Here is a 112,181-nt window from a genome sequence, read left to right as displayed (position 1 = left end):
GCCGTGCGGCCCTGACCCTGCGCGGCGAAGGTTATAGCGGTCGCCTGATTCTGATAGGCGACGAGTCCCACGCGCCCTATGAACGTCCGCCGCTGTCCAAGGGGCTGTTGCAGGGCACGGTCGATCTGGCGGGTTACAGCCTGTGCGATACCGCTCAGCTCGCCGAACTGGACATCGAACACCTGGCCGGCAACCCGGTGAAATGCCTGGATCCGCAGCAGCATCGTCTGCAACTGGCCGACGGCAACTGGCTGCATTACGCGCGGCTGTTATTGGCGACGGGAGGGAGCTCGCGCAGACTCGCCTCGGTGCCCGAGCACCTGCTCAATGTGCTTTATCTGCGTACCCATGACGAGGCGCTGGCACTGCGCGCTTCGTTGCAACCTGACGCCCGGGTAGTGATCATCGGCGGCGGCTTTATCGGACTCGAAGTCGCCGCCACCGCCCGGGCGTTGGGTTGCACCGTGACATTGCTCGAGGCCAGTCCGCGTTTGGCGGGGCGGGTATTGCCGGAGCAGTTGTCCAGCGTCCTGCTGGACCTGCATCGCAGTCGGGGCGTGGATGTCCGGCTGAATGTGGCGATTGAGGCGGTGCAGGGCGCAACTCACGTTGAGTCCGTGCAACTGGTCGACGGCGAGTTGCTGCCCTGCGACCTGGTGGTGGTGGGCATCGGCATGCAACCCAACACCGAGCTGGCCGCGGCCGCAGGACTTGAGGTCGGCCAGGGCGTTCGCGTCGATGCCCAACTGCGCACCAGCGCGCCGGACATCTTTGCGGCGGGCGATGTCTGTGAATTTCGACTGCACCCGCAAGGCGTTTTCCAGCGTCAGGAAACCTGGCGTAACGCCGAGACCCAAGGCCGTCACGCCGCCCTGAATCTATTGGGCGGCGAGTTACCCTTCGAGGTCATTCCCGGTTTTTGGTCCGATCAATACGACTGGGGATTGCAGACCGTGGGCGTGATCGCAAACACAGAACCCGACGCGAGCCGGATAACACCGGGTGGCGGTTTCCTGTTGTTCTACCTTGATGCCGAGCAACGTCTGCAAGGCGCTTGCGGCTGGGGACAGGGGAATAGCATCGGCAAGGACATCAAGCTGTGCGAACGGCTGATCGCTCACCGTAACCTCCTTTCGGCAGACGCTCTGGCCGACGCCGATGTACCGCTCAAACAACTGCTGAGGAACTGACATGCGTGAATTCCTGGTCTTTCAGTCCCAGTGGGCCATGCAAGATCACCGCGGCCAATGCGACCTTCCCCTGGAAGCGCAAGTGGAGAAAATCGCCGCCGCCGGCTTTGACGGGATCACTGACCATTTCTGGGTCGCGTCACATGCCGCACGCCTGCATGCCGCCGCCAAGGCGCAAGGCCTGCAAATCGAAGGGCAGGTGTTCCCCCGCACAGTGGATGATCTGGCGGCAGCGATCGATGTCGCGTCCCGCTTCGGCTGCCACCACCTCACGCTGCAAGCAGACGTGCGGCCGCGCACGCTGAAGCAAGCTATCGAACTGATCGAAGGCTGGCAGCGTCTGGCCGAGCAGGTGGACTTTCCCGTTCTGCTGGAAACCCACCGTTATCGCCTCACCAATGACCTGTTGTTCACCCTCGACATTCTCGCTGAAATGCCCGATCTCAAACTGTTGGCCGACTTGTCCCACTATGTCGTGGGCCGCGAACTGCCAGAGTCGGCCACCGCCGAGGACGACGAACAGATCCACACCATCCTGCGCCACAGCTGGGGGTTTCATGGTCGTGTCGCCAACGGCGAACAGGTCCAGGTGCCCCTGAGCTTCGCCCAGCATCGACCTTGGCTGGAACGTTTCCTGGGCTGGTGGCGCTATGGGATCGAGGATTGGCTGGCCCGACCGAACACGCCCGCCAGCTTGTCATTCACCTGTGAACTCGGCCCACCGCCTTATGCCATTACGGGTGTCGACGGACGCGACATCACCGATCGCTGGGCGGAGGCGCTGATGCTTAAGGAGGTGATACGTGAGGTTTGGAATGACTGTCGGGCGCGGTCAAACAATGGGGGCTGATTTAATGCAGGAGTGGTCGTAGGGCGGGCAGCTCTTGGCTGTGGACTCAACCGGTCGATGCAACAGATTGGCTAAATCGTTCAGTGGGCGTTTCGTAGTTTAGTGTTTTCCAACGCCGCCCATTTCAGCCACCGCGACGGCGATCAGATCGCCGTCACGGTGTTAGTGCTCAACCGCGAATGAACGCCAGCAAATCGGCGTTGATCTGATCCGCGTTGGTAGTCGGCATACCGTGGGGAAAGCCCGGGTACGTCTTGAGGGTGGAATGTTTCAATAGTTTGGCCGAAAGCGGCGCAGAGTCGGCAATAGGCACAATCTGATCATCCTCTCCATGCATGACCAGTGTGGGCACCTGAATCGCCTTCAGGTCTTCGGTGAAGTCGGTCTCGGAAAACGCTTTAATGCAGTCGTAATGAGCTTTTGCACCGCCCATCATCCCTTGCCGCCACCAGTTGTCGATTACGCCTTGTGAAACCTTCGCCCCGGGTCGATTGAAACCGTAGAACGGCCCCGACGGCACGTCCAGGTAAAACTGCGCGCGGCTGGCGGCCAGTGCCGAACGGAACCCGTCGAACACTTCCAGAGATAAACCGCCGGGGTTCTTCTCTGACTTAACCATGATGGGGGGAACCGCGCTGATCAGTACGGCCTTGGCAACGCGTCCCGGTTTGGCGCGAGCGGCGTAGCGTGCTACTTCACCACCACCGGTCGAATGGCCGACATGGATCGCCCCTTTAAGGTCGAGCGCATCGGTCAGTTCGATGACATCAGCGGTGTAGGTGTCCATTTCGTTGCCCACCCAGGTTTGGGTCGAGCGGCCGTGACCGCGGCGGTCGTGCGCGATCACCCGATAACCTTTGAGCAAGAAAAACATCATCTGGTTGTCCCAGTCGTCTGCGCTCAATGGCCAGCCGTGGTGAAACACGATGGGCGTCGCGTCTTTCGGACCCCAATCCTTGAAAAAAATCTCGGTGCCGTCTTTGGTCGTAATGGAGTTCATAGCGTGCATCTCCTTGTGATCTGGTTTGTGTTGGGTTGTAGAGGGCTTGTCAGCGGCCTGCGTCAACCCGGAAAAACTGGAAAGCGGAACCAACAAACTGGCGGCCACTACTGCTGAACTTGTCAATATGGCCCGACGCTGGAGATCTATCTCCCGATTGGAGTCTTTCATTGAAGGTTTCTCGATCATGTGTTGTTGCTCAGGGAGATTCGCGCCTCCGTGAACGCAGGCGCAAACCCGACAAGCGATCAGTAGTCCCAGAAACCCGCAACCCAGCGAAAGGCGTCGCCGTCCACTGCCACCCGGCCAACGGAGGGGAACGGCAGGTGAGTCGCCACGAACAGCTCACCGCTAGCCGCCGCCTCTTGCAACAGGCGGACGCGAACGCGAACCGACTCCTCAGGGTCGTGTTCAAAGCCGTTATGCCAGTCGGGGTGTTCGAAGGCGACCGGGAACAGGGCGTCGCCCGCGAAGGTCAACCGCTCGCCGCCGGATGTCACGTAGACCACGCTGTGCCCTGGTGTGTGGCCGCCGGTGAGCTTGACGACCACGCCTGGCGCCACTTCATACTCATCTTCGAACGTGCGCACCTTGCTGCGGTACTCGCTAATGAACTGATTGGCCGTTGCCCGCAGGACGTCCGGCACCGGCGACGGCATGGCGGTGAGGGAGAAATCGGGCGACTCCCAGAACGCGACCTCGGTGGCTGAAACGTGGATACGCAGATCCGGACGCAGTTGGCTCTTCACCTCATCGACCAGCAGCCCACCGATATGGTCCATGTGCATATGGGTAATCACCACGTCGGTCACGGACGAAAGATCGATACCGGCGGCCTTCAGTCGTTTGGGGAGCTGCCCGGCCCGCGGAAAGCCGGGGAACTGCCCGCCCAGTCCCGCGTCGACGAGGATGAGCTTGTCCCCACTGCGCACCACCAGTACGTTCAGCGCCCAATCGAACGCGTCCGGCCCCAGGAACATGTCCTTGAACCAGGCCGCGCGGGCGGCTGGTTCGGCATTGGTGGACATCGTCTCGGTCGGCAGGGGCAGCACTCCATCACTGACCACCAGCACGTCAATCTCGCCGATCCGCAGCGCATAGCGCGAAGGAACCAGCTCCTCGGACACCGTGTTGTGTAAGCTCATGTTTGACTCCTGCTGAGCGTTCCTTTTCTGTGCTCCATCCTTTTGGGTGGGGTGGTTCAACGGCATTGTCATGGTCCTTCTCCTATTGCTTGGGTCACGTAGGGTTCAGGTGGCGGGGGGCTTCAAGCCACAGGAATCATCGGGTCGGCTGCTGCCAGGGCGGCGGCCCGATCAGCTGCCGGCGGGTAGATCCACTGGGTGTTGATCTGCGTCTTGAGCTCCTTGGCCGTTTCCTTGACCAACTTGAGCTGACGATCCCAGCCTTCAGTAAACACCGCGCCCCAGGCGCCCAGATCGAGGCAGGTCACGTACTTGGGCTGACGGTAGGCGGTGGGCGCGACACCTAGCAGGTCCGCAGCGACGTTATTGCCGGCGTGACGGCCTAGAGAAATCGCGTGCTGGCAAGACATTGCTGCGAAGTTGCCGAGGTCGTCGGTGGCGGCATAGGCGACGTCTCCAGCGGCGTAGACATGCTCCTGGCCGAGCACCTTCAGGTTCTCATCGACGTGCAGGCGCCCCTGGACATCGCGCACGCTGGAAATCTGTTCGGTCAGCGGACTGGCGCGGAAGCCGACGGTCCAGATCACTGTTTGGCTCTCGATGCGGCGACCATCGGCGAGAGTAACGCCGTTGGCGTCCACTGCTGTCACGCTGGCGTTGACCACCCATTCAATGCCCAGATATTCGGACGCCTCGATGATTGATGGACGAATTCCCTCACCCATGGTCGCGCCAATCTGAGGCGCACGGTCGATGATGATCACGCGGATGTCCTGATCGTTACCGAGCAAGGACCGCAGGCGTGCTGGCATCTCGGTGCCGGTCTCGATACCGGTGAAACCACCACCGGCGACCACCACCGTGTTTCGGGCAACGCTGGAGGGACGGTTCTTGAGGGATTTGAGGTGGTTCTCCAGACGCACCGCGGCTTCGATCTGATCAACGTCGAAGGCGTGGGCGTCAAGGCCTGGCACCGTAGGACGGGATAACTGGCTGCCAGCGGCAAGCACTAGGCGATCATAGGTCAATGTGCTCCACCGGCCAGCCTCATCGCGATAGCCAACGGTCCGTCCAAGGTCATCAATGTGCTCGGCGGTACCTTTGATGAAACGCACACCTACCGAGTCGAACAACCCATCCAGGGGAGCGAACATTTTGTGCACGTCGCTTTCGTAGAAACGGGGGCGAATGCGCAATTGCGCCTGGGGTGCCAGCAGCGTGATTTCCACGTCGCTACGACTGTGCTTATCCAGTAGGCGGGCGGCGCTCAATGCACTCCACACACCACCGAACCCCGCACCAATAACCAGAATATGCTGTTTCATTAGTTGTTCCTCAAAAAAGGTTTTCAATGTTCTTGAAGTTATTCTTCAAGTTTGGTGGAGCGATAAACAGGCGCCGAAAGTCAAGGCGTCCATGTTGAAAGCAGCAGGTCGCCCGCTGTGGATTTATGTTATGGCTGGATTGTTTTCGACGCACTTCTACATCGGTTCAGAAAAACTATACGTCAGGGGGTATGGGTATATACGAAGGTTTGTATTGGCTGTAAAGAGAACGTTCAGAGCGCTCTCAGTTCTGCTGGAGGAGGGCTGTTTCGATGTAGTTCAGAAGCTTATTGGCGTCACAAGGTTTAGGCAGATAGGCAATCAGCGCAGGCGTATTGGTGCTAAGGGGGGAGAGGGCTTCAGGGTAAGCAGTGATGAATATAGTGGGAATGTGAAAGCCCATCGCGACGAGCTGCTTGTGAAGCTCCAAACCGCTCATTCCCGGCATCTGGATATCGGAAATGAGGCAATGTATTTGAGCGGGGCCGTTCGTGTTGAGAAACTCTAGAGCGCTGCAATAAGTTTGAACTTTGTAGCCGCTGGATCGCAGCAAGCTTTCAAGCGCTGTCCGGACCGAGTCATCATCATCGACGATGGCGATAATCATTGAGTTGCGTATTGGTGTGCCTTGCTTCATTTGGGACCCTCGTGACAGCTTTGGCCGTTATTACAACATACGCCAACTTATAAGGCGTTGAAGTATACCAATGTATAATCAGATAAGACCAAAGTGTAGATGGTCTACCTGGAAGTTCGATGAAATCACCCAGGTTGGTCTTGTGCTACTGGGTCGCGATTCCGGATATACCCACGTACAAGGCTGCGCAACCAAGGGATACATCGGTTGAACCTAGATACAAGTGACGGCTTGCTGTTGGGCTGCATAAGCTTGAACTCCCTTACTCATGCGGCCTTGTGCCTAGGCGGTGAACGTGATGAACAGAAATGATCTGCGGCGTGCCGACATCAATCTGTTGATTGTCTTCGAAACAGTGATGTGCGAGCGCAACGTTACCCGGGCCGCAGAGAAACTTTTCCTGTGCCAGGCCACTATCAGCAGCGCCCTCGGGCGACTGCGTTCGATGTTCAATGATCCGCTGTTCATCCGCACTGGCAGGGTGATGGAGCCGACTGCGCGCGCAGAAGAAATTCATGCGCGGCTGACGCCAGCATTGGATGGCATCGCTGTCGCCTTGAGTTGTGCCCAGGCGTTCGACCCACTCACCAGTGACGAGACCTTTCACATCGGACTCTCTGACGATGTCGAGTACGCGCTGCTTCCACGTTTGATCAAGCACCTGCGGGATGAGGCGCCAAACATCACGCTGGTAGTGCGCAGAGTGGACCATCGGCAACTGCCCCAATTGCTGACCTCGGGAGAGATTTCCGTGGGTATCAGCTTTGCCCAGGAACTGCCGGCCAGTGCCCATTGCAAAAGCCTGCGAGCGATGCAGCCAATGCTATTGCGCGCCGATTCGGACCCCGGCGCCCTCGAGCTGGATGACTTTTGCAGACGGCCTCATGTGGTTGTCTCGTCGATGGGAAATGTCATCGACGATGCCGACCATGCCCTGAGCCTGGTCGGTCGGCAGCGCAGGGTAGTCCTGGCTGTTCCGCAGTTCAGTGCCTTGCCCGCTTTGCTCGCTGGCAGCGACATGATTGCGATCGTACCGGACTACGTCGCCCGGGCCATGGCGCGAATGGAAGGGATGCGTGCCGACTTTGCGCCGTTGGCGCTACCGGCGCCGGACTTGTCCATGGCTTGGCGCGGCGCGGCCCACAACGACCCTCGGGAACGCTGGTTGCGTTCGTGCTTCTGTCGCTATCTCGGTCAACATCAAGAGCAGCCCGTGCCTCTGGCCGTAGCGTGACTTGAGGCTACGTTGTTCCGTGAAGCGTCTCCCCCGGTAGCTGTATCACTGACATTGATCTTTGTGCTGACGGTGGGCTGGGTCAAATCCAGGTTCTAATGGTGCTGGAAGCTGTTGTAGGCTATTGCGGCGGCATCGGCATGTGCCTGGATACAGCGTGACGGCAATGTGCGGCAGTCACGAACCTACTTATTGTTCCCGCTCCGACGGATAACAGCATGCAGATACTATGGAACGATGGCGAGCGTACCTTCTGTCGAGAGTTACGCTCGGGTGTGGAAGGCAACCGCAATGTTCTGGTTGCACGACCTGCTGCTGAACAACCGCTTCCGGCTTGTCTTGGCCGTTTCGTCCACGAGTTTGGCCTGAAGGACGAACTGGATGGCTCTTGGGCTGTGCGTCCGCTTGAGATGGTGCGAGAAAGTGGGCAGGTGTATCTGCTGCTGGAGGATACGGGGGGCACGCCGCTTGTGCAGCTATTGGTTGCCCCCATGGAAACGCCAACTTTTCTGCGTCTTGCTATCAGCATCGCGCAGGCATTGGGAAAGCTCCACCAGCGCGGACTCGTCCATAAAGATATCAAGCCCTCTCATATTTTGGTGAACTGCTCCGACGGTCAGGCCCGGCTTACAGGGTTCGGCCTCGCCTCGTGGCTACCGCGTGAGCGACAGGCGCCTGAGACCATCGCCGGCACGCTCGCCTACATGGCACCTGAGCAGACCGGCAGGATGAATCGCTCGATCGATTTGCGCAGCGACCTCTATTCCTTCGGCGTCACCCTTTACCAGATGCTCACGGGTTCGCTGCCGTTTACGGCATCTGACCCGATAGAGTGGGTGCACTGCCATATCGCCAAACAACCGCAGCCACCGAGCGTGCGGGTCGAAACCGTCCCCGATGTGCTTTCCCGGATCGTCATGAAGCTGCTCGCCAAGACCGCTGAGGAGCGCTACCAGACGGCTGCGAGTGTTGAACACGATCTGCGGCAATGCCTGGCAGACTGGGAGTCCTTGCGGCACATCAATGCCTTTGCGTTGGGTGAGCAAGGGACATCCGATCGGCTGATGATTCCCGAGAAACTCTACGGGCGCGAGCATGAGGTGAGTACCTTGATCGCCGCGTTCGATCGGATCATCGCCAGCAGCGCGCCGGAGCTCATGTTGGTCACCGGCTATTCCGGTATTGGCAAATCCTCTGTGGTCAATGAACTGCACAAAGCGCTGGTCCCGCCGCGAGGACTCTTCGCAGCTGGCAAGTTCGATCAATACCGGCGCGATATTCCCTATTCGACGCTGGTGCAGGCCTTTCAAAGCCTGGTGCGCACGCTGCTTGGCAAGAACGACACAGAACTGGCGCAATGGCGTGACGCATTACAGAACGCACTGGATGCCAACGCGGGGCTCATGACCGACCTCATTCCCGAACTGAAGCTCATCATTGGTGAACCGCCACCGGTGCAGACGCTTGAGCCTCAACAGGCGCAACGCCGTTTCCTCCTGGTGTTCCGGCGCTTTATCGGTGTATTTGCCCGGGCGGAGCATCCGCTTGCCCTGTTCCTGGACGATCTGCAGTGGATCGACGCGGCAACGCTCGACCTGCTGGAGGATCTGTTGACCAGCTCGGATGTGCGGCATCTGATGCTGGTGGGTGCCTACCGCAGCAATGAAGTGAGTGGCGCGCACCCACTCACGGGAAAACTTCAGGCTATTCGGAACGCGGGGGGCAGGGTAGATGAAATCACGCTGGCGCCGCTCGCGAAGGGACACATTGAGCAGTTGATTGCGGATGCGCTTCACGACGAGCTTGCGCACATTGAGCCCCTGGCGCAGTTGGTGCTGGACAAAACCGCCGGCAACCCGTTCTTCGTGATCCAGTTTCTGCAAACGCTCGCCGACGAACAGCTGCTGACTTTCGATCATCAAACAAGGCAGTGGTACTGGAGCCCGGAGCGCATCCATGCCAAGGGTTACACCGACAACATCGTGGACCTGATGGTCGGCAAACTGACCCGCTTGCCGGCTGAAACGCAACTGGCATTACAGCAGCTTGCCTGTCTGGGGAACGTTGCCGGGACCACGGCGCTTTCGACCGTTCTGGGCATCCCCCAGGCACAGATCCGCACGGTATTGTGGGAAGCCATACGCCAGGAGTTGGTCCAGCGGCTGGAAGGCGCTTATGGTTTTGTTCATGACCGTATTCATGAAGCGGCCTATTCGCTGATCCCCAAGGGGGCTCGCGCCGAGGCTCATCTGCGAATCGGCCGGCTGCTCGCGGCGCAGACGTCCCTGCAAGGGCGGGAGGAGGCGATCTTTGACATCGTCGGTCAGCTCAATAGCGGCGCTGTGCTGCTCACTGATCAGGCCGAGCGGGAGCAATTGGCAGAGCTCAACCTGATAGCCGGCCAGCGCGCCAAGGCGTCAACGGCCTATGCTTCGGCGCTCAACTATCTCACCACGGGCGCGCAGCTGTTGGACGACAACTGTTGGACGCGTCTACATGGGTTGATCTTCGCGCTGGAGTTGAACCGGGCCGAATGCGAGCTGCTGACCGGGCAGTTATCGGTCGCGGACAAGCGCTTGGCGGCGCTGTCGGATCGCGCCACGACTACGATCGAACGAGCCAATGTCGTGTGCCTGCAAATGGATGTCTACCTGCTCATGGATCGCAGCGATGGCGCGGTCGCTGTCTGTCTCGCCTATCTGCGGCATGTGGGCATCGAGTGGTCGGCCCATCCGAGCGACGATGAAGTGCGCCAGGAGTACGACCATATCTGGTCGTTACTGGGCGATCGACAAATCGAAGAACTCATCGATTTGCCGCTGATGGAGGATGCGGGCTCCCTCATGACCGTCAGCGCTCTGAGCAAGCTCTTCCCGCCTGCCTTGCAGACGGATGCGAACCTGACGGACCTGTTGATCTGCAAGGCTATCAGCCTGAGCCTCGAAGGGGGCAACTGCGATGCTTCATGTGTGCATTACGCCAATGCATTCAGAGTCGCCGGACGGCGTTTCGGCGACTACCAGGCAGGATTCCGATTCGGCCAACTCGGCTGCGAACTCGTTGAACAACGAGGCCTGACGCGATTCGAAGCCAGTACCTATCTTTGCTTCTCGAATTTTGCCGTGCGCTGGATGAAGCCCGTAGGGCAATGCCGCGATCTGCTGCACCGCTCATTTGTTGCGGCGAACCGGATCGGTGACCTGCCGTATGGTGCTTATGCGGGCAACAGCATCACCTCCGACTCTCTCTTCGCCGGCGAGCCATTGTCCGAGGTACAAGACGAAGCCGAACGTGGCCTGGATTACGCCAGGAAAGTGCGGTTCGGGCTGGTCACCGATTTCATTGGCACACAACTGGCGCTGATCCGGATGCTCCGGGGTTCGACGCCAGTATTCGGTTGTTTTGATGATGGACAGTTTGACGAGCCAGGCACCGAAGTCCACCTGTCCAGCAATCCGGACCTGGCATTGGCCGAGTGCTGGTACTGGGTTCGCAAGTTGCAGGCATGCTATATGGCCGACGACCCCAGGGCGGCCATGCAAGCCGCCGCAAAGGCACAGCAGTTGCTATGGACGTCATATTTGTTCTTCGAGGAGGCTGAGTTTTACTTCTATGACGCGCTGGCTCGTGCCCGATGGTGCGACAGTGTCCCGGTGGACGAGCGTGCGCAGCACTTGATCGCCATGGCGACGGATCACCGGCAACTCCAGATCTGGGCTCAACAGTGCCCAGAGAATTTCGCGAGCCGGGCCGCGCTGGTCGACGCCGAGATTGCCCGCGTCGAAGGGCGCATGATCGAAGCCGAGTTGCTTTACGAACAAGCCGTCCACTCGGCGCAGAAGAGCGGCTTTGTCCATATCGAAGCACTTGCCAACGAACTGGCGTCTCGCTTCTACGCCGCCCGTGGTCTTGGGAAAGTAGCCCGCGTTTACTTGCAAGACGCCCGCTACGGCTACCTGCGTTGGGGCGCTGATGGCAAGGTGCGGCAGCTTGAGGCGCGGTATCCGTTGCTGAGGACCGAAGAGCAAACGCTCGGCCCGACAACGACGATGGTCGCACCGGTCGAACACCTCGATCTGGCCACCGTGATAAAGGTCTCGCAGGCCGTGTCGGGAGAAATCGTCCTGGAAAAGCTCATCGACATGATCATGCGTACGGCCATCGAACAGGCCGGTGCCGAACGAGGCGTGTTGATTCTGTCGGACACGGGTGAGCACCGCATAGCAGCGCAAGTGACCACTGGCAGCCATTCGATGCAGTTGCGCGATGAGCCGATGACCTCGGCGTTGCTGCCGGAGTCACTGCTCTACCATGTCCTGCGCACGGGTGAGAGTGTTTTTCTTGATGATGCCCTGACCGAGGCCCCGTTTGCCGAAGACCCCTATATACGTCGGCACCACGTCCGATCGGTTCTCTGCCTGCCGTTGATGAACCAGGCCAAACTGACCGGTGCGCTCTACCTCGAAAACAATCTGACCGCCCGAGTGTTCAGCCCATCCCGGATTGCCGTGTTGAAACTGGTGGCCTCACAGGCTGCTATTTCGCTGGAAAATGCCCGTTTGTACCGCGAGGTCGCCGAGCGCGAAGGGAAGATTCGGCGTCTGGTAGACGCCAACATCATCGGGATCCTCGTCTGGAACGCCGACGGTGACATCGTTGAGGCCAATGATGCATTTCTTCGCATGCTGGGATACGAGCGAGAGGATCTTGTCTCGGGCTGTCTGCGCTGGAGAGATCTGACAACACCGGAATTTCGTGAACTCAGCGAGCACTTTTTGGCACAAGCCGTGCGGACCGGCTATGCCCAACCCCACGAGAAGGAATATTTCAGAAAGGATGGTAGCCGCCTGCCGGTGATTGTCGGTTTGGCGATGTTCGAAGCCAGCAGCAAGGAAGGGGTCGCTTTCGTGCTGGATCTGACCGAGCGCAAACAGGCGGAAGAAAAAATCCGCGAAAGCGAACGACGCTATCGCGAAGTGCAGACGGAGTTGGCCCACGCGAACCGCGTCGCGACCATGGGGCAGCTTGTCGCCTCGATTGCTCACGAAGTCAATCAGCCGATTGCAGCGGCCATCCTCAATGCCAACGCCGCGCTGCGCTGGCTGAACAGCCAGCCGCCGGAGATCGATGAGGTCCACAAAGTACTTGGCAGTCTGATCATGGATGCCAATCGGGCAGCCGATGTATTGGGTCGAATTCGTCGGCATATCCGCAAGGCACCACCGCAGAAGGGGGCGGTGGACATCAACGCGGCGATTCGCGAGATGATCGAGTTCACTCGTGGCCAGATCATGAAAAGTGGGACCTTGATTCGGACTCAACTCAAAGACGGTTTGCCATTTATCGAAGGCGACCGCGTTGAACTGCAACAGGTGCTGCTCAACTTGATCATGAATGCGCTCGAGGCCATGAATGGTGTGAGCGAGGGTGAACGCCAATTGCACATCAGCGCTCTGTTAAATGACGCCGGTTGTGTGCTCGTCAGTGTGAGCGATTCGGGGCCAGGGTTTGCCTCGGAAAACACCGAGCAGATTTTCGCTTCTTTCTACACCACCAAGCCCACCGGCCTGGGGATGGGGTTATCAATCTGCCGCTCGATCATCGAGGCACATGGCGGCCACTTGTGGGCAAGCGTCAACCGCCCCCGCGGCGCTACCGTTCAATTCACCCTTCCTGTCGAGCATGGTTGAATCGACTGCACTCTGGTCGCCTGCAACCAGGTGTTCTGTTTAATACTTAGGTTTAGGGGAGGTATATTAATGGTCACTTAAATTAATCCTGTGTACAAATGAAGCTTCGCAGTCCTGGCGATATATTACATATCAAGGGTCTGTGGAGAATGTGTCGTGAATACTCTGGCTATTAAGTTGATAAGTGGATCTTCATCGCTTCGATCAGCAATCGTTTTTTGCCTGACGATGGTAGCAATAGACCTTGCTGGGTATATGAAGGCGCTGATGTTTGAAAGTTGTCTGTTTGTCGGGCGCTGCAATAGTAGTAAGTCGTCAAGAAAATCCTCCATATTTGCATTGGAGTTAGTGCCTGTCGAAAAGGATGCAGGTGATTTGCCAATAGGTTCGCACTTGGTTAGTCCGCGCAAATTTTATGCGCATCATGGCATATACCTTGGGCGTGGAGACGTAGCTCATTACTCTGGATTTAGCAGTTCACTCAAGCCAGGTCCCATCGAAGTGACTGACCTTGAAAGCTTCGCAAACGGTAAGCCAGTCTGGTTGATACGGGAATCGTGTGGATATTCAAACGATGAAATTGTCCGTCGTGCGCGTTCTAGAATGGGTGAAAGTCAATACAGGATTCTGTCCAATAACTGCGAACATTTTTGCAACTGGTGCATTAGTGGGAAAAGTTGTAGTGTCCAGGTCAGGGCGTTTCTCCATTGCCCACGTTATCTGCTTTCTTTTATTTCAGCGTTGGAACTGTATTTTATTGCATGATTTTTCCCAGTGTTTTCGGGTGGTTATAACCATGTTTGTGTGCGCGCTTACGCGACGTAAAGTGTTGTGCTAGAATTTTTCCCTCAACCAACCAAAGAGGGCTGTGCATGAACGGAAATCCACCATCCAATGAGCAAAGCAGTAAAGGTTCTATGGTGTTCGTGGTGGATGACGACGCTTCCATGCGCAATGCATTAAGCAATCTTTTACGCTCTGCCGGTATACAAGTCGAGACGTTCGCATCCACTGCGGAGTTTCTTCAACAGCCAAAGACCGAGGGTGCAAGCTGTTTGATTCTTGATGTACGACTTCAAGGTAACAGTGGTCTTGAGTTCCAAAGCCAGTTAGCTAAATCCAATGCCAATATTCCGATTATTTTCATCACCGGGCATGGGGACATCGAAATGTCTGTCAAGGCGATGAAAGCCGGCGCGGTGGATTTTTTGGCAAAACCGTTTCGTGAACAGGACCTTCTGGATGCGGTGTCTACCGCACTGCAGGCAGATGTCAAACGCCGGCAATTTGAGCAGCAGTTTTCAGATCTGCATGCCCACTATCAGACGCTGACAGCTCGTGAAAAAGAGGTGATGGCCCTTGCAGTCAAAGGTCTGATGAATAAACAGATTGCAGGGCAGATGAATCTGAGCGAGATCACCGTGAAAATTCACCGCGGGCATGCAATGAAAAAAATGCACGCAAAGTCGTTTGCTGATTTGGTCCGGATGGCAGAGTCATTAGGAGAGCGTCTTGATCGTTGATCAGAACAACAGGTTTGAATGGTTCCTGATTTCCTGGACGCACCATGCAGGTGTCTTCGAACCGGCGGCGTAACCTCCTTCGCGAATCCATATGCGTTTTTACACACTCTGGGCCGAAAGCAGCTTATCGCGAGGGGCCGCTATCGGTGTCGCATCCGGCTGCACCTCTGCGAGCGGATGTCGAGACTGACCCCATAAGCCCATCGATAAACGGTGCTTTCTGTGCCAGGTATTCACCTATGCCGCCGGTGTTGCTTGCTTCCAGTTCAAGTTTGAATTCTATGTCAGCGTCTCCAAAGAACCCAGCCAACACTATTCAGTCGAGCGAAGATCCCGGTTCGTCCAGATGATCGATGTGCTTGAAGCGCTCGACCAGAAAATCGATCAGGCTGCGCACTCGCGCCGACAGGTGCAACTGTTGCGGGTAAACGGCATAGACATCGGCGCGGGTCGGTGTCTGATCCTCCAGTACCAGGCGCAGGCGCCCACTGCGCACGTAACGGGCGATGTCCCATTCGGCTCGAAGCAGAATCCCGTAACCTTCCAGCGCCCAATTCAGGGCCACTTCACCGTCGTTGCAGCCTAACGCGCCGCGCACTTTGATGTTTTGCGTGCGCCCGCCGTTGGTGAAGCTCCACACGCCGTAGGGCGTTTCGTTTTGTCTCAGGAAGATGCAGTTGTGTTGTTGTAAATCCGCCAAACGTTGCGGCACGCCATGCTTTTCCAGGTACAGCGGCGAGGCGCATAGCAGGCGGCGATTGGATGCGATCTTGCGTGCATGGAAGGCCGCGTCCGGCAGGGTGCCGAAACGAATGCCCAGGTCAAACCCGTGAGTCGCCAGGTCGAGCGGGTGATCGCTGATTTCCAGCTGTATTTCCACCTCCGGGTACTGCGCGAAGAATGCGCCCAATGCGGGGCCGATGTAGCGCCGACCGAAGCCCAGCGACGCGTTGACGCGAATCAGGCCTTTAGGGGTTGCCCGGCTGCTGCTGAGCAACTGCTCGACCTCATCGATCTGCGTCAGGATGCGGGCGGCATGGGAAAAATACAGTTCACCTTCCGAGGTCAGACTCATTGAGCGCGTGGTGCGGTTGACCAGGCGGATGCCTAGTCGTGCTTCCAGCGCGGTCAGGCGTTTGCTCACCGCCGGCGGTGTCACGCCCAGCTCTCGAGCCGTCGCCGCCAGGCTGCCCTTGTTGGCCAGTAGGTAGAAAAAAGACAAATCCAGTGTCTGGCTCATTGATAACTCAAATTCATCTATGTAGTGATTTGGAGTAACTCACGCTCATTTGCTCACTACATATACTCCGCTCACACCCTGATTGAACACCCCCGTTCGACAGGCACAACAAGAACGTGACGAGAGTGGAGTTAACGATGAGTGCATACAAAATTGCTGCAGTTCCCGGTGATGGTATTGGTGTTGAAGTGATCGCCGCGGGCGTCGAGGTGCTGCAAGCCCTGTCGAAAAAATCCGGTTTTGACCTGACTTTCAAACACTACGACTGGAACTCCGATAACTACCTGAAAAATGGTTACTACATTCCTGAAGGTGGTCTGGAAGAACTGAAAACCTTCGATGCCATTTTCTTCGGTGCTGTCGGTGCGCTCAACGTACCGGATCACATCTCCCTGTGGGGCCTGCGTCTGCCGATCTGCCAAGGCTTCGACCAGTACGCCAATGTGCGTCCGGCTCGCGTATTGCCAGGGGTAAAAAGCCCGCTGCTCAATGGTGATCAAATCGATTGGGTCGTGGTGCGTGAAAACTCCGAGGGCGAGTACTCCGGCAACGGCGGCCGTGTTCACCGGGGCCTGCCTGAAGAGGTCGCCACGGAAGTGTCTGTGTTCACTCGTGCCGGGGTCGAGCGTATTCATCGTTTCGCCTTCGAACTGGCCCGGAGCCGTCCTCGCAAGCACCTGACCATGGTCACCAAATCCAACGCTCAGCGCCACGGCATGGTGTTGTGGGACGAGATTTTCTACGAGGTCGCCAAGGATTTTCCGGATGTGAAGATCGACAAGGAACTGGTCGACGCGGTGACTACGCGCATGGTGCTTAAACCGTCGACGCTGGACGTGATCGTCGCCACCAACCTGCACGCCGACATCCTGTCCGATCTGGCCGCCGCGTTGTCCGGCAGCCTGGGCATCGCGCCGACCGCCAACCTGAACCCTTCGCGTAAATTCCCCTCGATGTTCGAACCCATCCACGGCTCGGCCTTCGACATCACCGGCAAGGGTGTCGCCAACCCGATCGCGACGTTTTGGACAGCGGCGATGATGCTCGAACACCTGGGCGAGACAACCGCGGCCAAGCAGCTGATGTCGGCTATCGAAGCCGTGACCGAAAGCGGTCTGCATACCCCGGATCTCGGCGGTAACGCCACCACCCGACAGATCACCGATGCCGTCATCGCCTTGATCAACCGCTGAAATTTTCCAGCGATTCAAAGTAGTACTGCGGCACAACGCCAAGGGGCGGCTCACTGAGTCCGACCCCTTAGCATCTCCTGACAACAATAAAAAATCAGGGCCCTGTCATGAAAAGAATATTTGGCAAACTCTACGTACAAGTGCTCATCGCAGTCATCCTCGGCGCCATTGTCGGGGTGTTCGTTCCCGAAACCGGAACAGCGCTCAAACCCTTGGGCGACGCGTTCATCAAATTGATCAAAATGCTGCTCGCACCGGTAATCTTCCTCACGGTGGTGACGGGCATTGCACGTATGGAGAACATGAAAGAGCTGGGGCGTGTTGGTTTTCGTGCGCTGATCTATTTCGAAGTGGTTTCCACCCTGGCGCTGGTCGTCGGCCTGGTCGTGGTCGATGTGTTCAAACCCGGTGCAGGCATGAACATTGATGTCGCCTCGCTGGATACGTCCAGCCTGGCCACCTACACCACGGCGGTGAAGCATGCGTCGTTCATGGACTTTGTGATGAACATCATCCCCGACACCATCGTGGATGCCTTTACCAAGGGCAACGTTCTGCAAATCTTGCTGTTCTCCATTCTGCTGGGCGTTGCCCTGGCGCATGTCGGACCACGCGCCAAGGTGTTCGTCGACACGCTGGATAGTCTGATGCAGGGGATGTTTCGCATCGTCAACATGGTGATGCGCCTGGCCCCCATCGGCGCCTTCGGAGCGATTGCCTTCACCATCGGCAAGTATGGCTTCGGCTCGCTGTTCTCCTTGGGCAAACTGATGGCTTGCGTCTACCTGACCTGCGCAGTGTTTGTGATCTTCGTACTCGGTCCGATCTGCCGCTACAGCGGTTTCAGCCTGTGGAAGTTTCTGAAATTCATCAAGGAAGAACTCTTCACCGTACTGGGCACCAGCTCTTCGGAATCGGTGCTGCCGCAAATGATTTCCAAGATGGAAAAGGCCGGTGTTTCCAAACCCGTTGCCGGGATGATCATTCCCTCGGGCCTGACCTTTAACCCGGATGGCCAGGCGATCTACTACACCATCGCTGCCATCTTCATCGCGCAGGCCACGAACACGCCGCTGACCCTGACGGATCAGTTGATCGTTCTGGCGGTGTTGATGTTCACCTCCAAAGGCTCGGCGGGGGTGACCGGTTCGGGGTTCATCATTCTGGCGGCAACGTTATCGTCCCTCGGCACCATTCCGGTGGCGGGCATGGTGCTGCTCTTGGGCGTCGATCGGTTCATGTCGGAAGCACGTGCGATCACCAACACCATCGGCAACGGCGTCGGGACCATGGCCATTGCCAAATGGGTGGGTGCGCTGGATACGGTAAAGATGCACAAAGCGCTTAACGGGGAGGGCCTAGAGGAGAAGCGCGAGATGGTTCAAGCGGACATTGTTGCTGTGCCTTCAGCGATGCCAGCCAAAAGCCTGTTGCCGGACTTCAAAAGTGTCTCGCAGGGGTGATAGTGCGGTGGCCAGGCATGATTGATTCATTGTGCCTGGCTAGCGCTCACTGCATTTTTTTGTTCCTGGGATCGTCCGCCGGGTTGAGGTAAGTGATTCCCCAAGGCCCTGTGCCGTGGAGTTGAAGCACGGTTTCCTGTTCTCGACTGGCGCCGAACATAGACATGCCGACAGGAATGATCAGGGTGTCACCCGGATGATAGGCCTTGGCCCGTGCCGGATCGAAGGTGTCTCCGGTGGCGAAGTAGAAGGTGCCCGAGATAACGGTTACGCGTTCGGTCACGGGATGGGTATGCACGCCGATTTTTGTATTGGCCGGCAGCTTCAAGCGCAGGGTGAAGGGCTCGGCGGCTTTCAGGTCACCTTCAATCACAGCAATCATTGCGCCGGGGCCCACCGCTGGCGCAGGTTTCCAGTTGAGTCCGGATGAGGTGGCGGCAATAAAACCCGCTTCCTCGGCCAGGGCGGTCAATGTCAGAAAGGCAGGGCTGAGCAAGGCCAACAAAACAGCGGTCGCTTTGTGGGCAATCATCATGGTTTCCTCGTGTCTGGGGGCCTCAACGCACAGGAGCAGAGCCTGTGCAATCAAGTCATATATGTTGACGGTAGCCGAATGCCGGAGCGCGGATATACCCATTGTGAACCAGTGCTATAACGCATAAGCATGAGTTTATGCTGACCTGGTCCTACCGGCGCACACCCTGAGGAGTGACAACCATCATGAAGAAGATCGACCCAAAAGACGGCGAGGAGGGAGGCTCTGTCTCTGCACTGATAGACGCAAAAATCAAGGCGCTGACTGACTGGCGGGGTGAGACCCTCGCTCGGGTTCGAACGCTGATCAAGCAGGCCGACCCTGAAGTGGTCGAGGAATTGAAGTGGAGAGGGGTTCCGGTGTGGTCGCACGCCGGCATCATCTGCACCGGTGAGACATACAAGAATGCCGTGAAGATGACCTTCGCCAAGGGGGCTTCGCTGGAGGATCCTTCAGGTCTGTTCAACGCCAGCCTCGAAGGCAACACCCGACGTGCCATTGATATTCATGAGGGCGACAGGATTGATGAAGACGCGTTGAAGACGCTGATTCGTGCGGCGGTGGCGCTCAATACGTCGAAGTAGGTTGTTCTATCCGGCTAACTGATCGACTCCAGGGTTCTCGGATAAAAAAATCGGCACTGTTTAGATCGATTATTTCTTTCGGTTCTTTATATAGCTCTGTGGCGAATATCCGTAACCGATAAAACCACGTCTTCGTTTTGATTCTGTATGCGATGAAGACGCTGTCGCCGCTATAACAGACGGTGCCGTACCGCCCGCGGCACTAAAGCGGTTTCAACATCAAAACCTGCTGCTCGGCCATCATCTTGTCGTCCCTTCGCCAGTCCTTAGAATCCGCCTCCATCAGCTTCGTCCAACTATCGAATCGCTTAGGGAGTTACACCATGATGAACGCCATGCAGATGCCAATGCCGATGATGAATACCAACATGTCGATGATGCCGATGATGGGCGTGCCGATGATGATGGCGACCATGAGCTGCGAAATGATGGACGACGGCATGATGTGCAAAATGATGCCGGCCGCTGGCATGGACATGGCCATGTTCAAGAACAGCGCTGAAATGATGCAGATGATGATGAACTGCGGCATGCCGATGATGATGCACTGCGCCAACATGAGCATGATGTGCATGTCCCAGGCGAGCATGGCCATGCCGATGATGAACATGATGATGCCAATGCCGATGATGGGCATGCCGATGCCGTCGATGAAGTGCGTGATGGAATGCACGATGATGGCCGACTGCATGATGTGCAAAATCATGCCGATGGCCGGCATGAACATGGACATGATGAAAAGCTGCTGCGACTTGATGATGAAAATGATGAACGATTGCAGCATGCCGATGATGATGAGCTGCAATGGCATGCCGCTGATGTGCTGCACCTGCTGATCCCTGACAACACAAAAAAAGCCCCCGCGACCTTACGGTTACGGGGGCTTTTTCATTCCCGCAGACACCACATCCCCCTGTAGGAGCGAGGCTTGCCCGCGAAGGCAGCGTGTCAGCCACTATCAATGTTGGATGTGCTGGCCTCTTCGCGAGCAAGCCCGCTCCCACAGGATTTGTGTCATACAAAAAGTTTTGTTAATGACCGCTTCCCCTGTGGGAGCGGGCTTGCTCGCGAAGGCGGTGTGCCAGGCAACATTAATGTCGACTGACACTCCCTCTTCGCGAGCAAGCCCGCTCCCACATTGGATGTTCATTGCTCTTTCAGGTGTTTAATCCAGCCGTTCCGGGTAAGTCACCACCAGATAAGCCACTGCCTCACTGTCAGCGGGGTTGCGGTAGCGGTGGGGCTGGTCGGCGTAGAACAGGATCGAGTCGCCGGTAGACAGCAGGTAACGTTCATCGTTGACGCTGATTTCCAATACACCCTGCGACACCACCAGGTTCTCCTGAACACCGGGCCCATGCCCCTCGCTGTGGTCTTCGCCCAAAGGGCTCAGGCGCAGTTCGTAAAACTCCGATTGGCGTGCCACGTCGAACGGGAACAGGGCGCGGCTGACGAAGGCTCCGCTGGCGCTGACCAAGCGTTTGCTCTCTCGCGCCGACAGCACGGCCACACCTTCGAAGGCCCGATGCTCCAGAAAGGCGGCCACCGAGACCTTCAGGCCTTTGGCAATTTTGCACAGCACTTTGATGGACGGCACGCTGCGTCCGGACTCGATCTGCGCCAGCATTGCCCGACTCACACCGCATTGCCGGGCCAGCGCGTCGAGGGACAAGTGACGCTTGCCCCGCAGCCGTTGCAGGTTCTGTGCGACTCGCTCGCAGATCGGGTCTTCTTCCAGCGGCTCCAGATTATTCAAGTCCGTCACGGGTTCGTCTGCGCTCGCCAGAAATCGCGAGGGTTGCTGCGCGTTCATGCGTGACGGGTCTCGGTCGAATGAGCGGCCTGGACCCACTGATAGGCCTGTAGACCGGCGTTACGTGCATACATTTCCCACATGGCCCGTGCCCGTTGCTGAGCCTGTTTGCGTTTGCGGTAACGGGCGAAGTCGATGAGGTTGTCAGTCGGATTCATGGGGCACTTCACTGTGGTGATGAATGACGGGATGAGCTGAGAGTACGTGGATATTTTTATAACGATAAATACTGATTTTGTATGTGTTAATTCATTTTGGTTATTTGAATTAATATTCCATTTAGGAATAAACAGATAATTATATATTCCTTTTGTTGTCGGTTCAGGTGGTGCACTTTGAGGGCCTGCACATCCATGCGGATGCGCCCGACACCAGACAGGAAGCCTCATCATGACCATCAAAGCGATCAACGTCCGCAACCAGTTCAAGGGTGTCATCAAGGAAATACTAGAGGGCGAAGTGGTGTCCGAAATCGACGTGCAAACCGCTTCCGGGATCGTCACCTCGGTGATTACCACCCGTTCGGTGCGCGACCTTGAATTGAAAGTGGGGAGCGAGGTGATTGCCTTCGTCAAATCCACTGAGGTGTCGATCGCCAAGCTCTGAAATTGAAAATTGAGCGACGAAAATCCTGTAGGAGCGAGGCTTGCCCGCGAAGAATGCACCGCAGTTTTTCAGGTGTTACGCGTCAGCGTTCTTCGCGGGCAAGCCTCGCTCCTACAGGGGCTACGTCTCGACTTCCATAACGTTGAGGTTTTCATGGCGACTCCTTTCAAGCGCTCCGCATTGACACTGCTGGCAGCCTCCGTGGCTGCGGTGAGTGCGTTACTCAGCTCCGGCGCTCAGGCCGAAGGCAAAATCAGCATTGCCCAGCAATTTGGTATCGGTTACCTGATCCTGGATGTGGTGCGCGATAAGCAGCTCATCGAGAAACATGGCAAGGAGCAGGGCCTCGACATCAAGGTCGACTGGAACAGCATCTCGGGTGCCACGGCGATGAACGAGGCGTTGTTGGCCGGTGCGCTGGATGTGGTGTCGGCAGGCGTGCCGCCGATGCTGACGATCTGGGACCGGACCAAGGGCAAGCAAAACGTCAAGGCCATCGCCTCGCTGGGGTCGATGCCCAATTACCTGCTGACCAATAATCCGAACGTAAAAAGCCTCAAGGACTTCACCGAAAAGGACCGCATCGCGGTACCGGCTGCAGGGGTAGGTTTCCAGTCGCGCACTTTACAAATCGAAACGGCGAAACAGTTTGGCGCGCAAAACTTCAAGAAGTTTGACGACATCTCGATCAGTCTCGCCCACCCGGATGCGACGTCGGCGCTGATTGCCGGCGGTTCGGAGATCAACTCACATTTCTCCAGTCCGCCGTTCCAGTACCAGGAGCTACAGAGTCCCAACGTACACAAGGTGCTGAGTTCCTACGACGTATTGGGTGGCCAGGCCACGTTTAACGTGCTGTACACCACCGAGAAATTCCACGATGAAAACCCGAAAACCTACAAGGCGTTTTACGCGGCACTCGCCGAGGCCGAGAAAATAATCAAGGCCGATAAGCCCGCAGCCGCCCAGACCTATATCCGGGTGGAACAATCGAAGCTGGCGCTGCCACTGGTTGAGAAAATCGTCGCCGACCCTGAAATCGACTTCACCGTCGTGCCCCAGCGCACCTTCATCTACGCCGAGAAACTCCAGGAACTCGGTGTGCTGAAAAACAAGGCTGCCAGCTGGAAGGATTACTTCTTTGAAGAAGCACACAGCAGCGAGGGAAGCTGAGCGGGTCAGAGCCCCCGGCTGCTTCTGATCAACTCATAGGCCCGACGCACCAGCGGATTCACGGTGTTGGGCCGAATCCACAAGTGGTAGGTCACGTCCGGCAGCCGTGGCAGGCCATCGGTCTCGCCGAGTACGCGCATGTCCGGGCCGAGCATTTCCATGCTTCTGGGCGTGACGCCCAGCCCGGCACGGGTCGCGGCTTTGATGCCAATCAGGTTCGACGCCAGGTACGCCTGGCGCCAGGGAATGTTCGCGCGTTCCAGGGCTTCCAGCGCATAGCGGCGATAGATGCTTGGCTCATCCACCAGGATCAGCGGCAAAGGCTCGCCGGGCGTATGGATGTACTGCGCCGAGCAGATCCACCACACCGGCGAGGTGCGCAAGGCAAAGCCTTCGAGCGTCGGGTCTTCGCGAGTGGAAATCACCATGTCGACCTTGCCCCGGTGCAGGTCATCCATCAAAAACGGGCTGCGGCCGACATCGATCTCCAGGCGTAAACGAGGGGCCGAGCGGGCGATGTGGCTGAGGATCGGCGGCAGGATGGTGTCGGCAATGTCATGGGGCGAGCCGATGCGCAATACGCCGCTCAAGTTGCTTTCGCGCAGGGAGTTCAATGCATCGTCGTTGAGCGAAAGCATCTGCCGTGCATGGCGCAGCAACTGCAAACCGGGTTCGGTGAGTTGCTTCTGTCGCCCGCGCTTCTCGAACAGGCTCACCCCGACTTGTTGTTCCAGGCGTTGCATGTGTTGGGTGACCGACGATTGCGTGCGGGCCAGTTGCGCGCCGGCCTCGGCAAAACTGTGGTGATCGACCACGGCAATGAAGGTGCGCAGTAATTCGAGATCGAGGGTAGATGAGGTCGACATGGCCATTCCTGAGGCTGTTTTTACATCAAGGCTGCAAACATAAACATTACATTTATTTATGTGTTTTTGGCGATTTTTTGGTGATTTGGTTACAAGGTTCAGTAATTGCTGGGGTTGTTAAGATTGTCCCTTAGCGCCAATACGGCAAGTTATAACGATATTAGATATTTGAATTTCCGTTACACCAACGCTGTACCTAGGATGCCCTCACATCAGGTCGGGGGACGCCGATCATTCCATGAGGGGAAATCCATGTTGCTTGAGCGCTCACCTGTAAAACGATTGTTGCCTGCCATGCTGGGTGCCTTGATCTCATTGGCCGCCAGTGCCGGTGCTCAGGCTGATGCCACCCTGGACAAGATCCAGCAACGCCATGTGCTGACAGTGGGGGTTGTACTGTCCGGTGGCCCCTTTGGCAGTATCGATCCGAGTACCCAGAAGCCACGGGGTTTGAACGTCGACCTCGCTCAGGAGCTGGGCCGGCAATTGGGCGCCGAGGTGCAACTGGTGCCGGTATTGCCCGCCAACCGCGTGCAATTTTTGCAGCAGGGCAAAGTTGATCTGCTGATCGCCAACATGGAGTGGACGGCCGAACGCGGCGAGATTCTCGGTTTTGTGCCGACACCGTTCTACCGCGTCGGCGGTTCCGCGGCGCTGCTCAAGGACAGCAAAATCACCCGTTGGGAAGACCTCAAAGGCCAGCCCGTCTGCACCTCCCAGGGCAGCAGCTACATCAAGCCGCTCACCGAGTTGGGCGTTGAGATCAAAGCCTTCAAGAGCTCGTCGGAATCCTTGCTCGCGCTGCGTGGCAACAACTGCGTCGCGGCGGTGCATGACGCCACGCTGATCAACCCGTTGATCGCCGACAACGTCGAATGGCAGGGCTATCGCGCGCTCAGTCCGGAACTCAACCCGGCCCCTTCAGTGATCTGGACCCGACCTGGCGAACGCGATACCCAGGACCGGCTTGACCCGATCGTCAAGGAACTGCATCGCAGTGGTTGGCTGATCGAAGCCCAGACCCGCAACCGCATCACCCCCGCGTCACCGGCCTTGGTGGATTTACAGAAACAGTTCCAGGCCAACGGTGCCTGACCGGTTCACCTCATCGTTTCAATAAGCCGCCGACTGGCTCGGCGGTCGTTCAAGGAAGTCGTGCATGAACCGATATTTTTCCGCCAGAGGCCTGGCCACTTTGTGCCTGGCAGGATACGCCGTGCTTGGCGCCAGCCTCGCTCAGGCCGACGCCACACTGGACAAGATCGAGCAACGCCACGCCATTAGCGTCGGGGTGATTCTCAGTGGCCCGCCATTCGGCACTCTCGACCCCAAGACCGGCGAGCACCTGGGGTACAACGTCGAACTGGCCAAGGGCATCGCCAAGGCGCTGGGCGTCGAGGCGCAAACGGTTTCGGTGCTGGCGCCCAACCGGGTGCAGTTCCTGCAACAGGGCAAGGTCGACATCCTGATCGCCAATATGCAGTTCACCGAAGAGCGTGCCGAGATTCTCGATTACGTGCCCACGCCTTATGAAGAAGTCGGCGGTGCCGCGTTGATTCGCAAAGGTGCGGGCATCACCCAGTGGGCCGACCTCAAGGACAAACCGGTGTGCGTGTCCCAGGGCAGCAACTTCATCAAACCCTTGCAGGAAACCTACGGCGCACAGATCAAGGCGTTCCGCAGCCAGTCCGAATCGTTGTTGTCGTTGCGCGGCAATGGCTGCGTGGCGGCGGTGCATGTCAGCCCGACCATGCATACCTTGTTGAGCGATGCCGAGTGGGCCGAGTATGAAATCCCGCTGCCGGGTGATTTGATCCCGTCGAACTCGGTGATCTGGATCCGCAAGGGCGAACACGATACCCAGGCGAAACTCGATGCCATCGTGCGCGACTGGCACCGCAGCGGCTGGTTGATCGAATTGGGCGAGCGCACCGGCATGGCGCCGTCGCAGGCCTTGCGTGACCTGCACGAGCAATACCGCAATGCGGCACCGCTGGCAGCGCGGCCATGAGTCGGCCGTTGTTCGTCGCTTTGCAGCAACTACTCGGCGCCCGTCATGTGCAGAGCAACGAAGAGGCCGCCGCGTACCTGACCGACAAGCAGGGTCGTTATGTGGGGCAGGTCGTGGCCGCGGTGCACCCGGCAAACACTGAAGAAGTCGCCGCGGTGGTTCGTGCCTGTGTGGCGTGTGATACGCCGGTGGTGGTGCAGGGCGGCAACACCGGGCTGATGGGCGGTGCGACCCCGGACGCCAGTGGGCGTGCGGTGTTGCTGCTGCTCGATCGCATGAACCGCGTACGGGCGGTGGACACCGACAACGACACCCTGACCGTCGAGGCGGGGTGCATTCTGCAAACCATTCAGGATGTCGCCCGTGACGCCGGGCGTCTGTTCCCGCTGAGCCTGGGCGCCGAAGGCAGCTGCACCATCGGCGGTAATCTGGGCACCAATGCCGGCGGCACCGCGGTGCTGCGTTACGGCAATACCCGCGAATTGACCCTCGGCCTGGAAGTGGTCACCGCCCAAGGCGATATCTGGAATGGCTTGCGCGGTTTGCGCAAGGACAACACTGGCTACGACTTGCGCGACCTGTTTATCGGCAGCGAAGGCACCCTCGGCATTATCACCGCCGCAACCCTGAAACTGTTCCCGCTGCCCAAAGCCCAAGCCACGGCGCTGCTAGCCTTCGATTCGTTGGCCCAAGCGGTGACGTTCCTGTCCCATGCCCGCGCCGGTTTCGGTGCCAGTCTCACCGCGTTCGAACTGCTCAGCGCCGAGTGCCTCACGCTGCTGCGCGAGCAATTTCCCGAAGGCCCGCAACCCTTTCTTGGCGCCCGTCAACCCTGGTTCGCGCTGTTGGAATTGTCCGATAACCACAGCGAAAGCCATGCCCGCGAAGCGTTTGAACAGGTACTGGGCGAAGCCTTCGAACTGCGCTTGCTGGCCGATGCGCTGATCGCCGAAAGCCTCGCCCAGAGCCAGGCGTTGTGGCTATTGCGCGAAAACATGAGCGAGGCGCAGAAGCGTGCCGGTCGCAACATGAAGCACGACATCTCGGTGCCGATTTCCCAGGTGGTGGCGTTTGTCGCCGATACCGATGCTTTGTTGCAGCGTCATTTTCCCGGTGTGCGGCATTACACCTTCGGCCATCTGGGCGACGGTAACCTGCACTACAACGTCGCCCATCCGCAGGATTCGACGGTCGAGGCGCACATGGTCCATTACGCGGCACTCAGCCAACTGGTGCACGACAGCGCCCATGCCCACGGCGGCTCCATCAGCGCTGAACACGGTATCGGCCAGCACAAACGGGACATGCTCGGGCGCTATAAAAGTCCGGTAGAACTCAACCTGATGCGCCGGATCAAGCAGGCGCTGGACCCGAACAATCTGCTGAACCCCGGCAAGGTATTGGAGGCGGTTCAGTCATGACACTTCGCCTGTCCAAACGTGTGCAGCGCGTCTCGCTGTCGGCCAATGCCGCCGCCAAATCCCAAGCCACGGCCCTGCGCGAGGCCGGTCGCGACATCCTCGACCTGACCACCGGCGAGCCGGATTTCGACACCCCGGACCACATCAAACAAGCCGCTTATGCCGCCATCGCTGGCGGTGCCACCAAGTACACGCCGACACCGGGCGTGAAGGCCTTGCGAATTGCGGTGCAACGCAAGCTCCAGCAGGAAAACCATCTGGACTACCCGCTGGAATCGATCGTGATTGCCAACGGCGCCAAACAGATCATCTTCAATGCCTTCGCCGCCACCCTTGATGACGGCGATCAAGTGCTGGTGCCAACGCCGTACTGGCCGTCCTTCCCGGACAGCGTGCGCTTCAACGGTGGCGAGCCGGTCTTCATCGAATGCGGGTTGGCGCAACGCTGCAAGCTGACGGCCGAGCGGTTGGAGCAATACATCGGTGAGCGAACTCGCTGGCTGATCCTCAATGGCCCGGGCAACCCCAGCGGCGCGGTGTACAGCGAGACCGAGTTGTACGCCTTGGCCGAGGTGCTGCGGCGCCATCCCCAGGTGCTGATTCTGCTGGATGAGCTCTACGAACATATCCGCTTCGACGGTCGGCCGGCCCAGAGCCTGCTCAACGTTGCGCCGGATTTGCAGTCGCGCTGCCTGATGGTGGGCGGCGTGTCCAAGACCTACGCCATGACCGGTTGGCGAATCGGTTTCGGTGCCGGACCGCAAGTGCTGACCCATGCGATGACGGTGGTGCAATCGCAATCCACCTCGGGCGCTTCTTCGGTAGGGCAAGCCGCCGCGTTGGCAGCCTTCGAGGGCGGACTGGACTTCTTGCGGTCGCAGGTCGCGGCCTATCAGCAACGCCGGGATTTACTGGTGAGTGCTTTACGCAAAGTAGACGGCCTCGAAGTGCTCGAACCTCAAGGTGGTTTCTTCGTATTTATTCGCTGCGCCGGATTATTGGGCCGCTATCGCCCGGACGGTCAGCGCTTGGAAACCGATACCGACGTCGTTGCGTATTTGCTGGAGGAGGGCGTGGCCGGCGTAGCGGGCAGCGCTTATGGCTTGTCGCCGTGGTTTCGCCTGTCCATTGCCACTGCGACTGAAACCGTCGCCGAGGCCGGACGACGCATCGCTCAAGCCTGCGGGCAATTGCGGGGCGAACCATGAATCACTGGCTGGAATTGTTCGTCCACTGGGCCGCCGGCTTCGGCCTGAACTACGGCTTTCTGCTGGACGCCTACCAACGCGGAACCCTGGAGCAGGGCGCGCTGACCACGGTGTTGCTGTGCCTGTTCACTATCGTCGGTAGCCTGCTGGCGGGTGTCGGGTTGGCGGCGATGTTGACCTCGGGCAACCCCTGGCTGGCGAAACCTGCGCGGGTGTTTGTCGAAGTCACCCGCAACACGCCGACGCTGGTGCAGCTGTATTGCGCGTTCCTGGTGCTGAACATGCTGCTGACCCAGGCCGTCGGCGCGGCCAACCCGCTGACGCCGTTCGCCTGGGTGGTGATCGTCATCTCGCTGCACAAGGGCGCATTCCATGCCGAAGCCTTGCGCGCCGGCATCGAAGCCGTACCGGCGGTGACGATGGAGGCGGCCAGTTCGCTGGCGTTCAGCAGTCGGCAGTTGTTGTGGAACGTGCAACTGCCGCTGGCCCTGCGCTTCGCCTTGCCGTCGCTGATCAACAACCTGATCGACCTGGTGAAGATGACCGCTGTCGCCTCGGCGATTGCCGTCGGCGACATCACCTACGCGGCGATCATGATCTGGACCCAGAGCGATAACGTGCTGGAGTTGATGATTCTGATCCTGACGTTTTTCGGTCTGCTGAGTTTTACCGTCAATTGTGTGGGGCGCCTGCTCGAAGCGCGCCTGAGGATGCCCGGCTATGGCCATTGAATCGTCCGTCACCGCGCCAGTGGCCTGGCCACGGCGGCATGTCGGCAAGTTGCTGCTATTGGCAGTTGCCGTGCTCTGGCTGGTGTATTTCGCCCCGCACAGCCCAGTGCTCAAGGCCTTGCTGCAATGGTCGCCAGCGCTGGTCGTGGGCTTTGGTCAGAACATTCTGATCAGCCTGGTGGCGATCGGGTTGGGGTCGTTGCTGGGGCTGCTGGTGGGCGCCCTGGGGTTGTCGCCGTTGTGGTTGCTGCGCTTGCCGGCGCGGATCTGGGTGCAGGTTTTTCGCAACGCACCGTGGCTGGTGCTGATCTACTTCACCACCTATGTGTTCCCGTTCGAGATCCACATTGGCAGCGCCTATGTCTCGTTTCCGGACTGGGTCAAGGTCACCCTTGGCCTGGCGTTGCCGGCGAGCGCCAACGTCGCGGAAATCTTCCGTGGCGCGGTCGCCTCGATCCCCAGTACCCAATGGGAAGCCGCACGTTCCCTGGCGTTCACCCGTGGGCAGATTTTCCGCTCGATCATCCTGCCGCAGTGCTTCAAGCGCATGTTGCCGCCGTGGATGAACCTCTACGCGGTGATCACCATGGGCACCGCGCTGGCGTCTTTGGTGGGCGTGCATGACGTGATCGACACCGCGCAAATCGCCAGCAATACGGTGAACCTGACCGGTTTTACCGTGGTGATTTACCTGAGCCTGCTGGTGCTGTTCTTTGCTTACTGCTACCCGATTTCCCGACTCACCCAACACCTGGAGCGACGTTATGCCTTCTACTGAAACCGTCGCTGAGCCCCTGGTCAGCCTGCGTGACCTGCACTTGTCGTTTGGCAGCAACCCGGTGCTCAAGGGCATCGACCTCGACGTGCACCGTGGGCAGGCCGTGTCGATCATCGGCCCGTCCGGTTCCGGCAAGTCGACGATCCTGCGTTGCATCACCGGCCTGTTACAGCCTCAGCGCGGCAGTATTCGCGTCGGCGCCACCGAGGTTCACACCCTGGCCCAGGAATCCCAGCGCATCGAGTTGCGCAAGCGCGTGGGGTTTGTGTTCCAGCAGTACAACCTGTTCCCGCATTTGTCGGTGCTGGAGAACCTGGTGATCGCACCGCGCAAAGTGCTGGGGCGCAACCGCGCCGAGGCGGAGAAAGACGCCCGCGCGTTGCTGGCCAAAGTGCGCATGGAGCACAAGGCCGATGCTTATCCGGGACAACTTTCCGGCGGTCAGCAACAGCGGGTGGCGATTGCCCGGGCGTTGGCCATGCGCCCGGAATTGATTCTGTTCGATGAGGTGACCTCGGCCCTCGACCCGGAAACCGTCGGCGAGGTGCTGACGGTGATTCGCGAGCTGACCGAAGAGGGCATGACTTGCGTACTGGTGACCCACGAAATGCGTTTCGCTGAAGAGATCAGCGACATCGTCTACTTCACTGAAAACGGCGTGATCGTCGAGCACGGCAGCGCCGCGCAGATCTTCCAGCACCCCACCAGCGAGCGCACTCAAGAGTTTCTGCGTCATGCACTGGGCGATCCGGGACGCCGTCCCCGCGTCGCCAATGATCCGTATCTGTTGACCAACCTGAGCCGCTACAGCCTGTCTGTCTAATACCGAGGAGCCTGTTCATGAGTACCGATAACCGTGCCGCCGTCATCGAAGATTTCCTCAAGAAAATCCGCATCATCAATCAGCGTGGCGTCGACCGTGCTGCATTGACGCAAATCGTCGCCTTGCTCGAAACCCTGGCCGAGCGTCGCGATCTGTTCAATTTCGACGCGTTCCCGGCGCCAGTGCCGGGGCAGGGCAGTACCGCGTTCCGCTACCGTCTCAACGACGATGGCGACACGCCGACGCTGTACCTCAACTCGCTGTTGCCCGGCAAAAGCACCATTGCTCACAACCACGAAACCTGGGCGATCATCAGCGCCGTCGAAGGCCAGGAAATCAACTACGTCTACGCCCGTGATGACGAGGGCCGCGAGCCTGGGTTCACTACCCTGCACCTGGAAAAAGAAGTGATCGTGCAGCCTGGCACGTCGATCTCGTTCCTCGGTGAAGACCTGCACGGCATCCGTGTCGAAGGCGAGCAGCCGACCCTGCATTTCCATCTTTATGGCTTGCCGCTGGAATCGCTCAATGGCCGTTATGGGGTCGAGGCCGACGGGCGCATTCTCAATTACAACGCCTCGCAGATGGCGCCGTCGATCAAGGCTTACACATGAATCGGACCGTAACCCCAGGGCAACTGCAGCAATGGCTGTTCGACGGGCAGGAAATTGCCCTGTTTGACGTGCGTGAGCATGGCCAATATGGCGAAGCCCATCTGTTTCACGGGGTGAACCTGCCCTACAGTCGCCTGGAGTTGGAGGTCCGACGCCTGGCGCCGAATCCACAGGTGCGGTTGGTGATTTATGACCAGAATGGTGGGGACGTCGCGGCCCTCGCCGCTCAGCGTCTGCAGGCGTTGGGGTATGGTCGCGTGCATATTCTCGACGGTGGTGCCGATGGCTGGCAGGCGGCCGGCCTGCAACTGTTTGCCGGCGTGCACGTGCCGTCCAAGGCCTTTGGCGAGTTGGTGGAAGAGGCCACTCATACGCCGCATATCACCGCCAAACAGCTGGCCGAATGGCAAGCCCGGGGCGAACCGCTGGTGGTGCTGGATGGTCGGCCGTTCGACGAATACCGCAAGATGACCATCCCCGGTTCCGTCTGTTGCCCGAATGGCGAACTGGGCTATCGCGTGCAGGATCTGGTGCCGGACGACAGCACGCCGATCGTGGTCAATTGCGCCGGTCGAACCCGCAGCATTATTGGCGCCCAGACCCTGATCAATCTGGGTTTGAAAAACCCGGTCTACGCCCTGGAAAACGGGACCCAGGGCTGGGATCTGGAAGATCTTCAGCTGGAGCATGGCAGCACCCGCCGCTATGCCGATGAGGTGTCATCGAAGACCTTGCCGCAACAGCGTCTTGCCGCGGCACAACTGGCCGAACGGGTCGGGGTGAAAACCGTTGCGACCGCGCAGGTTGAGCAGTGGGCCGGGGAGGCCGAACGCAGCCTGTTTCTGTGCGATGTGCGCACCGCCGAGGAGTTTGCCGCCGGCAGTTTGCCGGGCGCGCAACACACGCCGGGTGGCCAGCTGATTCAATCCACCGATCTGTACATCGGCGTGCGCCAGGCACGGCTGGTGCTGATCGACAGCGATGGCGTGCGGGCACCGATTATTGCCAGCTGGCTTCGGCAGTTGGGGCATGAGGCTTATGTTTTAGCGGACGGGGTGAATAGCGGTCTGGCGTTGCCGGCGGTGGAGGCCCCCGCACACGAAGCGTTGCCAGTGATCACGGCACAAGCCCTGAACGATGCGCTGAAGGATAACGCGGTGGCACTGATTGACCTGCGGCCGAGCATGACCTGGCGCAAAGGTCATATCGCCGGCTCGCGCTGGTCGATCCGCTCGTTGCTGGCGGCTGAGGTGATGGGAGAGCAACGGCCTCTGGTACTGCTGGCCGATGATCCGCTGCTGGCCGCTTTCGCCACGCTGGAGTTGCCCGATGCTCAGCGCGCACAAACCCGGTTGCTGGACGGCGGTGTCGAGGCCTGGCGTGCGGCGGGGTTTGCGCTGCAAGAGGATGCCAACACACCGCCCGATCACCAGTGCATCGATTTCCTGTTCTTTACCCACGATCGTCACTCCGGCAACAAGGACGCGGCGCGTCAGTATCTGGCCTGGGAAATCGGCTTGTTGGCGCAAATGAGCGCAGACGAAATCGCCAGCCTCAAACCGTTGCGCGCGCAGTCTCAAGCCACCCGTGATGCACGGGTTCGTACCCGTCTGGTGCATTCGGCGCGAACTGAAAAGGGCCGTGGTGGTCGGGCGGTCAACGTGCCGGTCACTCGTTTGAGCACGGTGCTGTTCGACAACCTGGCACAAATGCGCGACGCCCGTGCTCGTCGTGATAGCGAACGGGTTCTGAGCTATGGCGCCCGTGGCAATCCGACGGCGTTCGCCCTGGAAGATCTGGTGACGGAACTGGAGGGCGGTTATCGCTCGCGCTTGTTCGGCACCGGGCTGGCGGCAGTGGCGCAGACATTTCTGGCCTACTTGCGGCCCGGCGATCATGTGCTGATCACCGATGCGGTATATGCCCCCGTGCGGCGTCTGGCCCGGGAGCTGCTTGAGCCGTTCGGCATCCAGGTCAGCTACTTCGCGCCTGACGGCAACGGCCTGCAAGCGCAACTGCAAGCCAATACCAAAATGGTCTACACCGAGGTGCCCGGCTCGCTGTTGTATGAACTCTGCGACCTGCCGGCCATTGCCGCATTGTGCAAACCGCGCGGCATTCTGCTGGCCGTGGACAACACCTGGGGCTCGGGCTACCTGTACCGGTCACTGACCCTGGGCGCGGACATCTCGATCATGGCGTTGACCAAGTACCTGTGCGGTCACAGCGATGTGGTCATGGGCAGCGTCTGTACCCGGCAAGAGGTCTGGCAGCCACTGGCATCCATGAGCGACACCTTTGGCATCGCCGTCAGTCCCGACGATGCCTATCTGGTGCTGCGAGGTGCACGAACCCTGGCGCCGCGCCTCGACGTACACGAACGTCAGGCCCTGGAGATCGCTCAATGGCTACAGGCGCAACCGCAGGTGAAGCGGGTGTTCCATCCAGCGTTGCCCGATCATCCCCATCACGCACTGTGGCGGCGGGACTTCACTGGCAGCAACGGTTTGCTGTCCTTCGAACTGCGCGAGGCCGACGCCAGGTACGTCGAACGGTTTATCGATGCGCTGCAGGTGTTTGGTCTGGGCGCGTCCTGGGGCGGCTATGAAAGCCTGGTCACCGTCGCGGATACCAAGGATCGCAACAGTGCGGTAGATCGTGCATTGAACCCGGTGCTGCGGCTGCACATCGGCCTGGAAGATGTCGACGCGTTGATCGAGGATTTGCAACGTGGGTTCGCCGCCGTGAACCAGGGCTTGCGCGATCTGTAGCAGCTGCCGAGCCTGCGAGGCTGCGTTCGGCTGCGAAGCAGTCGTGAATCCGACTAACGCGGTCCGCCTGACGTACGGCAAGCTCTGGTTTGACGACTGCTTCGCAGCCGAACGCAGCCTCGCAAGCTCGACAGCTGCTACAGGCGAACGCAGCCTCGCAAGCTCGACAGCTGCTACAGGCGAACGCAGCCTTTGGCAACTGTTACTGGCATTAGGGTTTGCGCAGCACAAGCAACAACAACGCCGCAGCCGCCAGCACCGCTCCGACGATGAAAGTGCTGGCCGAGCCCGAGGTCTCCCACAACGCGCCGGCGAGCACACTGGCGATCAACAGGCACACGCCGCTGATCAAATTGAACAGGCCGAACGCCGTGCCCCTGAGGTGTTCGGGCGCGGTGTCGGCGATCAGCGTCGCGAGAATGCCCTGGCTGAAGCCCATGTGCAGGCCCCACAGGGCCACGCCCGCCAGCATGGTCATGATCGAGTCTGCATGCGCCAATAACAGGTCCGCCAGGATCAGCAGGACGATGCCGATGCATAGCACTTTGGTGCGGCTGATCCGGTCGGACAACCAGCCGGCGGGGTAGGCTGATACGGCATAAAGCAGCGACATGACCACCATCACCATCGGCACCCAGGTTGCTGTCAGGCCTGTTTGTTGCGCCTTCAAAACCAGAAAGGCTTCGCTGAAACGGGCCAGTGTGAAGAGCCCACCGACGATCACCACCCACCAATAATCGCGCGAAAAATCCCGCAGAACCTTCCAGTGGATAGGCGAGCGGAAGGCGCGTTCGCCAGCGACAGTGGTCGGCTCTTTGACCCCGCCGACAATCAGCGCCACCGATATCACCGCCGGGATCACCGCAAACCACAACACCAGATGGATCTGCCCGAGCCAGAGCATCAGCACGATGGCCAGAATCGGACCCAGAATGGCACCCACGGTGTCCATCGATTGGCGCAAGCCAAAGCAGGCGCCACGGATTTCTGCGGGGGCGATGTCGGCGACCAGCGCATCTCGCGGCGCGCCACGGATGCCTTTGCCGATGCGATCCAGAAAACGTGCGGTGAACACCACATCGACCGAGTGCGCGAGGGGAAAGAGCGGTTTCGACAAGGCGGCCAGACCGTAGCCCATCAACAGCAAGCCTTTGCGCCGGCCGATAAAGTCGCTGATGGCGCCGGAGAAGATCTTGGTCAGCATCGCGGTCGCCTCGGCGATGCCCTCGATCACCCCGACGGTCAACGCGCTCGCGCCCAAGGTCGTGACCAGAAATATCGGCAGCAGGCTGTGCACCAGCTCTGAAGACAGGTCCATGAACAGGCTGACAAAACCCAGGGCCCAGACCGTGGAGGGGATGCGCAGTGAAGCCGGTCTGGGTTTTGATAGGTTGTCCATGCTGGTTTCCGGGATTGAATGCTCACCGATTGTTTATGTCGCCAACCCCATCGATCAGGCCTTAAAGGTTCTGACTCAAAAAGAGCAAGGTATTGCCATGGGCCTCGACCGCCGCCCGTTGGTTATAACTGTCACGGTGTGAGCAGTTGAAGCCATGTTCGGCACCCGGATACACCTCGATATCGACGTCATCGTTGAACTCGAAACGCTCGGCGATTTGCTTCACGGCGTCGATGGGGATGTGGCTGTCCTGCTCGCCGAAGTGCATCAACACCGGCACCTTGATTTCATCGGCTCGATCCAGCTGGTTCTGAATGCCGCCGCCGTAGTAGGCGATCGCCACGTCGACGAAACCGTTGGCTGCGGTGTTGTATGACAGCATGCCGCCGAAGCAGAAACCGATAGAAGCAATTCTGCCGTCCAGCCCCGGCTGCGCTTTCAGGGCGTCAATGGCCAGTTTGATGTCGGCCTGCGCTTTTTGGGTGTCGGTGGCGTTCATCAGCTCGACGGCGCGTTTCCAGCCGGCTTCGTCGTAGCCCAGTTCGATACGGTGGCCGTTGCGCCAGAACAGATCCGGCGCGATGACCAGGTAGCCGTCGGCGGCGTATTGCTCGGCGACCGAGCGGATGTGCTCGTTGACGCCGAAGATTTCCTGAATCAGCACAATCCCCGGACCTTTAAGGGTGTGGGGGATGGCCAGGTAAGCGCCGAAGGTGCCCTCGGCGCTGGTGATCTCGATCCATTGGGTGGTCACGCTCATGATGGCTCCTTTACATAAGTTGGGTAGGTTATCGAGACACTGGCGTATCAGCGGTGACTGCGCCGCCAGAAGTATCGAGCCAGCAGCGCGTCGACGCTGAGCTTTCCGGCCCCCGAGAGCAGCAACGGCAGGAGGGCTGCGAGGTAGATCAGCGGCAGTTTGAAGTTGCCGTGGCCTTTATTGCTGATGGCATAACCCTGGGCAAGTTCACTCAATGTAGACCAATCGGCCGGCCAGTGAACGGCAGCGGTCGCGACGATCGTGACCACGGTCAGAATAATCGCCGAAACCCGCGTCCCCAGGCCCACCAGCAGGGCGAGGGCGCAGATCAATTCGGCCCACATCGCCAGTTCCCAGTTCAGCGTGGCCGGCACGTGGTTGAAGGGAAACGGGAAGCGGTGCTGGATGTCGGCGAACCAGTTCTGGCCGTTCCATTTTTCCAGGCCTGATTCGAAAAATTCCCAGGCTAGAAACAATCGCAAGGTCAGGGGGGCGATCCAGCTGCCGGTACGGTCGAGGTTCAGGTGCAGGCCTTTGAGGGTCGATGAGAGGGAGGTATTCATGGGCTTGAGCTCCAGGATTTGATCGACAGGTGCATTCATTGTGGGAGCGGGCTTGCTCGCGAAAGCGGTGTGTCAGGCGACATCAATGTTGACTGACACTCCCTCTTCGCGAGCAAGCCCGCTCCCACAGGGGAATGTTGGTGTTGATGAGGTTTCATTCGGTCAATAGCGTGTTTCTGGCCGACCGTTTGTACTTCAGCGCAATCTTGCCCAGCAGCCGAACGACGATTGCCGAAAACATCAAACCGAACGGCAATACGTACCAGGCGCTCAGGGGGATGCGTTTGAAGTTGGAATAGGTGAACACCGCCGCAATCACCCACATGCCGCTAACGTGCAGGGCTTTCCAGGCTTTGGGGCCGATCAGTCGCGCCGTGGGTTTGAATGAGGTCAGCGCCATCAGCACAATGAACAGGTAACCGACTGAGCCCGGGATGTTGCCGACCGTGGTGCGGCCGGGCCAGAACTCGGGGTTCAGTTGGCCATAGCTGTAGATCAGGAGGGCGTGCACCAGGTGGGAAAACGCGAAGGCCAGGCCGATGAAGCGTCGTTCACGCACCAGCGATCGAGTGAAAGGCGAGGGCACCAGCACGGCCAAAGCGGACGCAGTGAACGCGGCAATAAACAGTGCAAACGAAGTGCGTGCGGTGGCGCGAATGGCGCTGCGCGTGGCCTCCACCAGGTCCGGGTTCAGCAGCAGAATCAGGCTGGTCATCACCAGCACCAGCAAGGACAGCAGGCCAAACAGCGACCAGCCGTGGTAACGGGGAACTTGGGTCATCATGACGACACTCCTGAGCAAGAGCCGACCCGGTTTTGCGAGTGGTCGGCGGACGGCAAGAGTTTTTCAACCCGGTGTATGGTCGGTATGTCCGAAAGGTCTCCCGGCGCAAGTTCATGTATCCCGGGCCGCGACAGATACATTCCCATACAAAACTGTGATTCAGCCCCGACCAGTGGCGTCTAGCGAAAGTGTCCCCGCAATCCCATGGGGCGAGACTTCGGAACCCGGCATGCAAGCGCTGTTGAACGAGATCCTTGACGCAGTCCGACCGTTGATCGGTCAGGGCAAAGTGGCTGACTACATTCCCGCCCTCGGCACCGTGCCGGCCAATCAGTTGGGCATTGCCGTGTATGGCAATGACGGCGAGTTGTTTTGTGCCGGAGACGCCGACACGCCGTTCTCTGTGCAAAGTATTTCCAAGGTGTTCAGCCTGGTGCAGGCCATCGACCATTCCGGCGAAGCGATTTGGGAGCGCCTGGGCCATGAGCCGTCCGGACAGCCGTTCAACTCGCTGGTGCAGCTGGAGTTCGAGCGCGGGCGCCCGCGCAATCCCTTCATCAACGCCGGTGCGCTGGTGATCTGCGACATCAACCAGTCACGTTTTGCCGCGCCGGCGTTGTCGATGCGCGATTTTGTCCGGCGCTTGTCCGGCAACCCGAATGTCATGGTGGACGGCAAGGTCGCCGAGTCGGAATACCAGCACCGCGCGCGTAACGCAGCGATGGCTTATCTGATGCAATCGTTCGGCAACTTTCATAACGACGTCGAAGCCGTGCTGCGCAGCTACTTCAGCCATTGCGCACTGCGTATGAGTTGCGTGGATCTGGCCCGCACGTTCTGCTTTCTGGCCAACGATGGTTTCTGCAAACACAGCGGCGCCCAGATCCTCAGCGCCCGCCAGACCCAGCAAGTCAACTCGATCATGGCCACCAGCGGGCTGTACGACGAAGCGGGCAATTTTGCCTATCGCGTCGGTCTGCCGGGCAAGAGCGGCGTGGGCGGGGGCATTGTCGCGGTAGTGCCGGGGCAATTCACGGTGTGCGTCTGGTCCCCGGAATTGAACACTGCCGGAAACTCCCTCGCCGGCATGGCGGCGCTGGAGTTGTTGAGTCAGCGGATTGGCTGGTCGGTGTTCTGATGACCTGTCTTGACTAGCGCCCGATGACCGCTACCGTGAAGCAGGCATTCTTTGACTCAAGGGGCGGGTGACTTCATGGTGAATTTCGGTTCCGCGCTTCTAGTCTTCAATGACCCGGACACTCATTTGCGCAAAGGCTTGTCTGCCGTGGTCCAGATAGGCGACACCCTGTGGGTCGCCAATGATGAATCCTTGAGCCTGGAGCGCTTCACCTTGCGTGAGCGCGTCGGTGCGGGCGAGTTTCTGTTTGATCAGCACAAACAATTCCCGTTGGCGTCCCTGTTGACGCTGCCGGTCATCCCGACGATTGGCGAAGAATTCGTTGAGGCAGACCTGGAAGGCATGAGTTACGACCGCAACACGGGGTATCTCTGGATTGTGGGGTCTCACAGCCTGAAACGGAGAAAACCCGATAGCTCCAAGTCCCTGAAGAAAAACGCCGAGCGCCTGGCAACTGTCAGTCGCGATGGCAATCGTTTTCTCCTGGCCCGGATTCCGGTGGTCGAAGAAAACGGGACGTTCACTTTGGTAAAGAGCACTATCAACGATGCTCGAGTTGCCGCTCAATTGTCCGGCGATCAACTGGGTAACGAATTGCTCGATGAACTCAAGGATGACGAGCATGTAGGGGCATTTCTGCACATTCCCGGCAAGGACAACGGGTTCGATACCGAAGGCCTCGAGGTCAATGGCAAGCGGGTTTTTATCGGGTTGCGCGGGCCTGTGCTGCGGGGCTGGACCATTGTTCTGGAGGTCGAACCCGAAGACCATCCCAAGGCCGGCCACACGCTGACGCTGAAAAAAATCGGGCCTGGGGGGCGAAAATATCGAAAGCATTTTCTCCAGTTGGGCGGGCTCGGCGTCAGGGATTTGTGCATCGATGGTGATGACATGCTGATTCTGGCCGGGCCGACGATGAACCTCGACGGGCCTGTCAGCGTATTTCGCTGGCTCGACGGTGCCAGACCAACAGACGAAAGTTTTGTCTTCAGCGAACAATTGACGCCGGTCTTGGAGGTTCCTTACGGGCAAGGAGAGGATAAAGGCCGCGATCATGCCGAAGGACTGACCTTTATCAGCACCGCGGGCGTAGAAGAGCCCTTGCTGCTGGTGGTCTATGACGCGAACGCCGGATGGCGCAAACAGGGGAGCAATCGCCTGGAGCAAGATGTATTTCGCCTGGCAAAAAAGCCCCGGTGAATGACGCTTGATGGATTTTCCTATACATTTTCTGGCCGCTCTCCTGCATGGTGAAACCGTTTCATGTCTCTTGCGCTCGAACGTCTAGTCGCTGGCACGCCAATCCCTTTTGCCGGTAACCGTGTCACTGTCGTCAGCCCCGAACTGGCGGCGCGCTTTCAGCCCGGCGACCATCTGCTGGTGGAGCAGGTCAGCGGCGAATTGTTGTTGATCCCGGTGGCGGACCAGCAAGCGGCGGCTGTCGCCATCGAGCGCGCGGAATCGGCATTCGCTGCAATGTCCGGCGTCTCGGATCAAGCCATCAGCGAGTTCTTCGATCATTTTGCTCAACGCTTGGAAACCCCGGAATGCTGGGCCCTGATTGCAGCCGCCAACCTGGCCGACATCGAGCGAGCCAAGGCGCGCGGGCGTTCCACCACGCGGTTGCTGGCCGATGAACGCATGCGCGGCGACATGATCGCCGGCCTGCGGGCCTGGCGTGATGCACCGGCCACTCGCGGCAAGGTCGTGAGCTGCGTCGAGCACGACGGCTGGAAAGTCGAGCAAGTGGTCTCGCCGCTGGGCATCGTCGCGTTCGTGTTCGAAGGCCGACCGAATGTCTTTGCCGATGCCGCCGGTGTATTGCGCACGGGCAACACCGCGGTGCTGCGCATTGGCAGCGATGCGTTGGGCACTGCCCAGGCCATCGTCACCCACGCATTGAATCCGGCATTGGCCGACGCCGGGTTGCCGACCGGAGCAGTTTCGCTGGTGGAAAGCGTCAATCACGCCGCCGGTTGGGCGATGTTCGCCGATCGGCGCCTGTCATTGGCCGTGGCCCGTGGTTCGGGACGGGCGGTCAGCCAGTTGGGCAGCATCGCGCAACAGGCCGGCACCGCCGTCAGCTTGCACGGCACCGGTGGCGCCTGGCTGATCGCCGACAAGGATGCTGATGCCCAGCGCTTTGCCGCCGTGGTGCGCAACTCGCTGGACCGCAAAGTCTGCAACACCCTCAACGTTTGCTTGATCCACCGCGACCGCGCCGCCGAACTGGTGCCGCTGTTTCTCGATGCACTGCAACAGGCTGGCACCGCTCGGGACCAGGGCTGCAAGTTGCATATCGTCGAGGGGAGCGAACAGCATTTGCCAATTGATTGGCAAACCGCGAGCGTCGAGGTGTATCGCGCCGAAGGCTATCAGACCGAAGCGTTGGCCGAACCGCTGCCCGAGGATCAATTGGGCCGCGAGTGGGAGTGGGAAGAAACCCCGGAAGTCAGCCTGAAGATCGTCGACGACCTGGACCAGGCCATTGCCTTGTTCAATCGTTACAGCCCGCAATTCACCGTGTCGCTGATCAGTGAAGATGCCCCGTCACAGGAGCGTTTCTACAACGCGGTCAACGCGCCTTTTGTTGGCAACGGGATTACCCGCTGGGTTGACGGTCAGTACGCGCTGAACAAGCCGGAACTGGGGCTTTCGAACTGGGAAAGTGGCCGCCTGTTTGCGCGCAGTGCGATTCTCTCGGGGGATGGCGTATTTACCATCCGTAGCCGCATGACGCAGACGAGTCTGTCGGTCAAGCGCTGAGACGCCACTCCAACTCGGTAAGTTAAGCCGCGCAAACCTGTGGGAGCGGGCTTGCTCGCGAAAGCGGTGTGTCAGGCGACATCATTGTTGACTGTGCCGCCATCTTCGCGAGCAAGCCCGCTCCCACAGGATATTCGTCGCTCTTATATCTTACCGGCATCAGGGGCAGCCCCCCGATTGCAGGCAACGGCACGCACTATACTTAATGTGTGTCCGCGTCTGCGGTGGGGCGGGCGGCGCATCTGATTACGTGAGGGAGAGTTGCGCCATGAAACTTCATTCCTTTCAACATTACTCTCATGATCTGGAATCGGTCGTTCACGACGCGTGGATTACCACCAGAGTGAAGTCGGCCCTGGCATTGGCCGACTCATCCCTTGGCCTGCATGTCCATGTCAAAACACATGCGGGCAGGGTGGCATTGAGCGGCCGCGTCAACACTCATAGACAGTGTGAGCAGGCTGTTGCCCTGGCCCGTTCGGTTCCTGGAGTCGTCGACATCGATGCCAGCGAATTGCTCACTCATGTGTTCACGCCGGGCAGTTTTCCAGAAGCGCCCAATGCCGAAGAGACCACTGAACGTCGGTCACAATCGTCTACAAAAATCGACGATAAATGACTGCGGCGATCTTGTGAGTATCACAATCCCGGTCGGGAACCGAGGACGGGCGTAGTCGCGCGCGTACCCACTTTGTAACGCTGCGCCAAGCCTGGCGCAGCTCGGGTAGACGAACCCTTCAGGCGGCTTCGACCGCTTGACCATACACCGCACAGGTGTTCGGGTGCTCGGCCAGCGACACGAAGTTGCGCCGGCTGGCATCCAGCGCATCGACGGAGCCGGTCTCGATGTCATAAACCCAACCATGCAGATTCAGCAGGCCTTTTTCCTGGGCCAGGCGCACGCTCGGGTGAGTCTGGATATTCGCCAGTTGGGCGATGACATTTTCCCGGACCATCGAACTTACCTTGGCTGCGTCGCTGGCGTGAGGGCGGGAGTCATTGATTACCTTGGCCGACTCGGCGTGTTGCAACCAGCCGCTGACGGCGGGCAGGTGATCCATGCATGTGCACTGAGCGATGGCGGTCATGGCGCCGCAGTCCGAATGCCCGCAGATCACGATGTCCGTCACGCCCAATACCGCGACCGCATATTCGACCGTGGCCGACACGCCGCCGGGATGCGGACTGTACGAGGGCACGATGTTGCCGGCATTGCGCACCACGAACAGTTCGCCGGGCTCTTGCTGGGTCAGCAATTCCGGCACTACGCGGCTGTCGGAACAGGTGATGAACAATGTGCCGGGATGCTGGGTGGTGGCCAGGTGTTTGAACAGGTCGGTACGTTGTGGGAAGGCTTCGTTCTGGAACTTCAATAAACCTTCGATGAGCGCTTTCATGGCTGACTTCCTTGCATGAGTGAGGGGGGAAGACGCAGAACCTGTAGGAGCGAGGCTTGCCCGCGAAGAATGCACTGCGGTTTTTCAGGTATTACGCGTCATCGTTCTTCGCGGGCAAGCCTCGCTCCTACAGGCTGTCTTAGAACGGACGCAACGGCAGGAACTTGCCGTCCAGAGTAATCACTGCGCGGGAACCACCTTCCGGGTCTTCAACTTTCTTCATGTCCAGCTTGAAGTTGATCGCGCTGATGATGCCGTCGCCGAATTGCTCGTGAACCAGGGCTTTGAGCGTGGTGCCGTAGATCTGGATCATTTCGTAGAAACGGTAGATGGTCGGGTCGGTCGGGACACCCGAGAGGCTGCCGCGCAGCGGAATGATCTGCAGGCGGGCCACGGCGTCGGCGTCCAGTTCGAGTTTCTCGCCAATCACCCTGGCGGCGGCTTCCGGCAGCGGATGTTGGCCGAGCAGGGCGGCGGTGACATAGGCCAGGCCCAGGCCGGTGCCATCGGTCAAATCCTGCCAGGACAGACTCTTGCGCGCCTTGGCATCGAGGATCGAAGTGGTCAGGGCCAGACTCGGGTCTTGGTAAGCATGGGACTGTTGCATGGTGTGACTCCTATCGGTTGTCGCTGGAAAGTGCAGCCATCTTCGATCGATTTATCCATAGCGTCCAAGACCGATATACAATGCTTCGCATAAGTTCTGCCTATAGATGGTGTGCCCATGCTGCTCCGACATTTGCGCTATTTGCTGGCAGTCGCCGACCACGGCGGCTTCACCCGCGCCGCCGAGGCGCTGCATGTCTCCCAACCGACGCTGTCCCAGCAGATCCGGCAACTGGAGGAATCCCTCGGCGTCAACCTGTTCGACCGCACTTCGCGCACGGTCAAACCGACCGATGCGGGGCTGGCCTATATCGAAAGTGCTCGTCGGGTACTGGTGGAACTTGAAGCAGGGAAACGCGCGCTGCATGACGTGAAGGATTTGTCCCGCGGCAGTTTGCGACTGGCCATGACGCCAACGTTCATGGCATATCTGGTGGGGCCGTTGGTGCGCGACTACGTGGCGAATTTTCCGAACATCCATCTGCAGATTTTCGAGTTATCGATGGATGACATCGAGGCCGGGTTGCTCGATGACTCGCTGGACATTGCCATTGCCTTTACCCCGGTGAGAAGCCCCGACATCGAGTGCGTGCCGGCGTTTGTCGAGACGTTGGGCTTGATGGTCGGGCGCAGTCATCCGTTGTACGAGCGCCAGAACCCGCTATCGCCGAAGGAGGTGGCGCAATTGGAGTTCGCGTTGCTGACGCCGGGCTTCATCACCCGATCTTCCATCGACGGGTATTTTCGGCAACAGAACATTACGCCCAAGGTGGCGATCGAGGTGAACTCGGTGAGTACGCTGTTGGAGGTCATTCGTCACGCGCCGATGGCCACCATCCTGCCGGAACCCATCGCCACCGCGGAACGGGCATTGCGCAAAATTCCACTGCAGGGGGCGGCGCCCAACCGAGGGGCCGCGCTGCTTCGGCGCAAAAACAACTATCACAGTGCGGCGTCGGTGGCCTTCATGGATCTGGTATTGGGCGCGGCTGCGGTCGAGTCGGCGAAGTCAGTCATCCACTGATTGGCACAGCCCATTGGGAGCCTTGCCGGTGGAGGACACGGTCACCGAATCATCATCGGCGAGGATGATCGAGATCGTGATGCCCGAACCCCTGGCTTCGAAGTGGCGATCGTTGATGGCTTTGGTTACCGCCTCTTTGCTGTTGATCAATACCGGACCGTCCTGATCCGCATGGACGACGACTTTACCGGGGCAGTCCACATCGAATGAGGGAATGCCAGGGAGGGTGTTCGCATGGACAGCATTCGCCATCGCGAACACTATGAATATCAGGATTTTGTTCATCGCAAGCCTCCAGAGATCCAGCAGGGCATACGGTTAACCATAGCTTTGTTTGGTGCGCACGAGACAAACGAAAAGGCCCCGCTCGATACTCCGAGCGGGGCCTTCTTTCTTTACTGAGGGGATATCAATACAAGCGATCAATCACCCGAACTTCGTTCTGGTTCTGCATCGATGCCCACGCCTGTTTCAGCGTTTGCAGCACATTACCGATGAAGTCTTTGTCGGCCGCGGCTTTCTTGCCGACATAACCCTGGCCGCGACGGTACATCTTCAGTCGGGCGAGCAGGTTCTGGTTGTTCCGGTCGAACTCTTCTTCGTGGGCATGGGGCGACAGGCAGTCGATATGGACCTGGCCCGATTTGCTGATCCACAGAATATGGCTGTCCTGGCTGTCTTTTTGCGCAGCGAACAAGCGAGCCAGTTCATCGATAGTAGGTTGATTGTTCAGATTCATTGTAAGCCCCTTGACCATTTGGTGATCTTTCAAAGTTGATTCGCTAATACAAGTAGCCCATCGGTTAGTTGATCCCTGGCACCGAAACCAGGACGTCAGCGGTCGGCCGTCAATACGACGGGGTCTTGCGTCTGTTGCATGTAGTCGTGTTGAATAACTGCTACGCAATAGCGTCACAACGAAGAGAAGCAGCGAAAACCTGGAGGCCACTGCCGACATTTTCAGGGTCGGCCACAAGCTTCATGAGGATTGATCGCCAGCGCTTCTCGTCCTTTGTACTGGACGTTCAGGCCAGGTCAGCTTCTTCAATCTGCCTTGTGGGCAGCGTGTATCCGGGAAAAACAGCTCGGCGGTCAGACGAGCTTGCTCAAACGTGTTGCCTGTACTCCCGATCGGGGAGATGTCTGCATCATGCAAGGGAAAATCGGAGGCGTCAACGGTTTTGTAGTGATTATTTTTGTTCACTACATATTGTCGGACAAAGTGGTTTTGGAATTAGAAAGTCGGCGTGGCTAGCACCAGCAGAGCTTTTGCGGTGCTGGAATCGTCAAGATCGCAGCCTTCCGTAGGAGCGAGGCTTGCCCGCGAAGAACGATGACGCGGTCCAGCAGTTTGTCCGTGTGATGGCCTTCGCGGGCAAGCCTCGCTCCTACGGGGCCGGGGTAGGAGCTGCCGAAGGCTGCGATCTTTTAAAGCGGTAAACGGTGCAGGGGTAGCCGTCCACTGCCAGTTGATGCACGGTGAATGCTGAGCCGGTGAGATCGGGTATCACCTTGGTCCAGAACCGACGCGCAGGCTGGTTGGCATCGATGTGGAAAATCTGCCATTGACCGGGGAATCGGTTCAAGAGGGCAGAGACGACAAACTTCGCGACGCCTTGGCCGCGAAAGCGTCGGCTGACAAAAAAGTAGCCGATGTTGTGCTCCGCACCGACGATATGGGTTTCGTTATCCACGGTCACGAAGCCGGCAAGCTCGCCGTCAACCTTGATCAGAAACGGCCTGGTTGCCGGGTTTCGCCAGTAGTCCTGTTTGGGCTGGATGTTGAAGAAGCCATGTTCACCGAGTTTCAGCGGCAACCATTCGCTGAAGTCATACACGTAGAACTGCATCAGGTTCTCGATGGTTTCCAGTTCGTCGCGCTGAGCGGCGTGCAGTTCTATTGAGGGCTGGCTTCTGACTGTCGTCATGGTTGTACCTCTCAGAAAGCAGGGCTGTTGCCCGATGCGCCGCAGTACCTGTAGGAGCGAGGCTTGCCCGCGAAAAACGATAACGCGTAATACCTGAAAAACCGCGGTGAGTTCTTCGCGGGCAAGCCACGCTCCTACAGGTTTCGATTCGTTGCAAGTGCTCTCAAGTCTTGCTTGCCGGTTTCGCTGCGCGTTTGGTGCCGGTCGAGGGCTTGCGTTTGGCCGGTTTGCGTTTGTTTTTCCACGGTGTGGCGCCACGCCCGGCCGGGCTTGCCGGTCCGCTGATGGTCAGGTTCAGGCCGGCGCAACGGGCCACCTGCTTGCTCATCCACGCCGCCTGTTTGGTGACGAATTCTTCCAGGCTCATTTCGCCGCTCTGCACCATGTCCAGGGCCTGCTCCCAGATCGCCGTGGTGCCGGGATCGGCAATCGCACGCGGCACGGCATCGATCAGGCTGAACGCTGCCGGTGTCGCGGCCAGGGCCTTGCCGTTCTTGATCAGGTAGCCGCGGTCCAGCAGGCCCTGGATGATCGAGGCGCGTGTGGCTTCGGTGCCGATGCCGGTGGTGTCCTTCAGCTTTTGCTTGAGCAGTGGATCCTCCACCAGTTTGGCGACGTTCTTCATCGCCTTGATCAGATCGCCTTCGGTGAATGGCTTGGGCGGTTGGGTCCAGAGGTCCTTGAGCTTCACATCCGCCACTGCACAGTCACGCCCTTCGGCCAGTGCCGGCAGTGTTTGTGGTGCCGGTGCTTCGCGGCCCTTGGCGGGTGCAAGGGCCTCGGGCAGGGCGCGTTTCCAGCCGGGCTCGACAATCTGCTTGCCCACCGCGCGCAAGGCTTCACCGGCGCAATCGAAGTCGGCCTGGGTCCGGTCGTATTCATGGTTGGGCAGGAACTGTGCCAGGTAACGTGCACGAATCAGGGTGTAGACCGCCCGTTGTTTGCCTGCCAGTCGCTCGAGATTTTTCGCCGCTGCAGTGGGAATGATGCCGTGGTGAGCGCTGACCTTGGCATCGTTCCAGGCCCGTGAGCGACGCTGGGGTTCCAGATAATCGTGCAAGGCATTCAGGGCCGGATCGGCCTGCCTCAGCGCGGCCAGGATAGCCGGTGCTTCGCTGTGCTGACTCAGCGGCAGGTAGCCGCAGTCGCTGCGCGGGTAGGTAATGACTTTGTGGGTTTCGTACAGCGCCTGGGCGATATCGAGTGTTTCCTGGGCGCCGAGCCCGAGTTTCTTCGAGCAGACTTCCTGCAACGTGCCCAGGTCGAACGGCAAAGGCGCGACTTCGCGCATGCGTTCGGTGCGCAGTTTGATCACCCGAGCGCTTGCTGCGTTGCCCATTGCGTAGGCTGCCTGTTGCGCCAAGGCCTGATTCAGGCAGCGATCCTGATCATCGCAAGCGTCGGAGGCCGCGCGCCATTGGGCGGTGAACGCGGTGCCGTCGTGCAGCAGTTGCACATCGATCGCCCAATAAGCGACCGGGACGAAATCGGCAATGCTGCGATCGCGATCCACCACCAGGCGCAAGGTCGGCGTCTGCACCCGACCGACCGGCAACACACCCTGATAGCCGGACTGACGCCCCAGCAGGGTGAACAGCCGACTCATGTTCATCCCGATCAGCCAGTCGGCCCGGGAACGCCCCAATGCCGAATGATAAAGGCTGAACGTCTCGGCCCCTGGCTTGAGCGCCGCCAGTGCCTTGCGGATCGAAGCATCGTCCAGCGCCGACAGCCACAATCGCCGGATCGGCCCGCGATAACGGCAATGTTCCACCAGCTCCCGGGCGATCATCTCGCCCTCACGGTCGGCGTCGGTGGCAATCACCAGTTCACTGGCCTCGCCGAGCAAGCGTTTGACCGCCTTGTACTGGCTGGCCGTGCGCGGTTTGACGGTCATCTTCCATTTTTCGGGAATGATCGGCAGATCCGCCAGCACCCAACGCTTGTAACGTGCGTCATAGGCATCCGGCGGTGCGGTTTCCAGCAGATGGCCGATGCACCAGGTCACCGTGACGCCCGTTCCCAGCCAGCAGCCGTCGCCCCGGCGCTTGGCGCCGAGCACGGCCGCGATGTCTTTGGCCTGGGAGGGTTTTTCACAGAGGTACAGCTGCATAACCACCATCATCAATCAGTGTTCGAGAGGTGCACAGAATGGCGGCTGATGAGCGATGGAGCAATCTTTATCTGTATGGATGTACAGCTTTAGCTGTTGCGGTTGATGACAGCGGTCAATCCACCACAAATAACCTGGCGCCAATGGCGGTGGATGAACGATGCGCTTCGGCATTGTCCGCCACCTGATAGCTCATACCCGGCGTGAGGACGAAGACTCGACCGTCCTCCAGTTCGGTGTGCAGTTCTCCCTCCAGGCAAAACAGCACATGCCCCTTTGAGCACCAGTGATCGGCCAGATACCCCGGCGTGTATTCGACGATGCGCACTCGAATCGCGCCGAACTGCCGGGTGCGCCACAGGGCGCTGCCAGTCTCGCCCCGGTGTTCAGTGGGTTCGATTTGCGACCAGTCGGTGGTGCCGAAGGGGATGTTGGCAATGTCCATGCTGCTCTCCTGGCGGGGCATGCTGTTTTGGGGACCTCACTGTAGCCCAAGCATGCTCCGTTCGGCTGTGAAGCAGTGGCGATACCGAAACATGAGGTATACCTGTCGGAGCGCGGATTACAGCGCAGCAGCGACAGAGGACCCTTTATGAAAGCCCCCGGACCCGGTAATCCCATCGCCATCAGCCCACAACCCGGCTGCGTGGTGGTGAAGTTCCATGGCATTCAAGTGGCGTCATCCACTCGGGCGCTGGTCATGCATGAGGCCAATTATCCTCCGGTGTACTACATCCCGCGGGAGGACATTGCCGAACAATATTTCGCCCGCACCGACCACACCAGCTATTGCCCGTACAAGGGCGATGCCAGCTATTTCAGCCTGCAAATCCCCGGGCATGAAGGGGCCAATGCGGTATGGAGTTATGAGCATCCGAAGGTGTCGGTTGCGCAGATTGGCGGGTATGTGGCGTTTTATCCTGAAGAGGTCACTTTTGAGGTGCTTGATACCTGAGGCGTAGGGACTTGTTGCCTGAACGCAATCCATGTGGGAGCGGGCTTGCTCGCGAAGGCGGTGTGCCAGGCAACATTGATGTCGACTGACACTCCCTCTTCGCGAGCAAGCCCGCTCCCACAGGTAAGCCTGGGCTAATGGTTCGTGACGTCAGTTCTTGTCCAGATCCACATTCTTGGTCTCACGCAAACAGATCATCCCCACCACCAGGCTCACCCCGGTAATCACCACCGGGTACCACAGCCCGTAGAAAATATCCCCGGTGTACACCACCAGCGCAAACGACACCGTCGGCAGGAAACCACCAAACCAGCCGTTGCCGATGTGGTAGGGCAGGGACATGGAGGTGTAGCGGATGCGGGTCGGGAACAGTTCGACCATCAGCGCCGCCAGCGGGCCGTAGCACATGGCGGAGATGATGATCAGTGCGACGATCAGCGCCACGATCATCGGTTTGTTGATCAGCTGGGTGTCGGCTTGTGACGGATACCCGGCCAGGGTTACTGCGCCGCGCAGGGCGGCTTCATCGTAGCCATCGATTTTCACCTCGCCAATGCTGACCTGCACGGCGCTGCCGGTCGGGGCCGCTTCGCTGTTGTAGGGCAGGCCCTGTTTGACCAGGAAGGTTTTGACCTTGTCGCACGGGCTATCAAATTTAGCCTTGCCCACCGGGTCGAACTGGAAGGTGCAGGTGGCCGGGTCAGCCAGCACGGTGATCGGTGCCTGGCGGCTGGCCTGGTCGATGGCCGGGTTGGCGTAGTGGGCCAGGGTTTTGAAGATCGGAAAGTACAGCGCGGTGGCCAGCAACAGGCCGATCATCAGCACTGGTTTGCGCCCGACCTTGTCCGACAGCCAGCCGAAAAAGATGAAGAACGGTGCGCCGATGATCACGCTGACGATCAGCAGGCTGTTGGCCAGGGCCGGGTCCATTTTCAGGAACTGGGTGAGGAAGAACAGCACATAGAACTGCGCCGCGTAGAAGGTCACCGCTTGCCCGGCGTTGATGCTGAACAGCGCAATCAGCACCACTTTGAGGTTGTCCCATTTGCCGAAGGAATCGCGCAGCGGCGACTTGCAGAGCTTGCCTTCTTCTTTCATTTTCACGAACGCAGGCGACTCATGCAGGCTCAAGCGAATCCAGGTCGAGATGCCCAGCAGCACGATCGAAAACAGAAACGGAATGCGCCAGCCCCAGACTTCGAACTGGTCGCCGGTGAAGTAGCGGCAGCCGAGCACCACCAGCAGCGACAGCAGCAAGCCGAGGGTGGCGGTGGACTGAATCCAGCTGGTGTGGAAACCGCGTTTGCCCATCGGTGCGTGTTCGGCGACGTAAGTGGCAGCGCCGCCGTACTCTCCGCCCAATGCCAGACCCTGAAGCATACGCAGCACCACGAGGATGATCGGCGCGGCGATGCCGATGCTCGCGTAGGTCGGCAGCAAGCCGACGCAGAACGTCGCCACCCCCATGAGGACGATGGTTGCCAGGAACGTGTATTTACGCCCGATCATGTCCCCCAAGCGTCCGAACACCAGCGCACCGAATGGCCGCACGATGAAGCCGGCGGCGAAGGCCATCAGCGCGAAGATGAACGCCGTGGTGTCGTTGACCCCGGCGAAGAACTGTTTGCTGATGACCGCCGCGAGGGCGCCATAGAGGAAAAAGTCGTACCACTCGAACACCGTCCCGAGGGACGAGGCGAAGATGACTTTCTGGGTTTCCTGACTGGTGCCGGCGCTGCGGACGGCTTCCATGGGCTGAACATGTTCTGACATATCGGTATCCCTCACAGTGATTGTTTTTGTTGTTCCACTGTCGGCGCCAGCCTTGTGGGCGGGGGCCGCGTTTATCCATAAAGCGGGGTGTACGTCGATCTTTGTAGGAGCGAAGCTTGCTCGCGAAGGCGTCAGACCTGACACACCGCGTCATCGTTCTTCGCGGGCAAGCCTCGCTCCTACAGTTGGTTGCTCAGCAGTTCCTTCTGCGGGTTGAGGCTCCTTGTGCTGGGGCTGAGCATCAGTTGCGCAGCCTTCTCAGCGATCATCAACGTCGGCGAACAGGTATTGCCCGAGGTGATGCGCGGCATGATTGAAGCGTCGGCGATGCGCAGACCCGGAATACCGTGGACGCGCAGCTCGGCGTCGACCACCGCGTCCGCATCGTTACCCATCCGGCAGGTGCCCACCGGGTGGAAAATCGTCGTGCCGATCCGGGCGGCGGCTTCGTGCAATTGTTCTTCGCTCTGCAAGCTGTCGCCGGGCAGATACTCGACCGGTTTGAACGCTTGCAAGGCGGGCGCGGAGACGATACGGCGGGTCAGGCGGATGGCATTGGCTGCCACTCGCAAGTCTTCGGGATGGCTCAGGTAGTTGGGCTGAATCAGCGGCGCTTCCCGTGGGTCGGCGGAGCGAATGTCGATTCGGCCACGGCTTTGCGGGCGCAGATCGCAAACCGACGCGGTGAACGCGGGGAAGGCGTGCAGCGGCTCGCCGAAACGCTCCAGCGACAACGGCTGCACGTGGTATTCGAGGTTCGCCGAGGTCTGTTCCGGTCCCGAACGGGCGAAGGCACCAAGTTGGCTCGGCGCCATGGACAGCGGGCCGCTGCGGTCATACAGGTAACGCAGGCCCATGCCCATCTTGCCCCACAGCGTGCCGGCGATCTGGTTCAGGGTGCGGGCGTTTTCCAGTTTGTAGATCAGCCGCAGTTGCAGGTGATCCTGCAGGTTGCCGCCTACGCCGGGCAGTTCATGGGCAACGCCGATGCCCAGTTTTTGCAGCAGCGGGCGAGGGCCGATACCGGAACGCTGAAGGATGCCCGGTGAACCGACGGAGCCGGCACACAGGACGATTTCCTTACGCGCCTTGAAGGTTTTCGCCTGGCCTTGCCAACGAGCGCTGACCGCCGAGGCACGGCCGTTTTCCAGCAGCACGCGGTCCACTTCGACGTCGGTCAGCACCGTCAGATTGGAACGCTGGCGGATTGGTTTGAGAAATGCCTTGGCCGCGTTCCAGCGGATCCCGGCTTTTTGATTGACCTGGAAGTAGCCGCAGCCTTCGTTGTCGCCCTGATTGAAGTCATCGATGCTGGCGATGCCGCTTTGCTCGGCGGCCGCGCGAAACGCATCGAGGATCGGCCATGACAGCCGCTGCCGCTCGACTCGCCATTGCCCGGCAGCGCCGTGAAATTCCGAGTCGCCGGCAAAATGGTTTTCGCTTTGCTTGAACAGTGGCAGCACGTCTTGCCAGCCCCAGCCGGCATTACCCTCGGCCGCCCAACCGTCGTAATCGCCAGCCTGGCCACGCATGTAGATCATGCCGTTGATCGAGGAACAGCCGCCGAGCACCTTGCCGCGCGGGTAGCTCAGGGCGCGGCCTTGCAGGCCCGGTTGCGCTTCGGTCTTGAAGCACCAGTCGGTACGCGGGTTGCCGATGCAGAACAGGTAACCGACGGGAATGTGAATCCACGGGTAGTTATCGCGGCCGCCGGCTTCGAGCAGCAACACGCGATGCTGCGGGTTGGCTGACAGTCGATTGGCCAGCAAACAACCGGCCGGCCCGGCGCCGACCACGATGTAGTCGTATTCATCAAGGGAAGTCTGCATCCCTGACCTCTATTGTTGTTCTTGTTGTCGGTCATCCTAGTTGTTAGCTTTCGTTAAAAGAATGTTAGTTTTTACGCAGCTGCTGTGCGTTTTTAAACAGCGTCGTTAACGGCATAACCTCAAGGGTGGTTCATGTTCGACTGGAATGACCTGCGGTTTTTTCTCGAATTGCAGCGCAGCGGCCGCTTGCTGACCGCCGCTCGCCGTTTGAACACCACTCACGCCACCGTGGCCCGGCACATCGAAGCCATCGAAAAAAGCCTCGGCACTGCGCTGTTCGTCCAGCATGCCCAGGGCTACGAACTGACCCCGGCCGGCGAAGCGCTGCTCAAACACGCCGAAGCGATGGAAAACGTCGCGCTGCTGGCTCAGGAAGAAATCACCCAGTCATCCGCGCCGCTGGGCAAGATCCGTGTCGGAGTGACTGAGGGGTTGGGCATCATGTTCTTGGCCAGCCGCATGAACGGGCTGTTCGAACGCTATCCGGGGCTGGAAGTGGAACTGGTGGCGGTGCCACGCTTCGTCAGCATTCTCAACCGTGAAGCCGAGATCAGCATCCACCTGGAACGCCCGGCCGCCGACATGCTGGTCACCCGCAAACTCACCGATTACCGACTGGCGCTCTACGCCAGCCAGGCCTATCTGGACCGCGCGCCACCACTGCGTAGCCGCGAGGACCTCGGCCGTCACGCATGGATCGGCTACGTCGACGACTTGCTGTTCAGCCAGGAACTGGTGTTCCTCAACAGCTTCTGCCGCAACCCCCAGGTGGTCTTTCACAGCACCAGCGTCATCGCCCAGCAACAGGCCGCGCGCTCGGGCCTGGGAATCGCCGTGCTGCCGTGCTACATGGCCAGCGCCGATCCCCAACTGGTGCCGTTGTTGCCGGATGAAAGCATCCAGCGCAGTTACTGGATCAGTACGCGGCGCGAGCTGCACAAATCCGTGCGATTGCGGGTGCTGTGGGATTACGTGGTGGAGTTGTGTGAGCGTGAGCAACATCTGCTGCAAGGCTCCATTCCTCTGTAGGAGCGAGCGGTGCGGCGATCCGACTTGCCCGCGAAGGCGTCAGGTCGGGCACACCGCGTTATCGTTCTTCGCGGGCAAGCCTCGCACCTACAGGGCTCTCGCCGCGAGCCGCACAAGTTCGAGCCGGGGTTATTGCCGGGATAGCACTTGGCGTCCAAGCTATTGGATGACGACAAGGAGCGTTATCCGACACTCCGTCGCGAACAAGGGAGCTTGCAGCATGACCGAAGATACAAAAGTGAAAGGGCCGGCGTCGTACTTCCCCTCGATTGAAAAAAAGTACGGCCAACCAATCAACCACTGGCTGGATCTGCTGGAAACAGTAAGCGGCAAGAAGCATATGGAAATGGTGGCTTGGCTGAAGGCTGAACACGGTATGGGGCATGGCCATGCCAATGCGTTGGTTGCGCATTATCTGGCGAGCGCTAAAAAGTGAGTGAGAAGGTTTTCGAGTAGGGCGAGAAGGGTACAGATTGCATTTCTGGCCCATCCCAACCCACCAACAGCTCGCCCACAGCCCATTTAAACAGTGATGCAGGTAGCTCCTAATGAACAATCAGGAGTTTCACCATGATCAAACCTACGTTCAGCGCACAGACATTCAGCCATTGGATGTCCGTTGCGCAGGGTTGTGGTTCTGGCCATCAGGAATCGACAGGGTCGCCCGCAGCCCGCCTTCGGGTGGATTGACCAGTGTAATCCGCCCACCCAGCCGCGTCGCAATGGTGCTGACGATGGTCAGTCCCAACCCTGCGCCTCCGGTATTTCCACTACTGTAAAAACGTTCGAACAACCGTGCGCGATCCGCTTCGTCGATGCCTGGCCCCTGGTCCTGGACGCTCAAGTTGTAGAACCCATCGTCCTGGCTCAGTTGCACGGTGATGACGCCATGCTCCGGCGAAAAATTCGCGGCGTTGGTGACCAGATTGTTCAGGGCGATGTCGATGGCGGCAGCGTCGGCAAGCACTTCAAAAGGCTGGTCAGCGACATCGAAGGCCAGCTCCAGGTTCTTGCTCAATAACCAGGGCGTGAGTTGGGCCAGACTGGCGCGCACCGTTTCGCTCAGGTCGATGCTTTGCTCCACCGGCACCACGGCCTTGGGTTCGAGACGGGCCATGGTCAGCAGCTGATTGACCAGGCGGCTGGTGCGGTCGACCCCGGCAATCAGAAACGCCAGGGACTCACGACGCTCCTGTTCCGTGCCGGCTTCCTGCAGGTTTTGCGCATGCACCCGCAGCACGGCCAGCGGCGTGCGTAATTCGTGAGCGGCGTCGGCGATGAAGCGCCGTTCGCGGCCAAGCACCTCTTGAATTTGTGCGAGCATGCGGTTGAGCGCTGCCTGCATCGGTTCCAGTTCGCTGGGCAACGGGGTCAGTTGCAACGGCTCCAGAGAACCGCTGTGCCGTGCCCGCAACGTTTGCGCCATATTGGCCAGGGGTTTGAGCCCCCAGCCAATAGCCAGCCAGACCATGGCCGCCAATATCAGGCTACCCAGCACATTGGGCCACAGGGTATGACGCACGATCCGGTCTACCAGGTCCGCACGCACGTCGTCCCGTTCACCGACCCAGATGCGCAGGTCATTCTGTTTGTCTTCGAGCATGAACACCCGCCAATGGCGGTTGTGCAGATCCACCACATCGCTGAAACCGGATTTCGTCGGCGGCGCCGTGAAGGAGGGCGCACTGGCGGTGTGCACCAGTACTTCGCCCTTGCGATTCCACACCTGAAAGGCAATTTTGCTTTCATAGGGATGACCATCGACTCTCGGCACCGCTTCACTCAAGGCCTTGTTGAACGCTTGATACAGTTCGGCGTGTTCATTGCTGGCCAGCGGCATGCGCATCACACCCTGCAACAGCCGGGCGTTCTGGGCCAGTTGGGCGTCGTAGACTTCGGCAATTTCGTGATTGCTGTCGTGCAGGTTGAGCACGCTGATGATCGCCAGACCCGTCAGCATCAGGCCGATGATCAGCGTCAGGGTGCGACGCCGGATCGAAGTCATCCACGCTCCTCCACCAGGTACCCGACACCGCGAATGGTGCGGATCAGGTCCGTGGAGAACTTCTTGCGCAGGTGATGGATATGCACTTCCAGAGTGTTGCTTTCGGCTTCTTCGTTCCAGCCGTAAAGCAGTTGCATCAGGTGATCGCGGGTCATGACCCGGCCCGGAGGCGAGAGCAACTCGTGGAGCAGTTGATACTCCTTGGGCGTCAGCGCCACCGGTTCGCCTTGATAGCTGACTTGCTGGGTACCGGGGTTCAGGCTGATGCCGGCGTGTTCGATCAGCACTTGAGCGCGACCGGCGCTGCGTCGCAACAAGGCCCGCAGGCGAGCCTTGAGTTCGGCCAGGTCGAAGGGCTTGATCAGGTAATCGTCGGCCCCGGCATCCAGCCCGGCGATGCGGTCTTCGGTGGCATCCCGGGCGGTGAGGATCAGTACCGGCAGGTTGGAGCCGCTTTCACGCAGGCGACGCAGCACTTGCAAACCGTCCATGCGCGGCAGGCCGAGATCGAGCACGGCCAGGTCAAACGTCTCGCTGAGCAGCGAATGCAAGGCACTGCTGCCGTCTTGCAGCCAGTCGACGGTGTAACCCTCACGGCCCAGGGCCTGATGAATGCCCTCGCCGAGAGCCACGTCATCCTCGATCAGTAATAAACGCACGCGGACTCCTGTCAGTTGAGTTTTTTGTTCACGTCCACCAGTAACGCTTCGATCTCTTTGCGGCGCCCGGCATCGGCGCTTTCCCGGCCTGGGCGGGGGGCCGCTTGCAGGGCTTTTTGCAGTGCGTCCCTGGCTTCACCATAGCGCTTTTGACGGTAAAGGTGATCGCCCCAGAAGTACAGACTGTCGATGCCGGCGGGATTCAGCTGCAAGGCCTGCTTTAACAGTTGTTCGGCCTTGTCGGCATCGCCGAAACCGAGGGGCCAACCGGGCACACGATCATACAGCGCGGCAAGGCTGGTATAGGCCGAGCCTTGCAAGGCCTTGGGATCAATAGCGAGGGCTTTTTCCAGGTCAACTTTGGCGGCCTTGACCTTGCTCAAGGCGCCGAGGCCACCCTGGGCTCCGGCCCAACTGCTGGTGACAATGCCGGACCAGATCCACGCTTCGGCCAGGGATTGGCGTTCCTGGGTAAACGCCGAGGCTTGGGTCGCGAGTTTTTCGAAGGCCACGGTGCGCTGTTCGGCGGGCAATTCGTATTGAATGTGCGCCCAGCTTTGCTGAATGCCATTGAGGCGCTGCTGATCGGCGGCGTCCAGCGCCCAGACGCTTTGGCTCAACACCCCGAACAGCAGGCAAGTGACGATTTTTTTCATGGTTTGAGACTCTCGTTATCGGGCTTCTGACTGAGGCGACGGATCAACGGCAACTGCTTGCGCAAGCCACGGTCCACCAGATGCGGCAACAGACTGTTCAGGCGAACGAAAAAGCGTTCAGGCCAGCCCAGGTACAAATCGCGCCGGTCACCGGCAATCGCGTGGATGACCGCCGAAGCGACAGTTTGCGGATCGTCGACATTGGCTTTGAGCGCATCGTTCAGCGCCTGGGCCGCCGGGCTGTTCATGCTGGTGTGGGTCGCCCGAGGGGCAACGTAAAGCACGCTGATCCGGGTGTCGGCCAGCTCCCGGCGCAGGGCTTCGGAGAACCCGCGCAGGGCAAACTTGGTGGCGCAATAGCTGGCGTAACCGGGGTAGCCGATGGAGCCGTAGGTCGAGCCGACGTTCACCACCATGGCGCTCTCGGCTTGCTTGAGCAGCGGCAGCAAAAGCTTGGTCAGGCAGATCGGCGCACTGATGTTCACCGCCAGCATCGCATTGATCTCGCTGTCATCGAGCTGTTCGAGCATGGCGAAGTGGTTGACCCCGGCGGCGTTGACCAGCAGGTTGATGCCACCGATGGCTTCGCCCGCAGCCAGCACTTTTTGTCGGTCGCCGGGGACGGTCAGGTCAGCGCCGACCCAACACAGGTGCAGCGGGTAGCGTTCGAGCAAGGGCTCCAGCGCCTCCCGGTGCCGGGACACGGCCAATACCCGCGCGCCACTGGCACACAGGGCGCTGGCGATGGCCAGGCCGATACCGCCGCTGGCTCCGGTCAAAACCACACGGGCTTCATGCAGCTGCATGCAGGTTCTCCCCATCGTGGGGCAGGCCGCGGAACATGTCGGTATAGAGCGTGTAAACGACCTTCGAGGCATGAATCACCGCGGCTTGATCCGCCGGGTCTTGGAGTGTGTTCATCAGCCGGCGGTAGGTCTGCATGTGTTCGATATCCAGCGAACCGTGGGAACTCAGGTAGCTGAAGGCGGTTTCCGGCAGCGCCAGGCGCTCGCGGATGCTGCCGGCCGCGTGGGTGGCTAGGGCAATGCTGGTGCCTTCCAGCACGTTGACCATGCCGAACAGGCCCACCGGGTTGTCCCGGGCAATCAGGTCGTAGAGGAAGCTGACCATCAACTCGATCGGCAGCGATGGACGACCGTCACGCACCGCCTCTTTATCACCGCCACAGGCCGCGATGTCGTCGAGTACCCACTGTTCGTGGCCGTACTCCTCGTCGATGTACTCGCACACCGCTTTGCGTAGCCATTCCAGCCGCTGCGGCAGACGTGCGCCGCACGCCATCATCAACGGCACGGTATGGCGCACGTGGTAGTAGGCCTGGGCGAGGAAGGCGCGGTAGCTCTCCAGGCTGACCTTACCCTCAAGGGCATCGCGGATGATCGGCAGGTTGAACAACTCGTGGCGTTCCTGCTGGGTGGCTTCTTGCAGGGTGTCGAAAAAACTCATGATGCGGAATCCTCGGAAAAAATGAAGTCAGTGAGCTGCGCCCGGTAACGCTCGACGATGGCGTCGCGGCGCGGTCGGCCATTGGCGGTCAGCAAGCCATTGGCGGCGGTGAATGGTTGATCGAGACGGGTCCAGTGATGAACCTGGGCGTAATCGGGCAAGGCCTCGTTGGCCTGGGCCACGGCGGCGGCCAGCTCTTCATCGGTGCAGTCAGGCCGATGGGGCCAGAGCAGGGCGTGGTTGCTCGGCATCGCTTCGCCGAGGACGAACGCCTGAGCGATGTGGCGACGCTGAGTGAGTTCGGCCTCGACCCATTCCGGATTGACGTTGCGGCCGAAACTGGTGACGAACTGATGCTTCTTGCGCCCGTTGAGGTAGAGAAAACCTTCCGGGTCGAACTCGCCGAGATCGCCGGTCGGCCACCAATCATCGCGCAAGGGTGCTTGCCCCAAGTAGCCGAGCAGGGTCGAGCCCTTGACCAGCACTTCACCATCATCGGCCAGGCGAATCTCGACATGGGGCAGGGGCCGGCCAACGCTACCAGGGCGGCGCGCGCCCGGGCGATTGAGGCACACCACCGACGAGCATTCCGACAACCCGTAACCCTCGTAGACCGGAATACCGATGCGCTGGGCGCGATGCAGTAACTCTTCGGAAACCCGTGCTCCACCGACCGCGGCAAAACGCAACGATTGGGGGTTGAATGCTTTTTGCTCGGCGGCGCTGACCAGCATCAGCAGCAACTGCGGCACCAGGATCAGACTTTCCGGTTTTCGGGCGGCCAGACAACCCAACAGCCGCGGCACATCGACACCGCTGGCACCTTGAATGCCCAGGGTTTTCTGGCTCGGTACGCTCAAGGTCGCGCCGGCATACAGCGCGGCGTAACAGCCGAGGTTTTCCAGCAGAATCGCCAGGGGCAGCAGCGCCAGGTGATGCCGTGGATCGGTGGGTTTGCTGGCCTGATCCAGTTCACGGGCCACCCGCAAAAGGCTCTCGGCGCTCAGGCACACGCCTTTGGGCGTGCCGGTGGTGCCTGAGGTAAAGGTCAGTTTGGCGGTGCCTTCGGGTATCAGGTTCGGGCCGCTGAAGGGGCGACGCCAGAATTCGCCGGTCTTCTCGTAGCCGGCCGCCTGCAGTTCGGCTTCCAGTTCCGGTTCGGCAATCACCAGTGTCGCCTGGCTCTGTTCCAGGCAATGACTGCGTTGTGCCGGGCTGAAGAAGGGCGGCAACGTCAGACAGGTCAGGCCTTCGAACAGGACGGCCAGGTCCCAGAGCATCGCTTCGGTGCCATTGTCCAGGGCCAGCGCGACCACTTTGACGTGCTCATCGCGCAGACGCTGTTGGCGATACATGACCTCGGCGTACAGCGTGGCGTAGTCCAGTTTCAACTGATCGCCCCACAAGGCGATGGCGTTGGTCTTGCGCTCGGCATGACTGCGCAGGGTCTGCTTGAACCGCTCCATTTCAGGCGACATGGCTGGACTCCTCCAGGGACGTCGGCAACCCCAGGCGATTGAACAGACCGATATTGCGCAAATGGATGAAACCGGCGCGGATGTTGCCGACATGCACCCATGGCTGACTCTCGTAATAACTGCCCCAGAGGTGACGGTCATCGCCCAGCCGCGCAGGATCGGCGGCGCAGAGCGTCACCGGCTTCAAGCCCAGGCGATGAAAACTGTTCACCAGCCCGATGTTGCCGGTGAACGCCACCCATTCCAGCCCGCCCATGGCCAACAGGTAGGTAATGGCGATGATGCTCAGGCGCGCACTGCCGGTATCGCTGGCGGCGAGGTTACCGACCTCGACGATGCCGGCCCGGTCCACGGGTTGACCGGCAGCGTCGCTGATCAGCGGATCAATCGCCTCGTCCAGATAACGTTCCAGAAACAAGGGTTCGGCACCGGCCAGTCGTACGCCAGCCACCGCACAAAGCGTGCCTGACACATCGCTCATGCCGAACAGCTGCGGCATGAATTGGCGGATGTCGGCGCCATGGGCCTTTCGAAAACGCTGCTGGATAAAGGCTTCGAAAACCGGACGCTGGGGATCGTCCGGCAAAGCTCTGGCCAGACTCATCTGCGGGGTTTCGGCTTGGCCGAAGTGCAGGGGCAGAGGGATGTTCCAGTCGAAATCGGGCATGGGCAAGAACGCCTCCCTGAGTAAGTTTGGGAGGAGTATCAAAGGCAATTCTTAACGGAGTCTGAAGGTGGCCCTTCAGATTGTCTTAAGACTGGACGGGCAGGGTGGCGCCGGTCGGTTCGACGAAACCGGATCCAGGCTGTACGAAATGAGTCGGCAGCCGCCACCGATCTTCACGAGGCCCCGTATGACCCGAGATTCAGCAGTACACCGGTATGGAAAACTCTCGATCACCTTGCACTGGCTGATGCTGGCGCTGTTCGTCGGCGTTTATGGTTGCATCGAGATCAAAGGATTGTTGCCCCGTGGACACGCCCTGAAGGGCCTGTTTCTGGGGCTGCACGGCATATTCGGGGTGAGCATTTTTGTGCTGGTCTGGATTCGCCTGCTCGGGCGCCTCACGCCCCGGCCACCGATTACCCCGGCCCTGCCCACCTGGCAGACGGGCATCTCGCACCTCATGCACCTGGCGCTGTATGGACTGATGATCGCTACGCCGCTATTGGCCTGGTTGATGCTGGCCGCCGGGGGCAAGCCGATGCCGTATTTCGGCTTTTTCTTGCCGGCGCCGATTGCGGTTGATCCCGATCTGGCCAAGCAACTCAAGCATTGGCATGAATGGCTCGGCAGCACCGGCTATTGGTTGATTGGTTTGCACGCAGCGGCGGGGTTGTTTCATCACTACTGGGTCCGCGACAACACGCTCACGCGCATGCTGCCGGGGGGCTCTGGTGTGGGTGTCAATGAGCGTCAGCGATAATTCGGAATTGGGTGCTGGCCAAGCGTTCGCCATTTACCAGAATGTGCACCGCGTGCTGGCCGGCATAGTGCCGGCGGGTGGTCAGTTCCTTGATGTGCTGACTGCGGCTAATGGCTTCGCTGGCATTGTCGGACAGCGTGAGGGCTTTAAGTTTGAACACCTTTGCCGAGGTGCTGCCGTTGGCTTTGACATAATCGATAGCGTAATCGATCACCAATCGCTGACTGTCCGGGACCGTGGACTTCACTCTGAAAGACAGGGTGATTTTCTCACCCAGACGTATCACCGCCGGCTCAACCTTCACGTCAATGATTTCAACCTCGGGCTTGCCGCTTGCGCCAATGATTGCCAGCGCTCGCTTGTTACCCTGTTTGATCAAACTGCGCAGAGCGTGTCTGGCGATCCACGCCGTGTGTTTGTTGTCCAGCGACCAGCCCTCGATCAGCGCCAGCACCCACTCGGGATGATCCTTGGTGATGTCGTTGAGGTGGTTGGCCACGGATTTGCGCACGTAGAGGCTGTCGTCGGCCTTGAGGTTGTCGAGGATCGCAGCCGCCAGTGTCGGGTCGGCCTGGACCTGTTCCAGGCGGAACGACCATGGCAGACGCGGTCGGCTACCTTCGCTCGCCAGGCGCCGGACGTGTTCGTTTTCATCCAGCGACCAGACGTGCATCAGCGCCAACGAGCGTTCGATATCACTGCGCAAAAAATGCCGGATGGCAAACTCCGAGGAGCCGAAGGAAGTGAAATATTTGAGTGCATTCATCGACAGATCGAACGTGTGAGCGCCGTAGGTCGCGACGTAGTGCGGCAAAAACATACTGACGAAGGCGCTATTGAGGCGCGGGGCGAGGGCGCGCAGGACGTCGAGGGATTCTTCATAACCGAGTGGCAATACCGCGTGCAGGCATTCGCTGACGCGGGCCATGCGTTGCATAACTGACAATTCCGCCAGACCGGTTTTGGCCAGTTTCAGGAAAGCCTTGGCATCGAAGCCGGGGTAGACCGCAGTCATCTCGGTGGCGATGTGCGCGAGGCGTTCGGCGTTGAAGATTTCCTTCAGGGCGGGGGAGGTCTGGTCTGCCATCGTGGATTCCTTGCCAGGTGATCGTTCCCACGCTCTGCGTGGGAATGCATTCCGTGACGCTCTGCGTCACATTTCAAGAGCGGACGCAGAGCGTCCATGGCGGCATTCCCACGCGGAGCGTGGGAATGATCTGGATCAAACCTTACCCGCTTCCTCTTCCAACTGATCCGACTCAAACAGTTTTGCCAATTCCGCCCGCGCTTCCTGGGCGGTCTGCATCACTTTGGCCGCATCGTCATACACCGCATGCTGGGCTTCCAGCACCTGTTCATCGTGATGGGTAAAGCGCTTGATCCGCGCATCCGCCTGGGCCTGTGTCAGACCCAGTCCGACCAAGGTCCGCCGGGTCATTTCCAGGCTGGAGTAATAGGTTTCCCGCACCGCCTGCGCTCCGACATCCACCAACCGGTGCACATGCTGACGGTTACGGGCGCGGGCGATGATTTTGATGTGCGGATAAAGCTTGTGCACCACCTCGGCTGTCTTGATGTTGGTGTCGGGATCATCGGTGGCGATCACGAAAAACTCCGCTTGCTCGACCTTGGCCGCGCTGAGGATTTCCGGGCGCATCGGGTCGCCGTAGAACACCGGCACGCCGCCGAAGCTGCGGGACAACTCGATGGTTTCCACCGATGTGTCGAGGGCGATGAACTTGATGTTCTGCGCCCGCAGAATCCGCGCCACGATCTGCCCCATACGGCCCATGCCGGCGATCACCACGCGGGGCGTGTCGGCGTCGATTTCACGGAATTTTTCCGGCACCACCACGGGTTGAACCTTGGGGCTGACCAGTCGGGCGCACAACAGCAACAACAGCGGCGTCACGGCCATGGACAAGGTAATCGTCAGCACCAGCAAATCGTACAGGCGTGGCTCGAACAGCCCCTGATCACGGCCGATCTTGAACACCACAAATGCGAACTCACCACCGGCCGCCAGCACGATGCCGAGGCGAATCGCACTGACCTTGCCCAAACCTCCGGCCAGTCGACCGACAACAAACAGCAGCGGCAACTTGATGGCGATCAGCAACAGGGTCAGCCCCAGCACCACGACTGGCGCGCTCAGCAGCAGACTCAAATTGGCGCCCATGCCGACGCTGATAAAAAACAGCCCCAGCAGCAGTCCCTTGAACGGTTCGATCTGCGCTTCCAGCTCGTGACGGTATTCGGAATCCGCCAGCAGCAAACCGGCGAGGAACGCGCCGAGTGCCATGGACACGCCGACCAGGTCCATCAACCACGCTGTACCAATCACCACCAGCAACGCGGTGGCGGTGGACACCTCCGGCAGACCGGTTTTGGCCACCACCCGAAACACCGGGCGCAGCAAGTACCGTCCGCCAATCACCACCACCGCGATACTGCCCAGCACCCGCAAGCCATGGTTCAAATCTTCGGCGGCACTGCTGGTGTGATCGCCCCCGGCCAGCAGTGGCACCATCGCAATCAGCGGGATCGCGGCGATGTCCTGAAACAGCAAAATCGCGAACGCCAACCGCCCGTGAGGGCTGGTCAGTTCCTTGCGCTCGGCCAGGCTTTGCAAACCAAATGCAGTAGACGACAACGCCAGGCCCAGGCCCAACACGATGGCGCTGTTCAGGGATTGGCCGAACACGAACAACGCCAGCACACCAATCACCGAACCGGTCAGCAACACCTGCGCCAGGCCCACGCCGAACACCGATTTGCGCATCACCCACAAGCGTCGCGGCGACAGCTCAAGGCCGATGATGAACAGCAACAACACCACCCCGAGTTCAGAGATGTGGCTGACGCTTTGCGGGTTGCCGATCAAGCCCAGCACCGACGGCCCGATGATCACCCCGGCAAACAGATAACCCAACACCGCCCCCAATTGCAGGCGCTTGGCCAAGGGGACGGTGAGCACTGCCGCGAACAAAAAGACGACAGCGGCTTGTAACAGGTTGCCTTCGTGGGGCATGTGAAACTCCAAAAACTCGATACGGCGGGGGCGATAAGGATAAAGGCTGGAGCCGGATGCGTCAGCCATGAACGAAAACGTTTGGGCCGACACACCGGTATCGCGAGAAAGCACCCAAGATGTCGTTACATTTAGCATCAATTAGTGACATTCATAGGATAAGCTGATCAATCTGTTCGTTCCCGAGTGCGTACCATGGCCATCAACTTCGACCTTAACGATCTGCAAGCCTTTCGCGCTGTGGTGGAGCAGGGCAGCTTTCGCAAGGCCGCGGACACCGTACGCATCTCCCAACCAGCCCTCAGCCGGCGGATCGAAAAGCTCGAAGACGCTCTGGGCGTGAAATTGTTCGAGCGCACTACTCGTCGGGTCAGCCTGACTCAGGCCGGGCGTGGCTTCATGCCCAGCGTCGAGCGCCTGCTGGATGACCTGGACGTGGCGCTACTGGGCATCAGCGAAGTCGCCTCGACCCGGCTCGGGCATGTCACCGTCGCCTGTGTGCCGTCGGCGGCGTACTACTTCATGCCGCGCGTGATCGCCCACTACCACCGGCAATTTCCGCGGATCAAGGTCAAGGTGGTCGATTCCAGCGCTCACGAGGTATTGAGCGCCGTGGTCAACGGTGAAGCGGACTTCGGCCTGAGCTTCATGGGCACCCTGGAGGCCGAAGTCGATTTCGAGCCATTGGTGCAAGAAGGTTATGTGGTGGCGTGCAGACGAGATCACCCCCTGGCGGGACGCAGCAGCGTGACGTGGGATGAGTTTTATCAGCAGGATTACATCTCACTGGATAAGACTTCGGGTAATCGCTTTTTGCTGGATCAAGCGCTGACTGGCGTGGTGCCGCAACGGCCGAGCATCTGCGAAACCCGTCATGTGACGACCATGATCGGTCTGGTGGAGGCTGGGTTGGGTGTGGCTGCGGTGCCGTTGATGGCGATGCCGGCGGCGGATCACCCGATCCTGACGAGGGTACCGCTGACCGATCCACAGGTGATGCGCAGTATTGGTTTGATCAAGCGCCGGGGCCGTACGTTAACCCCGGCGGCATTGGCGTTAGAGCGGCTGGTGGTGGAAATGAAAATCCAGCAACCTTCGGTCAGTGGCTGACTGAGTCCAGCCCCGTAGCTTTTACGTCCGGCTGGGCTGCGGTGGAGGCCAGGTACTCAAGCAGCGCCTTGGCTTCGGCCGGGTGTTGCGCATCGACCGGAATACCGGCGGCGAAACGGGTGACCGATTGCACCGATTCCGGAATTTTCGCCACAAAACTCACCCCAGGCGCTGGTAGCAATTCGCTGACCTGCTGGAAGCCCAGTTGATAATCGCCGGTGGCAACCACCGAGCCCACCGGGATTTTCGGGATCATCTTCGATTTGGGTTTGAGCTGGTTTTCGATGCCCAGACGCTTGAACAGTTGATCCTCGATATACACGCCGCTGGCACTGTCGGAGTAGGCGACTGACTTGGCGTCGAGCAGGGTTTTTTTCAGGCCTTCCACCGAGCTGATGTCCGGCTTCGGCGCACCTTCACGCACCACCATGCCGATCCGCGAATCCGCCAGTTCGACCCGTGAAGCGGGATCGATTTTGCCTTGCTTGATCAGGTCGTCGAGGGCATAGCCGACCATGATGACCACGTCGGCTTTTTCACCACGGGCCAGACGATTGGGAATCGCCTCCGGGGCTTTTCCCATGGATGGCCCAAGGGCGGTGTCGAGGGTGTTGCCGGTAGACTCGGCGAATTTCGGGCCGAGGATTTTGTAGGCTGCTGTGAAGCCACCGGACGTCATCACACGAATTTCTTCGGCCTGGGCGATCGCACTCAGACCGAGACTGGCCACCAGGGCCAGGGCGGTGAAGTTGAAAAACCTTTTCATCAAATAGCTCTCGCAGTTAGAGGTTGGGTGGTTCACGACACAGCCGGTTGCAGGCGGCCAGAGGCACGGCGATAGAGGAACAGCGTCGCGCACAGCGCACAGAGCGCGGCGAAACTCATCCAGTAACCGGGCGCAGCCTTATCGCCGGTGTACTGGATCAGGAAGGTCGATATGGCTGGTGTGAAACCGCCGAACACCGCCGTCGCCAGGCTATAAGCCAGAGAGAAACCTGCGACCCGAACCTCGACCGGCATGATTTCCGTCAGCGCGGCGATCATCGCGCCGTTGTACAAGCCATAAATGAACGACAGCCACAGCAGCACCAACAGCATGTTGATAAAACTCGGTGCTTGCACCAGATAGGTCAGCGCTGGGTAGGCTGTGGCTAACGTCAGCAACGCCATGGCGATCAGTACCGGGCGACGACCGATGCGATCCGAAATCGCGCCGCCAATCGGCAGCCAGAAAAAATTCGAAACGCCCACCAACAAGGTCACCAGCAGCGCATCGGAGGTACTCAGGTGCAGCACGGTTTTGCCGAAGGTCGGCGCGTACACGGTGATCAGGTAGAACGCGGTCGTGGTCAGGGCGACCATCATCATTCCGGCGAACACGATGCCCCAGTTCTGCGCCAGGGTACGGAACACATCGCCCATGCCTGGCCGATGTTTGCGGGCGGCGAACTCTTCGGTTTCTTCCAGGTTGCGGCGCAGGAAGAAGATGAACGGCACGATCATGCAACCGACGAAAAACGGAATCCGCCAGCCCCAATCGGCAATCATCGTCGGCGCCATCCATTGGTTCAGGCCATAGCCCAAAGCCGCCGCGATGATGATCGCCACTTGCTGGCTCGCTGATTGCCAACTGGTGAAGAAACCTTTGTTGCCGGGAGTGGCGATCTCCGCGAGGTACACCGATACACCGCCCAGTTCCGCACCGGCCGAGAAGCCTTGCAACAATCGGCCGATCAGCACGATGGCCGGGGCGAACAGCCCGATGGTTTCGTATCCGGGCACCAGCACAATCAGAATCGTACCGCTGGCCATGATCGACAGGGTGACGATCAGCCCCTTGCGGCGCCCCACATCATCGATGTAGGCGCCCAGTATCACGGCGCCCAACGGACGCATCAGGAAGCCGGCGCCGAACACCGCAAACGTCATCATCAGGGACGCGAACTCGCTGCTGGCCGGGAAAAACACGGCAGCGATCTGCGTGGCATAGAAGCCGAAAAGGAAGAAATCGAATTGTTCGAGGAAGTTGCCCGAGGTTACCCGGAAAATCGCACTGGTCCGGGAGCGACCGGAATGGATTGATGCTGTCATTGACGTGTACTCCACCGCTTTTATGACGTGCACTGCCTGGACGCGGTGCACGGTTCTTATTGGGGTGGATAGTGGGGCAGGGACATCGATATGTTAATTGCATAGTTGGCATGTATTGATGCATGAAGCGGATCAATGTTGCCGTCCCAGAGACTCGGCGTTTACCCAAGGCTATTCGCTGTGAGCGCGTATTGGGCTGATGTTCCCCAACCGATACTGATTATTCCCACTGCGCTTGGCCTCATACATCGCCAGGTCCGCGATATCAGTGCCACTTCAAGCCGTCTGAAACAATCAGCCACGGCGGACGGATTGATATTGTCCACCGTTCGAGTAAAACGCATAGGGTGTTTGAGTGACTGGATGTCAGGAGCTACGTGTTGGAAAAGAAACCCCTCTACCGCAAGATCAACACTCGTACCTGGGGAGTTCGGTTGAATGAATACTCGGGTGAGTACCGGTATCAGCGCCATACCAAAGCCGAAATCCACAATGAGTCGTCACGCGGTTCGATGCATGGAACTCGTCGGCACGGGTTCGATTACACACCATTGTTCCGGTTCCTGCTGTCCCGCGTCGGTCGGCAATGGGATGAGGTTTTCAGCGAGGCGGTGGCTCGCCTGGATCGACCTGAGCCTGTGTTCTGGATGGTTGCCCTGCATGAAAAGGACAGGCAGGAGCAGGTGCGGCTGGGGGAGTCGAGCTATTTCAGCGGTTTGTATGTCGATGATCAAGGCTGTTTGCAGATTGTCAATCCTGAACTGACGGCTGAGTACATGACCCCTTACTGCTCTTGTTGCACGCACACCTTTAACGGCATTCCTTTTGGCCACCGCAAGGAGTGAACGGGTTAGTCGACCCGGCTTGCCAATAGCCCACGTTTCTGGGAAAACGGCGCCCATCAAGCCCGTTCGGGCATGCGCACAGATAGAGTGAATGTCATGAATGATGAATTGCAGGTAATCGACCTTGAAGTGGGCGACGGCAAAGCCGCCGTCAAAGGCGCGCTGATCACCACCCAATATCGAGGTTGGCTGGAAGACGGTACCGAATTCGATTCCTCCTACAGCCGGGGCAAACCTTTCCAGTGCGTGATTGGCACGGGGCGGGTGATCAAGGGCTGGGACCAGGGAATCATGGGCATGCAGGTCGGCGGTAAGCGCAAGCTGCTGGTGCCGGTGCACCTGGCCTATGGCGAGCGGTCGATGGGGGCGATTACGCCGAATTCGAATCTGATTTTCGAGATTGAATTGCTGGAAGTGCTGACGCGGGATGATTGATTGGCGTGTGGGCTGAATGACAAAACCCGCTGTCTCTGTGAGGAGACAGCGGGTTTTTGCTATGGCGAGGGGGCTTGTTGTGGTGAGGGGGCTTGCCCCCGTTGGGTTGCGCAGCGACCCCAAAACCTGTGCATGCGGTGCATCAGGTAAATCTCCGCTCGCCAGTTTTGCGGCTGCTGCGCACCCGAACGGGGGCAAGCCCCCTCGCCACAGTGTTCGGCTCGCGGGAAAAGTGTTCTTTTGCTAAATGGTGAGTCAGGTGAATACCTCAATATCATCAAGGGTGTCCGCCACAGTCCCTTGCAGTGAGGGGAATTTTTCCTTCACCTTTTCAAGAGCGGGGAGTACAGCACCCAAATCCAGATAACCCTGTCTGCGGGCTATGTGACCGAGCGCGATGATAGCTGCTGCTGCAACCGATTCGGATTCACTCTCGAGGTATTTCAGGCAGGTGTTCTGAGCCCAAATCCTGTCTTGCTCATTCAGCCCGATAGAAACCAGTGCGGTGGCAACGCTAGTTTCTACGCCGCTAGCTAGAAGCCTCGTCGCTTCCTCGTGGCTCATTGATGGATCTTGGTAGAGAGGGCTCACTTTCTAACTCCCACCTCAGTTGTACCTACTCCCGCACCCCTATGAAGAGATCCAGTTCGGTCGGTAACTGCTCATTGAGAGCTATAGCAATTTGTTGGATTTGCTCGCCGGTTAGTAACCACTCTCCATCCGCGCTTTCATCAAGACTTTTCCACCCAAGAACACCCATTACCGCGACTTCAAACTCAGGTCGAACTGTAAGGTCGTATTTTAAGGAATCATCTTCGTCATCACCTTTTAAAAACCCACTAATCCATAAAAACATAAATAGCCTCTTAATTTATTTTGGGGTAGTTCTACCGGGTTTTGCGGGGTCTATCTGTTCACCAGTTTCGTGGTTGAACTCGCCAAGATGCTTACCTTGACTGTCATACTTCTCTATTGCGCCTGTCTTACTGTCCCATTCATATATTCGCCCCTTTCGGTCTTTCCACCGGCTGCGCTTACTCCCCCCGCCCTGAACACTGCTTTTTGATTTAACAGGAAGGGCATCTGGAAATGCAGGCAATGCCAACGGCGGCCGATGGTACTTTATATCACCGCCGCCAGCAGATCTTGAAACCACAACATACAACGGCTGCACACCGGAATCAGCCGGGAAAACAAGAATGAAGTCCTTGTACTCAGGCGGGTAGATCGGGTTGACGATGATGTTGTCTGCCTGTTCGGTAGGCGGATAAATCCAGATCTGAGGCGCTTGTGGTGCCGTCTCTAGCGGGGGAATCCCTGAGGTGCTGGATGGGTCAACAGCTGGCGTCCATATCAGGGTTATCCCATCTCCAAAGTCAGCCACCTGCTGAGAACCCTGACTCTTGAACCGGACTACAGGAATCATTTCCCAGTCACGGCGCTTTTGGGTGTTGTACCCATAACCCTTCAAGGTGCCATCAGCTTGTTGCTCGACATGCAGTCGAACCCGTGTTCGGCCTTCCTTGAGTGATTTGAGCTGTTCTTCTGTGTACAGGGAGCTGTCGCCCAAGCTCGACGGCCACAGCAATGCAACCATTCCGGCCAAGGCGCCAGCAGCAACACCAGCCGTCACTATGCCTGCGCCAGCAGCACCCATCCCGGTTCCAGCAGTACCAACTCCGCCCAGAAGAAGCGTTCCCAGTGCAGCAGGTAATGCGCTGCCACTGATTTTTTTGAGAGGGATGTTTCCCGCTGCATCCCTTTCGCGGCCACCCAGCAGGGAGAATTTTCCGTACTCGGTCAGTTTCTCGACAGGGACAAACCCGGCTGGGCTGTCGTGGTTGATTACGCCGTCGGGGAGGTTGCAGCTTTTGGCGAACACGCTACCCATGGAGCTGGGGTGACCCAGCTGTTGAGGCTGCCTGACAAAACGGTCTTCATATGCCTGCTGTCGGGCCAACATGTCGTCATAGGATTCTTGTCTGGCGTCGCGCTCTGCCAGTTCAGTGGCGGTCATGTAGCGGCTGGTGATGTGGTGCCCGTCGCCTGACGGTGGGTTTTGAACCCGAGGTATATCTGTTTTTCGAGCCATGAGCGTCCTTGTTTCATCCTTTGAAAACGATGCGGACGCTACCTCAGAATCGTATTTTGTGGCTGTAGGACGGGTCTGAAACTCCGCCTGTTGTTACAAATGGGCTCGCTCGATGCGAGTGAGCTGAAACGACAGACCCCGCCATTTCTTCTTACAGAGATGGCGGGTTTTTTGGTTTTTGTGGTGGGGGGCTTGCCTTGATGCCAGTCAGATAAGCGTTGGCGGCCCCAAAAGATCGCAGCCTGCGGCAGCTCCTACATTGGGATCGGCGCGGTTTTATGATCGTTCCCACACCTGTAAAGGATGTCCCCGGTTTCTACCCGGGCAAGCTGCTCCCACAGGGGATTTGTGTCGAACACAAATGCTGTGTCCGGCAGCGATCAAATGTGGGAGCGAGCCTGCTCGCGATGAGCCATGACGCGGTCAACCTGACTTGCCAACCCCGACCATATCGGTAACCATGCCCGCCTAAATAGGGGTAGGGGGTATACGTATGTCGCACATCCACGAACACAAAGACGACCTGCTCAACCGCGTCCGGCGTATTGCCGGCCAGGTTCAGGCGGTGGAGCGGGCGCTGGAATCCGACGCCGAGTGCGCCAAAACCCTACATCTGGTCGCGGCGATCCGCGGTGCGGTCAATGGTCTGATGGACCAGTTCATCGACGCCCACGCCCGTGAACATGTGGCGCGTCCCGGGCTCAGCGATGAAGCACGCGCCGAAGGCGTTGAGGACTTGTTGCAAGCCATCCGCCGTTACTCGAAATAGAGGCCCGAACCATGACACTGAAACCTCAGGCTTCGCGCTTTACCCACGACCACCTGTTTCTAGGGGCCGCCCACGATGACAACGCCCGCCGCACGTTGTGGGTGGTGGCGCTGACGTTTGTGATGATGATTGGCGAAATTGCCGCCGGTTACATCACCGGTTCCATGGCGTTGCTGGCGGACGGCTTTCATATGGCGACCCACGCCGGGGCCTTGGGCATTGCGGCGGCGGCCTACGGCTTTGCTCGACGACATGCCAACAATTCGCGCTTCAGTTTTGGTACCGGTAAGGTCGGGGACTTGGCGGGTTTTGCTTCAGCCATAGTGCTGGGCCTGGTGTCGATCGGCATCGCTGGCGAATCCATCGTGCGACTGTTTCAACCGACCACTGTGGCTTTCACCGAGGCGACGGTGATTGCGGTGGTGGGGCTGGGGGTGAACATCGTCAGTGCGTTTCTGTTGTCGGGCAATCATGGGCATCACGGCCATGATCATCACGATCACAGTCATGCCCACGCTCATCATCACGACAACAACCTGCATTCGGCGTATTTGCATGTACTGGCCGATGCGTTGACCTCGGTGCTGGCCATCGTGGCATTGTTGGCCGGGCGCTACCTGGGCTGGGTCTGGCTGGACCCGGTGATGGGGATCGTCGGCGCTATCGTGATCGCGAGATGGGCTTATGGCTTGATGCGTGACAGCGCCGCAGTGTTGCTGGATACCACTGATGAGCACGTCGCCGCCGAAATTCGTGTGCTACTCGAGTCGACGGGCGATGTTCGCATCAGTGACCTTCACGTCTGGCAGGTTGGCCCTCAGGCGCGGGCGGCGATAGTCAGCGTCGTGGCCGTGGCAGGTGTCAATGCCGACGCCATTCGCGAACGTCTGGCACCGGTTCATGAGTTGTCTCACCTGACGGTCGAGCATCGCCACGCTTGAAGTGTCATTCAGGCAAAGAGTGGAATGCGCCCGTTAAGGGAAGGACGGTAGTGCCAGGTCAACCGGTCCAAAGCAGGTTGCATCGCCAGGATCTCAGCCAGCGTCGCACGGGCAATGCTTAAGGCCAACACCTGTCCCGGACATTGATGACGGCCCGCGCCGAAAGTGAAACCGCGACGGTTCGGGCGATCGAGCAAAAACACGTCGGGATCATCATTAAGCTGCGGATCGCGATTGGCCGAGGCCAGCAGCACCAGGATAACGTCGTCGGTGTTCAGGCTCACGCCGTCGATTTCACACGGTGCGGCGATGAAGCGGCGGGTGTTTTGCACTGACGGGTCGAAGCGCTGAACTTCAGCGATCAGGTCATCAAGTTGAGCCGAATCCAACTGTGGGTTTCGCCTCAACGCCAATAGCGCATTACCGATCAGCCCGGCAGTGGCTTCATGGGTCTGGGAGAACAGGCCGATCAGGTTGGCGATCAAGGTTTCAGCGTCGGTTGATGTCGCCGCGAAACGCTGCCGGATACCCGCGAGCAGGGCGCTTCGGTTGCTCGGGTCGTCCAGAAGCTCGATGAAATAACCCTTCAGCTGTTCCGCCGCGACATGGGCGGTGTCCAGTTGTGCCTGATCGCTGAGCGGCGACAGGCAGGCGACGAAGTCTGCGGTCAGCTCGCTGATGGCCCGGCCCTGAGCCGGAGAAAAGCCGAGCAACGCCGCGACCACGCAGACCGGCCCGCGAAACATCGCTGCGTACAACCCGTCGGGGCCCGGGGTAATCAATCGAGCGCCGACCAACGCATTGACCTCATTCACGTCCATCAACGCCAGCCCCGGCTCAATCGCCGCCCTCGGGCAACGCTGCCGCTCGCCTTCATTCATCCGCATCAACTGACCGAACACCTTGCCGGCCATGCCTTGAGCAATCGCCTGGGGCACCGGCTCATGAGATGGCCGCACATGACAGTGCGGATGCGCCAGCACGGCGGCAACGGCTCGGGCGCTGCTGGCCACCCACAGTTTCAGTCCTTGATGAAAAACCAGCCCACCCTCGGCGCGCAGTTGCGCGTAGTAAGGGTAGGGATCGGCGTGAGTCGCAGCGATGATCGGGTCCATGGGGCGCAGCCTTATCGGTGGTTGGAAAGTGTTGCTACTATCTCCAGTCCGAAAGGGCCTTGATTCGTCCGGGAGCGAAATATGAACGCAGAACAACACGACGTCGGCGTCTCGCAAGTGGCTGCCGCCATCGCGGAACCTGCCCGAACGAAAATCCTCTGTTCGCTGATGGACGGCCACGCCCGCACCAGCACCGAGCTGGCGACGATTGCCGAAGTCAGTGCCTCGACCGCCAGTGCTCACCTGGCCAAGCTCAAGGAACTGGCGCTGGTGCGTTTGCACGTTCAAGGCCGTCACCGCTATTACAGTCTCGCGGACAAGCGCGTGGCCCAGGCGCTGGAAGCGCTGATGGTGATCGGCCAGAACGCCGCGCCGACGTTCAACCCCCGCACCCCGGATCGCCTGCAATTCGCCCGCACCTGCTACGACCACATGGCCGGCACGCTGGCAGTGTTGCTGCATGACCGGATGATCGACGCGGGGTGGTTGCTGGAAATCGATGAGCAGGTTTATCAACTGAGCGACAGCGGTGAGGCGTTATTCGAAGGATTGGGCATCGACGTCAAAGACCTCGGCACCTTGCGCCGCCGCTTCGCCTGCCCGTGCCTGGACTGGAGCATGCGTCGGCCGCACCTGGGCGGTGCCTTGGGTGCGGCGTTGCTGCAAACGGCGATCAAACGCAAATGGGTGACGCAGGACCTGGACAGTCGGGCTCTGGCGTTGACGGCGCTGGGGCGTAAGGAACTCAGTAGCGGGTTCGCCGTTGAGCTGCCGGTTCAGGCTGCGACAGCACAACCTGCGTCCACCGAGACCAGGCGCCGCGCGATCGCCAGCCCTGCGGCTTAGCGACTGGACGAGGCCATGAGCACGCCAAAGCCGGCGAAGGTCACGCCCGAGACTTTCGCCGCCAGCCAGGAACCCTTCGGGCTCGACAACCAGCCTTTGGCGGCATTGGCGAGCAAGGCATAGCTGCCATGCACCAGAATCACCAGCACACCGTAGGAAGCGACCAGTTTGATGAACTGGGTGTAGAAGTGCGCCGAGGTGTCGATGAATTGCGGGAACACCGCCAGAAAGAAAAAAACCGCCTTGGGGTTCAACAGCTGCATCGAAGCCGCTTCAAGGAAGCGATAGCCAGGGCTTGAGGGGCGCGTTTCAAGCAGCGTACTGAAACGATCCGAGCGCCAGCTTTTGTAGCCCAGGTACAACAAATAGGCGGCCCCTGCGTATTTCAACGCCGTGAAGGCGTTCGCGGAGGTGCTGAGTATCAGGCCAACACTGGTGGCGCTGATGGCGGCGACGACAAACGCCCCCGACGCGATCCCCAGAATGCCCGGCACGGCCCCCGTCCAACCGTGTCGCACCGCGTTCGACAGGGTCAGGACCACGCCTGGCCCCGGGCTCAAAATGGTCAGGGTGGCGAAAAGTACAAAGAGTCCGTAGCTGTTCATGTCTTGCTCCGTCGGTGGCGCTGGCTGCGTGTTGGCAGATTGGCGTGACGAAACGAGCGTGACAAACGCTTTAATTAAAGCGCATAGGTGACTAAATTAGACCCATGAAAAATCAACTACCACCTCTTAATGCTGTTCGCGCGTTCGCCGTTGCTGCTCGTCATCAGAGCTTCAGGCTGGCGGCCGAAGAGCTGCATGTCAGCCACAGTGCCGTCAGCCGGCACATCAAATTGCTTGAGGAATATTTGGGCGTGCTGCTGTTCGAGCGGCGCATCCGTCAATCGGTGCTGACGCCGGCCGGCCAGCGCTTTTATGAGCAGGTCAGCGCCGGGCTGTCGCAGATCGCCAACGCTGCCGCTGCGCTCAAGCAACATGCCTCGCTGCCTACCGTGAAGATCAATGTCCGTCCGTCCTTTGCCGTGCTTTGGCTGACGCCCAGGCTGGCGGATTTTGTTGCGCAGCACCCAGGCATCAAGCCGCAGGTAATCACTCAAACCCAGGCACCCGATCAGGCACGCGACGGGTTCGATGTCGTCATTCGCCGTGGCCGTGACGACTGGGCACCGGCGATTGAAGCGCGACCGCTCTTCGAAGACGAACTATTACTGGTCGCGGCGCCATCGCTGATTGAGCGCCTGCCACTTGAAGACCTCACTTCGCTGAGCCGGCACACCTTACTGACCGTCAAGGCGCGTCGCGAAGATTGGCACAATTGGGCCATGCACTTTGGTCAAAGCCAGTCAGCCACTCAGGTCACCCGGCAGTTTGATCACATGCACCTGGCGCTTCAGGCTGCCGTGGAGGGACAGGGTATCGCCCTGTGCCCAACCTCATTGCTGGGCACTCACCTCTCGAGCGGACGCCTGATCTGCCCATTGCCCGAGTTGCGTCTGCCATTGCCGCGTTACTACTACGGCGTTGCACCGGACGTGACGGCGCAGACACGGGTGTTTGTGGAGTGGATGTTTGCCCGCATTGCTCAAGATGAGCTGCAGTGGCAAACACCTGGTGCTGTGACCGCTACGCCCTGAAATTCCAGACAATCTCCACCACCCGCACCGCCAGCACCAGGTAGACCAGAAACAGAATGATCTGAAACGCCGTGTGATACGGCAACCTGGACAGCCGACGCAGGCCGTCGCTGACATTAAGCAGCATCAGCACCGCTGACAGCAGGATCAATCCCCAGCCGGCGAGGCTTGAGGTGAGAAACCCCATAAACAAGTACTGATCGCTGTGCAACGCGTTGGTGCCCGCCGCAAACATCAGCGCACACACCAGCAGGTTCTTGATGTTGTCGAACACTTGCGTGGTGAAGTCGGTGTCCAGCAAGGCCAGATACTTTCGCCAGAGTTTTCCCATGGTTTTGATGGCACCCGTTGATGGCTGTTGGACGTGGCAAGTCTAGTGACCTTTTCCACGATTCGCGGACGAAAAAAAGCCCGGCCTTCAATAGGATGGCCGGGCTTTTTTATTCAAACGGACAGTTGCGTCAAATCAAACCTTGACGATCCAGCCCGCTGGCGCTTCGACGTCGCCGGTCTGTACACCGGTCAGCTCTTTGTAGAGCTTCTGGGTGATCGGGCCGACTTCGGTTTCGCTGTGGAACACGTGCAGTTTGTCTTTGTAGCTGATACCGCCGATCGGGGTGATCACTGCGGCAGTACCGCAAGCGCCGGCTTCCTTGAAGTCGGACAGCTTGTCGATGAACACGTCACCTTCGATCACTTCCAGGCCCAGACGGGTCTTGGCCAGCTCGATCAACGACAGACGAGTGATACCCGGCAACACCGAAGGGGAATTAGGGGTGACGAACTTGTTGTCGTGGGTGATCCCGAAGAAGTTGGCCGAGCCGACTTCCTCGATTTTGGTGTGGGTCAGCGGGTCCAGATAGATGCAGTCGGCGAAGTGCGCCTTCTTGGCCTGGGAACCCGGCATCAGGCTGGCGGCGTAGTTGCCACCGACCTTGGCCGCACCGGTGCCTTGTGGGGCGGCACGGTCGTAGCTGGAGATCAGGAAGTTGTGCGGGGTCAAACCGCCCTTGAAGTAAGCGCCGACCGGGATGCAGAAGATAGAGAAGATGAACTCGGGCGCGGTACGCACACCGATGTTGTCACCCACGCCGATCACGAACGGGCGCAGGTACAGCGCGCCGCCGGTGCCGTAAGGCGGGATGAAACGCTCGTTGGCGCGTACCACTTCCTTGCACGCTTCGACAAACTGTTCGGTGGACACGTGCGGCATCAGCAGGCGCGCGCAGCTGCGTTGCATGCGTGCGGCGTTCTGGTCCGGGCGGAACAGGTTGATCGAACCGTCCTTGCAGCGGTAGGCCTTCAGGCCTTCGAAGCACTGCTGGCCATAGTGAAGGGCAGTGGAGCCTTCGCTGATGTGCAGCACGTTGTCTTCGGTCAGGGTGCCTTTGTCCCACTCGCCATTACGCCAGTGCGACAGATAGCGCTTGTCTGTCTTGATGTAGTCAAAACCCAGCTTGTCCCAATTGATGCTTTCGTTACCCATGACACCCTCTATCACTTAACAACCGCCGAAACGGTTCAAGGCTTCTGACATTTTTCTGGATGGGGACAACAATACTTCATTCCGGGCCCATTTCGCAGCCCGGACTATCGGGTGATTGGCATATAAATGGTGTCGACCTTGAGAATTCGCGAGCAAGCCCGCTCCCACATTCGATCTGTGGTTGCCACAGCGCCTACAAACACCACAAATCCAATGTGGGAGCGGGCTTGCTCGCGAAGAGGCCATCACCTACGCCATCAATCTCCCTGGGTTACAGATGCAGCGCGTGACCAAGGGCACGCAACGCCGCTTCCTGCACCGCCTCACCGAGCGTCGGATGCGCGTGGATGGTGCCGGCGATGTCTTCCAGACGAGCGCCCATTTCCAGGCTCTGGCCAAACGCCGTCGACAACTCCGACACGCCCACACCCACCGCCTGCCAACCAACAATCACATGATTGTCGCGGCGCGCCACGACCCGCACGAAGCCGCTTTTCGACTCCAGCGTCATCGCCCGGCCATTGGCGGCGAACGGGAAGCTGGACACGATGCAGTCCAGCCCCGCAGCCTTGGCTTCATCCGGGGTCTTGCCGACCACCACCAGTTCCGGGTCGGTGAAGCACACGGCGGCGATGGCGGTCGGGTTGAATTCGCGGTGTTTACCGCTGATCAGCTCGGCAACCATTTCACCCTGAGCCATGGCCCGATGCGCGAGCATCGGTTCGCCGCTCAAGTCGCCGATGGCGTAGACGTTACGCATGCTGGTCTGGCACCGGTTGTCGATCTTGATCGCCGAACCGTTCATGTCCAGGTTCAAGGCTTCGAGGTTCCAGCCTTGAGTGTTGGGTTTGCGGCCGACAGCCACCAGGACCTGATCGGTTTCCAGGGTCAATGTGTCACCGTTCGGGTCACGAACTTGCAGGGTATTTCCTTGTGAATCAAAGCCTTCAACGCTGTGCTTCAAGTAAAGCTTCACGCCGAGTTGCTTGAGTGCTTCATGCACCGGATGGGTCAGTTCGGCGTCGTAGGCCGGCAAGATGCGATCCTGCGCCTCGACCACACTGACCTCTGCACCGAGCTTGCGATAGGCAATCCCCAGCTCCAGACCGATGTAACCGCCACCGACCACAACCAAGCGTTTCGGCACGGACGTCGGTGCGAGGGCTTCGGTGGAGGAGATAACCGGCCCGCCAATCGGCAGCATCGGCAGGTTCACGCTTTTCGAACCGGTGGCCAGCACCAGGTGCTCGCACTGAATGCGCGTGTCGCCGACTTCGACGGTTTTGCCGTCGATCACTTTGGCCCAGCCTTGAATGACCTGGACCTTGTGCTTCTTCAACAGCGCCGAAACGCCGGTGGTCAGACGATCAACAATACCGTCTTTCCACTCGACGCTCTTGCTGATGTCCAGGGTCGGCGCCGATACGCTGATGCCCAGCGCCGAGTGTTGGCTGTGGTGCTGCGTCTGATGGAACTGTTCGGCGACGTGAATCAACGCCTTCGACGGAATGCAGCCGATGTTCAGGCAGGTGCCGCCCAACGATTCGCCTTCCACCAGAATGGTCGAAATGCCCAACTGACCGGCACGGATTGCCGTCACATAACCGCCAGGGCCGCCGCCGATGATCAGCAGCGTGGTGTTCAAAGTCTGTTGCATGACCTTCTCCACAAATGCCTACTCAACAAAAAGCGTGGCGGGTTGTTCGAGCAAGCCACGGATGGCCTGGATGAATTGCGCCGCGTCCATGCCATCGACCACGCGGTGATCGAAGGAGCTGGAGAGGTTCATCATCTTGCGAATCACGATCTGGCCTTTGACGACCATCGGCCGTTCGACGATTTTGTTCACGCCGACGATTGCCACTTCTGGCAAGTTCAGCACCGGGGTGCTGACGATACCGCCCAAGGCGCCGAGGCTGGTCAGGGTGATGGTCGAACCGGACAATTCATCGCGGCTGGCCTTGCCATTGCGGGCAGCGGTAGCGAGGCGAGAAATTTCCTGAGCGCTGTCCCACAAGCTGCGGGTTTCGGCGTGACGGACCACCGGCACCATCAAACCGATCTCGGCTTGGGTGGCGATGCCCACGTGCACGGCGCCGAGGCGGGTGATGACCTGGGCTTCGTCGTCGTAACGGGCGTTGATCTGCGGGAAGTCGCGCAGAGCCACGACCAGCGCGCGGACCAGGAACGGCAGCAAGGTCAGCTTGCCGCGGGTTGCGCCGTGTTTTTCGTTCAGGTGTGCGCGCAGTTCTTCCACGGCAGTGACGTCGATTTCCTCGACGTAACTGAAGTGGGCAGCACGCTGAGTGGCGTCTTGCATGCGCTGGGCGATCTTGCGACGCATGCCGATCACCGGGATTTGCTCTTCGTCGTTGCGCTGGGCGTAAGCGGCGGTGGCGGTGGATGCGTTCGATTGACCCTGAGCCAGCCAGGCTTCGAGGTCTTCGTGCAGCACACGGCCGGCAGGGCCGCTGCCACGCACCAGACGCAATTGAATGCCAAGGTCCAGCGCATGTTTGCGCACGGCCGGGGAGGCCAGCGGACGTTCATCGGCCTCACGGGCGACCATTGGCCCTTGGCACGCGGCGGCCGAGCGAGGTGCCGCCACCGGTTTGCTTTCAACAACCGCTTCAACTTTAGGCGCTGCAACGGGTGCTTCTTTAACCGCTACTGGCTGAGCCGACTCTTTAACGTTGCCCGCGCCTTCGACTTCGATGCTGATCAGAATGCTGCCGACTGCCATGACCTCGCCAGGCTGGCCGCCCAGCGCAATCACCTTGCCATGTACCGGGGACGGGATGTCGACCATCGCCTTGTCGGTCATGACATCGGCCAGCACCTGATCTTCGACGACCATGTCGCCGACCTTGACGTGCCACTGAGACAGTTCAACTTCTGCAATGCCTTCGCCAATGTCCGGCATTTTAATAACGTGCGTGCCCATTCAGACCTCCATAACCCGATGCAAAGCCGCGCCCACACGGGACGGACCAGGGAAATACGCCCACTCTTGCGCGTGCGGGTAGGGAGTGTCCCAACCGGTGACGCGCTCGATCGGCGCTTCCAGGTAGTGGAAGCAATGCTCTTGCACCAAGGCGACCAGTTCGGCGCCGAAACCGCAGGTGCGGGTCGCTTCGTGAACGATCACGCAACGGCCGGTTTTCTTCACCGACTTGACGATGGTTTCCAGGTCCAGCGGCCACAGGCTGCGCAGGTCGATGACTTCGGCGTCGATACCGGTTTCTTCAGCCGCCACTTGCGACACATAAACGGTGGTGCCGTAGGTCAGGATGGTCACGTCTTTGCCGGGCCGCGCGATGGCGGCGACATCCAGCGGCACGGTGTAGTAACCGTCCGGCACTTGCGCGGCGGGGTGTTTCGACCACGGGGTTACCGGACGGTCGTGGTGGCCGTCGAACGGGCCGTTGTACAGGCGTTTTGGCTCGAGGAAGATCACCGGGTCATCGTTTTCGATGGAGGCGATCAGCAGGCCTTTGGCGTCGTAAGGGTTGGACGGCATGACGGTGCGCAAACCGCAGACCTGAGTGAACATCGCCTCGATGCTCTGGCTGTGGGTCTGGCCGCCGTAGATGCCGCCGCCGCAGGGCATGCGCAGGGTCATCGGCGCAGTGAACTCGCCGGCCGAGCGATAGCGCAAGCGTGCCGCTTCGGAAATGATCTGGTCCGACGCCGGGTAGACGTAATCGGCGAACTGGATCTCGGCCACCGGCCGCAAACCGTAAGCGCCCATGCCCACGGCGACGCCAACGATCCCGCTTTCGGAGATCGGTGCATCGAATACCCGGGAGGTGCCGTACTTGTTCTGCAGCCCTTCGGTGCAACGGAACACGCCGCCGAAGTAGCCCACGTCCTGGCCGAACACCACGACGTTGTCGTCACGCTCAAGCATCACATCCATGGCCGAGCGCAGGGCCTGGATCATGGTCATGGTGGTCGTGGTCATGGCGGTTTCCAACTCGATTTTATTGTTGTGATCGTTCATGTCAGATCCCCAACTCTTGACGCTGGCGCTTCAAGTGCTCCGGCATCTCTTTGTAGACGTCTTCGAACATGGTCGCGGCGCTCGGAATCTGGCCGCCGGCGAGGGTGCCGTACTGCTCGGCTTCTTTCTGCGCGGCGATCACTTCGGCTTCCAGTTCGGCGCTGACCGCGACGTGTTCCTCTTCGGACCACTGACCGATTTTGATCAGGTGCTGCTTGAGGCGCGCTATCGGGTCGCCCAACGGGAAGTGGCTCCAGTCGTCGGCAGGACGGTATTTGGATGGATCATCGGACGTCGAGTGCGGGCCAGCGCGGTAGGTGACCCATTCGATCATGGTCGGGCCGAGGTTGCGGCGCGCACGTTCGGCGGCCCAGGCAGAGGCGGCGTACACCGCGACAAAATCGTTGCCATCGACCCGCAGGGAGGCAATGCCGCAACCGACGCCGCGTCCGGCGAAAGTAGTGGCTTCACCACCGGCAATCGCCTGGAACGTGGAGATTGCCCATTGGTTGTTGACCACGTTGAGGATCACCGGCGCACGGTAGACGTGGGCGAAGGTGAGGGCAGTGTGGAAGTCCGATTCAGCGGTAGCGCCGTCGCCGATCCAGGCCGAGGCGATTTTGGTGTCGCCCTTGATCGCCGAGGCCATGCCCCAGCCCACGCCTTGTACGAATTGGGTGGCAAGGTTGCCGGAAATGGTGAAGAAACCAGCGTCCTTGACCGAGTACATGATCGGCAACTGACGGCCCTTGAGCGGATCGCGCTCGTTGGACAGCAGTTGGCAGATCAGGTCGACCAGCGGCACGTCGCGGGCCATGAGGATGCTTTGTTGACGGTAGGTGGGGAAGCACATGTCGTCGATGTTCAAGGCCAGGGCCTGGGCGCTGCCGATGGCTTCTTCGCCAAGGCTTTGCATGTAGAACGACATTTTTTTCTGACGCTGGGCGACCACCATCCGGTTGTCGAAAATCCGCGTCTTGAGCATGGCGCGCATGCCTTTACGCAGGATCTCGACTGGCACGCCTTCGGCCCATGGACCGAGGGCATTGCCTTGGTCGTCGAGCACGCGAATCAGGCCTTTGGCCAGATCAGCCGTGTCGGCCGGTTCAACGTCGATTGGGGGTTTGCGCACCAAGCCTGCGTCGGTCAGATGCAGGTAGGAGAAGTCGGTTTTGCAACCGGGGCGGCCCGAAGGTTCGGGAACGTGCAGGCGCAGCGGTTCGTACGCTTGGTTCATGGCTTCTACGCTCGATCTTGTGAATTTCTTGTAGTGAGCTGGCAGTCATTCTTCGATAAAAGAAATCTTGTCCTACAACAATCATAGGCCGGGCCCAGAAGAATATTTCTCTCTGTTTCGTTGCGCTTGAGGTCATTTGAGGATAAAAATTCTGCATAAACATAAAAAGCAGGTGGTTTTGTCTCATGCGCAAACTGGACCGTACCGACATCGGCATTCTCAACAGCCTTCAGGAGAACGCGCGCATCACCAACGCCGACCTCGCGCGCTCGGTGAACCTGTCGCCGACGCCCTGCTTCAATCGGGTCAAGGCGATGGAAGAATTAGGGCTGATTCGTGAGCAAGTGACCCTGCTGGATGCCGACCTGCTGGGGCTGCATGTGAATGTGTTTATTCACGTCAGCCTGGAGAAACAGGTGGAGGAGGCGTTGCAGCATTTCGAAGAGGCGATCTCGGATCGTCCGGAAGTGATGGAGTGCTATTTGATGGCCGGCGACCCGGATTACCTGATCCGCGTACTGGTGCCGACCATTCAGTCGCTGGAGCGCTTCATGATGGACTTTTTGACCAAGGTACCGGGGGTGGCGAACATCCGTTCGAGCTTTGCGCTCAAGCAGGTGCGGTATAAGACGGCGTTGCCGTTGCCGGCGAATGGGTTGACCCTGGCCAATTGAAGATCGCAGTTGTAGCAGCTGTCGAGCACCGCGAGGCAGCGTTCGGCGGCGAAGCCGTCGTAACCCACCCAACGCGGTTTCCCGGAAAGAACGCGGTTGCAGGTTTTGCGACGGCTGCGCCGCCGAACGCTGCCTCGCGGTGCTCGACAGCTGCTACGGGACTAGAGTTGATTCAGGGGAATCTTCAGGTAAGTCACGCCATTCTCTTCCGCCGGCGGCAAATTCCCCGCCCGCACATTCACCTGAATCGCCGGCAGCAACAGCGTCGGCATGCACAATCCGGCATCGCGCTGGGTGCGCATGGCGACGAAGGCGGCCTCATCAATGCCATCGTGAATATGGATGTTGCTTTTGCGCTGCTCGCCAACCGTGCTCTGGCATTGCGGGGCGCGGCCCGGGGGCGGGTAATCGTGGCAGACGTAGAGGCGAACGCTGGCGGGGAAGGCCAGCAGTTTGTGGATCGAGGCAAACATCTGGTTGGCGTTGCCGCCAGGGAAGTCGCAACGCGCGGTGCCGACGTCCGGCATGAACAACGTATCGCCCACCAGAATCATATCGCCGTCGATCAAATAGGCCATGTCCGCCGGGGTATGGCCGGGCACATGCAGGGCTGTGGCCTTGAGATTGCCGACCCGGAATGACTCGCCCGGCGCGAACAGGTGATCGAACTGTGAACCATCGACGCTAAATCCCGGTTCAAGGTTGAACAGCGTCTTGAACACCCCCTGAACCTTGCTGATCGACTCACCGATCGCAATCTTGCCCCCCAATTCCCGACGCAGATACGGCGCCGCCGACAGGTGATCGGCATGGGCGTGGGTTTCCAGCAGCCATTGCACCTGCAACTGGTGTTCGCGCACGAAGGCGATGATTTTGTCGGCCTGGACGGTCGCGGTGCGCCCGGCGGCGGGGTCGTAATCCAGCACCGGGTCGACAATCGCGCAGTGCCCGCCATCGTGCTCGTAGATCACGTAGCTGTAAGTCGACGAGGCGGGGTCGAGGAAGGCTTCAATCAACGCAGACATGGGGACGAACCTGTGGAAAGGGGCGGGAGGACAATAACCGGTTGCAACACTTTATGTTTAAACATAATGTCCGCAGCTTAAGTGACGTCGAAGGCATCCTGCAAATGCAATCCAGTCTGACCGAATGTGAAGTCGCCCAACTCCGGGCCTCGGCCTCCAAAGCTTGCGCGCTGCTCAAGGCCTTGGCCAACGAGGACCGCCTGCTGATTCTCTGCCAACTGACCCAGGGCGAGCGCAATGTCGGCGAACTGGAAAAAATGACCGGCGTGCGCCAGCCCACACTGTCCCAACAGCTGGGCATCCTGCGCGACGAGGGATTGGTCGCCACCCGTCGTGAAGGCAAGTACATATTCTATGGTTTAGCCAGTCACGAAGTGATTCAGGTGATGAAGACGCTGTCCGGCCTGTACTGCGGAGCGGTGCTGAAAAGCTGGGGCTGAGCCGCCTTTTGTAGGAGCCAGGCTTGCCGGCGAAGGCGCTCTGAAGGACGCTTTCGCCGGCAAGCCTGGCTCCTACATGTCCGGCATTAGAGCTGAACCCGGCGCCATGCGTGCAATAACAAGGAATGAATGATGAACGATCAACACTGGGGCCCATCCATCAGTGCCGACATCGTGGTAATAGGCGGCGGGACCGCCGGCATTGGTTTGGTTGCCAGCCTGCTGAAACGCGATCCTGGTTTAAACATCACCGTCATCGAACCCGACAGCCAGCATTACTACCAACCGGCGTGGACGCTGGTCGGCGGTGGTGCTTACTCGGTGAAAAACACCGCGCGCCCGATGTCCTCAGTGATGCCGCGCCAGGCCACCTGGTTGCAGGCGTGCGTGACTGACATCGCCCCCGACAGCAAACAGCTGACCCTCGACGATGGCCGCACCGTCAGTTACCAGAACCTCGTGGTCTGCCCCGGTTTGCGCCTGGCCTGGGAGAAAATCGAAGGCTTGCAGGACACCCTCGGCCAGAACGGCGTGACCTCCAATTACAGCTATCGGCACGCGGCCTACACCTGGGAACTGGTCCGGGGATTGCGCGGCGGTAAAGCGATCTTCACTCAGCCAGCGGTGCCGATCAAATGCGCCGGTGCGCCACAGAAAGCCTTGTACTTGTCCTGCGATCACTGGCGTAAAACCGGCGTTCTGAACAAATTCGACGTCGAGTTCAATCTGGCCGGCGCTGCGTTGTTCGGTGTGGCGACATTCGTGCCGCCGCTCATGAAGTACATCGAAAAGTACAACGCCCGGCTGGCCTTCAATTCCAATCTGGTCAAGGTTGACGGGCCATCGAAAACCGCGTGGTTCGAGGTCAAGGACGCTGCAGGTGTCGTGACCGTACAAGAAAAAACCTTCGACCTGCTGCACGTCGTACCGCCTCAGGTCTCGCCGGATTTCATCCGCCAAAGCCCGTTGGCCGATGCCGCTGGCTGGTGCGAAGTGAACCCGCACAGCCTGCAACACGTGCGCTATGCGGATGTGTTCGCGTTGGGCGATGTCTGTTCCACCAGCAACGCGAAAACGGCCGCCGCCGTGCGCAAGCAGATCGTGGTGGTGGCGCAAAATCTGCTGGCCCTGCGCAAGCAACAGCCGTTGCCACTCAAGTACGACGGCTACGGTTCCTGCCCGCTGACGGTGGAGAAGGGCAAGGTGATTCTCGCCGAGTTCGGTTACGCCGGTAAGTTGTTGCCGACCTTTCCCCTCGACCCGACGGTGGCGCGCCGTTCAGCCTGGTTCCTCAAGGCGACCTTGCTGCCGTGGTTCTACTGGAATGGCCTGCTCAAGGGCCGTGAATGGCTGACCCATCTGTCCAAGGTTGACTGAGAGAACCCTATGTTGCTGGCCAGTTTTTTCGGCGTTGTCATGGGTCTGGTGCTGGGTTTGACCGGTGCTGGTGGCGGTATTCTTGCGGTGCCGGCCCTGGTGCTGGGGCTGGGTTTGACCATGACCCAAGCGGCGCCCGTCGCCTTGTTCGCGGTGGGCAGTGCGGCGGCGATCGGTGCGATCGACGGTTTGCGCCATGGCCTGGTGCGCTATCGCGCCGCGTTGTTGATTGCACTGCTGGGCGCGGTATTTTCGCCGGTGGGCATCTACTTCGCCCATCAGTTGCCGGAAAAGATCCTGATGGTTCTGTTCAGTCTGCTGATGGTCATGGTGGCCTGGCGGATGCTGCGCCGGGAAAAGCCCGACGATGGCCCGAGCGATCACGGCCACGCCAACTGGGGCCAGAAGAACTGCATGCTCGATCAGCAGACCGGGCGTTTTTCCTGGACCGCCAAATGCACCGCCACCCTGGCGGCACTCGGCGCGGTGACCGGTGTGGTCTCGGGGCTGCTCGGGGTCGGTGGCGGCTTTCTGATTGTGCCGGCGTTCAAGCAACTGACCGATGTGCAGATGCGCGGCATCGTCGCTACTTCGTTGATGGTGATCAGCCTGATCTCGGTGATCGGCGTGATCGGCGCATTTCATGCCGGGGTGCGGATCGATGGTTTGGGCGGGTCGTTCATTGTCGCCAGCATCGTCGGGATGATCCTCGGTCGAAAACTCTGCGCGCGGGTGCCGGCCCGAGGGCTGCAGATCGGCTTCGCCAGCGTCTGCGTGGTGATTGCCGTTTACATGCTGTTCAGGGCGAGTTTCTGACCGATAGCCTCCGGGCTTGTCGGCGAGGGCGGACTGAAGGACGCCTTCGCCGGCAAGCCTGGCTCCTACAAAAAGCGGCACCTGAGGTGCATAGGCCTACACCCTAAGTTCCGAGCCTTGCCGACCAGCGGTCTTACGCCGAATTTGCCGCGCGCTACCCGCCAATCCAAAGCAGCTCACAACCGCCCCCAAGGCAGCGTATGACGCCGCCGGTCCACTTTCGATAATCGCCTCCGACATTAAGTCCCCCGTTGCGGAGCGCGCCATGCACAACAATAAGAACTTCAAGCATCGTTTCTTGCCGGCCTTCATCGCCAGCCTGTCGTCCTTTGGCCTGAGCTCAATGGCCGAGGCCGAGATCATGCTGTACGACAAGGACCAGACCACGTTCTCCACGGATGGCTACATCAACGCCTTCTACGTGAACAGTGACGTGGACCGGGCCGGCGAGCAGTACGACCGGCGCCAGGCCCGGGTGAAGATGGGATTTCTGCCCAACTACCTGGGCTTCAACATGGGCAAGCAGGTCGATGACCTCAAGCTCGGCGCCCGCGCCTCGTTCTGGGTGACCATCAACGACAGCGAAACCAACGGCACCGACACCGCCATCGACGTGCGGCAGTTCTATGGCACGGTAGCCAATCCAGAGTGGGGCGAGGTGCTGATCGGTAAGGACTTCGGCCTGTTTGCCCGCTCCAACATCCTGCTCGACGAATTACTCGCCGGTTATGGTCAGGTCAGCGATACGTTGGGCCTGGTGGACGGCGGCGGGGTGTCGTTCGGCAACATCGGCAGCGGCTACCCGTACCCGTTCCCGACGTCGCAGATTACCTATCGCACCCCGGTGATGGATGGCTTACGGGTAGCGGTCGGGATCATGGACCCGGTCGACACCAACGACAGCAGCGCGACGGGCAAGGCGTATCAGGAGAACCCGCGCACCGAGAGCGAGATCACCTATCAGTTCGACGTCGGCGGGGCGAAGATTTACAGCTGGCTCAACGGCAGCTACCAGACTTCGGACAACACCGATTCCAGCGTCGAGTCCGTCACCTCCAAAGGCGTCGGCTACGGCGTGCAGGCGAAGATGGGCGGGCTGTCGCTGACCGGCTCCGGCTTCCAGGCCAAGGGCATCAACCCGTTCTTCACCAACAACGCCGGCGAACCGACCCTGCGCAATGTCGACAGCGATGGTTACCTGTTGCAGGGCTCCTACAAACTGGGCAAGAACCGCTTGGCCCTGTCTTACGGCAAGACCGAGGACGACGGCAACGGCGTGGTCGGCAGCGGTGCCGATTACGAGACCCGCGGCATTGCACTGTTCCATGACGTCAACGACAACCTGAAGCTGGTGGCCGAGTACAACCAGTTCGAAATCAATGGCCACGACACCACGGCCCAGAATGAAGACACCGATACGTTTGCGGTGGGGGCGGTGTTGACCTGGTAACGCAAATCCTTTGTAGGAGCGAGGCTTGCCCGCGAAAGCGGTGTGTCAGTCGACATTAATGTTGAATGTGACGGCCTCTTCGCGGGCAAGCCTCGCTCCTACGGGGGAATGTGCTGTTTTGCAGATGCCGTCCGGCTCTCATCCCATCGAACCACCCACCCACTACCCAAGTAGCATTCGCCGCCCCCCGCAGGCTTCGTACACTCGTGCCTCATACAGGCGCACCGGCGAGGGGCGAGGATGGAGCAGGTTCAGAACGACGGTGTGGTCAGTGGCATGTCCCAGGCCACCGATGCCCAGCAAGCGGCTCAGGATCTGGCGCGACAACTCTTGCACCCGCACTTGGGTTTCGTGCTGTTCTTCTGTTCCGCCGAGTACGACTTGCAGGCGCTGGGGCAGGCGTTGCAACAGAGCTTCGGCGGCATTCGTCTGGTGGGCTGCACCAGTGCCGGAGAAATCACCCCCCAAGGCTATGGCCGCAGCTGCGTGACGGCGGTGGGCTTCGATCATCGGCACTTTTCCATCTCCACCGAACTGATCGACGAGATGGAGCATTTCAGCCTGATCGATGCCCAGCAAATGGTCGAGCGACTGGTCAGCGGCTGTCGCAGCAACACCCTGGCACCGATCAAGGGCAACAGCTTTGCCCTGACCCTGCTCGATGGCTTGTCCAGCCGTGAAGAAATGGTTCTGGCGGCCTTGAGCGCGGCGTTGGGCGACATTCCGCATTTCGGCGGATCGGCCGGCGACGACAACTACCTGACCCACACCCACGTGTATTTCGGCGGCGAGTTTCACAGCGGCGCGGCGGTTGTGGTGCTGGTCAATACCTGGCTGGACTTCGAAGTCTTCACCACCCACCACATCCTGCCCAGGGCCGAGAAACTGGTGGTCACCGCTGCTGACAGCGCCTCGCGCCGGGTGTTCGAGCTCAACGCTGAACCGGCCGCCGAGGAATACGCCCGGCACATCGGCGTGGCGGTGGCCGACCTCGATTATCGGATCTTCGCCGCGCATCCGTTGGCGGTGCGAATCAACGATCAGTATTACGTGCGGGCGATCCAGCAGGTTCATCCAGACCTGAGCCTGAGTTTCTATTGCGCGGTGGAAAACGGCATCGTCCTCACCGTCATGACCCCCGGCCCCATGCTGCCAAATCTGCAAAGCCTGTTCGATGGTTTGCAGGAGCGTCTCGGGGACCTGTTGCTGACCATCGGCTGCGACTGTTTTCTCAGGCGTCTGGAACTGGAAGACGGCGGCAATCTCGAGCAGATCGGCGCGTTTCTGCGGGAGCAGCGGGTGATGGGTTTCAACACCTACGGAGAACAGTTCAATGGCATGCACATCAACCAGACCTTCACCGGGGTTGCCATTGCCCGAGGCCGCTCCCCTGGACAGCGCTGACCTGCAGGCGCAGATCGCCAGCCTGCGCCACGAAAACCACAAACTGCAGCGCATCAATGGCGCGCTGATCGAGCGCATCGAATCCGGCATCACCCGGGGCAACGACCCCTACGCGGCGTTCCAGCATTCGGTGGTGCTGGCCGAACAGGTGCGTGAGCGCACCGATGCCCTGAACCAGGCCATGGCTGAACTCAAGGCCGGCAATCATTTGCTCAGTGAGGCACGGCTGCGGGCCGAAACCGCCCATCAACACTTGATCGACGCCATCGAAAGTATTTCCGACGCCTTTGTATTGTTCGATGCCGAGCAGCGGATCGTGTTGTTCAACAGCCGCTTCAAGGCGTTCTGGGGCAACAGTCGGGTGCGCATCAATGCCGGCATGCGCCTGCGCGAGGTCAAACGGTTGATGACCGCGACCGGACTGTTCAGCGAAGAACCCCGCGGGCATGCCGACGAAAACCTGCTCTATCGCCTGCACAACGGCCGCTGGCTGCAAGTCAGCGAACGGCCGACTCAGGAAGGCGGGCGGGTGATCCTGTTCACCGACATTACCGACGTCAAACTCAGCGAAACCCTGCGCCGCGAGCAGGCGGTGGCGCAGAAGTCGCACTTGTTACAACGGGCGGTCGACAACCTGTCCCAAGGGGTGGCGATGGTCAACGCCGAAGGCATTCTGGAACTGTGGAACCGGCGCTTCCTGGAACTCAGCGGCCTGGCCCCGGTGGCGGCCCATCGACCGTTCGCCGAAGTGATTGCCGACAGCGAACTGAACCTGCTGACCCCGGCCAGTCGCGACCCGAACGGGCGGCACGTGCAGGAATGCGAGCAGCGCCTCTACGATGGCCGGGTGCTGGAAATCCGCACCCATCCGTTGCCCACCGGCGGTTTCGTCAACACCTTCACCGACATCACCGAACGCTACCAGCACGCCGAAGCGCTCAGCGAAAGCGAGCGCTGGATTCGCCTGATCACTGACCATGTGCCGGCGCTGATCGCCTACCTGAATGCCGATCTGGTCTATGAATTCACCAACAAAGTCTACGAAGAATGGTACTGCTGGCCCCGGGGCGTGATGCTTGGGCAGAGCCTGCGCGAAGTTCACAGCGAACAGCATTACCAACGCCTGGAAGCCTACGTGGCCCGGGCCCTGGCCGGCGAGAGCGTGACGTTCGAGTTTGCCGAAACCAACATCAATAATCAGGAGCGCTACATGCTGCGCTCCTACGTGCCCAATCGCCTGGCCACCGGGGAAGTGGTGGGGATTTTCGTGTTGATCCGCGACATCACCGAGCGCCGCCGCACCGCCGAAGCGCTGCATCAGGCCTATCAGAACCTTGAATTGCGGGTGCGTGAACGCACCACCGAACTGACCACCCTCAATGACCAATTACTGCGCGAAATCGAAGAACGCCGCCGGGTGGAGTCACGCTTGCGCGAGGCCAAGCTCGAGGCCGAGCAGGCCAACCTGTCGAAGACCAAATTTCTCGCGGCGGTCAGCCACGATCTGCTGCAACCGCTGAATGCCGCGCGGTTGTTTACCAGTGCCTTGCTGGAGCGCCGGGAGCCGGTGGCCAACGAGACGCTGGTGCGCAACGTGAGCAATTCCCTGGAAGACGTGGAAAACCTGCTGGGCACGCTGGTGGACATTTCCAAACTCGATGCCGGGGTGATCAAGGCCGACATTGCGCCATTCGCCCTCAGCGAATTGCTGGAAAACCTCGCCGCGGAATACACCCAAGTGGCCCGCAGCGAAGGTCTCGAGCTGCATTTCATCCCCTGTTCGGCGTTGGTGCGCAGCGACATTCAGTTGCTCGCGCGGATTCTGCGTAATCTGCTGAGCAATGCCATTCGCTACACCTACAGCGGGCGCGTGGTGCTTGGTTGCCGACGTCATCACCAGCGGCTGACCATCGAAGTCTGGGACAGCGGCCTGGGCATTGCTGAAAACCGTCTGGAGGAGATTTTTCAGGAGTTCAAGCGAGGGGATGTGCAGCGTCCGGATCAGGATCGTGGCTTGGGGCTGGGCCTGGCGATCGTCGAGAAAATCGCGCGCATTCTCGGCCACCGGATTCACGTGCGTTCATGGCCGGGCAAGGGCTCGATGTTTTCCGTCGAAGTACCGTTGAGTGCCACGGCGCCCAAGGCATTGCCGAACCTGTTGATGAGCGAACCGATGCTCGAGCGCCTGCGCGGTGCACGGGTGTGGGTGCTGGACAACGACGCGGCGATTTGCGCGGGGATGCGCACCTTGCTCGAAGGTTGGGGCTGCCGGGTGATCACGGCGCTGTCGGAAGAGGACCTGGCGCGCCAAGTGGATAATTATCACGCCGAAGCCGACCTGCTGATCGCCGACTATCACCTGGATGACGAGAAGAATGGTGTCGACGCCGTGGCCCGCATCAACGCCCGTCGCGCTTCAGCGATCCCGGCAATGATGATCACCGCCAACTACAGCAACGAACTCAAACAGCAGATCCGCGAACTGGGCCACACCCTGATGCACAAGCCGGTGCGGCCGATGAAGCTCAAGACGGCGATGAGTCATTTGCTTGGTCGGCCTTGAGGTGTGCCTGAGAGAGTTGGGTGATTTTTAGGGCCCCTTCGCGAGCAAGCCCGCTCCCACATTGACCGAGTCGACTCAGATCTAATGTGGGAGCGGGCTTGCTCGCGAAGGGGACGACTCGGTCTTCTGGTTGCCTGCGAACTCAGCGCCGCAAATACGACCCGAAATCAATATCCCCGGCACTCAATATCGCCTGCACCCGATTGTGCACATTGAGTTTGCGCAATATCGCCGAGACGTGGGCCTTGACCGTGGTTTCGGCGATTTCCAGGGTGTAGGCGATCTGTTTGTTCGATTCGCCCTTGGTCATGCGCTCAAGCACCAGCAGTTGTTTGCGGGTCAGTGCCTGGAGCAATTCGGGCGGGAAGCTCGGAGTATCATTCATCCGGCGATGAGTGCCGCTTTTTTGCGTGCGGATGATGTCCGGCGGCAGGTACACATTGCCGTTGAGAATCTGCTGGATGGCTTCGGTCATCTGTACCCGAGGCGAGGACTTGGTGATGAATCCCACTGCGCCATAGGTGATGGCTTGCAGCACGATTTGTTTGTCCTGCTCGGCCGAGACGATCACCACCGGAATGGTCGGCGCCTCGTTGCGCAGATTGATCAGGCCATTGAGGCCATGCATGCCGGGCATGTTCAGGTCGAGCAGGATCAGGTCCAGGTCGTCGTGTTCCTGGGTCAGGGCCAGGGCACTGTCGAGGTCGGCGGTTTCCATGACCTCGCTGCCGGGGAAACCGTCGCTGATGACGTTATGAATGGCTTCGCGAAACAGCGGGTGATCGTCGGCAATCAGAATTTTGTACATGGCCTTTCACCTCATTATTTTTGATTCGGGTGTGACAACAACACGCAGCGCTCACGTCAGGGAAAGGGCTCGGGCCGGTCCGGCGTCACGGGCAGGTTCGCCGCTTGCCAGGCATCCAGTCCGTCGCGGTACCAATACAGTGTTTTATAGCCTATGGAAGCGGCGCGTTTTACCGCGTTCCAGCTCAACCAGCAATCGGAGCGGCAGTAAAAGACCAACGGTCGCGTCAGATCACCCGCCGTCAATTGTTGCAGGTGGCGCGCGAAATAATCCTGCCACGGGGGCGTCAGGTCACCGTCACCGGTATTGGCCAGCCAATGGCTGCCGGGCAGGTTTTCATGGGCCTCATCTTCGATGAAACGGCCTTGCAGCCATTGCCGGCGGTAGACATCGATCAGCAGCGGATGGGGCGTCTGCTTGAGCAGGTTTTGCAGGGCAGGCGTGTCGATGATACTCGCGCCCTGAAGCTGAGTCGGGGTTGGGCTGCGGTATAGACCGATGCGATAACCTTCGGCGGAGAACAGCGCTGTTTCAGCCTTCGCAACGCCCAGCAACAGGCTCAACGACAGTGCGGCGAGAGAAGGGCACAGCAGAACACGTCGTGCACGCGGCATGGGGTTCAGTCCTTATAGTTATGAACCCATTACATGCCAGTAGCGGTGCGTTGTGAATGCGACGATAGACAGGTAAACCAGTACTAAAGTAGTAATTTGTCTGGTTTTATGGGACCCGCGTCGTACACCGATGCTGCGTTCAATGGAGACCCAATGTGGGAGCGGGCTTGCTCGCGAAAGCGGTGTGCCGGTCGACAGAGATGTTGAATGTACTGGCCTCTTCGCGAGCAAGCCCGCTCCCACAGGGGAATGTGTTGTCAGTTGGTTTTGCGCAAGGTTTGCTCCCACACTGAATAGTGTGTGAACACAAAATCTGTGAACACCAGATCAACTGTGGGAGCGGGCTTGCTCGCGAAAGCGGTGTGCCGGTCGACAGAGATGTTGAATGTACTGGCCTCTTCGCGAGCAAGCCCGCTCCCACAGGGGGAATTGTGTTGTCAGTTGGTTTTGCGCAGGGCCGCATGCTGGGGGTTGAAGGTGAGTACGGCGAGCAGAGTGAATATCAGTGTCAGCCCCGTACATACCGCCAGCGCCACCAGGTTGAAGCATTCATACAGCGCAAACCGCACCAGTTCCACTGCATGGGTGAACGGGTTCAAGGCGCACAGCCAATACAACCACTCGCTGGACTCGCGCATTTTCCACAGCGGATACAGCGCCGACGACAGGAAAAACAGCGGGAAGATCACGAAGTTCATCACCCCGGCAAAGTTCTCCAACTGGCGGATGGCGTTGGACAGCAACAGGCCCAGCGCGCTGAGCATCAACGCCACCAGCAGCAATGCCGGCAAGGCCAGCAACAAACCCATGGCCGGCGGTTGCACACCGTACAGCCAGGCAATCGCCAGAAAGGCATACACCTGCAACAGTGAAATCAGCGACGTCGCCAGCAATTTGCTGCACAGCAGGAAGGTCCGGGGCAGGGGGCTGGTCAGCAGCACGCGCATGCTGCCCATCTCCCGGTCGTAGACCATCGACAGCGAACCTTGCATGCCGTTGAACAACAGGATCATGCAGGCCAGGCCCGGGATGATGTAAACCTCATAGGGGATGTAGGTGTCGTAGGGCTCGATGATGGCGATGCCGAGTGCGGCGCGAAAACCGGCAGCGAACACCAGCAGCCACAGCAACGGCCGCACCAAAGCGCTGAGAAACCGCGTGCGCTGCAACACAAAACGCAGCCATTCGCGCAGCACGATACCGCTGAAACATTGCCAATAGGCGTTCATTGGGCGGCTCCTGAAGTCGTCAGTCGAGTGAAGGCCGAACCGAGGTCGCCGCCATGTTCCAGGCTCAACGCCTCAGCCTGTCCGCTGGCCACCAACCGCCCTTGGTGCAGAATCAGCAAGTCGTCCCTGGGCTGCACTTCATCCAGCAAATGAGTGGTCCAGAGCACGCTGATGGTGTGCTCGCGGCACAGGCTGCGGATGTGTTGGTTGAGCGCCAGGCGACTGGCCGGATCGAGGCCGACGCTGGCCTCATCGAGCAGCAACAGGCTTGGCTCATGCAGCAGCGCACGGGCAATTTCCACCCGCCGACGATGGCCGCCATTGAGCTCGCGCACCCGTTCGCGACGGCGCTCGGTCAGGGCCTGGCGTGCCAGTTCGGCGTCCACTCGCAGGTTGGTCTGGCGCCGGGACAGGCCATGCAGCGCGGCGTGATAACGCAGGTTTTGCTCAACACTGAGGTCCAGATCCAAAGTGCTTTGCTGAAACACCACACCCAATTGCTTGAGCGCCGGACGTGCCGAGGTGCGCAAGGAGCAGCCGCCGACCCGAATATCACCGCGCTGCACATCATAAAGGCGGGTGAGCAGCGCAATCAGCGTCGACTTGCCCGCGCCGTTCGGTCCCAACAGCGCCGCAAAACGCCCCGCTGCCAGATTGAAACTCACCTGACGCAAGGCCTCGCGCGCGCCGTAAGCGAAACTCAGGTCGCTGACTTCAAGGGCGTTCATGGTGTCACCACCACGCCCCACGGATAGCGCCCGACTTTCACCGATTTAGTGACCTTGAGGCTGTCGACATCGATCACCGATACGTCGCCGCTGACGCCATTGGTGGCCAGCAATTGCCGTTGATCCGGGGTAAACGACATCTGCCAGACCCGTCGGCCCACCAACAGGTAATCAAGGATCTCGAAGGTCTTGGCGTCGATCACCGCCACATGATTGGCCGGGCCGAGCGCGACGAAACCGTACTTGCCGTCGGCGCTGAGTTTGATCCCCACCGGCTGGACTTTGTCCGGGTGCACGCCTTTGATCTGGAAGGTCAGGGTCTTGAGTACCTTGCGGCTGGCGACGTCGAGAATCGTCACCGTGCCGCCGATTTCCGCCGAGGCCCAGAGCTGCGAGCCATCGGGATTGAATTCGACGAAACGCGGCCGCTGATCGACCAGGGTGTTGTCGGCCAGGGTCTGAGTGCTGGTGTCGATCCAGTGCAGCATGTTAGTGGTTTCACTGGTGTTCACCGCCCACTTGCCGTCGGGGCTGACGGCCATGCCTTCGGGCTCGACGCCGACGTTGATCTGCCCGAGTACTTTGGAGGTTTCGGTGTCGATCACCGTCACCAGCGCATCGTCCTCGTTGGAGACGTACAGCCAGCGATTGTTGGGGTGCAGGGCGAATTGCTCGGGGTCTTTGCCGGAGGGCAGTTCCTTGATGATCTTGCGCGTGGCGATGTCCATCACCTGGACCCGATCCGAATCACTGGCGCAGATGTACAGCAGCGTGTTGTCGTGGGACAGCAACAGGCCGCGCGGGCGCTGGCCGACGGGCAGGGTCTCGGTGACTTGCAGGGTCTGCATATCGATCAGGCTCAGGCTGTTGTCCTTTTCGTTGGAGACCCAGGCGGTGCTGGCAGCGGCGTGCCCGGCGGCGAGCAGCAGGGCCCAGGAAAGCAGGGCACAGGAAAGCAGGGTGCGGCGCATGGCAGATTCCTTATTGTTGTTGTCGAAAAAAAAGGATCAGAGAAAGCGGCAGCGGACCTCGGCTTTGTCGTAACCCAGGCTGTCCATTTCGTTGACGGGGTGCAGGAAACCGTCTTGCGGCGAGGTGCTGACCAGCGCCCGGGGTTGCACGATGGGGATCGGCTGGCGCAACTGACCGTTCCACGGCCGATAACTGAGCTTGCGACCCTTGAAGCCGTCCAGCGGCAATTGATCGCTGATCTCAAGCGTACGAATCGCCATGGCATCAGCCTGACGCAGTTTGCCCACCGCACTGGCGATGCTGCGTACGGCAATCCACGCGGCGAAATCCCGGTCGTTCATCCAGCGCCCGGCCACGGCTTCGAAGCGTTTCTGCAACTGCGCGGCGCCGTAGGTTTCCACGGTCTTGTGCCAGCCCACCGGGGTCAGGCCCTGGGTGCCGGCGACCGGCCGTGGATACCAGGTCTGGTAGGGCACGTACTCGCCGAAGTCGCCGCGTTCATCGGCCACCAGCACCACGTCGTACTCGGCGGTCTGGGTGAACAGCGGCATGTCGGCCTGGGCGCTGCGCCGCTGATCGTTATCAAAGCTCCAGGTTTTCTCCGCCACCAGTTGCAGGCCGAAGCGTTTGGCCGCCCGGCGCAGGGCGGCGGCATAGGCTTGATCGTCCGCGGTCGGGCCGACGATCAGCAGCGCCCGCTGCCATTTGCGCAGCACCAGAAATTGCGCCAGCGCATCGGCCAGCATCGCCCGGCTTGGCAGGCTGTGTAGCACGTTCGGCAGGCAGTCGGTGCTGCGCAGGCTGTCATCCGCGCTGCCGGCGTTGAACAGCAAGCTGTCGGGTAGCACGGCGCTGAGACGGCGCAGGGTCTGCGCTGGTGCATTCACCACAAACAGGCGCAGGCCTTGTTCGTATTGGGCTTTGGCCGCTTCGATCAGCGCATCCGGATTGTCGACGCTGGCGCTGACCAGGCTGTAGCTGTGGTTGAGAAAGCGCCCGGTACTGTTGCTGTCGGTGATCGCCAGTTCGGCGCCGCGCAGGCCGGCATCGGTCGGTTCGGGAATGACGTTCGACAGCAACGGCCCGGGGTCGGGGCGATAACCGAGGTAGCCGATCTGCACTTGCAGCGGTGCCTGCGCCGCCTGAACCTGGGTCGCCACCCCGGCGGCGCAGGCAATCGCCAGCAAGTAGATCAAGGCATAAGGGGCGAGCTGGCGCATAAAGGCACTCCATCACAGGTAGCGTCAGCATAGGAACCCTGGACGGGCGGGGAAATATGCAGAAAGTACCGATGGGCCAGTACCAAGGTAGTAACTCACCCCGGGCGGCGCGGTTTTAGCATGGATTGCAACGGCCATCACTCAAGGGGGGAGATTGACCATGCGAATTCTCAAAGCACTGCTCCTGCCGTTTTTGCTGATCCTGACCCTGATCGGCATCGACAAGCTGCACGGCGCCCGCCCCGTATTGGTTGGGCCTGCGCCACAAGCCCTACTACCAAGGGAGTAGGCCGCGGCCACCAAAGCAGCATGGGGTTGGCGCAAAGCCGTTCCTAAGATGGGTGCCATAGCCTCTTCAAAGAGGTTTTGCGTGCAATCTTGAGGGCAGAACAATGACAACAAAACGCAGCGCCTTGCTCGTTGCCGGACTGCTGGCCGGTTTCATCAACGCAGGTTCCGTCTGGGCCCACGGCAACGTGGTCCCCCAAGCCGTCGAAACCCAGGGACTGACCCCGATCAAGGATGCCGGTGTGCAGGTCGATGCCGATGGTTGGGCGGCGGCGAACCCTTACCGTTCCTCCCCGGAACGCGAAAAAGCCGTGCAAATCGGCTCTTCGGCCTACAACCAGAACTGCGCGGCCTGTCATGGCCTGGAAGCCAAGTCCGGCGGCATCGCTCCCGACTTGCGCATGCTCGACGTCGGCGAGGCCGGTGATGAATGGTTCGTCGAACGTGTGCGCCATGGCGCCGTGCGTGACGGCCGGGTGTACATGCCGAAGATGGCCGACTACCTGAGTCAGGAAGCCTTGTGGGCGGTACGCACCTACCTGGACAGCGTGCATGTCGAGGAGTGACCCATGCGTTTGCTCGCGGTGTTGATCAGCGCTGTGTGGCTGTGTTGCCAGGCAGCGCAGGCGCAGGTCCGTACCTATGACGAAATGATCGCCGCCGCCGAGCTGAAAGTCGCGGTGTACAAGGACTTCGCGCCCTACAGCTTTGAAGACGCTGGTCAGGCTCGCGGGGTCGATGTTGAACTCGCCCAGGCGCTGGCCAAGGCCATGGGGGTACGCCTGAAACTGATTTGGGCACCCGCCGGAGAAAAGCTCGACGACGACCTGCGCGATTACATCTGGCGGGCCAGCCAGTTGCACAATCAGCAACTGGCCGACCTGATGATGCGCGTGCCCTACGATCGCGATTACGCACAGAAACGCAATGAACTGGGTGAGCTGGAAAACGGCCATGTGGTGATGTTCGGGCCGTACCAGACCGAACAATGGCAAGTGGCTTATGACCGTCGTCGATTGGACTCAGTGGCCAGCGTCGCGGTGTTCCAGCAACACCCGATCGGCGTCGAAGTCGACAGCGTGCCGTCGTTTTACCTGACCTCGGTGTTCAACGGCATGCTCGCCGCCAAGACCCATCACTACCCGGGCGTGCCCCAGGCCTTTTCCGCGATGAAGGCTGGTGAAGTCGACGCGGTAATGGCCATGCGCGGCGAGATCGACTGGCAAGTTCATCAGGCCGCCGACCCGCAAGTGGCGCTGGCGGAAAACGCCTACCCGAACATGGGCAAACAGCTTTGGGAGATCGGCATGGCTGTGCATGAAAGCAATCGGCAACTGGCCTACGCCGTGGAAGAGGCGCTGGAAGCGTTGATTCGTGAGGGCTCGGTGAAAGCCATTTATGCCCGTTACGGCCTGCGGTATGACGTGCCCGAGATGTATCAATAGTGAACTGGCGAGCGAGTTGTCTGTTGGCCTGCTGGTTACCCTTGGCCGCGAACGCGGCGGACGTCGAGCCGGGTAAAGACCCGGTGCCGTCGGTGATGTGGGGGTTCTATCACAAGCAGATGCTCGGCGACGCACCGTTCGTGTTCGACGAGCGGGTCAAGTTGCTCGCGCCACCGTTTGCCGAAGACGCCCGGCAAGTGCCGCTGGAAATCGACGCCCGGGCGTTCAAGGGCGAAGTGGTGCGCATCCTCGCCTGGGCCGAACTCAATCCGCTGCCGAAAATCGTCGACTTCGAACCCTTGACCGGTGTGCTGCCATGGCTGTCGATCCGCATCCGCGTTGAACAAGCCACGCCGTTGCGTGCGGCGGTATTGACCCGCGATGGGCTGTGGCATGTCGGCTCGACCCTGATCGATGCGGCGGGCGGCGGTTGTACGGCGCCAAGCGTGGTGCGCACGCAACCGGGTTGGGAGGAACGCATCGGCGAAGTGCTGGGTGGCCGTTATCCCCGGGGCGAGTTCAGTCGCGTGCGTTTGCAGGTGGCGCATCCGATGGACAACGGCATGGTCAGCGGCATCCCGGAGTTTTTCATCAACCAGGCCGAGCTGCGCGATCAAAACGATCAATTGCTGGCGCGTCTGGAGTTGTTCCCGGCGGTCAGCGAAAACCCCAATCTGGCCTTTGACATCGAAGGAGCAGGGCAGACGCGTCTGGTGTTGCGCGACAACAGCGGCAATCAATTCGATGCGGCCATACCCTGACCCAAGGAGCGAGTGATGCGCTGGATGCTGCTGTTGTTCATCAGTCTGAGCCTGCCGACCCTGGCCGATCCCGATTACGCACTCAAGCCCCGGCAGATCGCCGAAGGCACCTGGCTGCTGGAAGGCAGTACCGACAACTTCGCCAAGAGCAACGGCGGCAACATCGTCAACACCGCGTTCATCGTCACGGAAAAGGGTGTGGTGGTCATCGACACCGGGCCGTCGAAACGCTATGGCGAGGCCCTGCGCAACGCGATTGCGGCGACCACCGATAAGCCGGTGATCCAGGTGCTGCTGACCCATCACCATCCTGATCATGTGTTGGGCAACCAGGCTTTCACCGACGTGCCGATTGGCGCCTTGGCCGGTACCACCGAACTGTTGCGGCAACAGGGTGATGCCATGGCTGAAAACATGTATCGGCTAGTGGGTGACTGGATGCGCGGCACCGAAGTGGTGTTGCCGACGCAGGTGCTGACGCCTGGCATGCACAGTTTTGGGAACCACGATTTGCGCCTACTGAGTCTGGGTGGGCACACCGGCGCGGATCTGGCTATTCTCGACCAGAAAACCGGCGTGTTGTTTGCCGGGGATCTGGTGTTTTATCAACGCGCCCTGACCACGCCCAACAGCCCGGGGCTGTCGGTGTGGCTGGCCGAGATCGCGACCCTGCAGGGATTGCCGTGGACACTGATCGTCCCCGGCCATGGGCCGGTGGCCACGGATACAAAACCGTTCGAGCAGATGCACGATTACCTGACCTGGCTGGACCAGCTGATGCGCGACGGCGCGGCCAATGGCAGCGACATGGCCGAGATGATCCGCAGCCCCATCCCCGAGCGTTTCGCCGGGATCAGCCTGAGTCGCTATGAACTGATCCGCAGCGTCAGCCATTTGTACCCGCGTTACGAACGGGGGCAGATGAGGCGGGTGGATTCGGGCCAGCACTGATGTTGCCTGACACACCGCCTTCGCGAGCAAGCCCGCTCCCACATTTGAGCGGTGTGAACGCAGATATTGTGTACACCGAAGATCCCCTGTGGGAGCGGTGTGAGCACAGATGTTGTGTACACCGAAGATCCCTTGTGGGAGCGGGCTTGCTCGCGAAGAGGCATTCACATTCAGTATTGATGTTGCCTGACACACCGCCTTCGCGAGCAAGCCCGCTCCCACATTTGAGCGGTGTGAACGCAGATGTTGTGTGCGCCGAAGATCCCTTGTGGGAGCGGGCTTGCTCGCGAAGAGGCATTCACATTCAGCACTGATGTTGCCTGACACACCGCCTTCGCGAGCAAGCCCGCTCCCACATTTGAGCGGTGTGAACGCAGATGTTGTGTGCGCCGAAGATCCACTGTGGGAGCGGGCTTGCTCGCGAAGAGGCATTCACATTCAGCACTGATGTTGCCTGACATACCGCCTTCGCGAGCAAGCCCGCTCCCACAGGGACCGATGTCGATCACAAAATCCGCGACCGACCCGGTACTAAGGAACTAGCAATCTCAGCACTGCGGGTAATTGTTGCAAGGGCGGCGGCGCCCAAGAATCTGCACCAGACCGGGAAAATTTCCCGGGTATAACAAAAACCGCAGAGGCAGCCGTCATGACCCAACCCGCACGTCGCCAACCTTTCGTTTTGAGCATGCTGCTCAGTGCCATGCTGTTGTCTGGCCAGGCATTGGCCGCAGTCTCCGATCAAGACATCCTCCAGGACCCGAAGAACCCGGAGCAGATCGTCACCAACGGCCTGGGCGTCCAGGGTCAGCGCTATAGCCCGCTGGACACCCTCAATGTCGATAACGTGAAGGACCTGCGACCGGTCTGGGCCTTTTCGTTCGGCGGGGAAAAACAGCGCGGTCAGCAAGCGCAGCCGATGATCAAGGACGGCGTGATGTACATGACCGGCTCCTACTCGCGGGTGTTCGCGGTGGATGCGCGTACCGGCAGGAAGCTCTGGCAATACGACGCGCGCCTGCCCGATGACATCCGTCCGTGCTGCGACGTGATCAACCGTGGCGTTGCGCTGTATGGCGATCTGGTGATTTTCGGCACCCTCGACGCCAAGCTCGTGGCCCTGAACAAGGACACCGGCAAGGTCGTCTGGAGCAAGAAAGTCGCCGACCACAAGGAAGGCTATTCCATCAGCGCCGCGCCGTTGGTCATCAACGGCAAACTGATCACCGGTGTGGCCGGTGGCGAGTTCGGGGTGGTGGGCAAGATCGAAGCCTACGACCCGAAAAACGGCGACCTGCTGTGGAGCCGGCCGACCGTCGAAGGCCACATGGGTTATGTCTACAAGGACGGCAAAGCGGTAGAAAACGGCATCTCCGGCGGCGAAGCGGGCAAAACCTGGCCCGGCGATCTGTGGAAAACCGGCGGCGCGGCCCCTTGGCTGGGTGGCTACTACGACCCGGAAACCAACCTGTTGCTGTTCGGCACCGGCAACCCGGCGCCGTGGAACTCGCACCTGCGTCCTGGCGACAACCTCTACTCGTCATCGCGCCTGGCGCTGAACCCGGATGACGGCACGATCAAATGGCACTTCCAGAGCACGCCACACGACGGCTGGGACTATGACGGCGTGAACGAACTGGTGTCGTTCAACTACAACGAAGGCGGTAAGGAAATCAAAGCCGCAGCCACGGCGGACCGTAACGGTTTCTTCTACGTGCTCGATCGCACCAACGGCAAATTCATCCGTGGCTTCCCGTTCGTGGACAAGATCACCTGGGCCAGCGGCCTGGATAAAAACGGTCGGCCAATCTACAACGACGCCAGCCGTCCGGGTGCGCCGGGTTCCGAGGCCAAAGGCAGTTCGGTGTTCGTCGCGCCAGCGTTCCTGGGGGCGAAAAACTGGATGCCGATGGCCTACAACCGCGACACCGGCCTGTTCTATGTGCCGTCCAACGAATGGGGCATGGACATCTGGAACGAAGGCATCGCCTACAAGAAAGGCGCGGCGTTCCTCGGTGCCGGTTTCACTATCAAACCGTTGAATGAAGACTACATCGGCGTGCTGCGCGCCATCGACCCGAAAACCGGCAAGGAAGTCTGGCGCCACAAGAACTTCGCGCCGCTGTGGGGCGGGGTGCTGACCACCAAGGGCAACCTGGTGTTCACCGGTACGCCGGAAGGTTTCCTGCAGGCATTCAATGCCAAGACTGGCGAGAAAGTCTGGGAATTCCAGACCGGTTCCGGCGTGCTCGGCTCGCCCATCACCTGGGAAATGGACGGCGAACAATACGTCTCCGTGCTCTCCGGCTGGGGCGGCGCAGTACCACTGTGGGGCGGCGAAGTGGCCAAGCGCGTCAAGGACTTCAACCAGGGCGGCATGCTCTGGACGTTCAAGCTGCCTAAAGACCTCGTAGCCAAACACTAACCCCCTGTGGGAGCGGGCTTGCTCGCGAAGAGGGCCTTACATTCAGCACATGTATTGCCTGATACACCGCCTTCGCGAGCAAGCCCGCTCCCACATTAGTTTGTGTGAAACCTACTACCAAATAACGAGAATCCCCCTGCCAACGGCGCATTCGTCTGGCAGGCGGGGCTCTCTACTATCGGTTCATCGCCTGTTGGCTCGACAGGCATCGACCCAGACAGAGGCCCACCATGATCTACGCACAACCCGGAACAGCCGGCGCTATCGTTTCCTTCAAACCGCGCTACGGCAATTTCATCGGCGGCGAATTCGTTGCCCCAATCAACGGCGAGTACTTCACCAACACCTCACCGGTCACCGGTGAAGTGATTGCCGAGTTCCCGCGCTCCAGCGCCGCCGACATCGAAAAAGCCCTCGACGCTGCCCATGCCGCCGCCGATGCCTGGGGCAAAACCTCGGCGCAGGATCGCTCGCTGGTGCTGCTGAAAATCGCCGACCGCATCGAGCAGAACCTGGAAATCCTCGCCGTCACCGAAACCTGGGACAACGGCAAGGCCGTGCGCGAAACCCTCAACGCCGACGTGCCTTTGGCTGCCGACCACTTCCGGTACTTCGCCGGTTGCATCCGCGCTCAGGAAGGCGGCGCCGCCGAGATCAACGAACTGACCACCGCCTATCATTTCCACGAACCGCTGGGCGTGGTCGGGCAGATCATCCCGTGGAACTTCCCGCTGCTGATGGCCGCCTGGAAACTCGCCCCGGCCCTGGCGGCCGGCAACTGCATCGTGCTCAAACCCGCCGAACAAACGCCGCTGTCGATCATGGTGTTCGCCGAGCTGATCGCCGACTTGCTGCCGGCCGGCGTGCTGAACATCGTCCAGGGCTTCGGTCGCGAAGCCGGTGAGGCGCTGGCCACCAGCAAGCGCATCGCCAAGATCGCCTTCACCGGTTCCACCCCGATCGGTGCGCACATCATGCATTGCGCCGCCGAGAACATCATTCCAAGCACCGTTGAACTGGGCGGCAAATCGCCGAACATTTTCTTCGAAGACATCATGAACGCCGAGCCGCAGTTCATCGAGAAAGCCGCCGAAGGCCTGGTGCTGGCGTTCTTCAACCAGGGCGAAGTCTGCACCTGTCCTTCCCGGGCGCTGGTGCAGGAATCGATCTACGAGCCGTTCATGGCCGAGGTGATGAAGAAGATCGTCAAGATCAAGCGCGGCAACCCGCTGGACACCGAAACCATGGTCGGCGCCCAGGCGTCCGAGCAGCAATACGACAAGATCCTCTCGTACCTGAAGATCGCTCAGGAGGAGGGTGCCGAACTGCTCACCGGCGGCGCGGCCGAGCGTCTTGAAGGCGACTTGTCGAGCGGCTATTACATCCAGCCGACCCTGCTCAAGGGCCACAACAAAATGCGCGTATTCCAGGAGGAAATCTTCGGCCCGGTGGTGGGTATCACCACCTTCAAGGACGAAGCCGAAGCCCTGGCGATTGCCAACGACAGCGAGTTCGGCCTCGGCGCCGGCCTGTGGACCCGCGACATCAACCGCGCCTACCGCATGGGCCGGGCGATCAAGGCCGGGCGCGTCTGGACCAACTGCTACCACCTGTACCCGGCCCACGCCGCGTTCGGTGGCTACAAGAAATCCGGTGTCGGCCGTGAGAACCACAAGATGATGCTCGACCATTACCAACAGACCAAAAACCTGCTGGTGAGCTACGACATCAATCCGTTGGGGTTCTTCTAACCCGCAAGAACACCACAACCCCAATGTGGGAGCGGGCTTGCTCGCGAAGGCGGCTTGATATTCAACAATTATGTTGACTGACAATCCGCTTTCGCGAGCAAGCCCGCTCCCACATGGGTTCTCCGTGTACTTGAGACCGCGCGACACCCCCTACCAACGCACGCCGCCAACTCCGTCGAAAGTAGCATTCGGTCATCTCATCCCCCGTGCATTAATGGTCTTACCGGAATCATCCGGCACAAGAAGAGGATTGACCCATGTGGAATAAACCCGCGTTTACCGATCTGCGTATTGGCTTCGAAGTGACGATGTATTTCGCCAACCGTTGATTGATCGCCCGGTCAGCCGTCGCGTTGGCCGGGCCTGCCTTCTGGAGGCATCCCATGCACATCCGCGTTCTCGGTTCCGCCGCCGGCGGTGGTTTTCCGCAATGGAACTGCAACTGCCGTCAATGCGCCGCGATGCGCAACGGCAACCTGCGTGCACAACGCCGCACGCAGTCGTCCATTGCCCTGAGCGACGACGGTGTGGAGTGGGTGCTCTGCAATGCTTCACCGGACATTCGCGCGCAACTCGAAAGCTTTCCGGCGATGCAACCGGCCCGACGCTTGCGTGACACGGCGATTGCCGGTGTCGTCCTGCTGGACAGTCAGATCGACCATTGCACCGGGCTGTTGAGCCTGCGCGAAGGCTGCCCGCATGCGGTCTGGTGCACCGAGCGGGTTCACGAAGACCTGAGCAGCGGCTTTCCCCTGTTCACCATGCTCAAACACTGGAACGGTGGCTTGCAGTGGCAACCCATCGAACTGGATCGCGAACCGTTCAGTATCGCTGCCTGCCCACACCTGCAATTTCGCGCGATTGCGTTGGTCAGCAATGCACCTCCGTATTCACCCAACCGTGGCAACCCTCAACCGGGCGACACCATTGGCTTGTTCATCGAAGACCTGCGCAACGGTGCATCGGTTTTCTATGCGCCGGGGCTGGGGCAAATCGACGCTGAGGTATTGAGCTGGATGCAGCGCGCCGACTGCCTGCTGCTGGACGGCACGCTGTGGCGCGACGATGAAATGCGTGTGTGCGAAGTCGGCCAGAGCCTGGGCAGTGAAATGGGCCACCTGCCACAAAGCGGCCCCGGCGGCATGCTCGACGTGCTGGAGGGCTTTAGCCGTCAGCGCAAGGTGCTGATCCACATCAACAACACCAACCCGATCCTCGATGAAGACTCGGCCGAGCGGGCGTTGCTGGAACGGCGCGGGATTGAAGTGGCCTATGACGGCATGAGTATTGAGCTGTAGCGGATGGCCTCTTCGCGGGCAAGCCTCGCTCCTACAGGGGTTTGTGTACACCGCAGAACCCTTGTAGGAGCGAGGCTTGCCCGCGAAGGCGCCAGACCAGACACCGCGAAATCCGGAGAACCGCAATGACCGACACCCCCATGACCCCCACCGAATTCGAAGCAGCCCTGCGCGCCAAGGGTGCCTATTACCACATCCACCACCCATTCCACCAAGCCATGTACGCCGGGCGCGCCACCCGCGAGCAGATCCAGGGCTGGGTCGCCAATCGCTTCTATTACCAGGTGAACATCCCGCTCAAGGATGCCGCCATCCTCGCCAATTGCCCGGACCGCGACGTGCGTCGGGAATGGCTGCAACGGATCCTCGACCACGACGGCGTCCCCGGCAGTGAAGGCGGCATCGAAGCGTGGCTACGATTGGGCGAAGCCGTGGGGCTGGATCGCGAACAAATCCTTTCGCAAGAGCTGGTGCTGCCGGGCGTGCGTTTCGCCGTGGACGCCTACGTCAATTTCGCCCGTCGCGCGTGCTGGCAAGAAGCGGCCAGCAGCTCGCTGACCGAACTGTTCGCGCCACAGATCCACCAGTCCCGGCTCGACGCCTGGCCCACCCATTACCCATGGATCGACCCGGCCGGCTACGACTATTTCCGTACACGTCTGAGCCAGGCCCGGCGCGATGTCGAGCATGGTTTGCGCATCACCCTGGCGCATTACGTCACGGTCGAAGGCCAGCAACGCATGCTGGAGATTCTGCAGTTCAAGCTCGATGTGCTGTGGAGCATGCTCGACGCGATGAGCATGGCCTATGAGCTGGATCGCCCGCCGTATCACACCGTCACCACGGAGCGGGTCTGGCACCGGGGGATCATCTTGTGAGCCAGATCGAACAGCAACCCGGCCCACCGCTGTGGTTGCTGGCGGAGCTGACCTATCGCTGCCCGCTGCAATGCCCGTATTGCTCCAACCCGCTGGACTTCGCCCAGCAGGGCGAGGAGTTGAGCACAGAAGAATGGATTCGGGTGTTCCACGAGGCGCGGGAGATGGGCGCTGCGCAACTGGGTTTTTCCGGTGGCGAGCCGTTGGTGCGCCAAGATCTGGCCGAGCTGATCAAGGCCGCGCGGGACATGGGTTACTACACCAACCTGATCACCTCGGGTATCGGCCTGACCGAACAGAAGGTCCGCGACTTCAAAGTCGCCGGGCTGGACCACATCCAGATCAGCTTTCAGGCCGCCGACGAACAGGTCAACAATCTGCTCGCCGGTTCGCGCAAGGCCTTCGCCCAGAAACTGGCCATGGCCCGTGCGGTGAAAGCCCAGGGTTACCCGATGGTGCTGAACTTCGTCACCCATCGACACAACATCGACCAGATCGCGCAGATCATCGAACTGTGCCTGGAGCTGGAGGCGGATTTCGTCGAGTTGGCGACGTGCCAGTTCTACGGTTGGGCCGAACTCAACCGCGTCGGCCTGTTGCCGACCCGCGAACAGTTGCAGCGCGCCGAGCGCATCACCAATGAATACCGCCAGCGGCTTGAAGCCGAGGGCCACCCGTGCAAGCTGATTTTCGTCACCCCGGATTACTACGAAGAACGCCCCAAGACCTGCATGAATGGCTGGGCCAACCTGTTTCTCGACATCACCCCGGACGGCACGGCGTTGCCTTGTCACAGCGCCCGCCAGCTGCCGGTGCAGTTTCCCAACGTGCGCGAGCACAGCATCGCGCACATCTGGAACGACTCCTTCGGCTTCAACCGTTTTCGCGGCGATGACTGGATGAAAGAGCCGTGCCGTTCCTGCGATGAAAAGCACAAGGACCTTGGCGGCTGCCGCTGCCAGGCGTTCATGCTCACGGGGGACGCGAGCAACGCTGATCCGGTGTGCAGCAAGTCACCGCACCACGACGTTATTCTCAAGGCCCGGGACGAAGCCGACGCGCCGGGGCAGGGCATGGAACACCTGACCTTGCGCAATGAAAAGGCTTCGCGGCTGATTTATCGTGGATGAATCGTGGGCTGACACAAATCCCCTGTGGGAGCGAGCCTGCTCGCGATAGCGGAGTGTCAGACAACATCATTTTGACTGGAAGACAGCCATCGCGAGCAGGCTCGCTCCCACAGGGGATCTTCGGTGAATCTGAGATTGGGGTGGCCCCCCGGGCTGGCTCGCTATCCATTGGTCTGATTGCATTCGCAGCCGGATGCTTTAGTGTGGTCTTTACCTTTCAAAACAATAAAAACAGGCTTTCCAATGAGCCAGAATCTCAGCCAGCTGCGTAAATTCGTTTCGCCTGAAATCATCTTCGGTGCCGGCTGTCGGCACAACGTCGGTAACTACGCCAAGACCTTCGGCGCCCGCAAAGTGCTGGTGGTCAGCGACCCCGGTGTGATTGCCGCCGGTTGGGTCGCCGATGTCGAGGCCAGCCTGCAAGCCCAGGGCATTGATTTCTTTTTGTATAGCGACGTTTCGCCCAACCCGCGGATCGAAGAAGTCATGCTCGGCGCCGAGCTGTACCGGGAGAATCACTGCGATGTGATCGTGGCGATCGGTGGCGGCAGCCCGATGGATTGCGGCAAGGGCATCGGCATTGTCGTCGCCCACGGGCGCAACATCCTCGAGTTCGAGGGCGTGGACATGTTGCGCATGCCCAGCCCGCCGCTGATCCTGATCCCGACCACCGCCGGCACGTCGGCCGATGTGTCGCAGTTCGTGATCATCTCCAATCAGCAAGAACGCATGAAGTTCTCCATCGTCAGCAAGGCTGCGGTGCCGGACGTGTCGCTGATCGACCCGGAAACCACCCTGAGCATGGACCCGTTCCTGTCGGCCTGTACCGGCATCGACGCGTTGGTCCATGCCATCGAAGCCTTCGTCTCCACCGGTCACGGGCCGCTCACCGACCCTCATGCGCTGGAGGCGATGCGGCTGATCAACGGCAATCTGGTGCAAATGATCGCCAACCCCGGCGACATCGCCCTGCGCGAGAAAATCATGCTCGGCAGCATGCAGGCCGGTCTGGCGTTCTCCAACGCGATCCTTGGCGCGGTGCACGCCATGTCCCACAGCCTTGGCGGCTTCCTCGATCTGCCCCATGGCCTCTGTAATGCGGTGTTGGTGGAACACGTGGTGGCGTTCAACTACAGCTCGGCGCCGGAGCGCTTCAAGGTGATCGCCGAGACGTTCGGTATTGATTGCCGTGGCCTCAATCACCGGCAGATTTGCGGGCGGCTGGTCGAACACCTGATCGCCCTCAAGCACGCCATCGGCTTCCACGAAACCCTCGGCCTGCATGGGGTGAGTACCGCGGATATTCCGTTCCTGTCGCAACACGCCATGCACGACCCGTGCATCCTGACCAACCCGCGCGAGTCCAGTCAGCGCGACGTCGAGGTCGTCTATGGCGAAGCCCTCTGACGAGCAACAACGGGCGCTGGCCGGGTTACTCGGCTTAGGCAACCACTCGGCGCGCAAGAGTCATTACCCGGAACTGGCCGCGCGCCTGGATGAACTGGAAACCGAACGCAACCGCTACAAATGGCTGTTCGAAAACGCGGTACACGGGATCTTCCAGGCCAGCCTGCTGGAGGGCATGCGCGCCGCCAACCCGGCGCTGGCGCGGATGCTCGGCTATCAAAACCCCCAGGAGGTGCTGTTTACCCTGACGGACCTGGCGGGCACGTTGTTCGTCGGCGGGGCGCAAGAACTGGAAAGCATCGGCGAAATCCTCCAGCGCGAGCGCAGCCTGCTGGGCTATGAAACTCAACTGCGGCGCAAGGACGGCAGCGTCCTCGACGTGTTGATGAATCTGCTGCTCAAACCGGATCAGGAAGGTTTGGTGGAGGGCTTTGTCGCCGACATCACCGAACGAAAACTCGCTCAGCGGCGCCTGCAACAACTCAATGACGAACTGGAGCAGCGGGTCACCGCGCGCACCAACGAGTTGATGGACGCCGCCGAAGCCTTGCGCGATGCCCGTGACGCCGCCGAAGCGGCCAATCGCAGCAAGGACAAATACCTCGCCGCCGCCAGTCACGACTTGCTGCAACCGCTCAACGCCGCGCGTTTGCTTATCTCGACCTTGCGCGAGCGCAAACTGCCCGACGTCGAGCAGGTGCTGGTGGAGC

General features: G+C 59.8%; 108 protein-coding genes (2 of these 108 cut by a window edge). 57 read left to right on the top strand and 51 right to left on the bottom strand.

Annotated features, from left to right (window positions below; genetic code table 11):
• Both KW837_RS13990 and KW837_RS13985 read left to right on the top strand, forming a co-directional pair.
• On the top strand, window positions 1-1,190 hold the 3' portion of the coding sequence (locus KW837_RS13990; RefSeq protein ID WP_218396522.1) for an NAD(P)/FAD-dependent oxidoreductase. 52 nt of this gene lie to the left of the window's left edge; the window shows 1,190 of its 1,242 coding nt (coding positions 53-1,242); its start codon lies beyond the left edge, outside the window; the stop codon is at window positions 1,188-1,190.
• Between the two features lies 1 nt (window position 1,191).
• A complete protein-coding gene (locus KW837_RS13985; protein ID WP_218396520.1) occupies window positions 1,192-2,040 on the top strand; it encodes a sugar phosphate isomerase/epimerase in 849 nt (282 codons plus the stop codon).
• Between the two features lie 169 nt (window positions 2,041-2,209).
• Here KW837_RS13985 and KW837_RS13980 read toward each other — a convergent pair whose 3' ends face one another.
• From KW837_RS13980 to KW837_RS13965, 4 genes are all read right to left on the bottom strand, one after another.
• Window positions 2,210-3,040, bottom strand: a complete 831-nt coding sequence (locus KW837_RS13980) for an alpha/beta fold hydrolase (RefSeq protein WP_218396754.1) — start codon at window positions 3,038-3,040, stop codon at window positions 2,210-2,212.
• A 248-nt stretch (window positions 3,041-3,288) separates the two neighbouring features.
• On the bottom strand, window positions 3,289-4,257 hold the full coding sequence (locus KW837_RS13975; protein WP_218396518.1) for an MBL fold metallo-hydrolase: 969 nt from the start codon (window positions 4,255-4,257) through the stop codon (window positions 3,289-3,291).
• Window positions 4,258-4,307: 50 nt separating this feature from the next.
• Window positions 4,308-5,510 carry an NAD(P)/FAD-dependent oxidoreductase gene (locus KW837_RS13970; RefSeq protein WP_192343556.1) on the bottom strand — a complete coding sequence of 401 codons (1,203 nt, stop codon included), beginning with the start codon at window positions 5,508-5,510 and terminating at the stop codon, window positions 4,308-4,310.
• A 244-nt stretch (window positions 5,511-5,754) separates the two neighbouring features.
• Window positions 5,755-6,147, bottom strand: coding sequence for a response regulator transcription factor (locus tag KW837_RS13965; protein WP_218396516.1), 393 nt, complete (start codon window positions 6,145-6,147; stop codon window positions 5,755-5,757).
• A gap of 298 nt (window positions 6,148-6,445) precedes the next feature.
• Between KW837_RS13965 and KW837_RS13960 the strand changes: the two genes are divergently transcribed.
• The 4 genes from KW837_RS13960 (at window position 6,446) to KW837_RS13945 (ending at window position 14,594) form a co-directional block, all read left to right on the top strand.
• Entirely contained in the window at window positions 6,446-7,381 is a 936-nt protein-coding gene (locus tag KW837_RS13960; protein ID WP_218396514.1) for a LysR family transcriptional regulator, read from the top strand.
• Window positions 7,382-7,599: 218 nt separating this feature from the next.
• On the top strand, window positions 7,600-13,071 hold the full coding sequence (locus tag KW837_RS13955) for a trifunctional serine/threonine-protein kinase/ATP-binding protein/sensor histidine kinase (protein ID WP_218396512.1): 5,472 nt from the start codon (window positions 7,600-7,602) through the stop codon (window positions 13,069-13,071).
• Between the two features lie 156 nt (window positions 13,072-13,227).
• Window positions 13,228-13,836 (top strand): lecithin retinol acyltransferase family protein, encoded by a 609-nt coding sequence (locus KW837_RS13950; protein ID WP_218396510.1) that lies wholly within the window; start codon window positions 13,228-13,230, stop codon window positions 13,834-13,836.
• A gap of 107 nt (window positions 13,837-13,943) precedes the next feature.
• Window positions 13,944-14,594, top strand: a complete 651-nt coding sequence (locus KW837_RS13945) for a response regulator transcription factor (RefSeq protein WP_192343560.1) — start codon at window positions 13,944-13,946, stop codon at window positions 14,592-14,594.
• Between the two features lie 316 nt (window positions 14,595-14,910).
• On the opposite strand, the gene KW837_RS13940 is transcribed toward KW837_RS13945, so the two are convergent.
• Window positions 14,911-15,834, bottom strand: coding sequence for a LysR family transcriptional regulator (locus tag KW837_RS13940; RefSeq protein WP_008076644.1), 924 nt, complete (start codon window positions 15,832-15,834; stop codon window positions 14,911-14,913).
• Between the two features lie 137 nt (window positions 15,835-15,971).
• On the opposite strand from KW837_RS13940, the gene KW837_RS13935 reads away from it, so the two are divergent.
• Both KW837_RS13935 and KW837_RS13930 read left to right on the top strand, forming a co-directional pair.
• The gene (locus KW837_RS13935; RefSeq protein ID WP_008076642.1) at window positions 15,972-17,027 is read left to right on the top strand and encodes a tartrate dehydrogenase; all 1,056 of its coding nucleotides are present in this window, start codon (window positions 15,972-15,974) and stop codon (window positions 17,025-17,027) included.
• 107 nt (window positions 17,028-17,134) lie between these two features.
• Complete coding sequence (locus KW837_RS13930; RefSeq protein WP_218396508.1) at window positions 17,135-18,490, top strand: dicarboxylate/amino acid:cation symporter; 1,356 nt, start codon at window positions 17,135-17,137, stop codon at window positions 18,488-18,490.
• Between the two features lie 46 nt (window positions 18,491-18,536).
• Here KW837_RS13930 and KW837_RS13925 read toward each other — a convergent pair whose 3' ends face one another.
• Entirely contained in the window at window positions 18,537-19,022 is a 486-nt protein-coding gene (locus KW837_RS13925; RefSeq protein ID WP_218396752.1) for a cupin domain-containing protein, read from the bottom strand.
• A gap of 188 nt (window positions 19,023-19,210) precedes the next feature.
• Between KW837_RS13925 and KW837_RS13920 the strand changes: the two genes are divergently transcribed.
• Together KW837_RS13920 and KW837_RS28795 are read left to right on the top strand one after the other, a co-directional pair.
• Window positions 19,211-19,609, top strand: a complete 399-nt coding sequence (locus KW837_RS13920; protein WP_218396506.1) for a DUF1801 domain-containing protein — start codon at window positions 19,211-19,213, stop codon at window positions 19,607-19,609.
• A gap of 323 nt (window positions 19,610-19,932) precedes the next feature.
• The gene (locus KW837_RS28795) at window positions 19,933-20,445 is read left to right on the top strand and encodes a hypothetical protein (protein ID WP_256348754.1); all 513 of its coding nucleotides are present in this window, start codon (window positions 19,933-19,935) and stop codon (window positions 20,443-20,445) included.
• A 329-nt stretch (window positions 20,446-20,774) separates the two neighbouring features.
• Here KW837_RS28795 and KW837_RS13910 read toward each other — a convergent pair whose 3' ends face one another.
• Together KW837_RS13910 and KW837_RS13905 are read right to left on the bottom strand one after the other, a co-directional pair.
• Window positions 20,775-21,422: a helix-turn-helix domain-containing protein gene (locus tag KW837_RS13910; protein ID WP_007904465.1), complete on the bottom strand. Its 648-nt coding sequence runs from the start codon at window positions 21,420-21,422 to the stop codon at window positions 20,775-20,777.
• The gene (locus KW837_RS13905) at window positions 21,419-21,580 is read right to left on the bottom strand and encodes a hypothetical protein (protein WP_218396502.1); all 162 of its coding nucleotides are present in this window, start codon (window positions 21,578-21,580) and stop codon (window positions 21,419-21,421) included. Before KW837_RS13905 ends, KW837_RS13910 begins: the two co-directional genes overlap by 4 nt.
• A gap of 232 nt (window positions 21,581-21,812) precedes the next feature.
• On the opposite strand from KW837_RS13905, the gene KW837_RS13900 reads away from it, so the two are divergent.
• Entirely contained in the window at window positions 21,813-22,028 is a 216-nt protein-coding gene (locus KW837_RS13900; protein ID WP_007904463.1) for a molybdopterin-binding protein, read from the top strand.
• 153 nt (window positions 22,029-22,181) lie between these two features.
• The gene (locus KW837_RS13895) at window positions 22,182-23,201 is read left to right on the top strand and encodes an ABC transporter substrate-binding protein (RefSeq protein ID WP_218396499.1); all 1,020 of its coding nucleotides are present in this window, start codon (window positions 22,182-22,184) and stop codon (window positions 23,199-23,201) included.
• A 5-nt stretch (window positions 23,202-23,206) separates the two neighbouring features.
• On the opposite strand, the gene KW837_RS13890 is transcribed toward KW837_RS13895, so the two are convergent.
• Window positions 23,207-24,067: a LysR substrate-binding domain-containing protein gene (locus KW837_RS13890; protein WP_007904461.1), complete on the bottom strand. Its 861-nt coding sequence runs from the start codon at window positions 24,065-24,067 to the stop codon at window positions 23,207-23,209.
• 252 nt (window positions 24,068-24,319) lie between these two features.
• Between KW837_RS13890 and KW837_RS13885 the strand changes: the two genes are divergently transcribed.
• The 9 genes from KW837_RS13885 (at window position 24,320) to metC (ending at window position 34,424) form a co-directional block, all read left to right on the top strand.
• Complete coding sequence (locus tag KW837_RS13885) at window positions 24,320-25,162, top strand: transporter substrate-binding domain-containing protein (protein ID WP_218396497.1); 843 nt, start codon at window positions 24,320-24,322, stop codon at window positions 25,160-25,162.
• Between the two features lie 64 nt (window positions 25,163-25,226).
• The gene (locus tag KW837_RS13880) at window positions 25,227-26,078 is read left to right on the top strand and encodes a transporter substrate-binding domain-containing protein (RefSeq protein ID WP_218396495.1); all 852 of its coding nucleotides are present in this window, start codon (window positions 25,227-25,229) and stop codon (window positions 26,076-26,078) included.
• Window positions 26,075-27,499, top strand: coding sequence for an FAD-binding oxidoreductase (locus KW837_RS13875; RefSeq protein WP_218396492.1), 1,425 nt, complete (start codon window positions 26,075-26,077; stop codon window positions 27,497-27,499). Before KW837_RS13880 ends, KW837_RS13875 begins: the two co-directional genes overlap by 4 nt.
• Window positions 27,496-28,707 carry an aminotransferase class I/II-fold pyridoxal phosphate-dependent enzyme gene (locus KW837_RS13870; protein ID WP_218396490.1) on the top strand — a complete coding sequence of 404 codons (1,212 nt, stop codon included), beginning with the start codon at window positions 27,496-27,498 and terminating at the stop codon, window positions 28,705-28,707. The genes KW837_RS13875 and KW837_RS13870 overlap by 4 nt, the downstream gene beginning before the upstream one ends.
• On the top strand, window positions 28,704-29,438 hold the full coding sequence (locus KW837_RS13865; protein WP_218396488.1) for an amino acid ABC transporter permease: 735 nt from the start codon (window positions 28,704-28,706) through the stop codon (window positions 29,436-29,438). The genes KW837_RS13870 and KW837_RS13865 overlap by 4 nt, the downstream gene beginning before the upstream one ends.
• Window positions 29,428-30,216, top strand: coding sequence for an amino acid ABC transporter permease (locus tag KW837_RS13860; RefSeq protein ID WP_008071998.1), 789 nt, complete (start codon window positions 29,428-29,430; stop codon window positions 30,214-30,216). The genes KW837_RS13865 and KW837_RS13860 overlap by 11 nt, the downstream gene beginning before the upstream one ends.
• Complete coding sequence (locus tag KW837_RS13855; protein WP_192343571.1) at window positions 30,203-31,039, top strand: amino acid ABC transporter ATP-binding protein; 837 nt, start codon at window positions 30,203-30,205, stop codon at window positions 31,037-31,039. Before KW837_RS13860 ends, KW837_RS13855 begins: the two co-directional genes overlap by 14 nt.
• A gap of 17 nt (window positions 31,040-31,056) precedes the next feature.
• Window positions 31,057-31,653: a cysteine dioxygenase gene (locus tag KW837_RS13850; RefSeq protein WP_218396486.1), complete on the top strand. Its 597-nt coding sequence runs from the start codon at window positions 31,057-31,059 to the stop codon at window positions 31,651-31,653.
• Window positions 31,650-34,424 carry a cystathionine beta-lyase gene (gene metC, locus KW837_RS13845; protein ID WP_218396484.1) on the top strand — a complete coding sequence of 925 codons (2,775 nt, stop codon included), beginning with the start codon at window positions 31,650-31,652 and terminating at the stop codon, window positions 34,422-34,424. The genes KW837_RS13850 and metC overlap by 4 nt, the downstream gene beginning before the upstream one ends.
• Window positions 34,425-34,635: 211 nt before the next feature.
• Here the strand turns inward: metC and KW837_RS13840 are convergent, their stop codons facing one another.
• The 4 genes from KW837_RS13840 to KW837_RS13825 all read right to left on the bottom strand — a co-directional run bounded on the left by KW837_RS13840 (window position 34,636) and on the right by KW837_RS13825 (window position 37,930).
• Entirely contained in the window at window positions 34,636-35,823 is a 1,188-nt protein-coding gene (locus tag KW837_RS13840) for an MFS transporter (protein WP_218396482.1), read from the bottom strand.
• A gap of 61 nt (window positions 35,824-35,884) precedes the next feature.
• Entirely contained in the window at window positions 35,885-36,583 is a 699-nt protein-coding gene (locus KW837_RS13835) for a dienelactone hydrolase family protein (RefSeq protein WP_218396480.1), read from the bottom strand.
• A gap of 47 nt (window positions 36,584-36,630) precedes the next feature.
• Window positions 36,631-37,146: a DoxX family protein gene (locus KW837_RS13830; RefSeq protein WP_218396478.1), complete on the bottom strand. Its 516-nt coding sequence runs from the start codon at window positions 37,144-37,146 to the stop codon at window positions 36,631-36,633.
• A 154-nt stretch (window positions 37,147-37,300) separates the two neighbouring features.
• Entirely contained in the window at window positions 37,301-37,930 is a 630-nt protein-coding gene (locus KW837_RS13825) for a ferric reductase-like transmembrane domain-containing protein (RefSeq protein ID WP_218396476.1), read from the bottom strand.
• 229 nt (window positions 37,931-38,159) lie between these two features.
• Here KW837_RS13825 and glsB point away from each other — a divergent pair, with 229 nt between their 5' ends.
• From glsB to KW837_RS13805, 4 genes are all read left to right on the top strand, one after another.
• Window positions 38,160-39,068, top strand: a complete 909-nt coding sequence (gene glsB / locus KW837_RS13820; RefSeq protein WP_218396474.1) for a glutaminase B — start codon at window positions 38,160-38,162, stop codon at window positions 39,066-39,068.
• 75 nt (window positions 39,069-39,143) lie between these two features.
• Window positions 39,144-40,268 carry a DUF3616 domain-containing protein gene (locus KW837_RS13815; RefSeq protein WP_218396472.1) on the top strand — a complete coding sequence of 375 codons (1,125 nt, stop codon included), beginning with the start codon at window positions 39,144-39,146 and terminating at the stop codon, window positions 40,266-40,268.
• 63 nt (window positions 40,269-40,331) lie between these two features.
• Entirely contained in the window at window positions 40,332-41,834 is a 1,503-nt protein-coding gene (locus KW837_RS13810) for an aldehyde dehydrogenase family protein (protein ID WP_218396470.1), read from the top strand.
• A 268-nt stretch (window positions 41,835-42,102) separates the two neighbouring features.
• Window positions 42,103-42,453 (top strand): BON domain-containing protein, encoded by a 351-nt coding sequence (locus KW837_RS13805; protein WP_123495315.1) that lies wholly within the window; start codon window positions 42,103-42,105, stop codon window positions 42,451-42,453.
• A gap of 118 nt (window positions 42,454-42,571) precedes the next feature.
• Here the strand turns inward: KW837_RS13805 and KW837_RS13800 are convergent, their stop codons facing one another.
• The gene (locus KW837_RS13800) at window positions 42,572-43,231 is read right to left on the bottom strand and encodes a carbonic anhydrase (protein ID WP_218396468.1); all 660 of its coding nucleotides are present in this window, start codon (window positions 43,229-43,231) and stop codon (window positions 42,572-42,574) included.
• Window positions 43,232-43,370: 139 nt separating this feature from the next.
• The gene (gene cynS / locus KW837_RS13795; RefSeq protein ID WP_218396466.1) at window positions 43,371-43,838 is read right to left on the bottom strand and encodes a cyanase; all 468 of its coding nucleotides are present in this window, start codon (window positions 43,836-43,838) and stop codon (window positions 43,371-43,373) included.
• Window positions 43,839-43,955: 117 nt separating this feature from the next.
• Here cynS and cynR point away from each other — a divergent pair, with 117 nt between their 5' ends.
• Window positions 43,956-44,861: a transcriptional regulator CynR gene (gene cynR, locus KW837_RS13790; RefSeq protein WP_192343580.1), complete on the top strand. Its 906-nt coding sequence runs from the start codon at window positions 43,956-43,958 to the stop codon at window positions 44,859-44,861.
• On the opposite strand, the gene KW837_RS13785 is transcribed toward cynR, so the two are convergent.
• The 5 genes from KW837_RS13785 to KW837_RS13765 all read right to left on the bottom strand — a co-directional run bounded on the left by KW837_RS13785 (window position 44,847) and on the right by KW837_RS13765 (window position 49,347).
• Window positions 44,847-45,146 (bottom strand): hypothetical protein, encoded by a 300-nt coding sequence (locus tag KW837_RS13785; RefSeq protein WP_123495307.1) that lies wholly within the window; start codon window positions 45,144-45,146, stop codon window positions 44,847-44,849. The two genes, cynR and KW837_RS13785, sit on opposite strands and share 15 nt — an antisense overlap.
• A gap of 124 nt (window positions 45,147-45,270) precedes the next feature.
• Window positions 45,271-45,600, bottom strand: a complete 330-nt coding sequence (locus KW837_RS13780; RefSeq protein WP_008072022.1) for a hypothetical protein — start codon at window positions 45,598-45,600, stop codon at window positions 45,271-45,273.
• A 649-nt stretch (window positions 45,601-46,249) separates the two neighbouring features.
• Window positions 46,250-46,789, bottom strand: coding sequence for a GNAT family N-acetyltransferase (locus tag KW837_RS13775; RefSeq protein WP_218396464.1), 540 nt, complete (start codon window positions 46,787-46,789; stop codon window positions 46,250-46,252).
• Window positions 46,790-46,952: 163 nt separating this feature from the next.
• Window positions 46,953-48,902 carry a DNA topoisomerase III gene (locus KW837_RS13770; RefSeq protein ID WP_218396462.1) on the bottom strand — a complete coding sequence of 650 codons (1,950 nt, stop codon included), beginning with the start codon at window positions 48,900-48,902 and terminating at the stop codon, window positions 46,953-46,955.
• A 115-nt stretch (window positions 48,903-49,017) separates the two neighbouring features.
• Complete coding sequence (locus KW837_RS13765; protein WP_218396460.1) at window positions 49,018-49,347, bottom strand: DHCW motif cupin fold protein; 330 nt, start codon at window positions 49,345-49,347, stop codon at window positions 49,018-49,020.
• 147 nt (window positions 49,348-49,494) lie between these two features.
• Here KW837_RS13765 and KW837_RS13760 point away from each other — a divergent pair, with 147 nt between their 5' ends.
• The gene (locus KW837_RS13760; protein ID WP_007907061.1) at window positions 49,495-49,857 is read left to right on the top strand and encodes a DUF427 domain-containing protein; all 363 of its coding nucleotides are present in this window, start codon (window positions 49,495-49,497) and stop codon (window positions 49,855-49,857) included.
• Between the two features lie 150 nt (window positions 49,858-50,007).
• Here the strand turns inward: KW837_RS13760 and KW837_RS13755 are convergent, their stop codons facing one another.
• Window positions 50,008-51,630: an MFS transporter gene (locus KW837_RS13755; RefSeq protein WP_218396458.1), complete on the bottom strand. Its 1,623-nt coding sequence runs from the start codon at window positions 51,628-51,630 to the stop codon at window positions 50,008-50,010.
• A gap of 179 nt (window positions 51,631-51,809) precedes the next feature.
• On the bottom strand, window positions 51,810-53,459 hold the full coding sequence (locus tag KW837_RS13750; protein WP_218396456.1) for a GMC family oxidoreductase: 1,650 nt from the start codon (window positions 53,457-53,459) through the stop codon (window positions 51,810-51,812).
• A 132-nt stretch (window positions 53,460-53,591) separates the two neighbouring features.
• On the opposite strand from KW837_RS13750, the gene KW837_RS13745 reads away from it, so the two are divergent.
• Both KW837_RS13745 and KW837_RS13740 read left to right on the top strand, forming a co-directional pair.
• A complete protein-coding gene (locus KW837_RS13745) occupies window positions 53,592-54,488 on the top strand; it encodes a LysR family transcriptional regulator (RefSeq protein WP_218396454.1) in 897 nt (298 codons plus the stop codon).
• A gap of 220 nt (window positions 54,489-54,708) precedes the next feature.
• Window positions 54,709-54,924 (top strand): DUF4287 domain-containing protein, encoded by a 216-nt coding sequence (locus KW837_RS13740; RefSeq protein ID WP_218396452.1) that lies wholly within the window; start codon window positions 54,709-54,711, stop codon window positions 54,922-54,924.
• A gap of 165 nt (window positions 54,925-55,089) precedes the next feature.
• On the opposite strand, the gene KW837_RS13735 is transcribed toward KW837_RS13740, so the two are convergent.
• Genes KW837_RS13735 through KW837_RS13705 form a run of 7 tightly spaced genes read right to left on the bottom strand, consistent with a single transcriptional unit; the run spans window position 55,090 to window position 61,420 of the window.
• Entirely contained in the window at window positions 55,090-56,493 is a 1,404-nt protein-coding gene (locus KW837_RS13735) for an ATP-binding protein (protein ID WP_218396450.1), read from the bottom strand.
• Entirely contained in the window at window positions 56,490-57,152 is a 663-nt protein-coding gene (locus KW837_RS13730; protein ID WP_218396448.1) for a response regulator, read from the bottom strand. Before KW837_RS13730 ends, KW837_RS13735 begins: the two co-directional genes overlap by 4 nt.
• A gap of 11 nt (window positions 57,153-57,163) precedes the next feature.
• Window positions 57,164-57,808, bottom strand: coding sequence for a tetratricopeptide repeat protein (locus KW837_RS13725; RefSeq protein ID WP_218396445.1), 645 nt, complete (start codon window positions 57,806-57,808; stop codon window positions 57,164-57,166).
• Window positions 57,805-58,614: an SDR family oxidoreductase gene (locus KW837_RS13720; RefSeq protein WP_218396443.1), complete on the bottom strand. Its 810-nt coding sequence runs from the start codon at window positions 58,612-58,614 to the stop codon at window positions 57,805-57,807. The genes KW837_RS13725 and KW837_RS13720 overlap by 4 nt, the downstream gene beginning before the upstream one ends.
• Window positions 58,601-59,275 carry a TenA family transcriptional regulator gene (locus KW837_RS13715; protein ID WP_218396442.1) on the bottom strand — a complete coding sequence of 225 codons (675 nt, stop codon included), beginning with the start codon at window positions 59,273-59,275 and terminating at the stop codon, window positions 58,601-58,603. The genes KW837_RS13720 and KW837_RS13715 overlap by 14 nt, the downstream gene beginning before the upstream one ends.
• Entirely contained in the window at window positions 59,272-60,753 is a 1,482-nt protein-coding gene (locus tag KW837_RS13710; protein ID WP_218396440.1) for an AMP-binding protein, read from the bottom strand. Before KW837_RS13710 ends, KW837_RS13715 begins: the two co-directional genes overlap by 4 nt.
• A complete protein-coding gene (locus KW837_RS13705) occupies window positions 60,743-61,420 on the bottom strand; it encodes a thermostable hemolysin (protein WP_218396438.1) in 678 nt (225 codons plus the stop codon). The genes KW837_RS13710 and KW837_RS13705 overlap by 11 nt, the downstream gene beginning before the upstream one ends.
• A 187-nt stretch (window positions 61,421-61,607) precedes the next feature.
• Here KW837_RS13705 and KW837_RS13700 point away from each other — a divergent pair, with 187 nt between their 5' ends.
• Window positions 61,608-62,180, top strand: coding sequence for a cytochrome b (locus KW837_RS13700; protein WP_218396436.1), 573 nt, complete (start codon window positions 61,608-61,610; stop codon window positions 62,178-62,180).
• Here the strand turns inward: KW837_RS13700 and KW837_RS13695 are convergent.
• Window positions 62,161-63,267, bottom strand: a complete 1,107-nt coding sequence (locus tag KW837_RS13695; protein WP_218396434.1) for a DNA alkylation repair protein — start codon at window positions 63,265-63,267, stop codon at window positions 62,161-62,163. The two genes, KW837_RS13700 and KW837_RS13695, sit on opposite strands and share 20 nt — an antisense overlap.
• A 135-nt stretch (window positions 63,268-63,402) precedes the next feature.
• Window positions 63,403-65,211: a monovalent cation:proton antiporter-2 (CPA2) family protein gene (locus KW837_RS13690; protein WP_218396750.1), complete on the bottom strand. Its 1,809-nt coding sequence runs from the start codon at window positions 65,209-65,211 to the stop codon at window positions 63,403-63,405.
• A gap of 195 nt (window positions 65,212-65,406) precedes the next feature.
• Here KW837_RS13690 and KW837_RS13685 point away from each other — a divergent pair, with 195 nt between their 5' ends.
• On the top strand, window positions 65,407-66,321 hold the full coding sequence (locus KW837_RS13685; RefSeq protein WP_218396432.1) for a LysR family transcriptional regulator: 915 nt from the start codon (window positions 65,407-65,409) through the stop codon (window positions 66,319-66,321).
• On the opposite strand, the gene KW837_RS13680 is transcribed toward KW837_RS13685, so the two are convergent.
• The gene (locus KW837_RS13680) at window positions 66,311-67,087 is read right to left on the bottom strand and encodes a substrate-binding domain-containing protein (RefSeq protein WP_218396430.1); all 777 of its coding nucleotides are present in this window, start codon (window positions 67,085-67,087) and stop codon (window positions 66,311-66,313) included. The genes KW837_RS13685 and KW837_RS13680 overlap by 11 nt on opposite strands.
• A gap of 32 nt (window positions 67,088-67,119) precedes the next feature.
• Window positions 67,120-68,412 (bottom strand): MFS transporter, encoded by a 1,293-nt coding sequence (locus KW837_RS13675; protein ID WP_218396427.1) that lies wholly within the window; start codon window positions 68,410-68,412, stop codon window positions 67,120-67,122.
• Window positions 68,413-68,792: 380 nt separating this feature from the next.
• Here KW837_RS13675 and KW837_RS13670 point away from each other — a divergent pair, with 380 nt between their 5' ends.
• Both KW837_RS13670 and KW837_RS13665 read left to right on the top strand, forming a co-directional pair.
• Window positions 68,793-69,257: a hypothetical protein gene (locus tag KW837_RS13670; protein WP_218396426.1), complete on the top strand. Its 465-nt coding sequence runs from the start codon at window positions 68,793-68,795 to the stop codon at window positions 69,255-69,257.
• 96 nt (window positions 69,258-69,353) lie between these two features.
• Entirely contained in the window at window positions 69,354-69,692 is a 339-nt protein-coding gene (locus KW837_RS13665) for an FKBP-type peptidyl-prolyl cis-trans isomerase (RefSeq protein WP_218396423.1), read from the top strand.
• 255 nt (window positions 69,693-69,947) lie between these two features.
• Here the strand turns inward: KW837_RS13665 and KW837_RS13660 are convergent, their stop codons facing one another.
• The 3 genes from KW837_RS13660 to KW837_RS13650 are packed head-to-tail and all read right to left on the bottom strand — an operon-like array spanning window position 69,948 to window position 71,784.
• Window positions 69,948-70,256 (bottom strand): hypothetical protein, encoded by a 309-nt coding sequence (locus tag KW837_RS13660; protein WP_218396421.1) that lies wholly within the window; start codon window positions 70,254-70,256, stop codon window positions 69,948-69,950.
• Between the two features lie 52 nt (window positions 70,257-70,308).
• Complete coding sequence (locus KW837_RS13655; protein ID WP_218396419.1) at window positions 70,309-70,548, bottom strand: pyocin S6 family toxin immunity protein; 240 nt, start codon at window positions 70,546-70,548, stop codon at window positions 70,309-70,311.
• Window positions 70,549-70,563: 15 nt separating this feature from the next.
• Window positions 70,564-71,784: an S-type pyocin domain-containing protein gene (locus KW837_RS13650; protein WP_218396417.1), complete on the bottom strand. Its 1,221-nt coding sequence runs from the start codon at window positions 71,782-71,784 to the stop codon at window positions 70,564-70,566.
• Between the two features lie 493 nt (window positions 71,785-72,277).
• Between KW837_RS13650 and KW837_RS13645 the strand changes: the two genes are divergently transcribed.
• Window positions 72,278-72,553, top strand: a complete 276-nt coding sequence (locus KW837_RS13645; protein ID WP_019648873.1) for a metal/formaldehyde-sensitive transcriptional repressor — start codon at window positions 72,278-72,280, stop codon at window positions 72,551-72,553.
• 11 nt (window positions 72,554-72,564) lie between these two features.
• Window positions 72,565-73,494 (top strand): CDF family Co(II)/Ni(II) efflux transporter DmeF, encoded by a 930-nt coding sequence (gene dmeF / locus KW837_RS13640; protein ID WP_218396415.1) that lies wholly within the window; start codon window positions 72,565-72,567, stop codon window positions 73,492-73,494.
• An 8-nt stretch (window positions 73,495-73,502) separates the two neighbouring features.
• Here the strand turns inward: dmeF and KW837_RS13635 are convergent, their stop codons facing one another.
• Window positions 73,503-74,609, bottom strand: a complete 1,107-nt coding sequence (locus KW837_RS13635; RefSeq protein ID WP_218396413.1) for a cytochrome P450 — start codon at window positions 74,607-74,609, stop codon at window positions 73,503-73,505.
• An 81-nt stretch (window positions 74,610-74,690) separates the two neighbouring features.
• Here KW837_RS13635 and KW837_RS13630 point away from each other — a divergent pair, with 81 nt between their 5' ends.
• Window positions 74,691-75,455 (top strand): helix-turn-helix transcriptional regulator, encoded by a 765-nt coding sequence (locus KW837_RS13630; RefSeq protein ID WP_218396411.1) that lies wholly within the window; start codon window positions 74,691-74,693, stop codon window positions 75,453-75,455.
• On the opposite strand, the gene KW837_RS13625 is transcribed toward KW837_RS13630, so the two are convergent.
• On the bottom strand, window positions 75,452-76,060 hold the full coding sequence (locus tag KW837_RS13625; protein ID WP_123495256.1) for a LysE family translocator: 609 nt from the start codon (window positions 76,058-76,060) through the stop codon (window positions 75,452-75,454). The two genes, KW837_RS13630 and KW837_RS13625, sit on opposite strands and share 4 nt — an antisense overlap.
• Before the next feature lie 104 nt (window positions 76,061-76,164).
• On the opposite strand from KW837_RS13625, the gene KW837_RS13620 reads away from it, so the two are divergent.
• Window positions 76,165-77,091, top strand: coding sequence for a LysR substrate-binding domain-containing protein (locus KW837_RS13620; RefSeq protein WP_218396410.1), 927 nt, complete (start codon window positions 76,165-76,167; stop codon window positions 77,089-77,091).
• On the opposite strand, the gene KW837_RS13615 is transcribed toward KW837_RS13620, so the two are convergent.
• The 6 genes from KW837_RS13615 to KW837_RS13590 form a co-directional block, all read right to left on the bottom strand.
• Window positions 77,081-77,422, bottom strand: coding sequence for a hypothetical protein (locus tag KW837_RS13615; RefSeq protein ID WP_008071311.1), 342 nt, complete (start codon window positions 77,420-77,422; stop codon window positions 77,081-77,083). The genes KW837_RS13620 and KW837_RS13615 overlap by 11 nt on opposite strands.
• Window positions 77,423-77,557: 135 nt before the next feature.
• Window positions 77,558-78,577: a branched-chain amino acid aminotransferase gene (locus KW837_RS13610; RefSeq protein ID WP_218396408.1), complete on the bottom strand. Its 1,020-nt coding sequence runs from the start codon at window positions 78,575-78,577 to the stop codon at window positions 77,558-77,560.
• Between the two features lie 271 nt (window positions 78,578-78,848).
• Window positions 78,849-80,234, bottom strand: coding sequence for a dihydrolipoyl dehydrogenase (gene lpdA, locus KW837_RS13605; protein WP_218396405.1), 1,386 nt, complete (start codon window positions 80,232-80,234; stop codon window positions 78,849-78,851).
• Window positions 80,235-80,252: 18 nt separating this feature from the next.
• Window positions 80,253-81,521 carry a dihydrolipoamide acetyltransferase family protein gene (locus KW837_RS13600; RefSeq protein WP_218396403.1) on the bottom strand — a complete coding sequence of 423 codons (1,269 nt, stop codon included), beginning with the start codon at window positions 81,519-81,521 and terminating at the stop codon, window positions 80,253-80,255.
• Window positions 81,522-82,580: an alpha-ketoacid dehydrogenase subunit beta gene (locus KW837_RS13595; protein WP_048394689.1), complete on the bottom strand. Its 1,059-nt coding sequence runs from the start codon at window positions 82,578-82,580 to the stop codon at window positions 81,522-81,524. It lies immediately after the preceding gene.
• Between the two features lies 1 nt (window position 82,581).
• Window positions 82,582-83,817 carry a 3-methyl-2-oxobutanoate dehydrogenase (2-methylpropanoyl-transferring) subunit alpha gene (locus KW837_RS13590; RefSeq protein ID WP_007895123.1) on the bottom strand — a complete coding sequence of 412 codons (1,236 nt, stop codon included), beginning with the start codon at window positions 83,815-83,817 and terminating at the stop codon, window positions 82,582-82,584.
• Window positions 83,818-84,002: 185 nt separating this feature from the next.
• Here KW837_RS13590 and bkdR point away from each other — a divergent pair, with 185 nt between their 5' ends.
• Window positions 84,003-84,491, top strand: a complete 489-nt coding sequence (gene bkdR, locus KW837_RS13585; protein ID WP_017339472.1) for a Bkd operon transcriptional regulator BkdR — start codon at window positions 84,003-84,005, stop codon at window positions 84,489-84,491.
• Between the two features lie 161 nt (window positions 84,492-84,652).
• Here the strand turns inward: bkdR and KW837_RS13580 are convergent, their stop codons facing one another.
• Window positions 84,653-85,516: an MBL fold metallo-hydrolase gene (locus KW837_RS13580; protein ID WP_218396401.1), complete on the bottom strand. Its 864-nt coding sequence runs from the start codon at window positions 85,514-85,516 to the stop codon at window positions 84,653-84,655.
• Window positions 85,517-85,620: 104 nt separating this feature from the next.
• Here KW837_RS13580 and KW837_RS13575 point away from each other — a divergent pair, with 104 nt between their 5' ends.
• From KW837_RS13575 to nahK, 6 genes are all read left to right on the top strand, one after another.
• On the top strand, window positions 85,621-85,956 hold the full coding sequence (locus KW837_RS13575; protein WP_026331709.1) for a helix-turn-helix transcriptional regulator: 336 nt from the start codon (window positions 85,621-85,623) through the stop codon (window positions 85,954-85,956).
• A gap of 132 nt (window positions 85,957-86,088) precedes the next feature.
• The gene (locus tag KW837_RS13570; RefSeq protein ID WP_218396399.1) at window positions 86,089-87,333 is read left to right on the top strand and encodes an FAD/NAD(P)-binding oxidoreductase; all 1,245 of its coding nucleotides are present in this window, start codon (window positions 86,089-86,091) and stop codon (window positions 87,331-87,333) included.
• 9 nt (window positions 87,334-87,342) lie between these two features.
• Window positions 87,343-88,149: a sulfite exporter TauE/SafE family protein gene (locus KW837_RS13565; RefSeq protein WP_218396397.1), complete on the top strand. Its 807-nt coding sequence runs from the start codon at window positions 87,343-87,345 to the stop codon at window positions 88,147-88,149.
• Between the two features lie 265 nt (window positions 88,150-88,414).
• Entirely contained in the window at window positions 88,415-89,599 is a 1,185-nt protein-coding gene (locus tag KW837_RS13560; RefSeq protein WP_123495237.1) for a porin, read from the top strand.
• Window positions 89,600-89,839: 240 nt separating this feature from the next.
• Complete coding sequence (gene nosP / locus KW837_RS13555) at window positions 89,840-91,003, top strand: nitric oxide-sensing protein NosP (protein ID WP_218396395.1); 1,164 nt, start codon at window positions 89,840-89,842, stop codon at window positions 91,001-91,003.
• Window positions 90,933-93,566, top strand: a complete 2,634-nt coding sequence (nahK, locus tag KW837_RS13550) for a hybrid sensor histidine kinase/response regulator NahK/ErcS' (protein WP_371317128.1) — start codon at window positions 90,933-90,935, stop codon at window positions 93,564-93,566. The genes nosP and nahK overlap by 71 nt, the downstream gene beginning before the upstream one ends.
• 142 nt (window positions 93,567-93,708) lie before the next feature.
• Here nahK and KW837_RS13545 read toward each other — a convergent pair whose 3' ends face one another.
• From KW837_RS13545 to KW837_RS13520, 6 genes are all read right to left on the bottom strand, one after another.
• Complete coding sequence (locus KW837_RS13545; RefSeq protein ID WP_008005351.1) at window positions 93,709-94,374, bottom strand: response regulator transcription factor; 666 nt, start codon at window positions 94,372-94,374, stop codon at window positions 93,709-93,711.
• A gap of 56 nt (window positions 94,375-94,430) precedes the next feature.
• Window positions 94,431-94,988 carry a PQQ-dependent catabolism-associated CXXCW motif protein gene (locus KW837_RS13540; protein WP_218396393.1) on the bottom strand — a complete coding sequence of 186 codons (558 nt, stop codon included), beginning with the start codon at window positions 94,986-94,988 and terminating at the stop codon, window positions 94,431-94,433.
• Window positions 94,989-95,425: 437 nt separating this feature from the next.
• Window positions 95,426-96,217 (bottom strand): ABC transporter permease, encoded by a 792-nt coding sequence (locus KW837_RS13535; RefSeq protein ID WP_218396391.1) that lies wholly within the window; start codon window positions 96,215-96,217, stop codon window positions 95,426-95,428.
• Window positions 96,214-96,945: an ATP-binding cassette domain-containing protein gene (locus tag KW837_RS13530; RefSeq protein WP_218396389.1), complete on the bottom strand. Its 732-nt coding sequence runs from the start codon at window positions 96,943-96,945 to the stop codon at window positions 96,214-96,216. Before KW837_RS13530 ends, KW837_RS13535 begins: the two co-directional genes overlap by 4 nt.
• Entirely contained in the window at window positions 96,942-97,916 is a 975-nt protein-coding gene (locus tag KW837_RS13525; protein WP_218396387.1) for a YVTN family beta-propeller repeat protein, read from the bottom strand. The genes KW837_RS13530 and KW837_RS13525 overlap by 4 nt, the downstream gene beginning before the upstream one ends.
• A gap of 36 nt (window positions 97,917-97,952) precedes the next feature.
• Window positions 97,953-99,137: an ABC transporter substrate-binding protein gene (locus tag KW837_RS13520; RefSeq protein ID WP_218396385.1), complete on the bottom strand. Its 1,185-nt coding sequence runs from the start codon at window positions 99,135-99,137 to the stop codon at window positions 97,953-97,955.
• A gap of 160 nt (window positions 99,138-99,297) precedes the next feature.
• Between KW837_RS13520 and KW837_RS28780 the strand changes: the two genes are divergently transcribed.
• The 13 genes from KW837_RS28780 to KW837_RS13460 all read left to right on the top strand — a co-directional run.
• Entirely contained in the window at window positions 99,298-99,426 is a 129-nt protein-coding gene (locus KW837_RS28780; protein ID WP_256348746.1) for a hypothetical protein, read from the top strand.
• Window positions 99,427-99,529: 103 nt separating this feature from the next.
• The gene (gene pedF / locus KW837_RS13515) at window positions 99,530-99,991 is read left to right on the top strand and encodes a cytochrome c-550 PedF (RefSeq protein WP_192343615.1); all 462 of its coding nucleotides are present in this window, start codon (window positions 99,530-99,532) and stop codon (window positions 99,989-99,991) included.
• A 3-nt stretch (window positions 99,992-99,994) separates the two neighbouring features.
• Complete coding sequence (locus KW837_RS13510; RefSeq protein ID WP_123495217.1) at window positions 99,995-100,870, top strand: ABC transporter substrate-binding protein; 876 nt, start codon at window positions 99,995-99,997, stop codon at window positions 100,868-100,870.
• Window positions 100,870-101,631: a quinoprotein dehydrogenase-associated SoxYZ-like carrier gene (locus KW837_RS13505; protein WP_218396383.1), complete on the top strand. Its 762-nt coding sequence runs from the start codon at window positions 100,870-100,872 to the stop codon at window positions 101,629-101,631. The genes KW837_RS13510 and KW837_RS13505 overlap by 1 nt, the downstream gene beginning before the upstream one ends.
• 15 nt (window positions 101,632-101,646) lie before the next feature.
• Window positions 101,647-102,582, top strand: coding sequence for a quinoprotein relay system zinc metallohydrolase 1 (locus tag KW837_RS13500; RefSeq protein ID WP_218396381.1), 936 nt, complete (start codon window positions 101,647-101,649; stop codon window positions 102,580-102,582).
• 649 nt (window positions 102,583-103,231) lie between these two features.
• Window positions 103,232-105,007: a PQQ-dependent methanol/ethanol family dehydrogenase gene (locus KW837_RS13495; RefSeq protein ID WP_218396379.1), complete on the top strand. Its 1,776-nt coding sequence runs from the start codon at window positions 103,232-103,234 to the stop codon at window positions 105,005-105,007.
• Between the two features lie 230 nt (window positions 105,008-105,237).
• Complete coding sequence (locus tag KW837_RS13490) at window positions 105,238-106,758, top strand: aldehyde dehydrogenase family protein (RefSeq protein WP_123495211.1); 1,521 nt, start codon at window positions 105,238-105,240, stop codon at window positions 106,756-106,758.
• A 257-nt stretch (window positions 106,759-107,015) separates the two neighbouring features.
• Window positions 107,016-107,087, top strand: coding sequence for a pyrroloquinoline quinone precursor peptide PqqA (pqqA, locus tag KW837_RS13485; RefSeq protein ID WP_010455123.1), 72 nt, complete (start codon window positions 107,016-107,018; stop codon window positions 107,085-107,087).
• 54 nt (window positions 107,088-107,141) lie between these two features.
• Window positions 107,142-108,056, top strand: a complete 915-nt coding sequence (pqqB, locus tag KW837_RS13480; protein ID WP_218396376.1) for a pyrroloquinoline quinone biosynthesis protein PqqB — start codon at window positions 107,142-107,144, stop codon at window positions 108,054-108,056.
• 125 nt (window positions 108,057-108,181) lie between these two features.
• Window positions 108,182-108,934 (top strand): pyrroloquinoline-quinone synthase PqqC, encoded by a 753-nt coding sequence (gene pqqC / locus KW837_RS13475; RefSeq protein ID WP_218396374.1) that lies wholly within the window; start codon window positions 108,182-108,184, stop codon window positions 108,932-108,934.
• Complete coding sequence (gene pqqE / locus KW837_RS13470) at window positions 108,931-110,064, top strand: pyrroloquinoline quinone biosynthesis protein PqqE (RefSeq protein ID WP_218396372.1); 1,134 nt, start codon at window positions 108,931-108,933, stop codon at window positions 110,062-110,064. Before pqqC ends, pqqE begins: the two co-directional genes overlap by 4 nt.
• A 243-nt stretch (window positions 110,065-110,307) precedes the next feature.
• Entirely contained in the window at window positions 110,308-111,471 is a 1,164-nt protein-coding gene (gene ercA, locus KW837_RS13465) for an alcohol dehydrogenase-like regulatory protein ErcA (RefSeq protein WP_218396370.1), read from the top strand.
• Window positions 111,455-112,181, top strand: partial view of a NahK/ErcS family hybrid sensor histidine kinase/response regulator gene (locus KW837_RS13460; protein ID WP_218396368.1) — the start only. Its footprint extends 959 nt past the window's final position; 727 of the gene's 1,686 nt are visible here — the first part of the coding sequence; the start codon lies at window positions 111,455-111,457; its stop codon lies beyond the right edge, outside the window. Before ercA ends, KW837_RS13460 begins: the two co-directional genes overlap by 17 nt.

Source organism: Pseudomonas sp. PDM24, from assembly GCF_019218905.1.
Classification (GTDB): domain Bacteria; phylum Pseudomonadota; class Gammaproteobacteria; order Pseudomonadales; family Pseudomonadaceae; genus Aquipseudomonas.
Note: the sequence above shows the minus strand (reverse complement) of the source record. Positions and strands in the feature narration are given on the sequence as shown.

What these genes read in the sequence shown, in the direction of transcription:
- KW837_RS13755 (WP_218396458.1), bottom strand. Translation starts at nt 51,630, where the DNA reads ATGTCAGAACATGTTCAGCCCATGGAAGCCGTCCGCAGCGCCGGCACC.
- metC (WP_218396484.1), top strand. Translation starts at nt 31,650, where the DNA reads ATGAATCGGACCGTAACCCCAGGGCAACTGCAGCAATGGCTGTTCGAC.
- KW837_RS13655 (WP_218396419.1), bottom strand. Translation starts at nt 70,548, where the DNA reads ATGTTTTTATGGATTAGTGGGTTTTTAAAAGGTGATGACGAAGATGAT.
- KW837_RS13895 (WP_218396499.1), top strand. Translation starts at nt 22,182, where the DNA reads ATGGCGACTCCTTTCAAGCGCTCCGCATTGACACTGCTGGCAGCCTCC.
- KW837_RS13490 (WP_123495211.1), top strand. Translation starts at nt 105,238, where the DNA reads ATGATCTACGCACAACCCGGAACAGCCGGCGCTATCGTTTCCTTCAAA.
- KW837_RS13980 (WP_218396754.1), bottom strand. Translation starts at nt 3,040, where the DNA reads ATGAACTCCATTACGACCAAAGACGGCACCGAGATTTTTTTCAAGGAT.
- KW837_RS13920 (WP_218396506.1), top strand. Translation starts at nt 19,211, where the DNA reads ATGAAGAAGATCGACCCAAAAGACGGCGAGGAGGGAGGCTCTGTCTCT.
- KW837_RS13860 (WP_008071998.1), top strand. Translation starts at nt 29,428, where the DNA reads ATGGCCATTGAATCGTCCGTCACCGCGCCAGTGGCCTGGCCACGGCGG.
- KW837_RS13500 (WP_218396381.1), top strand. Translation starts at nt 101,647, where the DNA reads ATGCGCTGGATGCTGCTGTTGTTCATCAGTCTGAGCCTGCCGACCCTG.
- KW837_RS13830 (WP_218396478.1), bottom strand. Translation starts at nt 37,146, where the DNA reads ATGAATACCTCCCTCTCATCGACCCTCAAAGGCCTGCACCTGAACCTC.
- KW837_RS13945 (WP_192343560.1), top strand. Translation starts at nt 13,944, where the DNA reads ATGAACGGAAATCCACCATCCAATGAGCAAAGCAGTAAAGGTTCTATG.
- KW837_RS13765 (WP_218396460.1), bottom strand. Translation starts at nt 49,347, where the DNA reads ATGGACATTGCCAACATCCCCTTCGGCACCACCGACTGGTCGCAAATC.
- KW837_RS13700 (WP_218396436.1), top strand. Translation starts at nt 61,608, where the DNA reads ATGACCCGAGATTCAGCAGTACACCGGTATGGAAAACTCTCGATCACC.
- KW837_RS13840 (WP_218396482.1), bottom strand. Translation starts at nt 35,823, where the DNA reads ATGGACAACCTATCAAAACCCAGACCGGCTTCACTGCGCATCCCCTCC.
- KW837_RS13535 (WP_218396391.1), bottom strand. Translation starts at nt 96,217, where the DNA reads ATGAACGCCTATTGGCAATGTTTCAGCGGTATCGTGCTGCGCGAATGG.
- KW837_RS13855 (WP_192343571.1), top strand. Translation starts at nt 30,203, where the DNA reads ATGCCTTCTACTGAAACCGTCGCTGAGCCCCTGGTCAGCCTGCGTGAC.
- KW837_RS13745 (WP_218396454.1), top strand. Translation starts at nt 53,592, where the DNA reads ATGTTCGACTGGAATGACCTGCGGTTTTTTCTCGAATTGCAGCGCAGC.
- KW837_RS13690 (WP_218396750.1), bottom strand. Translation starts at nt 65,211, where the DNA reads ATGCCCCACGAAGGCAACCTGTTACAAGCCGCTGTCGTCTTTTTGTTC.
- KW837_RS13875 (WP_218396492.1), top strand. Translation starts at nt 26,075, where the DNA reads ATGAGTCGGCCGTTGTTCGTCGCTTTGCAGCAACTACTCGGCGCCCGT.
- KW837_RS13545 (WP_008005351.1), bottom strand. Translation starts at nt 94,374, where the DNA reads ATGTACAAAATTCTGATTGCCGACGATCACCCGCTGTTTCGCGAAGCC.
- KW837_RS13495 (WP_218396379.1), top strand. Translation starts at nt 103,232, where the DNA reads ATGACCCAACCCGCACGTCGCCAACCTTTCGTTTTGAGCATGCTGCTC.
- KW837_RS13940 (WP_008076644.1), bottom strand. Translation starts at nt 15,834, where the DNA reads ATGAGCCAGACACTGGATTTGTCTTTTTTCTACCTACTGGCCAACAAG.
- KW837_RS13780 (WP_008072022.1), bottom strand. Translation starts at nt 45,600, where the DNA reads ATGAATCTGAACAATCAACCTACTATCGATGAACTGGCTCGCTTGTTC.
- KW837_RS13810 (WP_218396470.1), top strand. Translation starts at nt 40,332, where the DNA reads ATGTCTCTTGCGCTCGAACGTCTAGTCGCTGGCACGCCAATCCCTTTT.
- KW837_RS13590 (WP_007895123.1), bottom strand. Translation starts at nt 83,817, where the DNA reads ATGAACCAAGCGTACGAACCGCTGCGCCTGCACGTTCCCGAACCTTCG.
- KW837_RS13530 (WP_218396389.1), bottom strand. Translation starts at nt 96,945, where the DNA reads ATGAACGCCCTTGAAGTCAGCGACCTGAGTTTCGCTTACGGCGCGCGC.
- KW837_RS13565 (WP_218396397.1), top strand. Translation starts at nt 87,343, where the DNA reads ATGTTGCTGGCCAGTTTTTTCGGCGTTGTCATGGGTCTGGTGCTGGGT.
- dmeF (WP_218396415.1), top strand. Translation starts at nt 72,565, where the DNA reads ATGACACTGAAACCTCAGGCTTCGCGCTTTACCCACGACCACCTGTTT.
- KW837_RS13560 (WP_123495237.1), top strand. Translation starts at nt 88,415, where the DNA reads ATGCACAACAATAAGAACTTCAAGCATCGTTTCTTGCCGGCCTTCATC.
- KW837_RS13720 (WP_218396443.1), bottom strand. Translation starts at nt 58,614, where the DNA reads ATGCAGCTGCATGAAGCCCGTGTGGTTTTGACCGGAGCCAGCGGCGGT.
- KW837_RS13625 (WP_123495256.1), bottom strand. Translation starts at nt 76,060, where the DNA reads ATGAACAGCTACGGACTCTTTGTACTTTTCGCCACCCTGACCATTTTG.
- KW837_RS13900 (WP_007904463.1), top strand. Translation starts at nt 21,813, where the DNA reads ATGACCATCAAAGCGATCAACGTCCGCAACCAGTTCAAGGGTGTCATC.
- KW837_RS13850 (WP_218396486.1), top strand. Translation starts at nt 31,057, where the DNA reads ATGAGTACCGATAACCGTGCCGCCGTCATCGAAGATTTCCTCAAGAAA.
- KW837_RS13960 (WP_218396514.1), top strand. Translation starts at nt 6,446, where the DNA reads ATGAACAGAAATGATCTGCGGCGTGCCGACATCAATCTGTTGATTGTC.
- KW837_RS13575 (WP_026331709.1), top strand. Translation starts at nt 85,621, where the DNA reads ATGCAATCCAGTCTGACCGAATGTGAAGTCGCCCAACTCCGGGCCTCG.
- KW837_RS13825 (WP_218396476.1), bottom strand. Translation starts at nt 37,930, where the DNA reads ATGATGACCCAAGTTCCCCGTTACCACGGCTGGTCGCTGTTTGGCCTG.
- KW837_RS13660 (WP_218396421.1), bottom strand. Translation starts at nt 70,256, where the DNA reads ATGAGCCACGAGGAAGCGACGAGGCTTCTAGCTAGCGGCGTAGAAACT.
- KW837_RS13935 (WP_008076642.1), top strand. Translation starts at nt 15,972, where the DNA reads ATGAGTGCATACAAAATTGCTGCAGTTCCCGGTGATGGTATTGGTGTT.
- lpdA (WP_218396405.1), bottom strand. Translation starts at nt 80,234, where the DNA reads ATGCAACAGACTTTGAACACCACGCTGCTGATCATCGGCGGCGGCCCT.
- KW837_RS13805 (WP_123495315.1), top strand. Translation starts at nt 42,103, where the DNA reads ATGAAACTTCATTCCTTTCAACATTACTCTCATGATCTGGAATCGGTC.
- KW837_RS13540 (WP_218396393.1), bottom strand. Translation starts at nt 94,988, where the DNA reads ATGCCGCGTGCACGACGTGTTCTGCTGTGCCCTTCTCTCGCCGCACTG.
- KW837_RS13610 (WP_218396408.1), bottom strand. Translation starts at nt 78,577, where the DNA reads ATGGGTAACGAAAGCATCAATTGGGACAAGCTGGGTTTTGACTACATC.
- KW837_RS28780 (WP_256348746.1), top strand. Translation starts at nt 99,298, where the DNA reads ATGCGAATTCTCAAAGCACTGCTCCTGCCGTTTTTGCTGATCCTGACC.
- KW837_RS13520 (WP_218396385.1), bottom strand. Translation starts at nt 99,137, where the DNA reads ATGCGCCAGCTCGCCCCTTATGCCTTGATCTACTTGCTGGCGATTGCC.
- KW837_RS13705 (WP_218396438.1), bottom strand. Translation starts at nt 61,420, where the DNA reads ATGCCCGATTTCGACTGGAACATCCCTCTGCCCCTGCACTTCGGCCAA.
- KW837_RS13955 (WP_218396512.1), top strand. Translation starts at nt 7,600, where the DNA reads ATGCAGATACTATGGAACGATGGCGAGCGTACCTTCTGTCGAGAGTTA.
- bkdR (WP_017339472.1), top strand. Translation starts at nt 84,003, where the DNA reads ATGCGCAAACTGGACCGTACCGACATCGGCATTCTCAACAGCCTTCAG.
- KW837_RS13650 (WP_218396417.1), bottom strand. Translation starts at nt 71,784, where the DNA reads ATGGCTCGAAAAACAGATATACCTCGGGTTCAAAACCCACCGTCAGGC.
- ercA (WP_218396370.1), top strand. Translation starts at nt 110,308, where the DNA reads ATGAGCCAGAATCTCAGCCAGCTGCGTAAATTCGTTTCGCCTGAAATC.
- cynS (WP_218396466.1), bottom strand. Translation starts at nt 43,838, where the DNA reads ATGCAACAGTCCCATGCTTACCAAGACCCGAGTCTGGCCCTGACCACT.
- KW837_RS28795 (WP_256348754.1), top strand. Translation starts at nt 19,933, where the DNA reads ATGATGAACGCCATGCAGATGCCAATGCCGATGATGAATACCAACATG.
- KW837_RS13775 (WP_218396464.1), bottom strand. Translation starts at nt 46,789, where the DNA reads ATGACGACAGTCAGAAGCCAGCCCTCAATAGAACTGCACGCCGCTCAG.
- KW837_RS13910 (WP_007904465.1), bottom strand. Translation starts at nt 21,422, where the DNA reads ATGAACGCGCAGCAACCCTCGCGATTTCTGGCGAGCGCAGACGAACCC.
- pedF (WP_192343615.1), top strand. Translation starts at nt 99,530, where the DNA reads ATGACAACAAAACGCAGCGCCTTGCTCGTTGCCGGACTGCTGGCCGGT.
- KW837_RS13870 (WP_218396490.1), top strand. Translation starts at nt 27,496, where the DNA reads ATGACACTTCGCCTGTCCAAACGTGTGCAGCGCGTCTCGCTGTCGGCC.
- KW837_RS13740 (WP_218396452.1), top strand. Translation starts at nt 54,709, where the DNA reads ATGACCGAAGATACAAAAGTGAAAGGGCCGGCGTCGTACTTCCCCTCG.
- KW837_RS13985 (WP_218396520.1), top strand. Translation starts at nt 1,192, where the DNA reads ATGCGTGAATTCCTGGTCTTTCAGTCCCAGTGGGCCATGCAAGATCAC.
- KW837_RS13905 (WP_218396502.1), bottom strand. Translation starts at nt 21,580, where the DNA reads ATGAATCCGACTGACAACCTCATCGACTTCGCCCGTTACCGCAAACGC.
- KW837_RS13785 (WP_123495307.1), bottom strand. Translation starts at nt 45,146, where the DNA reads ATGAACAAAATCCTGATATTCATAGTGTTCGCGATGGCGAATGCTGTC.
- KW837_RS13965 (WP_218396516.1), bottom strand. Translation starts at nt 6,147, where the DNA reads ATGAAGCAAGGCACACCAATACGCAACTCAATGATTATCGCCATCGTC.
- KW837_RS13595 (WP_048394689.1), bottom strand. Translation starts at nt 82,580, where the DNA reads ATGAACGATCACAACAATAAAATCGAGTTGGAAACCGCCATGACCACG.
- KW837_RS13695 (WP_218396434.1), bottom strand. Translation starts at nt 63,267, where the DNA reads ATGGCAGACCAGACCTCCCCCGCCCTGAAGGAAATCTTCAACGCCGAA.
- KW837_RS13770 (WP_218396462.1), bottom strand. Translation starts at nt 48,902, where the DNA reads ATGCAGCTGTACCTCTGTGAAAAACCCTCCCAGGCCAAAGACATCGCG.
- KW837_RS13715 (WP_218396442.1), bottom strand. Translation starts at nt 59,275, where the DNA reads ATGAGTTTTTTCGACACCCTGCAAGAAGCCACCCAGCAGGAACGCCAC.
- KW837_RS13890 (WP_007904461.1), bottom strand. Translation starts at nt 24,067, where the DNA reads ATGTCGACCTCATCTACCCTCGATCTCGAATTACTGCGCACCTTCATT.
- KW837_RS13970 (WP_192343556.1), bottom strand. Translation starts at nt 5,510, where the DNA reads ATGAAACAGCATATTCTGGTTATTGGTGCGGGGTTCGGTGGTGTGTGG.
- KW837_RS13710 (WP_218396440.1), bottom strand. Translation starts at nt 60,753, where the DNA reads ATGTCGCCTGAAATGGAGCGGTTCAAGCAGACCCTGCGCAGTCATGCC.
- KW837_RS13930 (WP_218396508.1), top strand. Translation starts at nt 17,135, where the DNA reads ATGAAAAGAATATTTGGCAAACTCTACGTACAAGTGCTCATCGCAGTC.
- KW837_RS13645 (WP_019648873.1), top strand. Translation starts at nt 72,278, where the DNA reads ATGTCGCACATCCACGAACACAAAGACGACCTGCTCAACCGCGTCCGG.
- KW837_RS13835 (WP_218396480.1), bottom strand. Translation starts at nt 36,583, where the DNA reads ATGAGCGTGACCACCCAATGGATCGAGATCACCAGCGCCGAGGGCACC.
- KW837_RS13675 (WP_218396427.1), bottom strand. Translation starts at nt 68,412, where the DNA reads ATGACAGCATCAATCCATTCCGGTCGCTCCCGGACCAGTGCGATTTTC.
- KW837_RS13665 (WP_218396423.1), top strand. Translation starts at nt 69,354, where the DNA reads ATGAATGATGAATTGCAGGTAATCGACCTTGAAGTGGGCGACGGCAAA.
- KW837_RS13760 (WP_007907061.1), top strand. Translation starts at nt 49,495, where the DNA reads ATGAAAGCCCCCGGACCCGGTAATCCCATCGCCATCAGCCCACAACCC.
- KW837_RS13880 (WP_218396495.1), top strand. Translation starts at nt 25,227, where the DNA reads ATGAACCGATATTTTTCCGCCAGAGGCCTGGCCACTTTGTGCCTGGCA.
- pqqB (WP_218396376.1), top strand. Translation starts at nt 107,142, where the DNA reads ATGCACATCCGCGTTCTCGGTTCCGCCGCCGGCGGTGGTTTTCCGCAA.
- KW837_RS13615 (WP_008071311.1), bottom strand. Translation starts at nt 77,422, where the DNA reads ATGGGAAAACTCTGGCGAAAGTATCTGGCCTTGCTGGACACCGACTTC.
- KW837_RS13635 (WP_218396413.1), bottom strand. Translation starts at nt 74,609, where the DNA reads ATGGACCCGATCATCGCTGCGACTCACGCCGATCCCTACCCTTACTAC.
- nahK (WP_371317128.1), top strand. Translation starts at nt 90,933, where the DNA reads ATGGCATGCACATCAACCAGACCTTCACCGGGGTTGCCATTGCCCGAG.
- KW837_RS13975 (WP_218396518.1), bottom strand. Translation starts at nt 4,257, where the DNA reads ATGACAATGCCGTTGAACCACCCCACCCAAAAGGATGGAGCACAGAAA.
- KW837_RS13800 (WP_218396468.1), bottom strand. Translation starts at nt 43,231, where the DNA reads ATGAAAGCGCTCATCGAAGGTTTATTGAAGTTCCAGAACGAAGCCTTC.
- KW837_RS13885 (WP_218396497.1), top strand. Translation starts at nt 24,320, where the DNA reads ATGTTGCTTGAGCGCTCACCTGTAAAACGATTGTTGCCTGCCATGCTG.
- KW837_RS13525 (WP_218396387.1), bottom strand. Translation starts at nt 97,916, where the DNA reads ATGCGCCGCACCCTGCTTTCCTGTGCCCTGCTTTCCTGGGCCCTGCTG.
- KW837_RS13925 (WP_218396752.1), bottom strand. Translation starts at nt 19,022, where the DNA reads ATGATTGCCCACAAAGCGACCGCTGTTTTGTTGGCCTTGCTCAGCCCT.
- KW837_RS13680 (WP_218396430.1), bottom strand. Translation starts at nt 67,087, where the DNA reads ATGAAAAGGTTTTTCAACTTCACCGCCCTGGCCCTGGTGGCCAGTCTC.
- KW837_RS13570 (WP_218396399.1), top strand. Translation starts at nt 86,089, where the DNA reads ATGAACGATCAACACTGGGGCCCATCCATCAGTGCCGACATCGTGGTA.
- glsB (WP_218396474.1), top strand. Translation starts at nt 38,160, where the DNA reads ATGCAAGCGCTGTTGAACGAGATCCTTGACGCAGTCCGACCGTTGATC.
- KW837_RS13600 (WP_218396403.1), bottom strand. Translation starts at nt 81,521, where the DNA reads ATGGGCACGCACGTTATTAAAATGCCGGACATTGGCGAAGGCATTGCA.
- cynR (WP_192343580.1), top strand. Translation starts at nt 43,956, where the DNA reads ATGCTGCTCCGACATTTGCGCTATTTGCTGGCAGTCGCCGACCACGGC.
- KW837_RS13735 (WP_218396450.1), bottom strand. Translation starts at nt 56,493, where the DNA reads ATGACTTCGATCCGGCGTCGCACCCTGACGCTGATCATCGGCCTGATG.
- KW837_RS13630 (WP_218396411.1), top strand. Translation starts at nt 74,691, where the DNA reads ATGAACGCAGAACAACACGACGTCGGCGTCTCGCAAGTGGCTGCCGCC.
- KW837_RS13815 (WP_218396472.1), top strand. Translation starts at nt 39,144, where the DNA reads ATGGTGAATTTCGGTTCCGCGCTTCTAGTCTTCAATGACCCGGACACT.
- KW837_RS13725 (WP_218396445.1), bottom strand. Translation starts at nt 57,808, where the DNA reads ATGAAAAAAATCGTCACTTGCCTGCTGTTCGGGGTGTTGAGCCAAAGC.
- KW837_RS13510 (WP_123495217.1), top strand. Translation starts at nt 99,995, where the DNA reads ATGCGTTTGCTCGCGGTGTTGATCAGCGCTGTGTGGCTGTGTTGCCAG.
- pqqC (WP_218396374.1), top strand. Translation starts at nt 108,182, where the DNA reads ATGACCGACACCCCCATGACCCCCACCGAATTCGAAGCAGCCCTGCGC.
- KW837_RS13750 (WP_218396456.1), bottom strand. Translation starts at nt 53,459, where the DNA reads ATGCAGACTTCCCTTGATGAATACGACTACATCGTGGTCGGCGCCGGG.
- KW837_RS13620 (WP_218396410.1), top strand. Translation starts at nt 76,165, where the DNA reads ATGAAAAATCAACTACCACCTCTTAATGCTGTTCGCGCGTTCGCCGTT.
- nosP (WP_218396395.1), top strand. Translation starts at nt 89,840, where the DNA reads ATGGAGCAGGTTCAGAACGACGGTGTGGTCAGTGGCATGTCCCAGGCC.
- KW837_RS13685 (WP_218396432.1), top strand. Translation starts at nt 65,407, where the DNA reads ATGGCCATCAACTTCGACCTTAACGATCTGCAAGCCTTTCGCGCTGTG.
- KW837_RS13865 (WP_218396488.1), top strand. Translation starts at nt 28,704, where the DNA reads ATGAATCACTGGCTGGAATTGTTCGTCCACTGGGCCGCCGGCTTCGGC.
- KW837_RS13580 (WP_218396401.1), bottom strand. Translation starts at nt 85,516, where the DNA reads ATGTCTGCGTTGATTGAAGCCTTCCTCGACCCCGCCTCGTCGACTTAC.